120 protein-coding genes (2 of these 120 only partly in view) are annotated in these 109,484 nt (G+C 66.7%); 88 read left to right on the top strand and 32 right to left on the bottom strand.

Annotation, left to right across the window (positions count from 1 at the left end):
* Positions 1-1,033, top strand: the 3' portion of a protein-coding gene (locus QTH90_RS24770; protein WP_286667213.1) for a 3'-5' exonuclease. It extends 794 nt beyond the left edge of the window; 1,033 of the gene's 1,827 nt are visible here — the last part of the coding sequence; the start codon falls outside the window, past its left edge; its stop codon occupies positions 1,031-1,033.
* 47 nt (positions 1,034-1,080) lie between these two features.
* Here QTH90_RS24770 and QTH90_RS24765 read toward each other — a convergent pair whose 3' ends face one another.
* Positions 1,081-1,542, bottom strand: a complete 462-nt coding sequence (locus QTH90_RS24765) for a hypothetical protein (protein ID WP_286667212.1) — start codon at positions 1,540-1,542, stop codon at positions 1,081-1,083.
* A gap of 243 nt (positions 1,543-1,785) precedes the next feature.
* Here QTH90_RS24765 and QTH90_RS24760 point away from each other — a divergent pair, with 243 nt between their 5' ends.
* From QTH90_RS24760 to QTH90_RS24750, 3 genes are read left to right on the top strand one after another with little or no spacing between them, the layout of a single operon-like run.
* On the top strand, positions 1,786-2,463 hold the full coding sequence (locus QTH90_RS24760; RefSeq protein WP_286667211.1) for a DUF1176 domain-containing protein: 678 nt from the start codon (positions 1,786-1,788) through the stop codon (positions 2,461-2,463).
* Between the two features lie 36 nt (positions 2,464-2,499).
* On the top strand, positions 2,500-3,147 hold the full coding sequence (locus QTH90_RS24755) for a dihydrofolate reductase family protein (RefSeq protein ID WP_286667210.1): 648 nt from the start codon (positions 2,500-2,502) through the stop codon (positions 3,145-3,147).
* A gap of 29 nt (positions 3,148-3,176) precedes the next feature.
* On the top strand, positions 3,177-3,653 hold the full coding sequence (locus QTH90_RS24750) for a glycerate kinase (RefSeq protein ID WP_286570260.1): 477 nt from the start codon (positions 3,177-3,179) through the stop codon (positions 3,651-3,653).
* On the opposite strand, the gene QTH90_RS24745 is transcribed toward QTH90_RS24750, so the two are convergent.
* Entirely contained in the window at positions 3,650-4,657 is a 1,008-nt protein-coding gene (locus QTH90_RS24745) for a recombination-associated protein RdgC (protein WP_286667209.1), read from the bottom strand. The two genes, QTH90_RS24750 and QTH90_RS24745, sit on opposite strands and share 4 nt — an antisense overlap.
* Before the next feature lie 116 nt (positions 4,658-4,773).
* Between QTH90_RS24745 and QTH90_RS24740 the strand changes: the two genes are divergently transcribed.
* Together QTH90_RS24740 and QTH90_RS24735 are read left to right on the top strand one after the other, a co-directional pair.
* Entirely contained in the window at positions 4,774-5,712 is a 939-nt protein-coding gene (locus tag QTH90_RS24740; protein WP_286570263.1) for a branched-chain amino acid transaminase, read from the top strand.
* Positions 5,713-5,717: 5 nt separating this feature from the next.
* Complete coding sequence (locus QTH90_RS24735; protein WP_286570264.1) at positions 5,718-5,930, top strand: zinc-finger domain-containing protein; 213 nt, start codon at positions 5,718-5,720, stop codon at positions 5,928-5,930.
* Here QTH90_RS24735 and QTH90_RS24730 read toward each other — a convergent pair.
* From QTH90_RS24730 to QTH90_RS24690, 9 genes are all read right to left on the bottom strand, one after another.
* Positions 5,896-7,152, bottom strand: a complete 1,257-nt coding sequence (locus QTH90_RS24730) for an O-antigen ligase family protein (protein WP_286667208.1) — start codon at positions 7,150-7,152, stop codon at positions 5,896-5,898. The genes QTH90_RS24735 and QTH90_RS24730 overlap by 35 nt on opposite strands.
* Positions 7,153-7,290: 138 nt before the next feature.
* The gene (locus tag QTH90_RS24725) at positions 7,291-8,472 is read right to left on the bottom strand and encodes an ATP-binding protein (protein WP_286667207.1); all 1,182 of its coding nucleotides are present in this window, start codon (positions 8,470-8,472) and stop codon (positions 7,291-7,293) included.
* 4 nt (positions 8,473-8,476) lie between these two features.
* Positions 8,477-9,190 (bottom strand): response regulator, encoded by a 714-nt coding sequence (locus QTH90_RS24720; RefSeq protein WP_286667206.1) that lies wholly within the window; start codon positions 9,188-9,190, stop codon positions 8,477-8,479.
* 141 nt (positions 9,191-9,331) lie between these two features.
* Positions 9,332-10,960, bottom strand: coding sequence for an NAD(P)/FAD-dependent oxidoreductase (locus QTH90_RS24715; protein WP_286667205.1), 1,629 nt, complete (start codon positions 10,958-10,960; stop codon positions 9,332-9,334).
* Positions 10,961-10,965: 5 nt separating this feature from the next.
* Positions 10,966-11,796, bottom strand: coding sequence for a beta-ketoacyl synthase chain length factor (locus QTH90_RS24710; protein ID WP_286667204.1), 831 nt, complete (start codon positions 11,794-11,796; stop codon positions 10,966-10,968).
* Positions 11,793-12,971: a beta-ketoacyl-[acyl-carrier-protein] synthase family protein gene (locus QTH90_RS24705; RefSeq protein ID WP_286667256.1), complete on the bottom strand. Its 1,179-nt coding sequence runs from the start codon at positions 12,969-12,971 to the stop codon at positions 11,793-11,795. Before QTH90_RS24705 ends, QTH90_RS24710 begins: the two co-directional genes overlap by 4 nt.
* A 155-nt stretch (positions 12,972-13,126) precedes the next feature.
* On the bottom strand, positions 13,127-13,570 hold the full coding sequence (locus QTH90_RS24700) for a type II toxin-antitoxin system VapC family toxin (protein WP_286667203.1): 444 nt from the start codon (positions 13,568-13,570) through the stop codon (positions 13,127-13,129).
* Positions 13,567-13,893 (bottom strand): FitA-like ribbon-helix-helix domain-containing protein, encoded by a 327-nt coding sequence (locus QTH90_RS24695; protein ID WP_286667202.1) that lies wholly within the window; start codon positions 13,891-13,893, stop codon positions 13,567-13,569. Before QTH90_RS24695 ends, QTH90_RS24700 begins: the two co-directional genes overlap by 4 nt.
* A gap of 34 nt (positions 13,894-13,927) precedes the next feature.
* On the bottom strand, positions 13,928-15,295 hold the full coding sequence (locus QTH90_RS24690) for an AmpG family muropeptide MFS transporter (protein WP_286667201.1): 1,368 nt from the start codon (positions 15,293-15,295) through the stop codon (positions 13,928-13,930).
* Positions 15,296-15,332: 37 nt separating this feature from the next.
* Here QTH90_RS24690 and QTH90_RS24685 point away from each other — a divergent pair, with 37 nt between their 5' ends.
* The 15 genes from QTH90_RS24685 to QTH90_RS24615 all read left to right on the top strand — a co-directional run bounded on the left by QTH90_RS24685 (position 15,333) and on the right by QTH90_RS24615 (position 29,840).
* A complete protein-coding gene (locus QTH90_RS24685; protein WP_286667200.1) occupies positions 15,333-16,166 on the top strand; it encodes a M48 family metallopeptidase in 834 nt (277 codons plus the stop codon).
* A gap of 115 nt (positions 16,167-16,281) precedes the next feature.
* Positions 16,282-18,003 (top strand): allophanate hydrolase, encoded by a 1,722-nt coding sequence (gene atzF / locus QTH90_RS24680; protein WP_286667199.1) that lies wholly within the window; start codon positions 16,282-16,284, stop codon positions 18,001-18,003.
* A 44-nt stretch (positions 18,004-18,047) separates the two neighbouring features.
* Positions 18,048-19,061 carry an ABC transporter substrate-binding protein gene (locus QTH90_RS24675; RefSeq protein WP_286667198.1) on the top strand — a complete coding sequence of 338 codons (1,014 nt, stop codon included), beginning with the start codon at positions 18,048-18,050 and terminating at the stop codon, positions 19,059-19,061.
* A 4-nt stretch (positions 19,062-19,065) separates the two neighbouring features.
* Positions 19,066-19,896: an ABC transporter permease gene (locus tag QTH90_RS24670; protein WP_286667197.1), complete on the top strand. Its 831-nt coding sequence runs from the start codon at positions 19,066-19,068 to the stop codon at positions 19,894-19,896.
* Complete coding sequence (locus QTH90_RS24665; protein ID WP_286667196.1) at positions 19,893-20,723, top strand: ABC transporter ATP-binding protein; 831 nt, start codon at positions 19,893-19,895, stop codon at positions 20,721-20,723. Before QTH90_RS24670 ends, QTH90_RS24665 begins: the two co-directional genes overlap by 4 nt.
* A 9-nt stretch (positions 20,724-20,732) precedes the next feature.
* Positions 20,733-20,939 carry a DUF4089 domain-containing protein gene (locus tag QTH90_RS24660; RefSeq protein ID WP_286667194.1) on the top strand — a complete coding sequence of 69 codons (207 nt, stop codon included), beginning with the start codon at positions 20,733-20,735 and terminating at the stop codon, positions 20,937-20,939.
* A complete protein-coding gene (locus tag QTH90_RS24655; RefSeq protein WP_286667193.1) occupies positions 20,936-22,375 on the top strand; it encodes an AtzE family amidohydrolase in 1,440 nt (479 codons plus the stop codon). The genes QTH90_RS24660 and QTH90_RS24655 overlap by 4 nt, the downstream gene beginning before the upstream one ends.
* Before the next feature lie 11 nt (positions 22,376-22,386).
* Positions 22,387-22,767, top strand: coding sequence for an oxalurate catabolism protein HpxZ (gene hpxZ, locus QTH90_RS24650; protein ID WP_286667192.1), 381 nt, complete (start codon positions 22,387-22,389; stop codon positions 22,765-22,767).
* 112 nt (positions 22,768-22,879) lie between these two features.
* Complete coding sequence (locus tag QTH90_RS24645) at positions 22,880-23,995, top strand: BMP family ABC transporter substrate-binding protein (protein ID WP_286667191.1); 1,116 nt, start codon at positions 22,880-22,882, stop codon at positions 23,993-23,995.
* Positions 23,996-24,019: 24 nt separating this feature from the next.
* Complete coding sequence (locus QTH90_RS24640; protein ID WP_286667190.1) at positions 24,020-25,105, top strand: ABC transporter permease; 1,086 nt, start codon at positions 24,020-24,022, stop codon at positions 25,103-25,105.
* Positions 25,102-26,022: an ABC transporter permease gene (locus QTH90_RS24635; protein WP_286667189.1), complete on the top strand. Its 921-nt coding sequence runs from the start codon at positions 25,102-25,104 to the stop codon at positions 26,020-26,022. Before QTH90_RS24640 ends, QTH90_RS24635 begins: the two co-directional genes overlap by 4 nt.
* Positions 26,023-26,033: 11 nt before the next feature.
* Positions 26,034-26,750: a biuret amidohydrolase gene (biuH, locus tag QTH90_RS24630; protein WP_286667188.1), complete on the top strand. Its 717-nt coding sequence runs from the start codon at positions 26,034-26,036 to the stop codon at positions 26,748-26,750.
* A 19-nt stretch (positions 26,751-26,769) separates the two neighbouring features.
* Positions 26,770-28,380 (top strand): ABC transporter ATP-binding protein, encoded by a 1,611-nt coding sequence (locus tag QTH90_RS24625; RefSeq protein WP_286667187.1) that lies wholly within the window; start codon positions 26,770-26,772, stop codon positions 28,378-28,380.
* Between the two features lie 49 nt (positions 28,381-28,429).
* A complete protein-coding gene (locus tag QTH90_RS24620) occupies positions 28,430-29,095 on the top strand; it encodes a cysteine hydrolase family protein (RefSeq protein ID WP_286667186.1) in 666 nt (221 codons plus the stop codon).
* A 49-nt stretch (positions 29,096-29,144) separates the two neighbouring features.
* The gene (locus QTH90_RS24615) at positions 29,145-29,840 is read left to right on the top strand and encodes a GntR family transcriptional regulator (protein WP_286667185.1); all 696 of its coding nucleotides are present in this window, start codon (positions 29,145-29,147) and stop codon (positions 29,838-29,840) included.
* A gap of 2 nt (positions 29,841-29,842) precedes the next feature.
* On the opposite strand, the gene QTH90_RS24610 is transcribed toward QTH90_RS24615, so the two are convergent.
* Positions 29,843-30,805 carry a tripartite tricarboxylate transporter substrate binding protein gene (locus QTH90_RS24610; RefSeq protein WP_286667184.1) on the bottom strand — a complete coding sequence of 321 codons (963 nt, stop codon included), beginning with the start codon at positions 30,803-30,805 and terminating at the stop codon, positions 29,843-29,845.
* 38 nt (positions 30,806-30,843) lie between these two features.
* Positions 30,844-32,103, bottom strand: coding sequence for a flavin-dependent oxidoreductase (locus QTH90_RS24605; RefSeq protein WP_286667183.1), 1,260 nt, complete (start codon positions 32,101-32,103; stop codon positions 30,844-30,846).
* Positions 32,104-32,207: 104 nt separating this feature from the next.
* Between QTH90_RS24605 and QTH90_RS24600 the strand changes: the two genes are divergently transcribed.
* Positions 32,208-33,113 (top strand): LysR family transcriptional regulator, encoded by a 906-nt coding sequence (locus tag QTH90_RS24600; protein ID WP_286667182.1) that lies wholly within the window; start codon positions 32,208-32,210, stop codon positions 33,111-33,113.
* A gap of 25 nt (positions 33,114-33,138) precedes the next feature.
* Here QTH90_RS24600 and QTH90_RS24595 read toward each other — a convergent pair whose 3' ends face one another.
* On the bottom strand, positions 33,139-33,942 hold the full coding sequence (locus QTH90_RS24595) for an exodeoxyribonuclease III (protein ID WP_286667181.1): 804 nt from the start codon (positions 33,940-33,942) through the stop codon (positions 33,139-33,141).
* Positions 33,943-33,955: 13 nt separating this feature from the next.
* On the opposite strand from QTH90_RS24595, the gene pyrE reads away from it, so the two are divergent.
* Positions 33,956-34,639 (top strand): orotate phosphoribosyltransferase, encoded by a 684-nt coding sequence (pyrE, locus tag QTH90_RS24590; protein WP_286667180.1) that lies wholly within the window; start codon positions 33,956-33,958, stop codon positions 34,637-34,639.
* Between the two features lie 21 nt (positions 34,640-34,660).
* Positions 34,661-35,335, top strand: a complete 675-nt coding sequence (locus QTH90_RS24585; protein ID WP_286667179.1) for a DUF4124 domain-containing protein — start codon at positions 34,661-34,663, stop codon at positions 35,333-35,335.
* A 126-nt stretch (positions 35,336-35,461) separates the two neighbouring features.
* Here QTH90_RS24585 and gatB read toward each other — a convergent pair whose 3' ends face one another.
* Genes gatB through gatC form a run of 3 tightly spaced genes read right to left on the bottom strand, consistent with a single transcriptional unit; the run spans position 35,462 to position 38,748 of the window.
* A complete protein-coding gene (gatB, locus tag QTH90_RS24580) occupies positions 35,462-36,949 on the bottom strand; it encodes an Asp-tRNA(Asn)/Glu-tRNA(Gln) amidotransferase subunit GatB (RefSeq protein ID WP_286667178.1) in 1,488 nt (495 codons plus the stop codon).
* A gap of 15 nt (positions 36,950-36,964) precedes the next feature.
* A complete protein-coding gene (gene gatA, locus QTH90_RS24575) occupies positions 36,965-38,452 on the bottom strand; it encodes an Asp-tRNA(Asn)/Glu-tRNA(Gln) amidotransferase subunit GatA (RefSeq protein WP_286667177.1) in 1,488 nt (495 codons plus the stop codon).
* Complete coding sequence (gatC, locus tag QTH90_RS24570) at positions 38,449-38,748, bottom strand: Asp-tRNA(Asn)/Glu-tRNA(Gln) amidotransferase subunit GatC (protein WP_286667176.1); 300 nt, start codon at positions 38,746-38,748, stop codon at positions 38,449-38,451. The genes gatA and gatC overlap by 4 nt, the downstream gene beginning before the upstream one ends.
* 224 nt (positions 38,749-38,972) lie before the next feature.
* On the opposite strand from gatC, the gene QTH90_RS24565 reads away from it, so the two are divergent.
* The 4 genes from QTH90_RS24565 to mrdA all read left to right on the top strand — a co-directional run bounded on the left by QTH90_RS24565 (position 38,973) and on the right by mrdA (position 43,725).
* Positions 38,973-40,016, top strand: a complete 1,044-nt coding sequence (locus tag QTH90_RS24565; protein WP_028249609.1) for a rod shape-determining protein — start codon at positions 38,973-38,975, stop codon at positions 40,014-40,016.
* Positions 40,017-40,090: 74 nt separating this feature from the next.
* Entirely contained in the window at positions 40,091-41,074 is a 984-nt protein-coding gene (gene mreC / locus QTH90_RS24560; protein ID WP_286667175.1) for a rod shape-determining protein MreC, read from the top strand.
* Positions 41,071-41,592, top strand: a complete 522-nt coding sequence (mreD, locus tag QTH90_RS24555; protein ID WP_286667174.1) for a rod shape-determining protein MreD — start codon at positions 41,071-41,073, stop codon at positions 41,590-41,592. The genes mreC and mreD overlap by 4 nt, the downstream gene beginning before the upstream one ends.
* A 162-nt stretch (positions 41,593-41,754) precedes the next feature.
* A complete protein-coding gene (gene mrdA, locus QTH90_RS24550; protein WP_286667173.1) occupies positions 41,755-43,725 on the top strand; it encodes a penicillin-binding protein 2 in 1,971 nt (656 codons plus the stop codon).
* A 36-nt stretch (positions 43,726-43,761) separates the two neighbouring features.
* On the opposite strand, the gene QTH90_RS24545 is transcribed toward mrdA, so the two are convergent.
* From QTH90_RS24545 to QTH90_RS24535, 3 genes are all read right to left on the bottom strand, one after another.
* On the bottom strand, positions 43,762-44,520 hold the full coding sequence (locus tag QTH90_RS24545) for a sulfite exporter TauE/SafE family protein (RefSeq protein WP_286667172.1): 759 nt from the start codon (positions 44,518-44,520) through the stop codon (positions 43,762-43,764).
* 299 nt (positions 44,521-44,819) lie between these two features.
* Positions 44,820-46,448, bottom strand: a complete 1,629-nt coding sequence (locus tag QTH90_RS24540) for a GMC family oxidoreductase (RefSeq protein ID WP_286667171.1) — start codon at positions 46,446-46,448, stop codon at positions 44,820-44,822.
* Positions 46,449-46,630: 182 nt separating this feature from the next.
* Positions 46,631-48,142, bottom strand: coding sequence for a CoA-acylating methylmalonate-semialdehyde dehydrogenase (locus tag QTH90_RS24535; protein WP_286667255.1), 1,512 nt, complete (start codon positions 48,140-48,142; stop codon positions 46,631-46,633).
* Positions 48,143-48,336: 194 nt separating this feature from the next.
* Between QTH90_RS24535 and QTH90_RS24530 the strand changes: the two genes are divergently transcribed.
* From QTH90_RS24530 to QTH90_RS24510, 5 genes are read left to right on the top strand one after another with little or no spacing between them, the layout of a single operon-like run.
* A complete protein-coding gene (locus QTH90_RS24530; RefSeq protein ID WP_286667170.1) occupies positions 48,337-49,506 on the top strand; it encodes an MlaE family ABC transporter permease in 1,170 nt (389 codons plus the stop codon).
* A complete protein-coding gene (locus QTH90_RS24525; protein ID WP_286667169.1) occupies positions 49,503-50,360 on the top strand; it encodes an ABC transporter ATP-binding protein in 858 nt (285 codons plus the stop codon). The genes QTH90_RS24530 and QTH90_RS24525 overlap by 4 nt, the downstream gene beginning before the upstream one ends.
* A gap of 5 nt (positions 50,361-50,365) precedes the next feature.
* A complete protein-coding gene (locus tag QTH90_RS24520; protein ID WP_286667168.1) occupies positions 50,366-51,343 on the top strand; it encodes an MlaD family protein in 978 nt (325 codons plus the stop codon).
* An 11-nt stretch (positions 51,344-51,354) separates the two neighbouring features.
* Positions 51,355-52,035 (top strand): ABC-type transport auxiliary lipoprotein family protein, encoded by a 681-nt coding sequence (locus QTH90_RS24515; protein ID WP_444814755.1) that lies wholly within the window; start codon positions 51,355-51,357, stop codon positions 52,033-52,035.
* 26 nt (positions 52,036-52,061) lie between these two features.
* Positions 52,062-52,526, top strand: a complete 465-nt coding sequence (locus QTH90_RS24510; protein ID WP_286667167.1) for a metallophosphoesterase family protein — start codon at positions 52,062-52,064, stop codon at positions 52,524-52,526.
* Between the two features lie 9 nt (positions 52,527-52,535).
* Here QTH90_RS24510 and QTH90_RS24505 read toward each other — a convergent pair whose 3' ends face one another.
* Together QTH90_RS24505 and QTH90_RS24500 are read right to left on the bottom strand one after the other, a co-directional pair.
* Entirely contained in the window at positions 52,536-53,177 is a 642-nt protein-coding gene (locus tag QTH90_RS24505) for a MarC family protein (protein ID WP_286667253.1), read from the bottom strand.
* Between the two features lie 14 nt (positions 53,178-53,191).
* Positions 53,192-53,938, bottom strand: a complete 747-nt coding sequence (locus QTH90_RS24500) for an SDR family oxidoreductase (RefSeq protein WP_286667166.1) — start codon at positions 53,936-53,938, stop codon at positions 53,192-53,194.
* 74 nt (positions 53,939-54,012) lie between these two features.
* Between QTH90_RS24500 and QTH90_RS24495 the strand changes: the two genes are divergently transcribed.
* From QTH90_RS24495 to QTH90_RS24485, 3 genes are read left to right on the top strand one after another with little or no spacing between them, the layout of a single operon-like run.
* Positions 54,013-54,633 (top strand): 2-hydroxychromene-2-carboxylate isomerase, encoded by a 621-nt coding sequence (locus QTH90_RS24495; RefSeq protein ID WP_286667165.1) that lies wholly within the window; start codon positions 54,013-54,015, stop codon positions 54,631-54,633.
* A 2-nt stretch (positions 54,634-54,635) separates the two neighbouring features.
* Positions 54,636-55,319 (top strand): dienelactone hydrolase family protein, encoded by a 684-nt coding sequence (locus QTH90_RS24490; protein ID WP_286667164.1) that lies wholly within the window; start codon positions 54,636-54,638, stop codon positions 55,317-55,319.
* A 25-nt stretch (positions 55,320-55,344) separates the two neighbouring features.
* On the top strand, positions 55,345-56,217 hold the full coding sequence (locus QTH90_RS24485; RefSeq protein ID WP_444814756.1) for an amidohydrolase family protein: 873 nt from the start codon (positions 55,345-55,347) through the stop codon (positions 56,215-56,217).
* Here the strand turns inward: QTH90_RS24485 and QTH90_RS24480 are convergent.
* Entirely contained in the window at positions 56,210-57,163 is a 954-nt protein-coding gene (locus tag QTH90_RS24480; protein WP_286667163.1) for a LysR family transcriptional regulator, read from the bottom strand. The two genes, QTH90_RS24485 and QTH90_RS24480, sit on opposite strands and share 8 nt — an antisense overlap.
* A 172-nt stretch (positions 57,164-57,335) precedes the next feature.
* On the opposite strand from QTH90_RS24480, the gene QTH90_RS24475 reads away from it, so the two are divergent.
* Both QTH90_RS24475 and QTH90_RS24470 read left to right on the top strand, forming a co-directional pair.
* Complete coding sequence (locus QTH90_RS24475; RefSeq protein ID WP_286667162.1) at positions 57,336-57,686, top strand: alpha/beta hydrolase; 351 nt, start codon at positions 57,336-57,338, stop codon at positions 57,684-57,686.
* A gap of 202 nt (positions 57,687-57,888) precedes the next feature.
* Complete coding sequence (locus tag QTH90_RS24470; RefSeq protein ID WP_286667161.1) at positions 57,889-58,263, top strand: DUF4148 domain-containing protein; 375 nt, start codon at positions 57,889-57,891, stop codon at positions 58,261-58,263.
* 67 nt (positions 58,264-58,330) lie between these two features.
* On the opposite strand, the gene QTH90_RS24465 is transcribed toward QTH90_RS24470, so the two are convergent.
* Both QTH90_RS24465 and hemB read right to left on the bottom strand, forming a co-directional pair.
* Positions 58,331-59,473 (bottom strand): magnesium transporter CorA family protein, encoded by a 1,143-nt coding sequence (locus QTH90_RS24465; protein WP_286667160.1) that lies wholly within the window; start codon positions 59,471-59,473, stop codon positions 58,331-58,333.
* Positions 59,473-60,477, bottom strand: coding sequence for a porphobilinogen synthase (gene hemB, locus QTH90_RS24460; RefSeq protein ID WP_286667159.1), 1,005 nt, complete (start codon positions 60,475-60,477; stop codon positions 59,473-59,475). Before hemB ends, QTH90_RS24465 begins: the two co-directional genes overlap by 1 nt.
* A 333-nt stretch (positions 60,478-60,810) precedes the next feature.
* Here hemB and QTH90_RS24455 point away from each other — a divergent pair, with 333 nt between their 5' ends.
* The 23 genes from QTH90_RS24455 (at position 60,811) to QTH90_RS24345 (ending at position 77,632) form a co-directional block, all read left to right on the top strand.
* Complete coding sequence (locus tag QTH90_RS24455; RefSeq protein ID WP_286667158.1) at positions 60,811-61,239, top strand: CopD family protein; 429 nt, start codon at positions 60,811-60,813, stop codon at positions 61,237-61,239.
* A 5-nt stretch (positions 61,240-61,244) separates the two neighbouring features.
* Complete coding sequence (locus QTH90_RS24450) at positions 61,245-62,360, top strand: VanZ family protein (RefSeq protein WP_286667156.1); 1,116 nt, start codon at positions 61,245-61,247, stop codon at positions 62,358-62,360.
* Between the two features lie 55 nt (positions 62,361-62,415).
* A complete protein-coding gene (locus QTH90_RS24445; protein ID WP_286667155.1) occupies positions 62,416-62,769 on the top strand; it encodes a (2Fe-2S) ferredoxin domain-containing protein in 354 nt (117 codons plus the stop codon).
* 10 nt (positions 62,770-62,779) lie between these two features.
* Positions 62,780-63,412: an alpha/beta hydrolase gene (locus QTH90_RS24440; protein ID WP_286667154.1), complete on the top strand. Its 633-nt coding sequence runs from the start codon at positions 62,780-62,782 to the stop codon at positions 63,410-63,412.
* Between the two features lie 20 nt (positions 63,413-63,432).
* Positions 63,433-64,602 (top strand): D-alanyl-D-alanine carboxypeptidase family protein, encoded by a 1,170-nt coding sequence (locus tag QTH90_RS24435; protein WP_286667153.1) that lies wholly within the window; start codon positions 63,433-63,435, stop codon positions 64,600-64,602.
* A gap of 146 nt (positions 64,603-64,748) precedes the next feature.
* Positions 64,749-65,126, top strand: coding sequence for a 30S ribosomal protein S12 (gene rpsL / locus QTH90_RS24430; protein WP_028249584.1), 378 nt, complete (start codon positions 64,749-64,751; stop codon positions 65,124-65,126).
* Between the two features lie 141 nt (positions 65,127-65,267).
* Positions 65,268-65,741 carry a 30S ribosomal protein S7 gene (rpsG, locus tag QTH90_RS24425; protein ID WP_286508375.1) on the top strand — a complete coding sequence of 158 codons (474 nt, stop codon included), beginning with the start codon at positions 65,268-65,270 and terminating at the stop codon, positions 65,739-65,741.
* A gap of 89 nt (positions 65,742-65,830) precedes the next feature.
* Positions 65,831-67,933 (top strand): elongation factor G, encoded by a 2,103-nt coding sequence (fusA, locus tag QTH90_RS24420; RefSeq protein WP_286570319.1) that lies wholly within the window; start codon positions 65,831-65,833, stop codon positions 67,931-67,933.
* Positions 67,934-68,043: 110 nt separating this feature from the next.
* Positions 68,044-69,237, top strand: a complete 1,194-nt coding sequence (gene tuf, locus QTH90_RS24415; RefSeq protein ID WP_286667152.1) for an elongation factor Tu — start codon at positions 68,044-68,046, stop codon at positions 69,235-69,237.
* A gap of 23 nt (positions 69,238-69,260) precedes the next feature.
* Entirely contained in the window at positions 69,261-69,575 is a 315-nt protein-coding gene (gene rpsJ, locus QTH90_RS24410) for a 30S ribosomal protein S10 (protein WP_028250951.1), read from the top strand.
* 156 nt (positions 69,576-69,731) lie between these two features.
* Entirely contained in the window at positions 69,732-71,309 is a 1,578-nt protein-coding gene (locus QTH90_RS24405) for a hypothetical protein (RefSeq protein WP_286667151.1), read from the top strand.
* A gap of 140 nt (positions 71,310-71,449) precedes the next feature.
* Complete coding sequence (locus QTH90_RS24400; RefSeq protein WP_286667150.1) at positions 71,450-71,857, top strand: hypothetical protein; 408 nt, start codon at positions 71,450-71,452, stop codon at positions 71,855-71,857.
* Positions 71,858-72,039: 182 nt separating this feature from the next.
* Entirely contained in the window at positions 72,040-72,720 is a 681-nt protein-coding gene (gene rplC, locus QTH90_RS24395) for a 50S ribosomal protein L3 (protein WP_286667149.1), read from the top strand.
* Positions 72,720-73,340: a 50S ribosomal protein L4 gene (gene rplD, locus QTH90_RS24390; RefSeq protein WP_286569495.1), complete on the top strand. Its 621-nt coding sequence runs from the start codon at positions 72,720-72,722 to the stop codon at positions 73,338-73,340. Before rplC ends, rplD begins: the two co-directional genes overlap by 1 nt.
* Positions 73,337-73,672, top strand: coding sequence for a 50S ribosomal protein L23 (rplW, locus tag QTH90_RS24385; protein ID WP_093162195.1), 336 nt, complete (start codon positions 73,337-73,339; stop codon positions 73,670-73,672). The genes rplD and rplW overlap by 4 nt, the downstream gene beginning before the upstream one ends.
* 2 nt (positions 73,673-73,674) lie before the next feature.
* Complete coding sequence (rplB, locus tag QTH90_RS24380; RefSeq protein ID WP_028250945.1) at positions 73,675-74,499, top strand: 50S ribosomal protein L2; 825 nt, start codon at positions 73,675-73,677, stop codon at positions 74,497-74,499.
* A gap of 10 nt (positions 74,500-74,509) precedes the next feature.
* On the top strand, positions 74,510-74,788 hold the full coding sequence (gene rpsS, locus QTH90_RS24375; RefSeq protein WP_007838132.1) for a 30S ribosomal protein S19: 279 nt from the start codon (positions 74,510-74,512) through the stop codon (positions 74,786-74,788).
* 9 nt (positions 74,789-74,797) lie between these two features.
* The gene (gene rplV, locus QTH90_RS24370; RefSeq protein ID WP_019657678.1) at positions 74,798-75,130 is read left to right on the top strand and encodes a 50S ribosomal protein L22; all 333 of its coding nucleotides are present in this window, start codon (positions 74,798-74,800) and stop codon (positions 75,128-75,130) included.
* A 16-nt stretch (positions 75,131-75,146) separates the two neighbouring features.
* On the top strand, positions 75,147-76,067 hold the full coding sequence (gene rpsC, locus QTH90_RS24365) for a 30S ribosomal protein S3 (protein WP_286569496.1): 921 nt from the start codon (positions 75,147-75,149) through the stop codon (positions 76,065-76,067).
* Between the two features lie 28 nt (positions 76,068-76,095).
* Positions 76,096-76,512: a 50S ribosomal protein L16 gene (gene rplP, locus QTH90_RS24360; RefSeq protein WP_028250943.1), complete on the top strand. Its 417-nt coding sequence runs from the start codon at positions 76,096-76,098 to the stop codon at positions 76,510-76,512.
* Positions 76,513-76,526: 14 nt separating this feature from the next.
* A complete protein-coding gene (rpmC, locus tag QTH90_RS24355; protein ID WP_286601428.1) occupies positions 76,527-76,778 on the top strand; it encodes a 50S ribosomal protein L29 in 252 nt (83 codons plus the stop codon).
* A 9-nt stretch (positions 76,779-76,787) separates the two neighbouring features.
* Positions 76,788-77,057, top strand: a complete 270-nt coding sequence (gene rpsQ / locus QTH90_RS24350; protein ID WP_126837987.1) for a 30S ribosomal protein S17 — start codon at positions 76,788-76,790, stop codon at positions 77,055-77,057.
* Between the two features lie 68 nt (positions 77,058-77,125).
* The gene (locus QTH90_RS24345; RefSeq protein ID WP_286667148.1) at positions 77,126-77,632 is read left to right on the top strand and encodes a peroxiredoxin; all 507 of its coding nucleotides are present in this window, start codon (positions 77,126-77,128) and stop codon (positions 77,630-77,632) included.
* A gap of 115 nt (positions 77,633-77,747) precedes the next feature.
* On the opposite strand, the gene QTH90_RS24340 is transcribed toward QTH90_RS24345, so the two are convergent.
* Together QTH90_RS24340 and QTH90_RS24335 are read right to left on the bottom strand one after the other, a co-directional pair.
* Positions 77,748-78,329: a GNAT family N-acetyltransferase gene (locus QTH90_RS24340; protein WP_286667147.1), complete on the bottom strand. Its 582-nt coding sequence runs from the start codon at positions 78,327-78,329 to the stop codon at positions 77,748-77,750.
* Positions 78,326-79,039 (bottom strand): cytochrome b/b6 domain-containing protein, encoded by a 714-nt coding sequence (locus QTH90_RS24335; RefSeq protein ID WP_286667146.1) that lies wholly within the window; start codon positions 79,037-79,039, stop codon positions 78,326-78,328. Before QTH90_RS24335 ends, QTH90_RS24340 begins: the two co-directional genes overlap by 4 nt.
* A gap of 151 nt (positions 79,040-79,190) precedes the next feature.
* On the opposite strand from QTH90_RS24335, the gene QTH90_RS24330 reads away from it, so the two are divergent.
* The gene (locus QTH90_RS24330) at positions 79,191-79,637 is read left to right on the top strand and encodes a c-type cytochrome (RefSeq protein WP_286667145.1); all 447 of its coding nucleotides are present in this window, start codon (positions 79,191-79,193) and stop codon (positions 79,635-79,637) included.
* 130 nt (positions 79,638-79,767) lie between these two features.
* On the opposite strand, the gene QTH90_RS24325 is transcribed toward QTH90_RS24330, so the two are convergent.
* The gene (locus QTH90_RS24325) at positions 79,768-80,268 is read right to left on the bottom strand and encodes a TlpA disulfide reductase family protein (protein WP_286667144.1); all 501 of its coding nucleotides are present in this window, start codon (positions 80,266-80,268) and stop codon (positions 79,768-79,770) included.
* A 100-nt stretch (positions 80,269-80,368) separates the two neighbouring features.
* On the opposite strand from QTH90_RS24325, the gene QTH90_RS24320 reads away from it, so the two are divergent.
* The 8 genes from QTH90_RS24320 to QTH90_RS24285 all read left to right on the top strand — a co-directional run bounded on the left by QTH90_RS24320 (position 80,369) and on the right by QTH90_RS24285 (position 86,842).
* Positions 80,369-80,914 (top strand): hypothetical protein, encoded by a 546-nt coding sequence (locus tag QTH90_RS24320; RefSeq protein ID WP_286667143.1) that lies wholly within the window; start codon positions 80,369-80,371, stop codon positions 80,912-80,914.
* Between the two features lie 112 nt (positions 80,915-81,026).
* Positions 81,027-81,482 (top strand): PTS sugar transporter subunit IIA, encoded by a 456-nt coding sequence (locus QTH90_RS24315; protein WP_028250934.1) that lies wholly within the window; start codon positions 81,027-81,029, stop codon positions 81,480-81,482.
* Complete coding sequence (locus QTH90_RS24310) at positions 81,451-81,720, top strand: HPr family phosphocarrier protein (protein ID WP_286667142.1); 270 nt, start codon at positions 81,451-81,453, stop codon at positions 81,718-81,720. Before QTH90_RS24315 ends, QTH90_RS24310 begins: the two co-directional genes overlap by 32 nt.
* Before the next feature lie 143 nt (positions 81,721-81,863).
* Complete coding sequence (gene ptsP / locus QTH90_RS24305) at positions 81,864-83,663, top strand: phosphoenolpyruvate--protein phosphotransferase (RefSeq protein WP_286667141.1); 1,800 nt, start codon at positions 81,864-81,866, stop codon at positions 83,661-83,663.
* Positions 83,664-83,773: 110 nt separating this feature from the next.
* Positions 83,774-84,229 (top strand): Spy/CpxP family protein refolding chaperone, encoded by a 456-nt coding sequence (locus tag QTH90_RS24300; RefSeq protein ID WP_286667140.1) that lies wholly within the window; start codon positions 83,774-83,776, stop codon positions 84,227-84,229.
* Positions 84,230-84,733, top strand: a complete 504-nt coding sequence (locus QTH90_RS24295) for a DUF4260 domain-containing protein (RefSeq protein ID WP_286667139.1) — start codon at positions 84,230-84,232, stop codon at positions 84,731-84,733.
* A gap of 139 nt (positions 84,734-84,872) precedes the next feature.
* Positions 84,873-85,562 carry a response regulator transcription factor gene (locus QTH90_RS24290; protein WP_286667138.1) on the top strand — a complete coding sequence of 230 codons (690 nt, stop codon included), beginning with the start codon at positions 84,873-84,875 and terminating at the stop codon, positions 85,560-85,562.
* Positions 85,559-86,842: a HAMP domain-containing sensor histidine kinase gene (locus QTH90_RS24285; RefSeq protein WP_286667137.1), complete on the top strand. Its 1,284-nt coding sequence runs from the start codon at positions 85,559-85,561 to the stop codon at positions 86,840-86,842. Before QTH90_RS24290 ends, QTH90_RS24285 begins: the two co-directional genes overlap by 4 nt.
* On the opposite strand, the gene QTH90_RS24280 is transcribed toward QTH90_RS24285, so the two are convergent.
* Positions 86,817-87,773, bottom strand: coding sequence for an AraC-like ligand-binding domain-containing protein (locus QTH90_RS24280; RefSeq protein WP_286667136.1), 957 nt, complete (start codon positions 87,771-87,773; stop codon positions 86,817-86,819). The two genes, QTH90_RS24285 and QTH90_RS24280, sit on opposite strands and share 26 nt — an antisense overlap.
* A gap of 185 nt (positions 87,774-87,958) precedes the next feature.
* Between QTH90_RS24280 and QTH90_RS24275 the strand changes: the two genes are divergently transcribed.
* The 7 genes from QTH90_RS24275 (at position 87,959) to QTH90_RS24245 (ending at position 95,039) form a co-directional block, all read left to right on the top strand.
* The gene (locus QTH90_RS24275) at positions 87,959-89,152 is read left to right on the top strand and encodes an amino acid ABC transporter substrate-binding protein (protein ID WP_286667135.1); all 1,194 of its coding nucleotides are present in this window, start codon (positions 87,959-87,961) and stop codon (positions 89,150-89,152) included.
* A 1-nt stretch (position 89,153) separates the two neighbouring features.
* Positions 89,154-90,029: a branched-chain amino acid ABC transporter permease gene (locus QTH90_RS24270; protein WP_286667134.1), complete on the top strand. Its 876-nt coding sequence runs from the start codon at positions 89,154-89,156 to the stop codon at positions 90,027-90,029.
* Positions 90,026-90,961: a branched-chain amino acid ABC transporter permease gene (locus QTH90_RS24265; protein ID WP_286667133.1), complete on the top strand. Its 936-nt coding sequence runs from the start codon at positions 90,026-90,028 to the stop codon at positions 90,959-90,961. Before QTH90_RS24270 ends, QTH90_RS24265 begins: the two co-directional genes overlap by 4 nt.
* The gene (locus QTH90_RS24260) at positions 90,954-91,721 is read left to right on the top strand and encodes an ABC transporter ATP-binding protein (protein WP_286667132.1); all 768 of its coding nucleotides are present in this window, start codon (positions 90,954-90,956) and stop codon (positions 91,719-91,721) included. The genes QTH90_RS24265 and QTH90_RS24260 overlap by 8 nt, the downstream gene beginning before the upstream one ends.
* On the top strand, positions 91,718-92,428 hold the full coding sequence (locus QTH90_RS24255) for an ABC transporter ATP-binding protein (RefSeq protein ID WP_286667131.1): 711 nt from the start codon (positions 91,718-91,720) through the stop codon (positions 92,426-92,428). Before QTH90_RS24260 ends, QTH90_RS24255 begins: the two co-directional genes overlap by 4 nt.
* A 32-nt stretch (positions 92,429-92,460) precedes the next feature.
* On the top strand, positions 92,461-93,912 hold the full coding sequence (locus QTH90_RS24250; protein ID WP_286667130.1) for an aldehyde dehydrogenase: 1,452 nt from the start codon (positions 92,461-92,463) through the stop codon (positions 93,910-93,912).
* Positions 93,913-94,004: 92 nt separating this feature from the next.
* A complete protein-coding gene (locus tag QTH90_RS24245; protein ID WP_286667129.1) occupies positions 94,005-95,039 on the top strand; it encodes an NADP-dependent oxidoreductase in 1,035 nt (344 codons plus the stop codon).
* Position 95,040: 1 nt separating this feature from the next.
* On the opposite strand, the gene QTH90_RS24240 is transcribed toward QTH90_RS24245, so the two are convergent.
* From QTH90_RS24240 to QTH90_RS24230, 3 genes are read right to left on the bottom strand one after another with little or no spacing between them, the layout of a single operon-like run.
* Positions 95,041-95,889 (bottom strand): DMT family transporter, encoded by an 849-nt coding sequence (locus QTH90_RS24240; RefSeq protein ID WP_286667128.1) that lies wholly within the window; start codon positions 95,887-95,889, stop codon positions 95,041-95,043.
* 14 nt (positions 95,890-95,903) lie between these two features.
* Positions 95,904-97,031: an SLC13 family permease gene (locus QTH90_RS24235; protein ID WP_286667127.1), complete on the bottom strand. Its 1,128-nt coding sequence runs from the start codon at positions 97,029-97,031 to the stop codon at positions 95,904-95,906.
* The gene (locus QTH90_RS24230) at positions 97,012-98,556 is read right to left on the bottom strand and encodes a class I adenylate-forming enzyme family protein (protein WP_286667126.1); all 1,545 of its coding nucleotides are present in this window, start codon (positions 98,554-98,556) and stop codon (positions 97,012-97,014) included. Before QTH90_RS24230 ends, QTH90_RS24235 begins: the two co-directional genes overlap by 20 nt.
* Positions 98,557-98,851: 295 nt before the next feature.
* On the opposite strand from QTH90_RS24230, the gene QTH90_RS24225 reads away from it, so the two are divergent.
* The 11 genes in view from QTH90_RS24225 to QTH90_RS24175 are tightly spaced (at most 42 nt apart) and all read left to right on the top strand, a layout consistent with a single transcriptional unit that may run on beyond the window.
* Positions 98,852-99,304, top strand: a complete 453-nt coding sequence (locus QTH90_RS24225; RefSeq protein WP_353506630.1) for an acyl carrier protein — start codon at positions 98,852-98,854, stop codon at positions 99,302-99,304.
* The gene (locus tag QTH90_RS24220; RefSeq protein WP_286667125.1) at positions 99,301-100,506 is read left to right on the top strand and encodes a beta-ketoacyl-[acyl-carrier-protein] synthase family protein; all 1,206 of its coding nucleotides are present in this window, start codon (positions 99,301-99,303) and stop codon (positions 100,504-100,506) included. Before QTH90_RS24225 ends, QTH90_RS24220 begins: the two co-directional genes overlap by 4 nt.
* 11 nt (positions 100,507-100,517) lie before the next feature.
* Positions 100,518-101,222, top strand: a complete 705-nt coding sequence (locus tag QTH90_RS24215) for an ABC transporter ATP-binding protein (protein WP_286667124.1) — start codon at positions 100,518-100,520, stop codon at positions 101,220-101,222.
* Complete coding sequence (locus QTH90_RS24210) at positions 101,216-102,613, top strand: ABC transporter permease (protein ID WP_286667123.1); 1,398 nt, start codon at positions 101,216-101,218, stop codon at positions 102,611-102,613. Before QTH90_RS24215 ends, QTH90_RS24210 begins: the two co-directional genes overlap by 7 nt.
* Complete coding sequence (locus tag QTH90_RS24205) at positions 102,606-103,415, top strand: outer membrane lipoprotein-sorting protein (RefSeq protein ID WP_286667122.1); 810 nt, start codon at positions 102,606-102,608, stop codon at positions 103,413-103,415. Before QTH90_RS24210 ends, QTH90_RS24205 begins: the two co-directional genes overlap by 8 nt.
* A 23-nt stretch (positions 103,416-103,438) precedes the next feature.
* The gene (locus QTH90_RS24200) at positions 103,439-104,791 is read left to right on the top strand and encodes a hypothetical protein (RefSeq protein ID WP_286667121.1); all 1,353 of its coding nucleotides are present in this window, start codon (positions 103,439-103,441) and stop codon (positions 104,789-104,791) included.
* A 2-nt stretch (positions 104,792-104,793) separates the two neighbouring features.
* Positions 104,794-106,344 carry an acyl-CoA ligase (AMP-forming), exosortase A system-associated gene (locus QTH90_RS24195; RefSeq protein ID WP_286667119.1) on the top strand — a complete coding sequence of 517 codons (1,551 nt, stop codon included), beginning with the start codon at positions 104,794-104,796 and terminating at the stop codon, positions 106,342-106,344.
* Entirely contained in the window at positions 106,341-107,279 is a 939-nt protein-coding gene (locus QTH90_RS24190; protein WP_286667118.1) for an ATP-binding cassette domain-containing protein, read from the top strand. Before QTH90_RS24195 ends, QTH90_RS24190 begins: the two co-directional genes overlap by 4 nt.
* Complete coding sequence (locus QTH90_RS24185) at positions 107,279-108,388, top strand: ABC transporter permease (RefSeq protein ID WP_286667117.1); 1,110 nt, start codon at positions 107,279-107,281, stop codon at positions 108,386-108,388. Before QTH90_RS24190 ends, QTH90_RS24185 begins: the two co-directional genes overlap by 1 nt.
* 42 nt (positions 108,389-108,430) lie before the next feature.
* Positions 108,431-108,691, top strand: coding sequence for an acyl carrier protein (locus QTH90_RS24180; RefSeq protein WP_286667116.1), 261 nt, complete (start codon positions 108,431-108,433; stop codon positions 108,689-108,691).
* On the top strand, positions 108,688-109,484 hold the 5' portion of the coding sequence (locus QTH90_RS24175) for a type III PLP-dependent enzyme domain-containing protein (RefSeq protein ID WP_286667115.1). 373 nt of this gene lie beyond the right edge of the window; 797 of the gene's 1,170 nt are visible here — the first part of the coding sequence; its start codon is at positions 108,688-108,690; its stop codon lies off the right edge, out of view. The genes QTH90_RS24180 and QTH90_RS24175 overlap by 4 nt, the downstream gene beginning before the upstream one ends.

The following is a 109,484-nucleotide window of genomic DNA, read 5'->3' as shown; positions in this document are numbered from 1 at the left end:
CCTGGGCTACCGCGCGGAGTACCTGGCCAAGGCCGCGACCGACGCCGCCAAGCCGGTGCTCGTGCTTTGCTACAACGAGCCGCTGGCGGTCAAGCTGCAAGCTGTGATGCAGGCCAAGGGACTGACCGAGCGCGTGCATGTGCGGCACTTCCACAAATGGTGCCGCGACCAGTTGGTCGCCTTCGGCCAGACATTGCCGTCCAACAAGCTGCCCACGGGCGCGATGATGGAGCAGATGGTGCAGAACGTCATCGACGGCGTCGACCGCCGCATGATTCCATCGGGCCAGTACCTCGCCGTACTGGTCGACGAGGGCCATGACTTCGCGCCCGAATGGCTCAAGCTGGTCACGCAGATGGTCGACCCGACCACCAACAGCCTGCTGTTGCTGTACGACGATGCGCAGAGCATCTACGACAAGCGGCGCGGCAAGCCCTTCAGCTTCAAGAGCGTCGGCGTGCAGGCGCAGGGCCGCACCACGATCCTCAAGATCAACTACCGCAACACCCGCCAGATCCTGAACGCCGCCAGTGCGATGGCGACGGAGCTGCTGCGTCCGCAGGAGAAGGACGACGACGGCATCCCGCTGCTGCACCCCGTGAGCTGTGGCCGCGACGGCCCGGAGCCGATCGTCATCGACCTGCCGAGCCCGCGCGAGCAGGCCGATCGTATCGCGGAGCTGATGGCCAGCGCGCACAACGAAGGGCATGCATGGGGAGACATGGCGGTGTTGTGCCGCAGTTGGGCGTTGATGGATGAATGCGCGCGGGCATTGAGCCATCGTCGGCTACCGCACAAGGTGCGCAAGGGGGCGCGCGACTTCGATCCGGCGGCCGATCACATCAAGGTGATGACCCTGCATGCGAGCAAGGGGCTGGAGTTTCCGGTGGTCGCGGTGATGGGGGCGCGGCAGGCTATTGCAGCCAGTGCGGCCGGCGCCGAGGACACCGATCCGCTGGAGGAGATGCGCTTGTTCTACGTCGGCGCTACACGCGCGACCTCGCGGCTCATCGTTGCCAATGCGGTGCCGTAGCCACTGAGTTCTGCGCTTGCCGGCCCCGCATTGGCTCTGGATGCCTCTCAGCCTCCGATGTGCATCGTGAACGCCGGCCCGTTGTTGAGCACGCATTGCCCGGAACCCACCGAGGCCGAGTTCATCGCGTACTTGCAATTCAGCATGCCGCCACGGCTTCCGGCTGCATTCGCCACGCCGCCGCCGCTTGAGCCGGGGACGCGCGTGGCCTCTCCCCGGAACTGTTCGTCGCCGATCTGTGCGCTGATGTGTCCACGCCCGTTCAGGTCGCTGGTCACCGTGCCGGCGATGGAGCCATATCGCGTCGCTTCCGCATTGGACGGATAGAGCCGCGCGCTGAAAGTCTGCGTGACCGGCATCGGTGCCACGGCGTAGCTCTGCGTTGGCGGTGCGTGGGGAGCGGGTTGTCCGATCGGAACCACGTAGCACCCAGTGAGCACGGTGCTCGCGAGCGTGGCAGCGAGAGACAGGCGAAGGAGAGAGACAGTACGGTGATGTGACAGCGTCATTGAGTTATCCGTAAGAGTTTTAGTGACCCGGGCGACTGCGTCGGGCGCCGGATTATGTCGGCGCGTTTCTTCGGTCTATCTCGTGGCATTGCGCAACTCACGACTCAAATAACTTCGCATCGTCACTTTCAGATTATTCCGATGATTAGGCGTCGCCAATTGCTTCCGGGCGCCGGTAGGCTGGCCGTTTTCCTTTCGCTCTCGCCCTCGATGAAAACTGCCGCAGCATTTGCCGTCATAGTCTTGGCCTCCAGCGCCCCAGTCCATGCCGCTGGCGAAGTGACGGCACTGCGCCGCACCATCGAGATTCGGGAATTCCAATGCAACGAATTGGCATTGGTGCGCTACGGCGAGCTTGCCTTCGTGCGCGCCTGCGCAAAGGCCTTGAATAGCCTGCCGGTGGCCGACTATGCGGACGTCTGCAATGACATGGCTTCAGGCGCTGCAAACCTGTACCAATGGGTCACGCTGCTCTGGAAGCGAAACTGGTCCCGCCAGGCGGTCTTCCATCCGTGGCAGCGCGGTCGCTTCTTGCTGGAGGTGCCCTGCGGTTCCGGCGCCTACAACCTGTCCTCGATCTTCTTCGACTACGACGAGCGGAAGCTGCCGGCCACCATTGCAGCCATTCGCTTCCCGCATCCCGATGGCTCCTCGCGCTTCGACATCTACAACCGTGGCCGTGGCCCGCAACGCGGTCAACTGGTCGAGTGGGCCCAGGCGCGGGGCATGGGCGACGCGGGCTACTACGCGCGCTACAACCTGGACAAGGAGACGCTGCGTCCGACCCTGGTCGAAGCCATGGAAAAAACTGCCTGGGACGGCAAGGACCCATTTCAATGGGACGGCCGCCTCTCGCACAAGCCGAGGGGCACGAGCTGGCAGCGGGTCTACCCGACGGGCGCGACGCCTTCGCGCCGGTAGTGGGATAGTAGAGGGCTATCGGCAAGGAGCCCTCGCATGCCCAAACTCCGCGTTCAAAGTTTCAGCGTCTCCCTCGACGGCTACGGCGCCGGTCCGAGCCAGGATCTTCAGAACCCGCTCGGCATTCGCGGCCCCGAGCTGATGGAATGGCTCTTCCATACCCGCATGTGGCTCAACATGTCCGGCCAGGGCGCTGGCGAGACGGGCGTCGACAACCGCCTCGCGGAGCAGGGCTTCGACTGCGTCGGCGCATGGATCCTCGGACGCAACATGTTCGGGCCGGTTCGCGGCCCATGGCCGGATGACAGCTGGAAGGGCTGGTGGGGCGATGAGCCGCCGTATCACACCCCCGTGTTCGTGCTCACACACCATCCGCGCGCGCCGCTCGCGATGGCGGGAGGCACGGAGTTCCGCTTCGTCACCGAAGGCATTCACGCGGCTCTGGAGCAGGCGAAGGCCGCAGCGGGTGGCCGCGATGTGCGTCTCGGGGGTGGCGTGTCCACGGTGCGGCAGTACCTGGGCGCGGGGCTGATCGATGAGCTGCATCTGGCCGTTCGGCCCGTGCTCCTCGGTGCAGGGGAGCATCTTTTCCAGGGGCTCGACCTGCCTGCCTTGGGCTACGAGTGCTCGGAAAGCGTCGCCGGCGAGCGGGCCACGCATATGTTCTTGCGCAAGCGTCCGTAAGCGGCTGGGCGCCGAGCGACAATCCGCGCATGAATTTCGGAAGAATCCTCGTCCCCGTCGGCGGACTGATCCTGCTCGGCGTGGCCTATCGCAGCTACGGCTGGGCCGGCGTCGCTCTCGTTGGCGGCGCGATCGTCATGTTCCTGCTGCTGCATTTCAACCGCGCGATGCAGGTGCTCAAGCGCGCCACCGACCGCCCCATGGGCACCGTCGCGAGCGCGGTGATGCTCAATGCCAAATTGAAGCCGAAGGTCAATCTGCTGCACGTGGTCGCGATGACGCGCGCGCTCGGCGAGCTTCGCACGCCCGAGAACACTCAGCCCGAAGTGTTCCGCTGGACCGATGCCGGCGGCTCGTGGGTCGACGCGACTTTCGTGGGCGGCAAGCTCACCGAATGGACGCTGGTGCGGCCCCAGCAGCCCGAGGACGATGCGCCCCGGTCCGATGAGTCGAGCGCCGACGCCATCAAACCGGGCGCGACCGACGCGCTGCGGCCGCCGGTCTAGAACGGCGCCGATTCGTCGGCCAGCGCTTCCTCGGCATCGGACTTCGCCTGCGCGCCTGCAGTAGCAGCAGGCGCCGCATCGGCCGATGCCGTACCCAGCCGCATCTCGCCGCCCAGGGCTTCCAGCAATTCCGGCACGAGCTGCCCGAGTTCACCGGTCGCGATCGCGGCATCCGCGTCGAAGTTGTCTTCCTTGCCTCCCGAAGAAGAAGCCGGCGCATCGTCCAGCGTGCCTTCGAGGAACACGATCTTGCGGATCTGCAGGCCTTCGGTCAGCTCGAAGGACACGCGGTCGTCCCATGTCATCGCGAGCCGGGTCGGGCGCTTGCCGTCGGCGATGTGCTGGCGCACCTCCTCGATGTCGAGCGGGTGCTTGGCGTAGCGCACAACGGCCTTCGATTCGTCGCTGGCCTTGAGTTCGCATTCGCGGTCGATGGTGAAGCCGGCGGGCGGTTCCTGGCTCGACAGCCACTCCGACATGGCGACGGCGGGCTCGATCTGCGTGTTGACGAGCGACACGGCAAAGCCGTCGAGCGCCTTCACCAGGTTCGTCACCACTTCATCGGCGCGTGCCGCGTTGCTGGAGTTGACGACGAGCCGGCGCGCGGCCGGGTCGATCCACACCGCGACGCGGGCGTGGCGGGTGAAGGCCAGGGGCAGCAGCTCGAGGGTGATGTCTTCCTTGAGCTCCTTCTTTTCCTTCTTGCCGGGCTTGCGGCCGGTGGTGGCCTCGATCTGCGCGGCGCGTTCCTCGACCTTGCGGCGCACGACGGAAGCCGGCAGGGCCTTGGTTTCGACCATGAATTCGAGCAGCCACTGGCCGCCGATGGATTCGGCGAGCGGGCCATGTTCCTGGCCGCGGGGTTCGACCCAGCCGGCGGATTTTTCCTGCGAGGGGCTGCAGGGGACGAAGCGCTGCGTGCCGAGACCCTGCTCGACCTGGTCGAGCGACTGCGACCACGTCGCTTCGATGCGGTAGACGATGACGTTCTTGAAGACGGACACTGAAACCCTTTGGTGGCTGGTTGTTGGCAAAGCTGTGCATTGTCGGTGCGGTGGAAACGGGCGCCGCCGTAAAATCGAAAGCTTTTGCGACATACCAACGCCTGAGGACCAAGAACATGAGCGCGCTGCCCCCCGCACTGGACGACCGTGACGGCAAGATCTGGATGGACGGTGATCTCGTGGACTGGCGCGAAGCCAAGATCCACGTGCTGACCCACACGCTGCACTACGGCTGCGGCGTTTTCGAGGGCGTCCGCGCCTACAACACGGTCAATGGCACCGCGATCTTCCGCCTGGCCGAGCACACCGAACGCCTCTTCAACAGCGCCAAGATCCTGCGCATGAAGATCCCGTTCACGCCCGAGCAGGTCAACGAGGCCCAGAAACAGGTGGTGCGCGAGAACAAGCTCGACAGCTGCTACCTGCGCCCATTGGTGTGGATCGGCTCCGAAAAGCTCGGCGTCAGCCCCAAGGGCAACCGCATCCACGCAATGGTCGCGGCCTGGTCGTGGGGTGCGTACCTCGGCGACGAGGGCATGAAGCGCGGCATCCGCGTCAAGACCTCCAGCTTCACGCGCCACCACGTCAACATCACGATGACGCAGGCCAAGGCGGTGAGCAACTACAGCAACTCGATCCTCGCCAACATGGAAGCGCTGGACGACGGCTACGACGAGGCCCTGCTGCTCGATTCGAGCGGCTTCGTCTCCGAAGGCGCGGGCGAGAACGTGTTCGTGGTCAAGGGCGGCGTGGTCTACACGCCCGACCTGTCGGCCGGCGCGCTCAACGGCATCACGCGCAACACGATCCTGCACATCTGCAAGGACCTCGGCATCGAAGTCGTGCAGAAGCGCATCACGCGCGACGAGGTCTACATCGCCGACGAAGCCTTCTTCACCGGCACGGCGGCCGAAGTCACGCCGATCCGCGAACTCGACCGTGTCGAGATCGGCATCGGATCGCGCGGCCCCGTCACCGAGAAGATCCAGAACGCGTTCTTCGACATCGTGAACGGACGCAATCCCAAGTACGCCCACTGGCTCACGAAGGTCTGAAGCCCATGTCCAGCCCCAAATCCGTGATCGAACTGCTCGCCAAGGACCTGAACGACCAGGGCGGCGTTTTCTGCCCGAACCCCAAGGCCGACATGCCGCTGTGGAGCGCGCATCCGAAGGTCTATCTCGACGTGGCCCGCACGGGCGAAGCCAAGTGCCCTTATTGCGGCACGGTGTACCGCCTCAAAGCGGGCGAAGCGGTGGGACACCACCACTGACACGTTCTTCGCGGCGCGGCACCAGTCCGCGCCACGAATCGCCCGGCTCCTGCGCCAGCCGCAGGTAGACCATCCCCACCCACAGGATTGCGAGCCCGATCTGCGCGTCGCGCAGCGCGGAGTTCACCATGGTGGCGATCAGCACGATGAGCGTCGCGACGAAGGCGTAGCGCCCGGCCATGTCGTCCCGCTTCCACGCGACCCAGACGCTCATGAGGATGATCGCCAGCAGGCTGAGCGCGCCGGGCACGCCGCTCTGCGCGCCCATCCACAGGAAGTCGTTGTGGGGCATGTTCTTGTAGTCCAGCAGCTTCGGCCCGCGCAGGTGCCACTGCTCGGTCCAGCCGCCGATGCCCCAGCCCGCGAAGGGCCGGTCGATGATCATGCGGGCGGTGTCGCGGTACATGTAGTAGCGCACCACCCAACTGGCCTCCGAGATCTCGCCCGCCTGCGCCGCCTCGATCTCCTGGATGCCGACCGCGAACTTCTGTTGCACCACGGGTGAGTTCCACAGCCCGGCCGCTGCGACCACGCCGCCCACCATCAGCACCACCGCCAGCACCTTGAGTTGCCGGCGCCATTGATGCACGCAGGCAGCAGGGATCGCCAGCAGAAGCGCCAGCAGCGAGGTGCGCGAAGGCAGGGTGAAGGTGATGATCGCGATCACTGCCGGAATCAGCGCAAAGGCCAGGGTGGCCCGGCCGGGACGATGCTCGGAGAGCGCCTTGAGCCCATACACCGCTGCGGTCGCGGCCATGATGGTGAACAGAAGGGCATTGCTGATCGACTTGTTGCCGATCAGGATCAGCACGCCGCGCCACGGCTCCAGCATCGGAAAGCCGACCGTGTAGTACAGGGCGATCATGACCATGTTGACGAGCCCCATGATCCAGAAGCCGCGCACGGCCCAGATGGCCTCTTCGCGCGTGAGCGCCAGCGCCATCAGCACGGTGGCCGCGATGCGCAGGCCGTGGAACAGGTTCGACGCGGTCTCGGGGTAGTAGGGCCCCAGCGCCAGGATGACCAGCGTCCACGCCACGTAGGCCATGACGGGCCACCACATCGGGTTGTTGCGCAGCCGGATCGCCCGCTCGCGCCAGCCGCCGGCAACCACGAGCGTGATCAGCAGCAGCACGGCCGCAACGTACGTCACGCCAACCGGCATGAACACCGTCAGCCCCCAGAACATGGCCGCGGGCCCGACGAGTCTCGATCTCTGCATCGCCGGAATTCTAGTGGCGCCCCCAGCCGCGTCCCGTTCGTGAAACACCGCGGGTCCGGCTCCGCCGGCCCGCCGGTGTTGCCCCCAGCGAGGGGGTAGGCGAAGCGACACGAAGTGCGCGAAGCCTGGGGGAGGAGCCTAGTGCGGCAATGTGATGACGAAGCTCGCGCCGCCGCCGGGGCGGTCTTCGCAGCGCACGCTGCCGCCGTGGCGCTCGGTGATCGACTTCACCAGCGCGAGACCGAGGCCCACGCCGCCGTTGCGCTCGCTCGCGCCGGGCAGGCGGTAGAAGGGCTCGAAGATGCGGTCGCGCAGCGCGGCGGGCACGCCGGGGCCGCGGTCATTGACGCGAATCTCCGCCTGGCCGGCCCGACTGCCGATCTCCACGCTGGTCTCGCCGGCGCCGTAGCGACGCGCGTTCTCGAGCAGATTGCGGATCGCCCGCCGCAACAGGCGCGGCACGCCGCGCACGGTGAGGGCGTCGCTGTTCGTGCCCTCCCTGACTTCCAGGTCAGCATCGACGCGCGCGCATTCCTCGGCCGCCAGCCCCGTGAGGTCGACCGTCTCGACCGTGCCCATGTCGGCTTCCTTCGCGTCGAGCCGGCTCGCGAGCAGGATCTCGTCGATCAGCTGGTCGAGCTCGCCGATGTTGCGCGAGATCTCCTCGCGTGCGCCGGGGCTGGGCCGGTCGCCCATCAGTTCCAGGCCCATGCGGATGCGCGTGAGCGGGGAGCGCAGTTCATGCGAAGCGTTGGCGAGCAGCGACTTGTGCGAGCGCACCAGTTCCTCGATGCGTGCCGCGGCGGAGTTGAATCCGTTGGAAAGATCGGCTACTTCGTCCTGCCCCTCTTCGGCGACGCGCACCGACAGGTCGCCCTCGCCCCAGCGCTGTACGCCCCGCTGCAGTGTTTCGAGCCGCTTGGTCAGGCGGCGCACGATGGGGTAGACGCCCAGAGCGACGGCGACGCCGACCAGCGCCACCATCCAGCCCAGCCCGAAGGGTGTGCGCCAGGGCGACATGCCGCCGCCCGGTGGGCGTTCGCGCGGCGCCACCTGCAGCGAGAGTGCGCGCCCGTCGTTGAGCGTGACGTCGAATTCGAGTCCCTGGCCCGGCACGCGCATCGCCTTGCCGTGGCCGATGGGCTGGTCCTTGCCGTCGAGCACGACCACTTCGCGCGGCACGGGGGCCAGTCGCTCGCGCTCGTTCTCGGCGGCTTCGCGAACGATCCAGTTGGCCGTCAGCGTGAGGATGAACACGCCGGCGACCACCGCCAGCCAGATGCGGACATAGAGATGCCGCCTGTAGAGCTTGAGCAGCATCGCGTCAGTCGTGCTGCTTGGCGAACACGTAGCCCACGCCGCGCACCGTCAGGATGCGCTTGGGATTCTTGGCGTCGACTTCGATCGCGGCGCGGATGCGGCCCATGTGGACGTCGATCGAGCGGTCGAAAGCTTCGAGCTCGCGGCCGCGCACGGCTTCCATGATCTGGTCGCGTGTGAGCACGCGGCCAGCGCGCTCGGCCATCGCGACCAGCAGGTCGAACTGGTAGGAGGTGAGGTCCGCGGGTTCGCCGCCGACGGTGACCGTGCGGGCGTTGCGGTCGATTTCCAGCGAGCCGAAGCGCAGCACGGAAGGCGCGCTGGCATCGGCCGCGGTCTCGCCGCGCCGGCGCAGCACCGCTCGGATGCGGGCGAGCAGTTCGCGCGGCTCGAAGGGCTTGGGCAGGTAGTCGTCGGCGCCGATCTCGAGGCCGATGATGCGGTCCATAGGGTCGCCCTTGGCGGTGAGCATCAGCACCGAGACCTTGGCGAGGCCGTTGGGCAGCGCGCGGATGCGGCGGCAGATCTCCAGGCCGTCGGTATCCGGCAGCATCAGGTCGAGGATGACGAGGTCGGGCGATCGTTGCTGCAACTGCTCGAGCCCGCTGGCGCCATCGGCCGCGTGGGTGAAGCCGAAACCGGACTGGGTCAGGTACTCGCCCACCATCTGCGCCAGGCGGGTGTCGTCTTCGATCATCAGGAGTTGGGGGGTGCTCATGGGTGATTGTCCTTCGCGCTTGGGGCGCTGCGGTGTGGCCTCGAGGAAGGGCCAGCGTCTCAAGTCCTAGGTTCTCCCCGCGGCGCCAAGCAGGCTTGAACGCTGCGTAAAGTTGCGTAAACGTCGCCGTTGCCGGGCTTTCTATCCCGCCTCGAAAAGCATCGTTTCCAGCGGGGCGTCCGGGCGGTGCCGGCTGGCCGTCTCCGCCAGCAAGGCGCCGAGGTCGCCGGCCGCGAGAGTCGGATTGTCGTGCCTCGCGCGCTCGAGGATCTCCACTGCCAGTGCGCGCAGTTGTTCGGCCGAAGCCCGCATGCGCGCCTTGAAGGCGTCGTCGTCCAGTCGATCGTTCAGGCTGCGATTGAGTTCGGCAAACCAGGGCAGGGCCGCCTGGTCGAGCATCACCGGCCGGTTGCGCCGCCGGCTGACCCCGGACCAGGCGCGCAGGAAATCCTGCATCGCGAAGTTGAGCCGCTGGCAATGCTGCAGCTCCTCGCGCAGGCTGCCCAGCAGCGCCAGGTCGGTGAGTCGCTGCTGGAAGAAGATCTGCGACAGCACGCCCCAGTAGTAGGTGTAGTCCCAGATCACCTTGACCGGCAGCACCTCCGGATCGCCGAAGAGCGGGTACTGGTCGGTGTAGAGCGCGAGCGTGCTCTCGTAGAACGAGTGGTAGATCTGGTCGTAGAGCTGGGCCCGTGCCGCCAGCGCATGCCCGGCGCGGTCGTGCGCGATCAGGTCGGTGATGTAGGTGTTGCCCACGGCGATGAAATCGCTGCCCGGCGAATAGAACGGGTCGAGAAACAGCCCCGCCTCGCCGGTCAGCGCCCAGCGCTGGCCCGAGAACACCTGCTTGCACCCGTACGAAAAATTGCGGAAGAACGCGAAGTCCTGCAGCAGGTGGCGCTTGCCGTCGAGCTCGTCATAGAGGCGAGGCTGCCACGTCTGGAACCACAGCATCGCCTTGTCGAAGGTGTCCATCGTGTCGAGCGGGTGCAGGCGCGGGTCGGCCACGATGCCGACCGAGTGCGAGCCCGACGCCAGTGGAATCAGCCAGACCCAGTAGCCCGCGCCGACCAGGTGGTTGGTCGAAAGCCAGCGCGCCTGCGGTTCGCAGCGCGCGCGCCATGCCGGGTCGTCCGACCACTCGTCGATCGTGATTCGGTCGCCGACGCGGAACCACACCGCATTGCAATCGTGCGCATTGGGCTGCGCGAGGCCGAGCTTGCGCTTGAGCATGCCGGCGCGTCCGCAAGCATCGATCAGCCAGCGGGCCTGGGCGACATGCGTTGAGCCGCCCTGCGACCATTCGATGCGATGCGACTGGTGCGCGTCCTCGGCCAGGTCGATCAGGCGCACCATCGCGCTGTCGATGAAGCGCACGCCGTTGCGCGCAGCCTCCTCGGCCAGGTAGTTCTCGAAGATGCCGCGATCGATCTGGTAGCTCGGCACCGAGAGGTAGCGGCTGGCGCCGACCTCGGTCACCTGGTCGATGTCGCGCCGGCCCTCGCTGAAGAAGAAACGGAAGCCGAACTTGCGCAGCTGCGCGCCGTGCATGTGCGGCCTGAGGCCGAGCACCGTGTCGAAGTAGTGGGCGCCGATCTCGACCGAGGACTCGCCCACCTTGTGCGCCGCGTGCGGCACCGGATGTGCGCGGCGCTCCAGCACCAGCACGTCGATGTCGGCGAAGCGCCGCTTGAGCTGCAGCGCCAGCGTAAGCCCCGCGAGTCCCCCGCCCATGATCACGACATCGTGCTGGCGGAGGATCGCGGCCATGGGCTTCAGCTCTGCGCTTCGAGCTGCAGTTCGGGCTGCAGGTCCAGTTGCAACGACAGCGCGGCCGACAGCGGCAGCGTGAGCGATTCGGCCTTGCCGCGTGCGAGTGCTTCGAACAGAGGCAGTGCGTCCGCCATCGCATTGACTTGCAGTGCACGCGCAGCGTCGGTGCGCAGGGCCGGCGCCGACGCCGCGCCGGGCGCGAGCGTCCATTCGAAGGCGGCGACGGTGCGTTCGGTGCGTTTCGGCGAGATCACGAGCGCCACTGCGAGCAGGTCGCGGCTTGCGGTCACCGAGGCGAGCGCGCCCACGGCAGGCATGTCGTAGCCGGCCAGCAGCACCGCGCGCTGGTCGGCCGCGCATTGCGCAGCCGCTTCGAGCAGGCCGGAGGCGAAGGTGCTTTCGTAGGCGGTCAGCGAGTTGCTGGCTGCCATGCAGCCGGTGCCGATCGTCCAGTAGCCCACGGCCGCGTTGTGCACCGAGTTGTGGAACTTGATCGGCGACAGCAGTTTCGGATCGCTCGCCAGCGTGCTGCACATGTAGTCGTTGATGCCGAGATCGCCGTGCGCCGAAGCGAAGACGCACGGCAGGTCCGCCGCATTGCGGCCCGAGGCAGCGACCGCCGCGGCTGCAACTTCAAGCGCCAGCGCCACCGTGTCGGGCGCGCGGCGCCGTTCGGCAGGCGCGAGCACTTGCGGCGAAGGCCGCTTGGCCGGCGGATCGGCCGGCGCGGCTTCGCCACGGAACACGGCGCTCGCGAGTTCCCATCCGGGCAGGCTGGGCGACCAGAAAGCCGGACCTTCGATGTAGAGAGTGGGGGTCTTGTGCGCGCTCATGCCGCGGCTCCCTTGCCGAAGACCAGCGAGCAGTTGTTGCCGCCGAAGCCGAAGGAATTGCTCAGTGCGTAGCGCACCTCGCCGCGTGCGGGTTGTAGCTTGATCTGCGGCCCGCACTCGGCATCGAGCGTGGTGGTGTTCACGGTGCCCGGCTTCAGGCCGGTTTCGATGGCCAGCAGGCTGATGACGGCCTCGACGATGCCCGCCGCACCCAGCGTGTGGCCCGTGAAGCCCTTGGTCGAGCTGGCATGGGTGGTGTCGGGGAAGCGCCGTGCGACCAGCGCGCCTTCGACTTCGTCGTTCTTCGTGCTGGCGGTGCCGTGCATGTTGATGTAGTCGATGGCGTCGGTCTTCAGGCCGGCACGCGCGAGCGCGTCGTCCATGGCCTTTTCAGCGCCCAGGCCCTCGGGATGGGGCGTCGACATGTGATGCGCGTCGCTCGCTTCGCCATAGCCCAGCAGTTCGAGCTTGCCGGGGCCGCGTTCGACCAGCGCGAAGCCGGCGGCCTCGCCCAGGCTGATGCCGTTGCGGCCGGCGTCGAAGGGCCGGCAGGGCTCGGGCGACACCAGTTCGAGCGAATTGAAGCCGAACAGCACGCTGCCGCACAGCGTGTCCACGCCGCCGACCACGGCTGCGTCGACCAGACCGAGGCGGATCAGCCGCTCGGCCGACGCGAACACCTTGGCGCTCGACGAGCAGGCGGTCGAGATCGTCTCGGCCGGACCTTCGAGGCCCAGCGCGTCCTGGACGAACATCGTGAGCGAATGGGGCGTGTGGACCTTCGGCCGGCGCTGGTCGGCGGGGAATGCTCCGTCGTCGAGCCGGGTGTAGGCCTCCTCCGTCTCACCGATGCTCGACGTCGAGGTGCCGAGGATCAGCGCGATGCGGGCCGGCCCGTAGCGCTTGCGCGCGGCCGCCACTGCGTCCAAGAAGCCGTCAGCCTGCAGGCCGAGCCATGCCAGCCGGTTGTTGCGGCAGTCCCAGCTCGCCAGCTGCTCCGGCAGCCGAAGTTCTTCGAGTCCATCGACGCGCCCGATCCAGGTCGGCAGCGGCGTCGGGCCGAAGTCATTGGCGCGCAGGCCGCTGCGAGACTGTTCGAGTGCTGAAAGAAGGGCGGTCTTGCCCACACCGACCGACGAGGTCGCGGTGAAGGCGCTGATCTGCAAGGGGGGTATGCGTGAAGGTGTCACGGTGGGGTGGATGAATAAATAACGGTAGCGTGCAAAACATCACAGCGTACCAGCCGGCCCGGCAGGGCGACGTCGGCGAATGTCCCGGCTTGTCGCAGGGTGGGCATGTGGCGCAAGGGCCACGCGCCCCGGCCGAAGGCTCAGGGCAACGCGCCCAGATGGGCCTGGGCCGCCGTCGCGAGCTTCTGGTCGAAGGTTGCCAGCGGTGCCTTGAGTTCCGCCGCGAGCCAGAGATAGGCTGCGTCGCAGGCCGACAGCGCGTAGCGGGCCGCGAGCTGGTACTGCGCGCCCGGATCGACCGGATGCAGTTCGAGGTCGTACTCGACATAGTCGGCCAGCGCCAGGGCGACGGAATCCGAAGGCCAATCCTGTTGCCGCTTCTTGAGCGCCACGCTGACGATCTCGTGATCGAGCAGGTTCGGCGCGTGCAGGCTGAAGCCGGCGAGCCGTGCCAAGGCTTCGTCGCGCGCGGGTTCATCGAACAGGATGGCGCTCAGGGCGCTGCAGTCCACTACCAGGGGCGGTCGCATCCGGTACGACGCCGGCGGCTCGGCGACGAAAAGAGGGTTCGGTGCGGCGCTCACCGGGCGTCCCGGTCTGCGCGAATGATGTCGACGGCGCTCGGGCCGGACGCGATGGGTTGCGGGAAGCGGTCGCGATGCTCGGCGGCGATCTGCTCGATGGACTTGCTCCCGCGCCGGACCACGCGGCGGGCGTTCCACCCGGCGTCCGGGCCGCGCGCGGCGGGAGCCGCTGGGGTGGCGACCGACCGCGCTTCTGTTTCGTTGGCTGCCTGTTCGATGATGGCCATCAGCTCGCCCTGTAACGAGCGATGGTTGCGCGCAGCGCGCTGCCGCAGCCGCTCAGCCAGTTCCTCCGGAACGTCCTTCACCGAGAGATTTGCCACAGTGGCTCCAAAATGGATCCATTATGGCGCCACTTCAGGTGGTCGTCGCGCTGGACGACCCTTGGGGCGCCACCCGCCCGTTGCCATGCGTCCGCGACGCCAGCGCCACCAGCAGCAGCACCGGCACGCCCAGCGCCGCCGTGCCGACAAAGAAGGCGTGATACCCGTAGAGGTCGACGAACTTGCCCGAATAGCCCGCGATGAACTTCGGCAGCAGCAGCATCAACGAGCTGAAGAGCGCGTACTGCGTCGCGGAGTAAGTGATGTTGGTCAGGCTCGACAGGTAGGCGATGAAGGCCGCCGAAGCGATGCCGCCGGCCAGGTTGTCGGCCGACACGACCAGCACCAGCGCGGTCAGGTCGTGGCCGCGCGTGGCCAGGCCGGCGAAGAGCAGGTTGCTCGCAGCGCTCAGCACCGCGCCCAGCATGAGCACCCGCATCACGCCGAGCCGCATCGACAGCACGCCGCCGACGAAGGCGCCGACCAGCGTCATGATCACGCCATAGATCTTGCTGACCGTCGCGACCTCGTCCTTGGTGAAGCCCATGTCGACATAGAACGGGTTGGCCATGATGCCCATCACCACGTCGCTGATCCGGTAGACGGCGATCAGCGACAGGATCAGCACCGCCTGCCACTGGTAGCGGCGGATGAAGTCGGCGAAGGGTTCGATCAGCACGCTCTGCAGCCAGGCGCCCACCGTCTTGGGCTGGGGCAGTGCGACCCGCGCGGGTTCGGGCGACAGCAGCACGGTGAGCACGCCCACCGCCATCGATGCGGCCATCACGAGATAGGCCGTCTTCCAGGCGTTGTTCTGGTAGCCGACGAGGCCGGGCAGTTCGGCCCAGGCGGCAACCCACAGCACGCCGGCGCCGGCCCAGATCATCGCGAGCCGGTAGCCCGTCTGGTAGGCGGCGGCCAGGGCGGCCTGCTTGCGCGCGGCGGCGGATTCGATGCGGAAGGCGTCGAGCGCAATGTCCTGCGTGGCCGAGCCGAACGCGACCAGCAAGGCGCACCAGACCAGCGGCGGCAGGCCATCGCGCGGATCGTTGTAGGCCATGCCTGCGAGCCCGGCGATGACAGCCAGTTGAGCCAGCAACAGCCAGCCGCGCCGGCGCCCGAGCAGCGTGGTCAGCGGCGGAATCGGAAGCCGGTCCACCAGCGGTGCCCAGACCCACTTGAAGCCATAGGCGAGCCCCACCCAGCTCAGGAAGCCGATCGTCGTGCGATCGACCCCCGCCTCGCGCAGCCGGAAGCTCAACGTGCCGAGCACCAGCAGCAGCGGCAGCCCCGCGGAAAAGCCCAGCGCCAGCATGCGCAGCGTCGCAGGTTCGAGATAGACCTTGAGCGCGTCGCGCCAGGGCAGGGAAGGTGGGGCTTCGTCAGCCGATGGTGCGGGCATTGAGCAAGTGTCGTTGGGGGCTCCTTATTATTCCCGCATGTGTTTGCTCTGCGAGTTTCATTCCGGTCCCCCGCACGGTCGACGTGCATTCCTGCTGGCGGCGGGCACCTTCGTGGCCGCGCCCGCACTGGCGCAGGTCGACGTCGGCGAGGCGTCGATGGCGCGCAACATCGTCCCTGCGGAGAACATCGAGCAGGCCGGTGTCCAGCAATATCACCAGCTCCTGGCGCAGGCCCGGGCCAAGGGCGCGCTCGCTCCCGACGGCAATGCCTCATTGCAGCGTCTGCGTGCCATTGCCAGGAAGATCATTCCCTTCACCGCCCAGTGGAACCCGCGCGCTGCTTCCTGGAAGTGGGAAGTCAACCTGATCGGCAGCAAGCAGATCAATGCCTTCTGCATGCCGGGCGGCAAGATCGCTTTCTTCACCGGCATCCTCGATCAGTTGAAGCTCACCGACGACGAGATCGCGATGGTCATGGGCCACGAGATGGCGCACGCCCTGCGCGAGCATGCGCGGGCGCGGCTTGCGAAGAACGCGGGGACGGGGGCAGTGCTGTCGATCACCGCCCAGTTGCTCGGCCTGGGCCAGGCCGGCGACCTGGCGGCGCGGGCCGGCACCCAGCTCATCACGCTGAAGTTCAGCCGCAGCGATGAGACCGACGCCGACCTGGTCGGCCTCGAACTGGCGGCGCGTGCGGGCTACGACCCGAGGGCTTCGGTGTCGCTGTGGACCAAGATGGCGAAGGCGTCGAAGAGCGAAGGTGCGCTTGGTTTCCTCTCGACGCATCCGAGCGGGCCGGACCGGATCAAGGTGCTGCAGGCGAACGTGCCGAAGGTGGAAGGCCTGTACCAGGCCAGCCGGCGCGGCTGAAGCGTCCTGGCGGCGCGAACGCCCGGCGCCGTCGATCACGAACTTGCTGGACCCGACGGTTGAGGCCGTTGGCACACCCTTTGCATGTCATCTTGTACACAAGACAGGATGCTTGATGATGGTGCATGAAAGGCGCGTGTCCGAGAACGGGCCAGGGACTTCGTTGAAGGCGCTGGCTGCGGCGGCGTGGATCGCCCGGCTGGACTCGCCGCTGCGTGGCGCTGGCGACGGGCCGCTCGCGGGTCTTCGCTTTGCCGCCAAGGACAACATCGACGTCGCGGGTGTGCCCACCACCGCGGCCTGCCCTGCCTTTGCGCGCACGCCGTCCGTGCATGCGCACGTGGTGCAGCGGCTGCTCGATGCCGGTGCGGATCTGTTGGGCAAGACCAATCTCGACCAGTTCGCCTGCGGCCTCAACGGCACGCGCTCACCTTACGGGGCGGTGCCGAACAGCTTCGATGCGCGCTATGTGTCGGGCGGATCGAGTTCGGGTTCTGCCTATGCGGTGGCGACGGGACAGGTCGATTTCGCGCTGGGCACGGACACGGCGGGCTCCGGCCGTGTGCCCGCGGGGCTCAACAACATCGTCGGCATCAAGCCGTCGCGCGGATTGCTCAGCGCGCGAGGCGTGGTGCCGGCCGCGCAGAGCGTGGATTGCGTGTCGATCTTCGCGCGGACCGTGGGCGTGGCCGCCCGCGTGCTGCACGCCGCAATGGGCTTCGACGCGGAAGACCCGTACTCGCGCAGCCTCTCGCTCACGACGCAGCCCTTCCCCGCGAGCTTCCGTTTCGGCGTGCCGACGGCGCTGCGCTTCTTCGGCGACAGCCAGTCGGCCGCAGCCTTCGACCGCGCCATCGAGCAGATGAAGGCGCTTGGCGGTACACCGGTCGCGATCGACTACGCGCCGCTGGCCGAGGCCGCGGCATTGCTCTACGACAGTGCGCTCGTCGCCGAGCGCTACGCGGCCGTCCGTGAGTTCTTCGACGCGCATGAAGCCGACGTGGTCGAGCCCGTGCGCGGCATCCTCGCGAAGGGCCGCGACTACAGCGCCTCCGACTTCGTCGATGCCCGCGTCAAGCTGCAAGCGCTCGGCCAGCGCGCCGCGGCCATGTGGGGCGACATCGACCTCCTGCTGGTGCCGACCGCGCCCACGCACTACACGATCGAGGCCATGCAGGCGGACCCGGTCGCGCTCAACCGGAATCTCGGCGAGTACACGAACTTCGTGAACCTGCTCGACTACGCCGCCATCTCGGTGCCGGCCAGCCTGCGTGAGGACGGGCTGCCTTTCGGCATCACGCTGATCGGCCGCTGCGGCAGCGATTTCCAGTTGGCCGAACTCGGGCAGCGCTTTCATCACGCGACCGGATTGCCGCTCGGCGCGACGGATGCGCCGATGCCCGCCCCCGAAACATGGCCGGGCATGGCGCCCGCGCAGACGGTCAAGGTCGCCGTGGTTGGCGCGCATCTCTCGGGCATGCCGCTCAACTCGCAATTGACCGAGCGCGGCGCACGGCTCCTGGCCGCGACACACACCGCGCCGTTGTATCGCCTCTACGCCTTGCCCGGCACCGTGCCGCCCAAACCCGGCCTGCTGCGGGTGCAGCCGGGCGAGGGCTCTGCCATCGCGCTGGAAATCTGGGAGATGCCGACGGCGCACTACGGCAGCTTCGTTGCGCTCATTCCCGCGCCGCTGGGCATCGGCAGCCTCACGCTGGCCGACGGCAGCAGCGTGCAGGGCTTCCTGTGCGAAGCGCTCGCGGTGGCGGGCGCCGACGACATCACGCACCTTGGCGGATGGCGGGCCTACATCGCCTCGCGTGCCGCGGTCGCCTGAGCCATTTCAAAACCTGTCCTTTCAAGAACCCTCCGGAGTAATCAATGGCCTTCAAAGTCTCATCGCCTTCCATCGCCACGCCGGCCTCCCGACGTCAGGTGCTCCAGGCAGGCGCGGCCGGCCTGGCCGTGCTCGCGGCACCGGCGCTCGTGCGTGCCCAGGCGGCGACCAAGATCCGCATCGGCTACTGGCCCATCGCAGCGGGGCTGCCTTTCTATGCGGCGGTGGAACAAGGCTTCTTCAAGAGCGCAGGCCTGGATGTCGAAGTGCAGCGCTTCGCCGGTGCGCAGCAGATCATGGAAGCCATGCTCTCCGAACGCTGCGACGGCAGCGCCAACGGCACCGGCTCGGCCAACATCGCCATCGGCGAGATCGCCGCGCCGGGCAGCTTCAAGATCTTCTGCTCGAACCCGAGCAACGTGAAAAACGTGCTCGACGAGATGCTGGTGCCGACGGCCAGCACGGCGAAGACCATGGCCGACCTGAAGGGCAAGCGCGTCGCGTCCGGCCCCGGCATCCAGAACGTGACTCTGGCCAAGACCGTGCTTGAGCGCGGTGGCGCGACCGGCGCCACGGTCGTGGAACTGCCCATCGGCCAGCACGTCGCCGCACTGGCTGCAGGGCAGGTCGACGGCTGCTACACGCTGGAACCCACGGGAACGATCGGACGCCTCAACGGCACCACGCGAGTGCTGGAAGCGGGCGTCATCGCCAAGTACGTGCTCGGCGACCCGATGGCGCCGTGGTTCGGCGGCTCCGCTTCTCTCACCTCGGCCTTCATCAAGAAAAACCCCGACGCCGCGAAGAAGTTCATCACCGCCTACGGCCAGGGCGTGGCCTTCGTGCGCAGCAAGCCGAACGAGGCACGCCAGTACCTCAAGGGCTACACCGCCATCGAAGGCCCGCTCACGGGCGAAGTGCCGCTGGCGGCCTACACCATGTACAACGAGTTCACGCCCGCCGACGTGGCGCACTTCCAGAAGTTCTTCGACCTGTTCTCGGAAAAAGGCATCTTCTCGTCGCGCCTGATGGTCGACTCGATGCTCTACAAGGGGTAAGGCCATGAGCACTCCCGCGTCATCGGGCGCCGCACCCTGGGCTCCGCCGGCCGCTGCCGCGGCTTCCGCGCCGCCGCGCGAATCGCACTGGGTCAAGGCATTGCCCTTCATCGGCCCGGTGGTGCTCTTCATCATCTGGGACCTGGCCGTGCGGCTGGGCTTCATCAAGGCGATCCTGCTGCCGATGCCGGCCGACACCATCGGCACGCTGCTGTCAGGCCTGGCGGGCGGCCCGCTGTTGACCGACTTCGCGGTGACCGTCTGGCGCACGCTGCAGGCCTTCCTCATCGCAGCCATCGTGGGCGTTCCGCTGGGCGTGCTGCTCGGCAGCAACGAGAAGGCCTATCGAAGCGTCGAGTTCCTGATCGACTTCTTCCGCTCCACGCCATCCTCGGCGCTCATCCCGCTGTTCCTGATGATCTTCGGCGTGTCGGACGTCAACAAGGTCGCGATCGCGGCTTTCGGCGCGCTGCTCATCGTGGTGTTCAACAGCGCCTACGGCGTGATGAACGCGCGCAAGCAGCGCGTGATGGCGGCCAAGGTCATGGGTGCATCGCGCTGGCAGATCTTCCGCGACGTGCTGGTATGGGAAAGCCTGCAGCCGAGCTTCGTCGGCCTGCGCTCGGCGGTGTCGATGGCGCTGGTGATCGTGATCGTGGCCGAGATGTTCATCGGCTCCGACAGCGGCCTCGGCCACCGCATCATCAACTCGCAGCAGGTGATGAACGTGAAGGACATGTACGCGTCCATCCTCGCGGCCGGTGCGCTGGGCTATGCGCTCAACATCCTCTTCTTGCTGGCCGAGCGTCGCATCGTGCACTGGAGCGGACGATGAGAACCGTCGACAACGTCATCAACGGGCCCGTCTATGCCGACGTGCCCAAGCCCGTCTTCACGCCCGGCCCGGCCGGCACTCACATCACCATCCGGGGGCTCACCAAGCACTTCGCGGGCTGGCCGCTGTACGAGAACTTCGACCTCGACATCCCCAAGCACAAGATCGTTTCGGTCTTCGGGCCCAACGGCTGCGGCAAGTCGACGCTGATCAACATGATCGCGGGGCTCATCCCGATCGATTCCGGCGAGATCCTGTTCGACGGCAAGTCGCTCAAGGACACCAAGATCGGCTACGTGTTCCAGAACTATCGCGAGGCGATGTTCCCGTGGATGCGCACCATCGACAACATCGCCTACCCGCTGAAGCTCGAAGGCCGTTCCAAGGCGGAGGTGGACCGGCGGATGCAGGAACTGGTGGCTTCGTTCGACGTCAAGTTCGACCTCAAGCGCTATCCCTATGAGTTGTCGGGCGGGCAGCAGCAGACTGCTTCGATCATGCGCGCACTGGCGCCGAACCCGGAGGTGCTGTTCCTCGACGAGCCTTTCTCGGCGCTCGACTTCGAGATGACGCTCTTCATCCGCGAGAAGCTGCAGGAGGTGTTCATGCAGACCGGCACGACGATGCTGCTGGTCTCGCACGACCTGGAGGAGGCCGTGTACCTGGCCGACCAGGTGTTGCTGCTGACCAAGCGCCCGACCAAGGTGGCCGAGATCCTCGACTACGGCGATGCGCGACCGCGCACGCTGGAGACGCTGAGCTCGGCCAGCTTCGTGAGCATGAAGAAGCTGAGCCTCGAGATATTCCAGCGCGAAGTGCGCCGATAGGGAGCCACCATGACGCCCGCACAGATCGAATCCTATGTGGATGCCACATCGGCTGCCCTGGGCCTGAATTTGCGGCCCGACCACCGTCCCGGCGTCGTACGCTTCTTCGGGTTGGCCGCCGAGTTCGCCGCGCTCGTGGAGGCCGTCCCGCTCGGCCCGCACGACGAGTCCGCGGTGAACTTCACGCCGGTCGAACCGCGGGAGAAGGAAGCATGAGCGCCTCTCCTGACGGCATCGCTGCCCTGCTTCAGAAGGACGGCTGCGCCATGGCGGCTGCCGTGCAGTCCAAGGCAGTCAGCGCCGTGGCGCTCGTGCAGGCCAGCCTGGATCGCATCGAGGCGACGAACGGTCGGGTGAACGCCTTCACCGATGTGGTCCGTGAGCGCGCGCTGCGGAGGGCCGCACAGATCGATGCCTCGCTGTTCTCCGACAGGGGCGCGCGCACGCGCGAGCTGCCGCTGCTCGGTGTGCCCTTCGCAGTGAAGAATCTTTTCGACATCGCCGGCCTGCCGACGCTGGCCGGCTCGAAGATCGAGCGCGAGAGCCCTCCCGCGCGCAGCGATGCGGAACTGGTCCGCCGGTTGGAGAACGCCGGAGCGGTGTTGGTCGGTGCGCTCAACATGGACGAGTACGCCTACGGCTTCACCACCGAGAACAGCCACGTCGGCGCGGCGCACAACCCGCATGATCTGTCGCGCATCGCCGGTGGGTCGTCGGGCGGCTCCGGCGCCGCTGTGGCCGCGGGGCAGGTGCCGCTGACCTTGGGTTCCGACACCAACGGATCGATCCGCGTCCCGGCCTCGCTGTGCGGTGTGTTCGGACTCAAGCCAACCTTCGGCCGCCTGCCGCGCACGGGCAGCTATCCCTTCGTGTCGAGCCTCGATCACCTGGGGCCCTTCGCACGTTCGGTGCGCGATCTCGCGCTGGCCTACGATCTGATGCAAGGGCCGGAAACTGTCGGACTCCGCGACCCCGGCTGCGCGCAGCGCGAGGTCGAGTTGGCGACGCCAGCGATTTCGCGTGGCCTGCAAGGACTTCGCATCGGCGTGCTGGGTGGCTACTTTCGCGAGCGGGCCCAACCCGAGGCGTTGACCGCTGTCGATGCCGTCGCGCAGGCCCTGGGTGCGAGCCAGACGGTCGAGCTGCCGATGGTCGAGGCCGGGCGCGCAGCGGCCTTCCTCATCACCAATTCCGAAGGCGCGGCGCTGCACCTGCCCGACCTGCGCACCCGCGCCCACGACTTCGAGCCCTTGTCGCGCGACCGATTCCTCGCCGGTGCGTTGCTCCCGGCCGCATGGATCGCGCGTGCGCAGCGTGTGCGGCGGCTCTACGCGGAGCAGGTCGCGCGGCTGTTCGAGCGCTTCGATGTGCTGCTCGCCGCAGCGACGCCCTGCGCGGCGACGCCCATCGGCGCCGAGTGGTTCGAGATCAACGGCCAGCGCCTGCCCGTGCGCCCCAGCATGGGCGTGCTGACCCAACCCATTTCGTGCATCGGCCTGCCGGTCTGCGCCGTGCCCGTGTGGGGCGCCCACCCGGACCTGCCGATCGGCGTGCAGGTCATTGCCGCGCCCTGGCGCGAAGACCTCGTGCTGCGCGTCGCCGCCGCACTCGAATCGGCCGGCGTCGCGCAAGCGCCCGTGGCCACGCTCTGACAAAGGAAGCGATGAACACCCCCATCAACCTGCCCGAAGTGCTGGCCGAAGTGACGGCCGCATTCGAGCGCTACGAAGATGCACTGGTCCATAACAAGGTCGAGATCCTCGATGAACTGTTCTGGAACAGCCCGCACACCTTGCGCTACGGTGCCACCGAGAACCTCTACGGCTACCAGGAGATCCAGTCCTTCCGCGCATCGCGCCCCTCGCAGGGCCTGGCGCGCGAGATCCTGCGCACCGCCATCACCACCTACGGCCACGACTTCGCGACCGCCAACATCGAATTCCGCCGCGAAGGAAGCACAAAGACGGGGCGCCAGAGCCAGACATGGATGCGCACCGCCCAAGGCTGGCGCGTCGTGGCGGCGCATGTGAGCCTGATGGGCTGATTTCTGCGCCCAAACCGGCGGCTTGCGCTGGTACGGTTTATGCACACCGTCTTGTATCCAAGACAGGATTACCCGGCCCTCCGAACCCTCCCACATCTTCAGGAGCAGCAGCATGAGCCAGTTCAATCGTCGCGATTCCCTCAAGTCCCTCGCAGCACTGGCCTCCGCCACCACGCTGGGTGGATGGAGTGCCCTCGCCAGCGCGCAGAAGCCGCTGACGGTCGGTGTGATCTACGTCGGCCCGCGCGACGACTACGGCTACAACCAGGCGCACGCGCAGGCGGCGGCCGAGTTGAAGAAGCTGCCCGGCATCAAGGTGGTCGAGGAAGAGAACGTGCCCGAGACCGCGGCCGTGCAGAAGACCATGACCGGGATGATCGCGCAGGATGGTGCGGGCCTTCTGTTCCCGACATCCTTCGGCTATTTCGACCCGCACATCCTGGCCGTGGCGCCGAAGAATCCGGACGTGCGTTTCTCGCACTGCGGCGGCCTCTGGACGGAAGGCAAGCATCCCAAGAACGTCGGCAGCTTCTTCGGCTACATCGACGAGTGCCAGTTTCTCAACGGCGTGATCGCCGGCCACATGACGAAGAGCAACAAGATCGCCTTCGTCGCCGCCAAGCCGATTCCGCAGGTGCTGCGCAACATCAACGCGTTCACGATGGGCGCGCGCTCGGTCAAGCCCGGCATCACCTGCAGCGTGATCTTCACGGGCGACTGGTCGATGGCCGTCAAGGAAGCGGAAGCCACCAACAGCCTCGCCGACCAGGGGTGCGACGTGTTCACGATGCACGTCGATGGGCCCAAGGTGATCGTCGAGACGGCTGCCAAGCGCGGCAAGATGGTGTGCGGCTACCACGCGAGCCAGGCCAAGCTGGCGCCCAACGCGTACCTCACCGGTGCCGAGTGGAACTGGCTCACCGCCTACAAGACGGTCGTCGAAGCGGCGCAGACCGGCAAGCCGCATCCGAACTTCCTGCGCGGTGGCCTGAAGGAAGGCTACGTGAAGATGTCGCCCTACGGCCCGATGGTCACCGACGCGGCCAAGAAGAACGCCGACGACATCAAGGCCAAGATGCTTGCGGGCACCTTCGACATCTTCAGCGGTCCGCTCAAGGACAACAAGGGCGCGGTCGTGATCGCCGGCGGCAAGACGTTCAAGCAGACGGACCTGGAGTTGGAGAAGATGAACTACCTGGTCGAGGGTGTGGTCGGCTCCATCGGATAAGCATCCCCGTACTGCGAGCCGACGATGCGCGACGCACTGAAAGAAATCGCTCTGCCGGTGTTCGCCATCGCGGCGGCGCTGCTCCTGTTCGGCGTGTTCGTCTGGTTCGCCGGCGTGAGTCCGCTGGAAGTGTGGGTCATCCTCTTCAAGGGCGCGTTCGGCGACTGGTTCTCCTGGCAGAACACGCTGCAGCGGGCGGCACCGTTGATGCTCACGGCGCTCTGCGTTGCGATCCCCGCACGCGCGGGGCTGGTGATCATCGGCGGGGAGGGCGCGGTCGTGCTGGGCGGGCTGGCCTGCGCGGCATTGCCTTACGTGCTGCCGCTGCCGGCCAACATCGCGGGCACGGTGGCGTTGTGCATTGCGGGCGCGGTCGCCGGTGCCGCGTGGATCGCACTTGCGGGCTGGCTCCGCCAATACCGCGGCATCAACGAGACCATCAGCAGCCTGCTGCTGGCGTATGTTGCGATCGGCCTCTTCAAGCATCTTGTCGAAGGTGTTCTGCGTGACCCGGCCAGCCTCAACAAGCCCGCGACGCGCTCGCTGGCGGACGGGTTGGCGATCGGCGGCATCGGCGGTTCCGATGTGCATTGGGGGCTGGTGATCGGCGTGGTCGCTTGCCTCGTGTCGGGGCTGTGGCTGCGGGCCACTGCCTCGGGCTTCTCGGTGCGCGTGGTGGGCGGGAATCCGCGTACAGCCCAACTGGTCGGCCTGCCGGCCAACCGGCTCATCCTCGCTGCCTGCGGACTGGGCGGGGCCTGCGCCGGGGTTGCTGGTGCGGTGGAGGTGGCGGCGGTCCATACCAACGCCAATGCGTCGCTCATCGCGGGCTATGGGTATGCGGGCATCCTGGTGTCGTTCATCGCGCGCCACAACCCGGTCGCGGTGATTCCCGTCGCGATCCTGTTCGGCGGCTTTGGCGCCGCGGGCAGCCTGCTGCAACGCCGCCTCGGCCTGCCCGACGCATCGGTGCTGGTGTTGCAGGGGATGGCTTTCGTGCTGATCCTGGCGAGCGAAGGCCTGCGCATGATCGACTGGAAAGCGCTGTTCAGGAATCGCGCGCCACTTGTCGCGCAGCCCTCGCCGATGGCGAAAGAGGTCGCGCAATGACCGCCGACCAATGGATTGCGCTGGTCGCCGGCATCGTCGGCGGCGCCTTGCGGGTCGGCGCGCCCTTCCTCTTCGTGAGCCTCGGCGAGTGCCTGACCGAGAAGTCTGGCCGCATCAACCTCGGCCTCGAAGGCGTGCTCGTGCTCTCGGCGATGGCCTCCTTCGGCGGCGCATGGCTCACCGGATCGGCATGGCTCGGCGTGTTGATCGGCGGCATCGTCGGCGCGGCGCTGGCCTTGCTCCACGGCCTCCTGTGTTCGCTCGACCGGGTCAACGATGTCGCGACCGGCATCGCGCTGATGCTGTTCGGCACCGGGCTCGCCTTCTACCTGGGCAAGCCGCTGATCCAGCCGCAGGCGCCGCAACTGCCTGCCATCCCGCTGGGCAACTGGAGCGACAACCCGGTCATCCGCTCGGCGCTGCAGGTGAATTCGCTGGTGCCCGTCGGCATCGTCCTCGCGGTGCTGCTGTGGTGGGGCTTTGCGCGCACGCGCGCCGGGTTGCTCGTGCGCATGGCGGGTGATTCGGCCAATGCCACGCGAGCGTTGGGCTATTCCGTCGCCGGGTTGCGCATCGCGGCCACCACGGCGGGCGGCTTTATCGCGGGGCTGGGCGGTGCGTCGCTCACGCTGTTCTACCCGGGCAGCTGGAACGAAGGCATCTCCAGCGGGCAGGGCCTGATCGCGGTGGCGCTGGTGATCTTCGCGCGCTGGAGCCCGCTGCGGTGCATCGGCGCGGCGCTGCTGTTCGGTGGCGCGGGCGCGATCGGCCCGGCGCTGCAATCGATCGGCGTGGGCTGGGGCTACCACCTCTTCAACACGGTGCCTTACGTGCTGACGCTCGTCATTCTGGTGCTGACCTGCAAGCCGGGCAGCGTGGCCGCAGGAAGTCCCGGCGAGCTTTCCTCCACACGTTGATCAGCCGACCCATGAGCACCTCCACCCCATCGCCCGAGCGCTTCGTCGCCGCCAACCCGTATCCGTGGCCCTACAACGGCGCGCTGCGGCCCGACAACACCGCCCTCATCGTGATCGACATGCAGACGGATTTCTGCGGCAAGGGCGGCTATGTCGATGTGATGGGCTACGACCTGTCGCTGGTGCAGGCGCCGATCGAGCCGATCGCGCGCACGCTCGCCCGGTTGCGGCCGCTGGGTTTCCACATCATCCACACGCGCGAAGGGCATCGCCCCGATCTCGCCGATCTGCCGCCTAACAAGCGCTGGCGGTCGCGCCAGATCGGCGCCGAGGGCGTGGGCATCGGCGACGCGGGGCCTTGCGGTCGCATCCTGGTGCGGGGCGAGCCGGGCTGGGAAATCATCCCGGCGCTGGCGCCTCTCGATGGCGAGGTGGTCATCGACAAGCCGGGCAAGGGATCGTTCTACGCGACGGACCTCGAACTGGTGCTGCGCACGCGCGGCATCGAGAACCTCATCCTCGCCGGCATCACGACCGACGTGTGCGTGCACACGACGATGCGCGATGCCAATGACCGCGGGTTCGAGTGCCTGCTGCTGTCGGACTGCACGGCAGCGACCGACCACGGCAACCATCTGGCGGCGCTCAAGATGATCACCATGCAGGGCGGCGTGTTCGGCGCGCACGCGCCCTCGGGTGCCTTGCTCGACGCGCTGTCGGCGTCGTAGAACCGAGATCCTCCGCACCATGATCGCTCCCGTCGACCCGATGCCCCCTGCCACCGGCGCGCTGGCGCTGGACACCTACGAGCTGACCAAGCGCTTCGGCACCTTCACGGCAATGGACCGGGTGACGATGCACGTCGAGCCCGGCACGGTGCACGCGCTGCTCGGCGAGAACGGGGCGGGCAAGAGCACGCTGGTGAAGTGCGTGGCGGGCTTCCAGCGCGCGGAGGAGGGGAGCATCCTGATCGACGGCCGCGAGCAGGACATCGCGAACCCGATCGTCGCGCGGGCGCTCGGCATCGGCATGGTCTACCAGCACTTCACGCTGGCACCGGGCATGACGGTGGCGGAGAACCTGTTGCTGGCCGGCGGCAAGACGCCGGCGGTGATCGACTGGAAGACGACGCGCGCGGAGCTCACGAAATTCCTGGCGACGACGCCGTTCAGCCTGGACCTCGACATGCGCCCGTCCGAGCTGGCGGCGGGCGAGAAGCAGAAGCTGGAGCTGCTGAAGCAGCTGTACCTGAAGCCGCGTCTGTTGATCCTGGACGAGCCGACCTCGGTCCTGACGCCGCAGGAAGCCGACGAGGTGCTGGGGCATGTGCGCGAGTTCGCGCGAAGCGGGCTGTGCACGGTGCTGATCATCACGCACAAGTTCCGCGAGGTGATGTCGTACGCCGACAGCGTGACGGTGCTGCGACGCGGCAAGGCGGTGCACCACTGCAAGGTCTCGGAGACCAATCCGGCCAGGCTCGCGGCGGCGATGATGGGTGAGGGTGAAGCGCCGCCGCCTGAAGGTGACACGGCGGCGCCGGTCGGGCGTGCGCTGCATTCGATGAACGATACGGCCGCCGATGCGCCCGTTGCACTGCGGGTCGAAGGGCTGCAGGCGCAGGGTGACCGGGGAACGCTGGCGGTGCATGACCTGAGTCTCAGCGTGCGCTCGGGCGAGATCCTCGGCGTGGCGGGTGTCTCGGGCAATGGTCAACGCGAGTTGGTCGAAGCGCTGGTGGGCCAGCGGCCGAGGCTGGCCGGACAGGTGACGGTGATGGGCGAACCCTACGCGGCGCGGCGCGAAGAGAACCGGCGCCTGAAGGTTCGCAGCCTTCCAGAGGAGCCTTTGCGCAATGCCTGTGTCGGCGACCTGAGCGTGGCGGAGAACATGGCGTTGCGAGATTTCGATCAACCGCCGTTGGCGTGGAAAGCATTCGGTGCGGGGGTGCTCAATTTCCCGCTGTGGCGCAGCAGGGCGCGCGAGTGGATTGCCGAGTACGGGGTCAAGACGCAGGGGGAGGGCGCGCCGATCCGCTCCCTCTCTGGTGGCAACGTGCAGCGCGCGGTGCTTGCGCGCGAACTGGCCGGGGATATCAATGTGCTGATCGCGGCGAATCCGGTGTTCGGGCTGGACTTCGCGGCTGTCGCGGAAATCCACAGCCGCATCGTGCAGGTGCGGGCGCGCGGCGGGGCTGTGCTGCTGATCAGTGAGGACCTCGACGAACTGCTGGAGATGGCGGATCGCATCGTGGTCATGAGCGAAGGGCGCGTGGTGTTCGAGACCGCCGCTGCTACGGCCGAGAGGCACGTGCTGGGGGCGCACATGGGGGGTGGGGATCACTCTGCGGTGGCTGCATGAGTCGGTTGCGCCTCCAACGTCTTCGACCGATGCCGAACGAAAGCCATCCATGCACATAGAAGCCAACCCCTTCGCATACGAATTCGATCCGGCAAAGACCGCCCTGGTCCTCATCGACATGCAGCGGGACTTCATCGAACCGGGCGGGTTCGGCGAGACCCTGGGCAACGACGTCTCCTTGCTGGAGGCCATCGTGCCGGCCACGAAGAAGACGCTCGAAGCCTGGCGGGAAGCAGGCGGCCTGGTGGTCCACACGCGCGAGGCGCACAAGCCCGATCTTTCGGACTGTCCGCCCGCCAAGCGCAATCGCGGCAATCCGACCTTGCGCATCGGCGACGAAGGGCCGATGGGGCGCATCCTGGTGATGGGTGAACCGGGCAACCAGATCATCGACGCGCTCGCGCCGATCGAAGGCGAGATCGTCGTGGACAAGCCCGGCAAAGGGGCCTTCTATGCCACCGGCCTGCACGAGATGCTGAAGCGGCGCGGCATCACGCACCTTCTGTTCGGTGGCGTGACCACCGAAGTCTGCGTGCAGACCAGCATGCGCGAAGCCAATGACCGCGGCTACGACTGCCTGCTGCTGGAAGACTGCACCGAGAGCTACTTTCCCGCCTTCAAGGCGGCAGCCGTCGAGATGATCCGCGCCCAGGGCGCCATCGTCGGCTGGACGGCACCGAGCGCCGCACTTCTGGCCGCACTCGGCAAGCACTAACATCCCCCTCGTGTCCTCTGTCCGATCTCCGTCCGCGCCCTCCGAGCCCGTGGCTCCAGATCCCGCGTTTCGCACGCGAGCCGATCAGGTCTACGCGCAACTCAAGCGCGACGTGGCCGAATTCAGCCTGGTCCCCGGCGACCGGTTCACCGAGAACGAAATCAGCGAACGGCTCGGCGTCTCGCGCACGCCCGTGCGGCAGGCGCTGTTCAGGCTGCAGCAGGAAGGCTTCGTCGAAGTCCTGTTTCGCAGCGGCTGGCGCGTGCTGCCTTTCGACTTCGATCAGTTCGAGCAACTCTACGACCTGCGCATGGTGCTGGAGACCACGGCAGTGCATCGGCTCTGCGAAAGCGACCATCGCGTCGACCGCAGCCTGGTCGAGGCGCTGGCCGGCATCTGGCTCGTGCCGACTGCGCAGCGCAGTTCGGACACCGTGCAGGTGGCGCAGTGGGACGAGGAGTTTCATTGCTCGCTCGTCGCCGCCGCCGGCAATGCCGAGATGGCGCGCGTGCATCGCGACGTGACCGACCGCATCCGCATCATCCGGCGGCTGGATTTCACCAAGCAGCCGCGCATCGACGCCACCTACGACGAGCACGCCAAGATCCTGAAGGCGATTCGCGCCAACCGTGGCGATCAGGCGGCGATGCTGCTGCGCGCGCACATCGAGACCAGCCAGTCCGAGGTGCGCAAGATCACGCTGCACCAGGTGCACATGGCGCGGCATGCGGGCCGCGCGCGCTGAGTTCAGTCCGCGGTGATGCCGCCGCGCTGAACCACGTCCGCCCAACGCTTGGCGTCCTTCTGGATCAGTGCGCCGAATTCTTCAGGCGTCGACGAGGCGGGCACCATGCCTTGCGATTCGAAGGCGGTCGCTACTTCGGGCAGCTTCAGGATCGCGCCGATCTCCTTGTTGAGGCGTGCGACCACGGCCGGCGAGGTGCCCTTGGGCGCGAGCACCCCGTACCACATGTCCACGTTGCCGCCCTTGATGCCGGCTTCCGCCAGCGTCGGCACGTTCGGCAACTGCGGCAGGCGCTTGTCGCTACCGGTCGCGATTGCCCTGAGCTTGCCGGCCTGGATATGTTGCAGCCCGACGTGCACCGGCAGGAACATGTAGTCGATGCGGCCGCCCAGCAGGTCCGTCACCGCGCCGGCCGTGCCCTTGTAGGGCACATGCAGCATCTCGGTGCCGGTGTTCTGCATCAGCAAGGCCATCGACAGGTGGTGAGGCGTTCCGACGCCGGGCGTCGCATAGGTCAGCTTGCCGGGCTCGGCCTTCGCGGCCGCGACCATCTGGGCCACGGTAGTCGTCTTCTGCACGTTGGGATTGGTCACCAGCAGCAGCGTGCCCCAGGACGTGAGCGACACCGGCGTGAAGTCGGCGATGGGGTCGTAGGCGAGCGACTTGTAGAGGCTCTTGTTCATCACCAGCGTGTTGACCTGCACCATCAGGGTGTAGCCGTCGGGCTTGGCGCGAGCCACCTTCTCGCTGCCGATGTTGCCGCTGGCGCCGGGCACGTTGTCGACGATCACCGGCTGGCCGAGCACGGCGGGCAGGCGGACGGACAACTGGCGCGCGATCAGGTCGATGCCCGTGCCGGGCGTGTAGGGCACCACCAGCGTGATCGGCTGGTCGGGCCATGCGTGGGCAGCCACGGCGCCGGCTGCCATCGCGAGGGCGGCCAGGATCTTCTTGAACGGTCGCATGGATGTCTCCTTGTAGTTCTGCGTGAAAGGCGTGTTCTTCAGAGATAGGAAGGGCGCGATTTCAGCGCCGCCGGGTCGTAGCCGGCCACCTGCTTGTAGTTGTCGGAGATGGCTTGCAGCTCCTGCTGCGTCACGAACTCTTCCAGGCGGTCGAAACGCCGGCCACCGGAGCGTTCGAACACCTCGCGCAGGATCGCGTCGGGCGGATTGCTGCGATTGGTCAGCACGACGTTGGTGGTTGCCTTGACGCGCACGCGGTCGTAGTCCTCTAGCGCTGCGTTGCCGACGCCCAGCTTGCGCAGCGCACCCGCGAGGTAGCGCGCATCGATGATGGCCTGCCCGGCGCCGTTCGAGCCGCGCGGCACCATCGGGTGGGCCGCGTCGCCCAGCAGCGTCAGCCGGCCGTGCGTCCACTTCGGCAGCGGGTCCTGGTCGACCATGGGGTATTCGAGGATCGAGTCCGAGGAGCGGATCAGCGCCGGCACGTCGAGCCAGTCGAAGTGCCAGTCCTCGAAGGCCGGGAGAAAGTCCTCGAGGCGGCCGGGGCGGCTCCAGTCCTGGAGCGCGGGTTGCGGAGCGTGGATTTCGGCGACCCAGTTGATGAGCTGGTTGCCTTGGCCGTCCACGTTGTCGCGGATCGGGTAGATCACCATCTTGCCCTGGTCGAGCCAGCCCGCGCGCACCATGCTCGCGCCCGAGAGAAAGGGTTTGTGCACGGCGGTGCCGCGCCACATGTTGACGCCCGAGTAGCGCGGCGCGCCTTCGTCCGGATAGAACTGCTTGCGCAGCACCGAGTGGATGCCGTCGCAGCCCACGGCGATCGATCCGCGCACGCTGGGCAGCGGCGAGCCGTCCGGCGCGGTGAAGCGCGCGGTGACGCCGGTATCGTCCTGGTCCACGCCCGCGCAGCGGTGGCCGCACACCACGGCATCGGCGCCGAGTCGCTCGCGCGTCGCCTGGAGCAGCGCGGTGTGCAGGTCGCCGCGGTGGATCGAATACTGGGGCCAGTCGTAGCCCGCCGCCGTTCCGGCCGCTTCGCGAAACACCAGCTGGCCGTGCGAATTGAAGAAGACCGCCTCCTTGGTCCGCACGCCGACCGCATCGAGCGCGGCCATGAGGCCGAGTTCGCTCAGTTCGCGCGCCGCGTGCGGCAGCAGGTTGACGCCCACGCCGAGGGGCTTCAGCTCCGGCACCGCCTCATAGACCCGGCACGCGATGCCGGCCTGGTGCAGGCTCAACGCCAGGGTCAGTCCGCCAATGCCGGCGCCCAGCACGATCACTTCGGTTTGATGGCTCATGTCTCGGTTCGCCCTTCTTTGTCCTGCATCAAGAAAAGCGGATTAGACAGAGCCTTCGATCATTTGGGAAATTTAGATGTCGTATGGATTTATCATGAAGTGGTATGAATCTATCGGTCCGCCAGATGCGCGCTTTTCTGCACGTCGCGCGCATGGGCAACTTCACCCGCGCGGCCGAGCAGGCACACATGACGCAGGCCGGCCTGAGCACGCTGGTGCGAGAGATGGAGCGTCAGTTGGGCTGCCGCCTGTTCGATCGCACGACGCGCATGGTCAGTCTCACGGGGGCAGGGCGGCGGCTGCTGCCGGTGGTCGAAAGGGTCGTGACGGATCTGGACGACGTCACCGCGCAACTCGGCGTCGAAGGTGACGCGGCGCGCCAGACCTTGCGCATCGCCGCCACGCCGCTGGTGTCATCTCACCTGTTGCCGCAGGTCTTCCATCAGTTCCGCGAGAGCCATCCGAAGGTCAGCCTGAAGCTGTTCGATGCCGACTTGCGCGACGTCGAGGCGATGGTCGTGAGCGGCGAGGCGGACATGGGTCTGGGATTCTTCTTCAAGGCTGCGCCGGGGCTGGATCGAGTGCCGGTCGGGCGCTTCCACCTGATGCGCGTGGCCGCGGCGGAGTCGGAAGAGGCATCGCTCGCCACTGGAACCGCGCCCTGGTCGGCGTTGCGGTCGGCCGAGCTGATCGGGCTGCCGCAGAGCAATCCGATCCAGAAGGTCATCGACGTGCAGCTCGGCGCGATCGGCCGGGCCGACGCACAACGGCAGGCCTTCAACTTCTTCGGCACGCTGATCTCGATGGTCGAGTCCGGATTCGGCACGGCCGTGATGCCGACCTTCGCGCTGGCAGCCTGCCGGCGGCATCGCGTGCGCACCGACGTGCTGGTCAAGCCGAAGGTGGAGCTGGACTTCTACCGCATCACCAAGCGCGGCGCCCACGAGAGCGAGGCCATGCGCTCCTTCAGCGACACCCTGGTCAAGGCGCTGCCGGCGCTGTCGCGCTAGCAGGCCGGTCCGGGCGCATCTCGCTTCACAGCGTGAAGTCGTAGTCCACCGTGATCGGCGCGTGGTCGCTGAACTTGATCGTCTTGAAGATCGATTCGTTGAGGGCGAGCTTGGCGAGCTTCGGCGTGGCCAGGTGGTAATCCAGCCGCCATCCCACGTTCTTGGCGTAGGCCTGTCCGCGGTTGCTCCACCAGGTGTAGGCCTCGTCGGTGGTCTCGGGCTTGAGCATCCGGTACACGTCGACCAGGCCGGCGCCCTCCGCCCCGGCGTCCAGCAGGTTCGTCATCCAGGCGCGTTCCTCGGGCAGGAAGCCGCTGTTCTTCTGGTTGCCGCGCCAGTTCTTCAGGTCGATCTCCTTGTGCGCGATGTTGATGTCGCCGCACAGGATGAAGTCGCGCTCGCGCTTCAGCGCGATCAGGTGGGGGAAGAAGCCCTTCAGGAAGCGGAACTTGGCCGCCTGCCGCTCTTCGCCGGACGAGCCGCTCGGGAAGTAGCAGCTGATGATCGACAGCTTGCGTTTCGGGGTGTCGAAGCGCAGTTCGAGGTAGCGGCCTTCGGCGTCGAACTCGGGGTCGCCCCAACCGACGACCACGTCGCTGGGTGCGTGCTTCGAATAGACCGCGGTGCCCGCGTAGCCCTTCTTCTCCGCGAAATGGAAATGGCCCTTGAGCCCCGCCATCTCCTCGAAGCGGCCTTCGATGTCGCTCGCCTGGACTCGGATTTCCTGCATGCAAATACAATCCGGCGCCAGTTCGGCGACCCAGTCGGCAACGCCTTTGGTGGCTGCCGATCGCAGGCCGTTGAGGTTGAGGCTGGTCAGTTTGAACACAAGGACATTCCCTATGGCTGAAGAGATTGGAGAGGGCGGCGCGCTCGCACAGGAATTCGTGCAGTTCGCGCTGGAGTCGGGGGTGCTGCGTTTCGGCCAGTACAAGACCAAGGCCGGTCGGATCAGCCCCTATTTTTTCAACGCGGGCCTGTTCGACGACGGCGCCAAGCTCGCGCGGCTCGCCGGATTCTATGCAGACCGGTTGATGGCCAGCGGCCTGGAGTTCGACATGATCTTCGGCCCGGCCTACAAGGGCATTCCGCTGGGCGCGACGGTGGCCGCCGAGCTTGCGCGGCGCGGCCGCAACGTGCCTTTTGCGTACAACCGCAAGGAAGCCAAGGACCACGGCGAAGGCGGCACGCTGGTCGGTGCGCCGCTCAAGGGGCGGGTGCTGATCGTCGATGACGTGATGTCCGCCGGCACGGCGGTGCGCGAATCGATCGCCGCCATCCGTGGCGCCGGCGCCACGCCGCACGCCGTCGCCATCGCGCTGGATCGGCAGGAAAAAGCAACGGAAAACGGCGTGGATGTGGACCACAGCGCTGTGCAGTACGTCCGCAACCAACTCGGCATGCACGTTATTGCCATCGCAACGCTTGACGACTTGTTACAGTACCTCTCAGGCCGCGCGGATGACGAACTGGGCGCCCATCGCCAGGACGTGCTGGCGTACAGGGCCCGGTACGGCGCCGGCTGATGCAACCTGTCTGAAGGATTGATGTTGGCGAGAACCCACGCACTGTATGCATCTCTGGCGCTCTCGCTGGCTGCGGCCGGTGCGGTGCACGCACAGCAACCCCAGGCCGCCACGCGCCCGGCGACCAGTGCAGCAGGTGCCGGCCCCGGCATCTACAGCTGCACCGATGCAAAGGGCCGCACGATCACCGCGGACCGGCCGATCCCCGATTGCATCGACCGCGAGCAGCGCGAGCTGAATCCGAGCGGCACCACGCGCCGCAAGATCGAACCCACCTACACGGCCCGTGAACAGGCCGAGCGGGAGGAGCGCGAGCGTCAGGCACAACTGCTGGCCGCCCGCCAGCTGGAGGAGCGCCGACGCGAACGCGCGCTGCTGATCCGCTACCCGACGCCCATGGCGCATGACCGGGAGCGCGCAGAGGCGCTGGTGCAGATCGACGTCGTGATCCAGGCCGCCCGGAAGCGCCTGAGCGAACTCGCCGACGAGCGCAAGCGAATCGACGACGAGCTGGAGTTCTACAAGAAGGACCCGAGCAAGGCGCCCGATTCGATCCGCCGCAGGGTCGATGACAACGCGCGCAGCGTGTCGGTGCAGAACCGGTTCATCGGCGAGCAGGAAGATGAAAAGAAGCGGGTGAATGCGCGCTTCGACGAAGAGCAGGCGCGTCTGAAGCCGCTTTGGGCGGCTAAATAGGCTCGCCCCCAGGCTTGCCCACTTCGTGTGGCCGCCTACCCCCTGCCGGGGGCAACACCGGCGGACCGGCTGAGCCGGTTCCGCGGTGTTTCACCAAGGGGCCGCGCTGCGCGGGCCCTGGCTCATTTAGCCTAGCTTGGCTTTTAGGAGGGCGTTGACCTGGGCGGGGTTGGCCTTGCCTTGGCTGGCCTTCATGACCTGGCCGACGAGGGCGTTGAAGGCCTTGTCCTTGCCGGCGCGGTATTCGTCGATGTTCTTCTGGTTGGTGGCCAGGACGGCGTCGATGATCGTTTCCAGGGCGCCGCTGTCGCTCATCTGCTTCAGGCCCTTGGCTTCGATGACGGCGTCCACGTCCTGGCTTTCGCCGGTCCAGAGGGCGTCGAAGACGGTGCGCGCGGCGTTGTTGGAGATGGTGTCGTCGCTGATGCGCTGGATCAGCTTGCCGAGCTGCGCGGCAGTGACCGGGGCATCGGTGATGGCGATGTCCTGCTGGTTGAGGCGGCGCGCGATCTCGCCGGTGATCCAGTTGCTGGCGAGCTTGGGGGCGGCTCCGGCGTCCACGGCGGCGTCGAAATAGCTGGCGAGGGCGGGGCTCTGCGTGAGCTGCGTGGCGTCGTATTCCGAGAGGCCGTGCTGCTGCACGTAGCGTTCGGCCATGGCGCGTGGCAGTTCGGGCATCCCGGCGCGCACGCGCTCGATCCACTCGGCGGCGATCGCCAGCGGCGGCAGGTCGGGGTCGGGGAAGTAGCGGTAGTCGGCCGCGTCTTCCTTGGTGCGCATGGCGCGGGTCTCGCCGGTGTCGGGGTCGAACAGCACCGTGGCCTGCTGGATCTGGCGGCCTTCCTCGATCTCCTCGATCTGCCAGCGGATCTCGTAGTCGATCGCCTGCTGCATGAACTTGAAGCTGTTGAGGTTCTTGATCTCGCGGCGGGTGCCCAGCGGCGCACCGGGCCTGCGCACCGAGACGTTGGCGTCGCAGCGGAAGCTGCCTTCCTGCATATTGCCGTCGCAGATGCCGATCCAGGTGACGATCTTGTGCAGCTCGCGCGCATAGGCCACGGCCTCGGCGGTGGAACGCATGTCGGGCTCGGTCACGATCTCCAGCAGCGGTGTGCCGGCACGGTTCAGGTCGATGCCCGACTGGCCGATGAAGTCCTCGTGCAGCGACTTGCCGGCGTCTTCCTCGAGGTGCGCGCGCACCAGGCGCACGGTCTTCTCCTCGTCGCCGAGGAAGAAGCTCACCGAGCCGCCCTGCACGACGGGGATCTCGAACTGGCTGATCTGGTAGCCCTTGGGCAGGTCGGGATAGAAGTAGTTCTTGCGCGCGAACACGCTGCGCGGCGCGATGTGCGAGCCGAGCGCGAGGCCGAGGCGGATGGCGCGCTCGACGGCGCCCTTGTTCATCACCGGCAGGGTGCCGGGCAGCGCGAGGTCGACCGCGCAGGCCTGCGTGTTGGGCTCGGCGCCGAAGGCGGTGGAGGCGCGGCTGAAGATCTTCGACGCGGTGGAAAGCTGGGCGTGCGTCTCGAAGCCGATGATGACTTCGTAGCCGCGCACCAGCGGGCCGGTCGGACGTCCGCTCTGCGCGGCTTCGAAAGTGTTGATTTCGCTCATGTCAGTTCTTCGCCATCAATAGCCGGCCGGCGCGCGCTGGTGCCAGTCGGTGGCCTGCTGGAAGCGGTGCGCGGCGTTGAGCAACCGGGCTTCGTCCAGGTAGTTGCCGATGAGTTGCACGCCGACGGGCATGCCGCCGTCGAAGCCTGCCGGCACGCTCATGCCGGGCAGGCCCGCGAGGGATGCCGGCAGTGTGAAGATGTCGGCCAGGTAGTCGGCGACCGGATCGCCGCCGTGCTCGCCGAGCTTCCATGCGACGGTCGGCGCGGCGGGGCCGGCGATGACGTCGCACTGCTTGAACGCCTGCTGGAAGTCGTCCGCGATCATGCGGCGTACCTTCTGGGCTTGCAGGTAGTAGGCGTCGTAATAGCCGTGCGACAGCACGTAGGTGCCGATCATGATGCGGCGCTTGACCTCGTCGCCGAAGCCTTCCTCGCGCGTCTGCGCATACATGTCGGCCAGATCGCGGTAGTTGCTGGCGCGATGCCCGAACTTGACGCCGTCGAATCGGCTCAGGTTGCTCGATGCCTCGGCGGCGGCCAGGATGTAGTAGACGGGAATCGACAGTTCGGTACGCGGCAGCGTGATCTCGACGCGGCGTGCGCCGAGCTTTTCATATTCGGCCAATGCCGCATCGACCACCGCGCGCACGCCGGGCGCGACGCCGGCGCCGAGGAATTCCTTGGGCACGCCGATGCGCAGGCCTTCCAGCGAATCGCCGAGGCGGCGCGAAAAGTCTTCGGCGGGCTTGTCCAGCGAGGTCGAATCGCGGTCCGTGTCGGGGCCGCACATCGCCGAGAGCAGCAGTGCGCAATCCTCGGCCGACCGGGCCATGGGGCCGGCCTGGTCGAGGCTCGATGCGAAAGCCACCATGCCGTAGCGCGACGCGCGTCCGTAGGTAGGCTTGATGCCTGTCACGCCGCAGAACGACGCCGGCTGGCGGATCGAGCCGCCGGTGTCGGTGCCGGTCGCGGCGGGCGCCAGGCGCGCCGCGACGACGGCCGCGCTGCCGCCCGACGAACCGCCGGGAATGCGCGACGTGTCCCAGGGGTTGCGCACCGGCACGGCGCTGTCGAAGCCGACGGCGGGCACGGCGACGTTCTCGTTGGCCGAGCCCATCGCGAACTCGTCGCAGCTCAGCTTGCCGAGCGTCACGGCGCCGGCTTCTGCGAGGCGGCGCACGACGGTGGCGTCGAAGGGTGAGCGGTAGCCGGCCAGGATGCGCGAGCCGGCAGTGGTCGGCAGGTCGGCGGTGACGAAGATGTCCTTGTGCGCGATCGGCACGCCGGCCAGTGCCGGGGCATTGCCGGCGGCGATGCGGGCGTCGGCGGCGCGGGCCTGCGCCAGCGTCAGGTCTTCGTCGACCGCGACGAAAGTGCCCAGATCCTGATGTTGGCGGATGCGGGCGAGATGGTGCTGAGCGGCCTCGACGGCCGAAACCTTGCGTTCGGCCAGGGCCTTGGCCAGCTCCGCCACGCCGATCTGATGCAGTTCGGCGCTCATTCGATCACCTTCGGGACGAGGAACAGGCCGTTTTCGACCGCCGGCGCGCTGCGCTGGTTGGCTTCGCGGTTGTTCGGTTCGGTCACGACGTCTTCGGCGAGGCGAAGCGTCACGTCCTCGACGGTGGCGACCGGGTGCGCGAGCGGCTCGACGCCCGCGGTGTCGACCGCACGCATCTGCTCGACCAGGTCGAAGAAGCCGTTGATCTGGCCCAGCATGCGCTCGCTTTCGTCAGGAGCTAGCTGGAGCCGGGCAAGCGACGCGATGCGCGCAATATCGGATGAAGTGAGGGACATCGAAAAAGAGGCTGGCGGCCGTGAAAACATGGGCACTCGCAACCCGCAAAAAGGGCGCCAAAACGCGGGAGTGCCGGGGGATTCGGTTATTATCCCGCCTTTGCCGCAACCCCCGCGAACGCGGCGGCATTTGCCGCAAAAACGATTCAAACCACCCCGTCAAACGACCCAGCAAGAGGGCGACGGCCTGCCGACGCGCATGCCGTGCTCCAGAGGATTCCACAATGTTTGGAGCTTTCCGTCGGTACTTTTCTACCGACCTCGCGATCGACCTCGGCACCGCCAACACCCTGATCTTTGCTCGAAACAAGGGCATCGTCCTGGACGAACCTTCGGTCGTCGCGATCCGCCACGAAGGCGGCCCGCACGGCAAGAAGGTGATCCAGGCCGTGGGCCGCGAAGCCAAGGCGATGCTCGGCAAGGTGCCCGGCAACATCGAGGCCATCCGTCCCATGAAGGACGGCGTGATCGCCGATTTCGTGATCACCGAGCAGATGATCAAGCAGTTCATCAAGATGGTGCACCCGCGCTCGCTGCTCACGCCCAGCCCGCGCATCATCATCTGCGTGCCCTGCGGCTCGACCCAGGTCGAGCGCCGCGCCATCAAGGACGCGGCCGAAGCGGCAGGCGCCACCTCGGTCTACCTGATCGAGGAACCCATGGCCGCCGCCATCGGCGCCGGCCTGCCGGTGTCCGAGGCCAGCGGCTCGATGGTCGTCGACATCGGCGGCGGCACCACCGAAGTGGGCGTGATCTCGCTCGGCGGCATGGTCTACAAGGGCAGCGTCCGCGTCGGCGGCGACCGCTTCGACGAGGCCATCATCAACTACATCCGCCGCAACTACGGCATGCTGATCGGCGAGCCGACGGCCGAAGTCATCAAGAAGAGCATCGGCTCCGCCTTCCCGGGTTCCGAGGTCAAGGAAATGGAAGTCAAGGGCCGCAACCTCAGCGAAGGCGTGCCGCGCAGCTTCACCATCAGCAGCAACGAAGTGCTGGAAGCGCTGACCGATCCCCTCAACAACATCGTCTCGGCCGTCAAGAACGCGCTGGAGCAGACGCCGCCCGAACTGGGCGCCGACATCGCCGAGCGCGGGATGATGCTGACCGGTGGCGGCGCGCTGCTGCGCGACCTCGACCGGCTGCTGGCCGAGGAAACCGGCCTGCCAGTGCTCGTCGCCGAGGATCCGCTGACCTGCGTGGTGCGAGGTTGCGGTATCGCACTCGAGCGCATGGACAGGCTCGGAAGCATCTTCACGAGCGAATAATGCGTCTGATGCGCAGATGGCCGGCCCGCGTTTGCGCAGGGCCGGCTTTTTCAATTTAAAAGCACTCTCCCGCCATGCCGCTCGGTACGCTTGATCGCACCGCGCCACCCTTGTTCAACCAGGGGCCTTCGGCGCTCAGCAAGCTGATCTTCTTCAGCGCGCTCGCGCTGTTCCTGATGGTGGCGGATGCGCGTTTCCACATCGTGCAGCCGGTCCGCACGGCCATCGGCGCGGTGCTCTATCCCATCCAGTGGCTGGCGCTCAAGCCGGTTCAACTCGCAGTGGGGGGCAGCCGCTACCTCGAAGACCTGCAGACGGCGCAAAGCCACGAAGCGGATGCCCGCAAGGCGCTCGCGCTGCAGTCCGAGCGCGCCAGCCAGGCCGATACGCTCGCGCAGGAAAACGCGCGGCTGCGCGCGATGCTCGAGCTGCGCGAAACCACGCAGACCCCCGGCAGGGTGGCCGAGGTGCTCTATGACACCGCCGACCCGTACACCCGCAAGCTGGTGATCGACCAGGGGCTCACGAACGGCATCGCGGCCGGTTCGCCCGTGATCGACGAGCACGGCGTGCTCGGGCAGGTCACGCAGGTGCAGCCGTTCACGAGCGAGATCACGCTGGTGATCGACCGCGATCTTTCCATTCCCGTGCAGAACGTGCGCACCGGCGCGCGCAGCGTGGCCTTCGGCGACGCGAGTGCCCACGGGGGCGGGCTCGAATTGCGCTTCATGGCCGCCAACGCCGATCTGCAGGAGGGCGACCTTCTCACCACGAGCGGCGTCGACGGCGTCTATCCGCCCGGCCTGCCGGTCGCGAAGATCGACCGCATCGAGCGCCGCGCCGACTCCGCCTTCGCCCGCATCCATTGCGTGCCGGTGGGCCACGTGACGGCGGCGCGCTACGTGCTCGTGCTGGCGCCCACTGGTGGGCAAGCCGCGCCCCGCCCGGCCGCCGCTGCGACCGCCGCGGCCGCCAGCCCTGCCGCCAAGAAGAGGGCCGACGCCAAGGCTGACAAGGCCGATGCCAAGGCCGACAAGAAGGCAAAGGCACCGCGATGATCATGCGTCCCGGCCAGCAGCAGCTTCTGCTGCCCGTCAGCCCGCTCTTCATGTGGCTCAGCCTCATCGCTGCGCTGCTGTTCAACATGGTGCCGCTGGGCCGTGCCGCGTGGACGCCCGACCTGCTCGCGCTGGTGATCGTGTTCTGGAGCGTTCACCAGCCCATGCGCATCGGCATCGGCGCGGCCTTCGTGTTCGGCCTGCTGATGGATGTGCACCAGGCCGCCATGCTGGGCCAGCATGCGCTGTCCTACACCACGCTGGGCTTCTTCGCGATCATGATCCACCGCCGGCTGCTGTGGTTTCCGGTGATCTCGCAGGCGCTGCAGGTGCTGCCGCTGTTCGCGTTGTCGCATCTGATCGAACTCGCGATCCGCATGATTGGCGGCGGCGTGTTTCCGGGGTGGTCGCTGCTGATCGCGCCCGTCTTTGAAGCCGCCTTGTGGCCACTGGTCAGCCTCGCCTTGCTGGCGCCGCAACGCCGGACGCCGGAACCGGATGCGAACCGGCCGCTCTAACTGGGCTCGCCCCCAGGCTTCGCGCACTTCGTGTCGCTTCGCCTTCCCCCTGCCGGGGGCGGCGCGGCCGCTTCGGGCGGCCGGGCGCGGCGCGCCCCCCGACCAGGGGCTCGCTTCGCTTCGTGTTGCTTCTCCTGTTGCCCGCGCTTAAGCTGAATTTTCATGACCGAAATCCGCAATGTTGCTGCCGATCTCTCGCGCTTCCGGCGTCGGGTGATCGTGATCGGCCTTGTCGTGCTGACGGCCTTCGGGTTGTTGTGCGCGCGGCTGGTCTATCTGCAGGTGGTGCGTCATGAGGATCTCGCGGAGCAGGCCGAGAGCAATCGCACGGCGATCGTGCCGGTGGTGCCGAATCGCGGGTTGATCCTGGACCGCAGCGGGATCGTGCTGGCGTCGAACTATTCGGCCTACACGCTGGAGATCACGCCTTCGAAGGCGGGCAATCTCGAAGAGACGATCGAGAGCCTGACCGAGGTGCTGGAGATCTCGCCGCGCGACCGCCGTCGGTTCAAGCGGCTGCGGGAGGATTCGCGCAGCTTCGACTCGGTGCCGATCCGTACCCGGCTGAGCGACGAGGAAGTGGCCCGTTTCGCGGCGCAGCGCTATCGCTTCCCGGGCGTCGAGATCAAGGCGCGGCTGTTCCGCAACTATCCCAACGGCGATCTGGCGAGCCACGTGCTGGGCTACATCGGCCGCATCAACCAGGCCGAGAAGGCGGCGATGGAAGACTGGGAAGACGAGGACCTCGCCAACTACAAGGGCACCGAATACATCGGCAAGCTCGGCATCGAGCAAAGCTACGAGAAGACGCTCCATGGCCAGACCGGCGTCGAGCAGATGGAAACCTCCGCCGGCGGCCGGGCCGTGCGGCGGCTCGCGGCGCATCCGGCGACGCCGGGCAACACCGTCATGCTGTCGCTCGACATCAAGCTGCAGAAGCTGGTGGAGGACATGTATGGCGACCGGCGCGGTGCGCTCGTCGCAATGGACCCGAAGACGGGCGAAATCCTGGCCTTCGTGAGCAAGCCGACCTTCGATCCGAATCTCTTCGTCGAGGGCATCGACACGGAAAGCTGGAAGGAGCTCAGCGAATCGATCGACAAGCCGCTGCTCAATCGCGCGCTGCGCGGCACCTATCCGCCGGGCTCGACCTACAAGCCGTTCATGGCGCTCGCGGCGTTGCAGACCGGCAAGCGCGGGCCCAGCGTGGTGGTGAACGACCCGGGCTACTTCAACTTCGGCGGGCACCGCTTCGGCAGCCCCGAGGGCAACATCGGCGGCGTCGACATGCGGCGCTCGATCCAGCTGTCGAGCAACATCTATTACTACTCGCTGGCCAACGAGATGGGCGTGGACCTGATCCACGACGCGATGAAGCCGCTGGGCTTCGGCCAGATCACGGGCATCGACGTCGGCGGCGAGGTGCGCGGCGTGCTGCCCAGCACCGAGTGGAAGCGCAACGCTTACAAGCGCCCGGAGCAGAAGAAGTGGTACGCGGGCGAAACGATCTCGCTGGGCATCGGACAGGGCTACAACGCCTTCACGATGCTGCAGCTGGCGCAGGCGACGGCCATCGTGGCCGACAGCGGCATGAAGCACAAGCCGCATCTGGGGCTGGCCATCCGCGACACCGTGACCGGACAGGTCAAGCCCATCGAGCAGCCTCCGACCCAGAACCTGGGCATCACTCCCGCGAACGTCGCGGTGGTGCGTGAAGGCCTGGTGGCGGTGGTCAATGCGGGCACCGCACGCAGTGTGTTCGCCGGCGCCGGCTATCAGGCGGCGGGCAAGACCGGAACCGCGCAGGCGGTCGGAATGGCGCAGAACACCAAGTACAACGCCAAGGCGCTCGAAGAGCACCAGCGCGATCACGCGCTCTTCATGGCCTTCGCGCCGGCCAACGATCCGAAGATCGCCGTGGCCCTCATCGTCGAGAACGCGGGCTGGGGTGCGGGTGCCGCGGCGCCGATCGCGCGCCGCGTGTTCGACTACTGGCTGATGGATCAGTACCCGAGCGAGGCGGACATGGCCGCCATCCGCGTCGGCAAGGCGGCGGCGCCGATCGGCAAGCCGCGGGTCGCCAGCGAGGTCGCATGGCCGTCGACTGCCGCGACCGTGACGACTGCGCCCTGACGATCGGCGCGCCGGCCGGCCCTCCGGCGCTCACGCTCAGCGAAGAAACGCGTCGTACGCCGTCTTCAGGATCAGCGCGCCCACCACGACGATGAACACCTTGCGCACGAAGCCTGCGCCGTGCTTGATGGCCACCCGCGCGCCGATCACGCTGCCGGCCACATTGGCCACCGCCATCACCAGCCCGTAGTGCCACAGCACGTGGCCCTTGAGTCCGAGCAGCAGCAGGGCGCCCAGGTTGGTCATGGTGTTGAGCAGCTTGGCCGAGGCGGCGGCATTGAGGAAGTCGTAGCCCAGCCAGCGCACGAACAGGAACACGAAGAAGCTGCCCGTGCCGGGGCCGAAGAAGCCGTCGTACACGCCGAGCGCGAAGCCGATGGCGGCGGTGGCGATCAGCTCCGCATGGCCGCTGAAACGCGGCGCGTGATGGCGGCCCATGTCCTTGCGCGCGAGCGTGTAGAGCAGCAGCGCCACGAGGATCACGGGCAGCAGCTTGCGCAGGAAATCGCCCGGCACGACCGTCACGGCCCACGCCCCTGCGATTGACCCGGCGAAGGCGAGGGCGCCCGCCGGAAGCAGCGTGCGCCAGCGAAGCCCGACGCGATGGTGGAACTGCGCCGTGGCCGCCGCCGTGCCCCAGACCGAGGCGCTTTTGTTGGTGCCCAGCAGCGTTGCCGGCGCGGTGCCGGGCAGCACGCTGAACAGCACCGGGACCAGGATCAGGCCGCCTCCCCCCACGATTGAATCAACGAAGCCTGCGAACAGCGAGGCGAGAGTCAGCACCACAATTTCCATGGGGCGCAATTGTCTCACCCGGATTTGCTATCGATTTCGTAGCAATGATGTCAAAGCCCGTCTGTGCGGCGGGCATCCGATCGCCCAAAAGAAAAGGCGCCGACCAGCGGCGCCTTGTTCAAAAAAACGGCATCTCGTGCGGATGCCTTTTGGTCGATTGTTCTGTTTCTACTGAAGATGTCTCCTCGGTCCCCCGCGCAGCGGGCAGGCCCGTTTGCGAGTGGCGTGACTTTAGTTCGGCGCACCGTGCCAGTGCATCGGGGATTACCCGTCAGTGCAACAAATAGAAACGCGAAAAATCAACGTGCCGCTGCGAGGACCCAGCCGGCGGCCTTCTCCGCCATCATCAAGGTGGGGCTGTTGGTGTTGCCGCTGGTGATGGTGGGCATCGCGCCGGCATCGACCACGCGCAGCCCCGCGACCCCACGAACGCGCAGGCGGGAGTCCAGCACAGCCATCGGGTCGTCGTCGCGGCCCATCTTCGTGGTGCCGACCGGATGGAAGATGGTCGTGGCGATGTCGCCGGCCAGGCGCGCGAGTTCGTCGTCGCTCTGGTACTGCACGCCGGGCTTCCATTCCTCGGGGCCGTATTTGGCGAGGGCGGGTTGGGCGGCGATCCTGCGCGTGACACGCAGCGAATCGGCGGCCACCTTGCGATCCTCGTCGGTGCTCAGGTAGTTCGGCGCGATGGCCGGTGCGTCCTCGAAGCGGGGGCTCTTGATGTGCACGGTGCCGCGGCTGGTCGGGTTCAGGTTGCACACGCTGGCTGTGAAGGCCGGGAAGCTGTGCAGGGGTTCGCCGAAGGCGTCGAGCGACAGCGGCTGCACGTGGTATTCGAGGTTGGGCCACTCGTGCGCGGACGAACTGCGCGTGAACGCGCCGAGTTGCGACGGCGCCATGCTCATCGGGCCGCTGCGCTTCAGCAGGTACTCCATGCCGATCTTCGCCTTGCCGTAGAGCGAGGACGCCAGCACGTTGAGCGTGGGCGCGTCCTTGATTTTGTAGACAGCGCGGATCTGCAGGTGGTCCTGCAGGTTGGCGCCGACGCCCGGCGCGTCGAGCGCAACCTCGATGCCGTGCTGGCGCAGAAGCTCGGCTGGTCCGATGCCAGAGAGCTGCAGGATCTGCGGCGAGCCGATGCTGCCTGCGCACAGGATCACCTCGCGCGTGGCATGAGCGGTCACGGATTCGTGGCCATCCCACACCTGCGCGCCGGTGCAGCGCCGGCTGCCGTCGGCCTGCGTTTCGAGGATGAGGCGCGACACCTGGGCGCCGGTCCACAGCTCGAAATTCGGCCGGCCGTAGCAGGTGGGACGCAGGAAGGCCTTGGCGGTGTTCCAGCGCCAGCCGTTCTTCTGGTTGACCTGGAAATAGCCCACGCCTTCGTTGCTGCCGCGATTGAAGTCGGTGCTGTGCGGAACGCCCGCCTGCACCGCCGCCGCGGCAAAGGCGTCGAGGATGTCCCAGCGCAAGCGCTGCTTCTCCACCCGCCACTCGCCGCCGGCGCCATGCAGCTCGTCGGCGCCGAGGTAATAGTCCTCGTGCTTCTTGAAGGCGGGCAGCACGTTGTTCCACCGCCATTCGTCATCGCCGGTGAGCTGGGCCCACTGCTCGTAGTCGCGCGACTGGCCGCGCATGTAGATCATCCCGTTGATGCTCGACGAGCCGCCGAGCGTCTTGCCGCGCGGATAGCGCAAGGTGCGGCCGTTCAGTCCGGCATCGGGCTCGGTGTTGTAGAGCCAGTCGGTGCGCGGATTGCCGATGCAGTAGAGATAGCCGACCGGGATATGGATCCAGTGGTAGTCGTCCTTGCGGCCGGCCTCGATCAGCAGTACGCGGCATTGCTTGTCGGCGCTCAGGCGGTTGGCCATCAGCGCACCGGCTGTGCCGGCGCCGATCACGATGTAGTCGAAGGTGGTGTCGCTCATTGGCGTTGGCTTGTCTCTGCTTGTTGTGGGTGAATGTCGCCGCCAGTATGCGGCCGCCGCCAACCCCTGCGGCCGCCGCCAACCCCTGCGGCCGCCGCCGGGCCGCCCCAAGGCGAGCCGCGCCTCCCCCTCGGGGGGTGGCGAATTACACGCAGCGCAGCGAAGTGAAAAGCCGGGGGGCCCTATTTAGCTGTAGGCATCACGAACTCGGCGCCCTTGCCGATGCTCTCCGGCCAGCGCTGCATGATCGACTTCTGCTTGGTATAGAAGCGCACGCCTTCCTCGCCATAAGCATGCATGTCGCCGAAGAGGCTCTTCTTCCAGCCGCCGAAGCCATGCCATGCCATCGGCACGGGGATCGGCACGTTGATGCCCACCATGCCGACCTGGATGCGCCGCGAGAACTCGCGCGCCACATTGCCGTCGCGCGTGAAGCACGAGACGCCGTTGCCGAACTCGTGCGCGTTGATCAGGTCCACCGCTTCCTTCAGGTCGTGCACCCGCACGCAGGAGAGCACCGGCCCGAAGATCTCTTCCTTGTAGATGCGCATCTCGGGCGTGACGTTGTCGAACAGCGTGCCGCCCATCCAGAAACCGTCCTCGCAGCCTTCGCCCGCGCTCTTGCCTTCGAAGCCGCGTCCGTCCACCACCAGCTTGGCCCCTTCCTTCTCGCCCTGCGCGATGTAGCCCGTGATGCGCTCGTGCGCCGCACGCGTGACGATCGGGCCCATCTCCGCGTCGAGCTCGGTGCCGTTCTTGATCTTGAGCGACTTCGCGCGCTCCGCCAGCAGCGGCAGCACCTTGTCGGCCGCGTCGCCCACCAGCACCGCGACGCTGATCGCCATGCAGCGTTCGCCGGCCGAGCCGTAGCCGGAGCCGATCAGCGCGTCGACGGTCTGGTCGATGTCGGCGTCGGGCATCACGACCATGTGGTTCTTGGCGCCGCCAAGTGCCTGCACGCGCTTGCCGTGGCGCGCGCCGGTCTCGTAGATGTAGTTGGCGATCGGCGTCGAGCCGACGAAGCTGATGGCCTTGACGTCCGGGTGCTCCAGCAGCGCATCAACGGCTTCCTTGTCGCCCTGCACCACGTTGAACACGCCGTCGGGCAGGCCGGCTTCCTTGAGCAACTCCGCCATGCGCAGCGAGGGGCTCGGATCGGTCGGGCTGGGCTTGAGCACGAAGGTGTTGCCCGCCGCGATCGCGACCGGGAACATCCACATCGGCACCATCACCGGGAAGTTGAAGGGCGTGATGCCCGCCACCACGCCGAGCGGCTGGCGCAGCGTCCAGTTGTCGATGCCGGTGGAGACCTGGTCGGTGTAATCGCCCTTCAGCAACTGGGGAATGCCGCAAGCGAACTCGACGATGTCGATGCCGCGCGTGACCTCGCCTTGCGCGTCGGTGAAGACCTTGCCGTGCTCGGCGGTGATCAGGTGCGCGAGTTCGTCGCGATGCTTGTTCAGCAGTTCGAGGAACTTGAACATCACGCGCGCGCGGCGGATCGGCGGCGTATCGGCCCATGCGGGAAAGGCGGCCTGTGCGGCGGCGACTGCCGCATCGATGTCGGCGCGGTTGGCCAGCGCGACGCTGCCGGTCGCGGCGCCGGTGGCCGGGTTGAACACGTCCTGGGCGCGCGTGGATTTCGGGGCTGCGACGCGGCCGCCGATGTAGTGGTGGATCGGGGTCTTGCTCATCTGCATGGCGTTCTCCTGCCGGCGCGGAGGCCGGCTGATTGCGGAAATTGGGTGGGTTCGGCTCAGCCGGACATTGTGGCAAACGGGCGCGCATTGCGCGAACGCCTACGCGGACGGGGGTGGATTGCCCGGTCCGGCGCAGACGCACCCGGTTACGATGTTGCGTTCTTCGCCGCCGCACCTCACTCCGCTTCATGCCCATCGACCCGCCATCGCCCGCCGACGCGCCAGACGCGGACAGCGTGCAACCGCGCGTCGAGGAGCACGACCACGACGGCGCCCACTGGGCCATTGCAAGCGGCCGCTGGACCGCGCTGGCGATGTCGTCGCCCAGCGCGTGGGAGTCCGTCTCGCAGGATCTCGAATGCGTCCCCGCGCAGGACGATCGGCGCTGGGACCTGCGGCCCATCGAACAGCTCGATCACATCGGCGCCCAGCTGCTCTGGAATCACTGGCAGAAGGCGTGGCCGCCGCACCTCGAAATGGATTCGCAGCACAAGGCCGTGCTGGACCAGGTCGCGCTTTACACCTGCGTTGCGCCGATCGACACGAGGCCGACGCTGGCGGAGCGCTTCAAGGCCTTTGCGCACAACGGCCCGCGCATGATGTTCGTGGCGCGCGACTTCCTCCGCCTCATCGGGCAGCTCACCCTCGACGTTGGCAAGCTGATCCGGGCGCCGCACCGCGGACCGTGGCGCGACTTCTCGGGCCAGCTGTACCAGTTCGGTACCACCGCGCTGCCCATCACGGCGCTGGTGGGACTGCTCATCGGCATCGTGCTGGCTTACCTCACCTCGCAGCAGTTGCGCCAGTACGGCGCCGAGACCTTCATCGTCAACATCCTCGGCCTCTCGCTGATCCGCGAGCTGGGCCCGGTGCTGGCGGCGGTGCTCATCGCCGGGCGTTCCGGCTCCGCCATCACGGCGCAGATCGGCGTGATGCGGGTGACCGAGGAACTCGACGCCATGCGCGTGATGGGCATCCCGCACGGCTTCCGGCTGGTGATGCCGCGGGTGCTGGCGCTGGCCATCGCCATGCCGCTGATCAGCATGTGGACCTCGATGGCGGCGCTGTTCGGCGGGATGATCGCGGCCGACCTGTCGCTCGACATCTCGCCGTCGTACTTCCTCTCGGCCCTGCCGCGCGCGGTGCCGTTGTCGAACCTCTGGCTCGCGATGTCGAAGTCGGCGGTGTTCGGCATCCTGATCGCGTTGATCGGCTGCTATTTCGGCATGAAGGTGAAGCCCAACACGGAGAGCCTCGGCCGCGGCACCACCTCCTCGGTCGTGACCTCGATCACCATCGTGATCCTGGTCGACGCGCTCTTCGCCGTGCTGTTCAAGGGTGTGGGGCTGCGCGCATGACCGATACCCCGAACAGCAGCGACGCGACGAGCGTCGTCGAGATCCGCAAGCTCTGGACCGTGTTCAAGTCGCCCGACGGCGACCAGGTGGTGCACCGCGATCTCGACCTGACGATCATGCGCGGCGAGGTGCTGTCGCTCGTGGGCGGGTCGGGCACCGGCAAGACCGTGCTGCTGCGCCAGATCCTCGGGCTGGAGCACCCGAGCAAGGGCCAGGTCAGCGTGCTTGGCCGGCCGCCGGGGCAACTCAGCGCGATGGGGGCGGCCAACGTCGGCATGCTGTTCCAGCATGGCGCGCTGTTCTCCGCCTTCAGCGTGCTCGACAACATCGCGTTCCCGCTGCGGGAACTCAAGCTGCTGCCCGACGACCTGATTCGCGATGCGGCCCTGGTCAAGCTGCAGATGGTCGGATTGAGTCCGCAGCAGGCGACCAAGAGCCCGTCGGACCTGTCCGGCGGGATGATCAAGCGCGTGGCGCTGGCCCGGGCCCTGATCATGGACCCGCCGCTGCTGCTGCTCGACGAGCCCACCGCCGGCCTGGACCCCGAGAGCGCCGACGGCTTCTGCGACCTGCTGCGCGGCCTGCACCGCGAGCTCGGCCTCACGGTGGTGATGGTCACGCACGACCTCGACACCCTGTTCGACCTGAGCACCCGCATCGCGGTGCTGGCCGACCAGAAGGTCATCGTCGCCGGGACGGCGCGCGACGTGATCGCATATCCGCATCCGTTCATCCACGAGTACTTTCTCGGCGGCCGTGGCCAGCGTGCCATGGAAGCCCTGCATGACGGGTCGGCGCCCGTGGCCCTCACGGGACGGCCATCGGGCAGCCAGGCCCCCTCAACTGAAAGGTAGACGCCATGGAAAACAAGGCCCACGCCCTCGCTGCCGGCGCCTTCGTGCTTGGCCTGATTGCCGTGCTCGTTGCGCTGGTCGTCTGGCTCACGCGCGACGACACCGTGCGCAACCTCTACGAGCTCTCCACGCGTGATCCGGTCAGCGGGCTGCAGCCGCAGGCGATGGTGCGCTACCGCGGCATCGCCGTCGGCAAGGTCGCGTCGATCGACTTCGACCCGAAGGTGAAGGGCAATGTGCGCGTGCGCATCACGGTCGACGAGCGCGTGCCGCTCACGACCTCGACCTTCGCGACGCTCAGCTACCAGGGCGTGACGGGCCTGGCCTTCATCGCGCTCGACGACAAGGGCGAATCGCAGGTGGCGCTCGTGCCCAACAACGACGAGCCGCCACGCATCCCGCTCAAGCCCTCGCTGCTCGCCCAATTGCAGGATCGCGGCGAGGCGATCATCGGCAAGGTCGAGGAAGCGACCCGGCGTGTCAACACGCTGCTGGGCGACGACAACCAGAAGCGCATCGCCGACGCGCTGGAGAGCATCTCGCTCGCCGCGGCCAGTGCCAACCAGCTCACGCAGTCGCTGGACAACACGGTGAAGACGGGGCTCAACCCGGCGCTGAAGGCCCTGCCTCCGCTGGTGGACCGGACCAAGGACACGATGATCACCGTCAAGGCCGCCGCTTCCGACGTCTCCCGCGTGGCGAACAACCTCAACACCACCGTCGGCCGGCTCAACGCCGCGGACGGACCGATCGACCGGCTGGGCGACGGCACCAAGGCGCTGTCGCAGGCCGTGGAGTCCTTCAACAACGCGACGCTGCCGCGTGTGAATCGCGTGGCGGACGATACCTCCCGCGCCGTGCGCCGGCTCGGGCGCGCGGCCGACAGCATCAACGACAACCCGCAATCGCTGCTGTTCGGCAACGGCGGTGCCCTCGCGGGCCCGGGCGAGCCCGGCTTCTCCGCACCCGCCGCACGCCCCTGAAGGTAATGACCATGTACGACGCACTGAAAAAGATCGCGACCGCTGCCCCGTGGATGCGGCTTTCTGGCCTGGGCTGCATGGCGGTGGTGGTGCTGGCGACGGGGTGCGGCGCGCTGCCCGACAAGCCGGCCCGCGCCACGCTCTATGACTTCGGCCCCGGCGCCGTGGCCCCTGCGCCGGCTCCGACCACCGCCAAGGCTGCGCTGCCGCCCATCGCGCTGGCCGAGATCGACGCCACTTCCCGGCTGGACGGCACGCAGATGCTCTACCGCCTCGGCTATGCCGACGCGAATGAACTGCGTCCCTACGGTCAGTCGCGCTGGAGTCAGGCGCCCGCCCAATTGGTGCGCCAGCGCGTGCGCGAGGCGCTCGTCGTCGGCCACACGGTGCTGGGTCCGGAGGAGAGCGCCACGATCGCCCGTACCGAAGGCCGCGTGCCTGACACGCTGCGCCTGTCGCTGGAAGAGTTCAGCCATTTCTTCGAGTCGCCGACGAGCAGCGCCGGGCTGGTGCGCATCAGCGCCACGCTGATTCGCAGCAATCCCGGCGGCGACCGCGTGCTGGCGCAACGCACCTTCACGGCGCAGCGGCCCGCACCGAGCCACGACGCCCCCGGCGGCGTGAAGGCTCTGGCGGCTGCGAGCGATGCGGTCGCGGCCGATCTGGTCGCGTGGGTGGACCAGATTCGCTGACGCGCAACGCGCGCGCACCCAGCCGCATGCAACGCATCGGCCTGATCTCCGACACGCACGGGCTGCTTCGGCCCGAAGCCCTGGCTTTCCTGCAGGGCTGCGACCACATCGTCCATGGCGGCGACATCGGGTCGCAGCGCATCCTCGATGACTTGGCCGCGATCGCGCCGGTGACCGCGGTGCGCGGCAACAACGACACCGGGCCGTGGGCGCAGGCGGTGCCGGAGACGGCGTTGATCGACGTCGGCGGGCTGCGCCTCTACGCCATCCACGACCTTGCGGACCTGCGCATCGACCCGGCCGCCGAGGGCATTGGCGTCGTGGTGTCCGGGCATTCGCATCGGCCGTTGGCACAGATGCGCGGCGACGTGCTGTACATCAATCCGGGCAGCGCGGGGCCGCGGCGCTTTCGCTTGCCCATCGCGGTCGCCGAACTCCTGCTGGACGGCGATGCCGTCACGCCGAAAATCGTCGAACTGCCGGTGGGGTAGGGTGCCCGATCAGAGCGCCCGGCGCAGCACCGGGAACAGCGTGCCGAGCCCATCGGCCATCACCTCCACGGCCAGCGCCGCGAGGATCAGGCCCATCAGCCGCGTCATGACGTTGATGCCGGTCTTGCCGAGCACCCGCGCGATCGGCTCCGCCAGCGAGAAGGTGATGCCGGTCGCCAGGCCGATCACCACGCCGTAGCCGACCAGGATCGCCAGCTCCCAGACGTGCTGAGTCCGGTCGGCGAAGATGACCACCGTCGACATGGTGGCCGGACCGGTGAGCAGCGGAATGGTCAGCGGCACCACCGCGATCGACGCGCCGAGCGAGGCCTTGACCTCCGTGGCGCGGATCTCGTCCTTGCTGGTCTTGGACTCGGCCGGTTGCGCGTTGAGCATGTTGAGCGAGCTGATCAGCAGCAGCATCCCGCCGCCGACCTGGAAGCTCGCGATCGAGATGCCGAAGAAGGACAGCAGCTGCAATCCGATGAGGGCGCTCACCGCGATGACCACGAAGGCGCTGAAGGCCGAGACCCAGGCCGTGCGCTTGCGCTGGTGCTCGGTGCATTCCTGCGTGTAGTGGATGAAGAAGGGGACGATCGCGAGCGGGTTCACGATGGCCAGCAGCGTGATCAGCGGCTTGATCAGGTCCATCGTGGGCGTGGCCATCAGCGACCGCCCGTCACGTCCAGGGAGGTTCCGGTGACGTAGCTCGCCTCGTCCGAGAGCAGCCAGACGATGGCGTTGGCGACTTCCTCGGCGCTGCCGGTGCGCTTCATGGGTACGGTCGGCGCCAGCTGGAACGCGCGGTCGGGGAGTCCGCCGGAGGCGTGGATCTCGGTGTCGATCAAACCCGGCCGCACCGCGTTGACGCGGATGCCTTCGTCGGCGACTTCCTTGGCAAGCCCGACGGTGAAGGTTTCGATCGCTCCCTTGCTCGCGGCGTAGTCGACGTACTGGGCCGGCGCGCCGAGCCGGGCTGCCGCGCTCGACAGGTTGACGATGGCACCTCCGCTGCCGCCGTGCTTCGTGCTCATGCGACGCACGGCTTCGCGGGCGCAGACGAAGCTGCCGATCACGTTGATGCGCAGCATGCGTTCGAGGCGCGCCACGCTCATCTCGTCGACGCGCGCCTGGATGTCGACCACGCCGGCGTTGTTGACCAGCGCGGTGAGGCGGCCGAGCTTGGCGTCGACCTTCTCGAACATCGCCAGCACCTGCGCCTCGTCGCCGACATCGGCCTGCACGGTGATTGCGGTGCCGCCGCCCGCGCGGATGGTCCGCACCACCTCGTCGGCCGCCAGCGAATTGCTCGCGTAGTTGACCGCGACGGCATACCCGCGACGGGCAGCCTGCAAAGCCGTTGCGGCGCCGATGCCTCGGCTGCCTCCGGTGATCAAGAGCACCTGGTTCAAAACCCACCTCCTGCACAGAAGCCGTGCGTCAGTTAAAACCTGTCCGCACGGATTAAATCACCGAGGAGACGCTCTTGAGCCGCAGCATCGACTACTACTTCACGCCCCAGAGTCCCTGGACCTACCTGGGCCATGCGCGCTTTGCCGCCCTTGCGAAGTCGTCCGGCGCCACGGTCCGGGTGCGCCCGATCGATTTCGGTGCCGTGTTCCCCGTGTCGGGCGGCCTTCCGCTCGGCAAGCGCGCGCCGCAACGGCAAGCCTACCGGCTGGTCGAACTGGCGCGCTTCTCGCGGCATCTCGACATCCCGCTGAACCCCAAGCCGAAATTCTTTCCGGTGCCGAGCGACGATGCGGCCAAGCTGATCGTCGCCGTCGACCTGCACGACGGCACCGATGCCGCGATGAAGCTTTGCGGCGCGGTGTTCGCCGCCGTGTGGGTGCAGGAGCGTAATATCGCCGACCCCAAAGTGCTGGAGGCGCTGGCCGTCGAATGCGGGCTCTCGGGTCGTCGCACCGAACAGTCGCAAAGCCAGGCCGTACAGGAGCGCTACGAGGACTACACGCAGCAGGCCATCGACGCCAAAGTGTTCGGCGCGCCGAGCTACGTGATCGACGGCGAGATCTTCTGGGGGCAGGATCGCCTGGATTTCGTCGAACGTGCTTTGAAGCAACAACCATCAACTACAGGAGTCTGACCATGGGTCAATTCATCGATCTCACCGCCAAAGACGGCTTCACCTTTCCCGCCTACGTTGCAGAGCCTTCGGGCAAGCCCAAGGGCGCCGTCGTGGTGGTGCAGGAGATCTTCGGCATCAACTCGCACATCCGCTCGGTGGCCGACGGCTATGCGGCCGACGGGTATCTGGCAATCGCGCCAGCGACTTTCCATCGGGTGAAGCAAGGCGTCGAACTCGGTTATTCCGAAGACGACATGAAGGCCGGCTTCGCGCTGAAGATGGCCGTCGAGGCATTGCCCGCGCCGGGCGTGATGCAGGACCTCCAGGCAGCCGTCGACTACGTGTCGAAGGCCGGCAAGGTCGGGATCGTTGGCTATTGCTGGGGCGGCCTGCTCACCTGGCGCTCTGCACAGCAGCTCTCGGGCCTTGCGGCCGCAGCGCCTTACTACGGCGGCGGCATGACGACGCCGGAAGAAACCGCGCGCAAGCCCAAGGTGCCTGTGCTCGCGCATTTCGGCAAGAAAGACCACTGGATTCCTGTCGAGACGGTCGAGGCCTTCAAGAAGGCACATCCGGAAGTCGAGGTTCACGTCTACGAAGCCGACCACGGCTTCAATTGCGACCAGCGGGGTTCGTACAACGCCGAGTCGGCCAAGGTGGCGAAGGAGCGCACGCTGGCGTTCTTCGCGAAGCACATCGGCTGATCCGGGGCGGGGCGTGTCAGCTCTCGTGCGCGGCGCATGGGTCGCCATCACGATCGCCCTCGTGTCGGTCGCCCAGGCGGCCGACTACACGGGGCCGCTCTTCGACACGCACCTGCACTACAACCAGGAGGCCTGGGACGGCAACACCGGGCCCTATCCGCCAGCCGATGCGCTGGCGCGCATGCAGCGCAACGGCGTGAAGGCCATCGTCGCCAATTCGCGCCCCAACGCCGGAACACAGACGCTCGCCGCTGCACGCGAGACGCGCGAGGCCGGCGTCTCGGTGGTGCCCTTCGTGCGGCTCTACCGGAACCGTGCCGACTACGACAACTGGTTTCGCGACGACAGCATCTACGAGATGGTCCAGACCGAACTCGCCCGCGGTACCGCGAGCGGGCCCTACAAGGGGCTGGGTGAATTCCACCTCTATGACAGCGCCAATGCCAACGGGCCGGTCGCGAAGAAGCTGGTCGTGCTGGCGGAGCAGAAGAAGCTCGCCGTGCTTGCGCACGTCGACGACGTCGCCATCGATCTGCTGATGGCCCATGCGCCCTCCGAGGGGCGGACGCTGCGCCTGATCTGGGCGCACACCGGCATCGGCGGGCCGCCCGTCGAACGGGTGCAAGCGCTGCTGGAGCGCTATCCGCTGTTGATGGGAGAGCTGTCCTATCGGCCGGGGCTGACCTGTGACGGCGGCGTGTTGTGCCCTGAATGGCGCGCGCTGATCCTCAAGTACCCGGGACGCTTCATGGTGGGCTCCGACACCTGGGTCAACCAGCGCTGGAGCGCCTACGACGAGATCATGCGCGGCTACCGCACCTGGCTCGGCGACCTGCCGCCCGATGTGGCGCAGCGTGTCGCATGGGGCAACGCGGCGGCGCTGTTCGGGCTCAGATAACAGCCGGCTGCCTGGCGTTGCGCTTGCCGGCCGTGCGTGCGACCGGTTTCTCGGAAGGCTCGGGGTCTCGCACGCGCGCTTCCAGGAAATCCAGCAATGCGCGCAGGGCGGCGCTGTTGTGCCGGCGCTGCGAATACGCCGCATACAGCCACAGGTCGCGCGGCATGTATTCCTTCAGCACAGGCACCAGTGCGCCACGCTCGATGTGCGATTGCGCCATCATCGCCGGCACGCACACCGCGCCGAGCCCGGCAAGCGCCACGCCGATCAGCGGTGCGGCATCGTTGGCGTCCATGCGGCTGTGCACCGGCACGCTGTAAGGTTCGCCGTCCACCTCGAAGGGAAGATGCGGTGCGCCGCCGGCGAGCGAGTAGGTCAGCACGTCGTGCCGGCGCATGTCGTCGGGTTTCTTGGGCAGGCCGCGCTTCGACCAATAGGCGGGGCTGGCGCACAGCGCGAGGTCCATCAGGCGCAGCCGGCGAACGATGAGGTTTTCATCGCGGATGCGGCCCAGGCGCAGCGCGATGTCCACGCCTTCCTCGACCAGGTCGATCACGCGGTTGCTCAGGTGCAGGCTCACGTGGACGTCCGGATAGGTCGCCATGAATTCGCCGACGATGCCTGGGAAGGTGCTCTGTCCGAGTCCGTGGGGCGCCGTGATCCGCAGCCGTCCGCGCGGGTGGCCCGCATGTTCCTGCAGTTCGGTCTGCGTGAGTTCCACCATCTCCATCAACGGCTTGCTGCGTTCGAGCAGGAGAAGCCCGGCATCGGTGAGGCTGACCGAGCGTGTCGAGCGGTTCAGGAGGCGCACGCCGAAGCGCTCTTCGAGCTGCGCCACGTATTTGCTGACGTTCGCCTTCGACATGCCGAGGCTCGTGGCTGCACGGGAAAAGCTGCCGCGCGCGGCGACTTCGCGAAAGGCTTTCAGCAGGTCAAGACCGTCCATTCGGCTTCCATTGTTTCGATTTGATGAACACCGTGGTTCGTTTTGCTAGGGTTTTCACCTACATTTTGGCGGCAAACTCCACCTCCACAGAGCAGCCCAGGCTGGTCTGAGTGAACAGGCGCTGAACCAGGCGGCCCGTTCAACAACCTCCAGAACCAACAAGGACATTGAAATGAAGACCTCGAAGATCATCGCCGCCGCCGCTCTCACGATTCTCGCCGCCGCTGGCGCACAAGCCGAAACCTACGAAGGCGTGCACGCGCCCGTGTCGGCCAACAGCCGCGCCGACGTGAACGCGCAAGCCGTGGTCGCCGCCCGCAGCGAGAACCCGTACGCTGACGCCGTGTCGTCGCGCGTTGCCCCGGCGCTGACCGCATCGGCCGACCGTGCAACCGTCCGCGCCCAAGCCGTCGCGACCGCACACGAAGCGAACCAGAACCTGGACCGCAAGGCTTTCGTGAACAGCGTGGTCCCGTCGCAATACAAGATCGTTCGCCCGGTGTCGCAGCAAGCCGGTCTCTGATCTGCGATCGCCATGAAGACCGGGCCCCTGCGGCCCGGTTTTTTCATGGCGCCGTCTTTTCGCACAGGATTGTTTCGATCGCGGAAACGCGGTGTCTCGTTTCTTGGTGTTTTCCCGTAGGTGTTTCATCAGAGACTCGCGGCACAGGCCAGCGACAGCGAGCCTGGTTTTGAAAACAAACTCCGACGAACAAGGAACTGAAATGAAGACCTCGCACATCCTCGCCGCTGCCGCTCTCTCGATCCTCGCTGCCGCTGCCGCTGGCGCCCAAGCCGAAACCTACGACGGCGTGCACGCTGGCGCTTCGGCCAAGAGCCGCGCCGAAGTCAGCGCCGAAGCCGTGAGCGCCGCTGCCGCCGCTGACCAGAACATCCCGCGCGGTTCGCGTGGTGCCGAGCGTTTCACCCCGACGGCCGACCCGGCTGCAGTGCGCGCACAGGCCATCGCGACGGCCAACGCTGTGGATTCCAATGTGGTCCCCGGCTCGAAGTACAACAGCCGCGTGATCTCGACGATGAACAAGTCGGTCGAGCCCCGCGTTCAAGCGCAGAAGGACGGCGCGGCTACGGCCAAGTAATCCGGGCTTCGGCCTGAAAAAAGCCGGGCGGTGCGCAAGCGCCGCCCGGCTTTTCTTCGTCCGGCGTCTAGTGCGGCCGCGCCAGGTAGCGCTTGCGCCAGAACACGGCGACAAGCACCACCGCTATCACGCCCATCGATCCCATCGCGATCCAGAAGCCGTCGGCCTTGTGCACGAGCGGGATGAACTCGAAGTTCATGCCGAAGATGCCCGCGATCAGGTTGAGCGGCAGGAACACCGCGGTGAGCACCGTCAGCACTCGCATGATGTCGTTCGCGCGGTGGCTTTGCACGCTGAAATGCATCTGGACGGCGGTTTCGGCGTTCTGCTCGAGCCGCCGCACGTGATGCACCACCCGCTCGATGTGCTCCAGCACGTCCCGGCTGCGAACCATGACGAGTTCGCTCTCGCGCTGTTCCATGGCACCGGCCGGTGTCGGCAAGGTTTCGAGGGAATCGATCCAGTCCTGGATGCAGGCGCGCTGGTCCTCGCAGATCTCATCCAGGTGATGCAGCGACTGCCGGGCGCCCATCAGTTCGTTCCAGTTCGTGAAGCGGCTCCGGGGATCGATCAACTCCGCCTGCCAGTGGTCCAGTTGCCGGGTCAACTCGCGTCGCAGGTCGAGATAGGCATCGACGATCTGATTGATGACGCGCAGCATGAGATCCGCCGGACTGGAGGGGATCCTTGCGGAGACGGCGCGCACGTCCAGCGCCGGCAACGCGGCGCGGCCGCGATCGCCGGGCGCGGCTGCGGCGAGCAGCTTGGTGGCGAATGCATCGCGCACCGCGCCGTCTTCGGGATGCACCGACAGCAGGACGCGATCGAACACCGCGAATCCCACGGGCCGCGTGTCCACACGCCGGAGCACGGGCGGGCCGCCATGCGGAACGGCGGTCTCATGCGCTTTCGATGACTGATCCGTGCCGTTGGAGGCGGCCAGCCGTCGAAAGACGAGAAGGTCGTACTGCGACGTGTAGTCATAGCGCGACGGCAGTTGGTCGTTGAGCAGATCGCTCACGTGCAGATCGACCAGGTGCGTGTTGCAAAGCGATTGCAGGACGTCCTGGACTTGCGTAAGCGAGGCGCGGAACTCGTCCCGCGTCATAGACAGCCACAGATAACCTTGTTCGCAGGCCCCCGGCGCGGCCATGGGCGCGAGCGCGTCGTGTTCGCTGACCCGTGTGCCGTCGATCTTGAAAATGCGCATCAAGCCTGCTTCAGCAATCGGGCGGCATCGAGCGCGAAATAGGTGAGCACGCCGTCGGCACCCGCGCGCTTGAAGGCCAGCAGGCTTTCAAGCACCACCGCGTCATGGTCGAGCCAGCCGTTCTGGGCAGCGGCCTTGAGCATCGCGTACTCGCCGCTGACCTGGTAGGCGAAGGTCGGCACGTGGAACTCGTCCTTCACCCGCCGCACGATGTCGAGATAGGGCATGCCGGGCTTCACCATCACCATGTCGGCGCCTTCGGCGATGTCGATCGCGACTTCGCGCAGCGCCTCGTCGCTGTTGCCCGGGTCCATTTGGTAGACCTTCTTGTTGCTCTTGCCGAGATTGGCGGCCGAGCCGACCGCGTCGCGGAAGGGACCATAGAAGGCGCTCGCGTACTTGGCGCTGTAGGCCATGATCCGCGTGTGGATGTCACCGCGCGATTCGAGCGCATTGCGGACCGCGCCGATCCGGCCGTCCATCATGTCGCTTGGGGCGACGATGTCCACGCCGGCCTGCGATTGCGTCAGCGCCTGCTTGACCAGCACCTCGACGGTCGGGTCGTTGAGGATGTAGCCGGTGTCGTCGAGCAGGCCATCCTGGCCGTGGCTCGTGTAGGGGTCCAGGGCGACGTCGGTCATCACGCCGAGTTCGGGAAAGCGCGCCTTCAGGGCGGCGACCACGCGCGGGATCAGGCCGTCGGGGTTGAAGGCCTCATCGCCGGCCGGGGTCTTCAGCGACGCATCGATGACGGGGAACAGGGCCATCACCGGGATGCCGAGCGCGACGCATTGCTCCGCGACCGGCAGCAGCAGATCCAGGCTGAGCCGCTCGACGCCGGGCATCGATGAGACCGCATCGCGACGTTTCTGGCCTTCCTGCACAAAGACGGGATAGATCAGATCGTGCGGCGAGAGCATGTGCTCACGTACAAGATTGCGCGTGAAGGCATCCCTGCGCAACCGGCGCGGCCGGCCGGCGGGAAATGGGGCATGAAGGGTCATGGCGAAAATTGTGCCCCAACGGCGCGGGGCGCCGCCGTCGAATGCTTCCGTACGACATTCCGTTGGAAACATGCTCAAAACAACCAAGCAGTATTGTTTTTATCAACCGAAAGGTCAAAAAAAGTCACTGGTTGCTTGATAGGTTGTTTTGCCTTTGTTAAATTCTGTCCTGGGCGGCTTGCCGCTCCCCGCTTTTCCTCCCTGAGCGGGTGCCTTGATGTGTGACAGCAAAAGGGCTTCCCAGCCCGGCGTTCGACGCCGGGCTTTTTTTTGCGCGGCGATCGCGCCGCACGCCCGAAGTCCGCGCCGGGCATGCCCCACTAAACTGCCGCCATGCTCTGGGTCAAATCGCTGCACATCGTGTTCATTGCCAGCTGGTTCGCGGGCCTTTTCTACTTGCCGCGGATTTTCGTGAACCTGGCGATGGTGGCGCCGGAATCCGTCGCGGAGCGCGCGCGGCTGGTGCTCATGGCGCGCAAGCTGTTCCGCTTCACCACCTTCCTGGCGGTGCCGGCCCTGGGGTTCGGCTTGTGGCTCTGGCTCGGCTATGGCATCGGGCGCGGCCCTGGCAATGGCTGGATGCATGCCAAGCTGGCCCTCGTGCTCGTGGCGATTGGCTACCACCACGGCTGCGGCGTGCTTCTGCGCCGCATCGCCGCGGGCAATGACCAGCGGAGCCACCGCTGGTACCGGTGGTTCAACGAGTTGCCGGTGCTCCTGCTGCTCGGCATCGTGGTGCTGGTCGTCGTGAAGCCCTTCTGAGCGCTGTGGCAACGCAGCAGCACAAGTCCGTTGCACTGCCGCTCGCGCTCGCGTATGCGGCGCTGATCGTCTACGCGAGCCTCTATCCGTTCGCCGACTGGCGCGACCAGGGCATTGCGCCCTGGGCCTATCTGGCCGCGCCCTGGCCGCGGTACTGGACTGCCTTCGATTTCGGGATCAACGTCGTCGGCTATATGCCGCTCGGCTTCCTGGCTGGGATCACCGTACTTCGCACCCGCCCCGCGGCCGGCGTCGTGGGCGCCGTGCTTCGCGCGACGGCGGCGGGCGCGGCGATCTCGTTCGCCATGGAGACCCTGCAAAGCTACCTGCCGGCGCGTATTCCTTCCAATGTCGACCTGGGCCTGAACATCGCCGGTGCGTTTGCAGGGGCCGTGCTGGCAGCGGCACTCGAGCGATTCGGCGCGGTGGCCCACTGGCATCGGACCCGTTCCAACTGGTTCGTCGAGGATTCGCGCGGCGGCCTCGTGCTGCTGGCGTTGTGGCCTCCGGCCCTGCTGTTTCCGGCCGCGGTCACTTTCGGCCTCGGGCAGGTGTTCGAGCGGGTCGAGACGGCGATTTCGGAATGGCTGCTCGACACGCCCTTCATCGACTGGCTGCCCGTGCGCCAGTTCGAACTCGAGCCGCTGGTGCCCGGCGTCGAACTGCTGTGCGTGATGCTCGGCGCGCTGGTGCCGTGCCTGCTCGCCTTCCTGATCACGCGCTCCATCGCACGGCGCGCCATCCTCCTGCCGCTGACGTTGTTGGGTGGCATGGCGGCGACGGCGCTGTCGGCCGCGCTCAGCTACGGCCCGGAACACGCCTGGGCGTGGCTGAGCCTGCCGGTCCAGATTGGTATCGCGGCGGCGCTGTTCGTCGGTGTCCTCCTGCTGGGAGCGCCGCGCCGTTTCTGTGCGGCCCTGCTGCTCGTCGCGCTGGTGGTGCACTTGAGCCTGCTGAACCAGGCGCCCGAAAGCGCCTACTTCGCGCAGACGCTGGCGACCTGGGAGCAGGGGCGCTTCATCCGTTTCCATGGGCTCGCGCAGTGGCTGGGATGGCTGTGGCCGTTCGCAACGCTCGGCTACGTGCTGATGGCGCTGTCGAGCCGCGCGAAGGGCGCCTGAGCGCGAACTGACCCTGTTGGCGCATTGCCGCGGCGACGCTCAATAGAATGTTTCGATGTCCAGTTCAAGCACCCCCGCGCCGGCGGGCTACTACGGTCGTCACATCTTCTTCTGCCTCAACGAACGCAAGAGCGGCGAAGACTCCTGCTCGAAGCACAACGCGCAGGAAGGCTTCGACCGCTGCAAGGCGCGGGTGAAGGAGGTCGGACTGGCCGGACCCGGCAAGGTTCGCGTCAACAAGGCGGGCTGCCTGGACCGTTGCGCGGGTGGCCCGGTCGCGGTGGTCTATCCCGAAGCGGTCTGGTACACCTACGTCGACAAGGACGACATCGACGAGATCGTCGATTCGCATCTGAAGAACGGGCAGGTGGTCGAGCGCCTGCTCCTTCCTCCGGACGTCGGACGCTGAGGCCGCTTCGATGAATTCGCGCACTGAGAAACTTCAACTGAAAGGTGCTGCCGGGGCCATCGAGGTACTGCGCGATCCTGCAGCCGAAGGCGCCCCTGCACTGGGCGTCGCCGTGATCACGCATCCGCATCCGCTCTTTGGCGGAACCATGGACAACAAGGTGGTGCAGACGCTGGCACGCGCTTTTGTCGCCTGCGGCTGGACCGCCTTGCGCTTCAACTTCCGCGGCGTCGGTGCCAGCGAAGGCGTCCACGACGAAGGGCGAGGCGAGCGCGAGGACATGCTCGAACTCGTCAGGCAACTGGCGCCCGAGGGCCCGCTGGCCATCGCGGGCTTTTCGTTCGGCGCCTTCGTCGCGAGCGGCGCCATCGAAACGCTCTGGGCTGCGCGCGACATCCGCCACGTCGTCCTCGTCGGCACGGCCGCGTCGCGCTTTTCAGTCGCGACGCTGCCGCCTGAGTCGCACGAACGCACGCTTGTCGTGCACGGCGAGCAGGACGACACCGTCCCGCTCGCCGCCGTGATGGATTGGGCCCGGCCGCAGTCACTTCCTGTCACAGTCGTTCCCGGGGGCGGTCATTTCTTTCACGGACAATTGCCGCTGCTCAAGAATCTTGTCGTCCGCCATCTTCGCGCGGGCTAGTTTCCGTCTCCCGCATCCCCATGAATCGTTTGTTCAAGACGCTGCGCGCGTTGGCAGCGAGTGCTGCCGCATCCATTTGCTTGATCGCCGCCGCGCAGGTTCCGGCGCCACCCGAAGTCGCGGCGCGCAGCTACCTGCTGCTCGATGTCACCGCCAACCAGATGCTGGCGCAGAAGGACATCGACACGGCGGTCGAGCCGGCATCCCTCACCAAGCTGATGTCGGCCTATCTGGTCTTCGACGCGCTCAAGTCCAAGAAGATCACCCTGCAGCAGACCCTGCCCGTCAGCACGCGCGCGTGGAAGATGCCCGGCTCGCGGATGTTCATCGACCCGAAGATGCAGGTGCCGGTCGAAGACCTGATCAAGGGACTGATCGTCCAGTCGGGCAATGACGCCACGATCGCTCTGGCCGAAGGCGTGGGCGGGACGGTCGAGCACTTCGTCGAACTCATGAACGAGCAGGCCAAGGTGCTCGGCCTGAAGAACACGGTCTACAAGAACCCGGAAGGCCTCACCGCCCCGGGGCACACCACGACCGCGCGCGACCTGAGCATCCTGGCGACGCGGCTGATGCGTGACTTCCCGGAGTACATGCACTATTACTCGATCAAGAAGTTCCGCTTTCCCGGCACGCCATCGACCAACGACACCAATCGCAACCTGCTGCTGTTCCGCGATCCGACCGTCGACGGCCTGAAGACCGGCCACACCGACGCCGCGGGCTATTGCATGGTGGTGACGGCGAAGCGCGATTTCCCGAACCTCGGCGGTGGCCGGCGTCTGTTGTCCATCGTCCTGGGCACTGCCAGCGAAAACGCACGCGCCAACGAATCCCAGAAGCTCCTGAACTGGGGCTACACCGCCTATGACGCAGTCCGCCTGTTCGACGCCAACCAGGCCGTCGCGACGCCGCCGGTGTGGAAGGGCAAGGAAAACACGGTCAAGCTGGGCCGCCCTGAGGCGATCGTGGTGGCGGTCCCGGCCGGTTCCGCCAGCAAGATCAAGACGTATGTCGCGCGCCCGGACCCGCTGGTTGCGCCATTCGCCAAGAACCAGCCCGTCGGCACGCTGAAGGTCTCCCTGGCGGACCAGCCGGTGACCGAGGTGCAATTGGTTGCACTCGACGCCGTGGACCAGGCGGGCCTCCTGGGCCGCGCGTGGGACGCTGTCCGCCTCTGGATAAAGTAGCTGTTGCTCAGCCAAGGTCAGTGCTATACTCGTGGGCTTTTCGGAAAAAACCGAAGGGTTTCACGTTTTCGTCATCTCCCGGCCCCTCGCGTCATGTCACGTCGTGAAGAGGACTCCGGCCGGAGTGTTTTGGGATTTATTCATTCATGCCAACCATCAATCAACTGGTGCGTCAGGGTCGCGAGGTCGAAAAGATCAAGTCGAAGAGCCCTGCCATGCAGAACTCGCCGCAACGTCGCGGTGTCTGCACCCGGGTCTACACCACGACCCCGAAAAAGCCGAACTCGGCGCTGCGTAAGGTCGCCAAGGTGCGCCTGACCAATGGCTTCGAGGTCATTTCCTACATCGGCGGCGAAGGCCACAACCTGCAGGAACACAGCGTCGTGCTGGTTCGCGGCGGTCGTGTCAAGGACTTGCCCGGTGTGCGTTACCACATCGTGCGCGGTTCGCTCGACTTGCAAGGCGTGAAAGACCGCAAGCAATCGCGTTCCAAGTACGGCGCGAAGCGTCCCAAGAAGGCTTAAGCCTTCCTGTCGTTCAACGGTGTTCGGGTGCCTGGCTGGCGCGCCGAGCGTAGTGACCCGCTGTTGGGTCGAGTAAGTGAGAGTCTTGTTGGCTCTCGCGGTACCGGAATCGGTGCCAACTGAAGCAAAGAGGTTAGAAAAATGCCACGTCGTCGCGAAGTCCCCAAACGTGAAATCCTGCCGGATCCCAAGTACGGCAATGTCGAGCTGTCGAAGTTCATGAACGTGATCATGGAAGGCGGCAAGAAGGCGATCGCCGAGCGCATCATCTATGGTGCGCTCGACCAGATCGAGAAGAAGAACCCGGGCAAGGACCCGCTGGAAGCCTTCACCATCGCCATCAACAACGTCAAGCCGATGGTCGAAGTGAAGTCGCGCCGCGTGGGCGGTGCGAACTACCAGGTGCCGGTTGAAGTGCGCCCGGTCCGTCGTCTGGCGCTCTCGATGCGCTGGATCAAGGAAGCCGCCCGCAAGCGCGGCGAGAAGTCGATGGCCCTGCGTCTGGCCAACGAACTCATGGAAGCCACGGAAGGCCGTGGCGGCGCCATGAAGAAGCGCGATGAAGTGCATCGCATGGCCGAGGCCAACAAGGCCTTCAGCCATTTCCGCTTCTAAAGAGTCGTCCCCCCTAAAAACAGACAGGCTGGAAGCCCGACCCACCGAGTGCGGTGGGCGGGCTTTCATCCGTTAACGGAGTAAATTTCATGGCACGCAAGACCCCCATCGAGCGCTACCGCAACATCGGTATCTCGGCCCACATCGACGCCGGCAAGACGACCACCACCGAGCGCATCCTGTTCTACACCGGCGTGACCCACAAGCTGGGCGAAGTGCATGACGGCGCGGCCACGACCGACTGGATGGAGCAGGAACAAGAGCGCGGCATCACGATCACCTCGGCTGCCGTGACCTGCTTCTGGAAGGGCATGGACCACTCGCTGGCCGAGCACCGCATCAACATCATCGACACCCCCGGCCACGTGGACTTCACCATCGAGGTGGAGCGTTCCATGCGCGTGCTCGACGGCGCCGTGATGGTGTATGACTCGGTCGGCGGCGTGCAGCCCCAGTCCGAAACCGTTTGGCGCCAGGCCAACAAGTACAAGGTGCCCCGCCTCGCGTTCGTCAACAAGATGGACCGCATCGGTGCCAACTTCTTCCGCGTGCGCCAGATGATGGTGGACCGCCTGAAGGCCAACCCCGTGCCGATCGTGATCCCGATCGGCGCCGAGGACAAGTTCCAGGGCGTGGTCGACCTGCGCAAGATGAAGGCCATCATCTGGGATGAGGCTTCGCAAGGCATGAAGTTCGAATACCGCGAGATCCCGGCCGAGCTGCTCGAGTCCGCCAAGGAATGGCGCGAGAAGATGGTCGAGAGCGCCGCGGAGGCCTCCGAAGAGCTGATGAACAAGTACCTCGAAGAGGGCGACCTCAGCGAGGAAGAGATCACCTTCGGCCTGCGCACGCGCACCATCGCGGGCGAGATCCAGCCGATGATGTGCGGCAGCGCGTTCAAGAACAAGGGCGTGCAGCGCATGCTCGACGCCGTGATCGAACTGATGCCCTCACCGCTGGACATTCCGCCGGTCGAAGGCACCGACGACGACGAGAAGGAAACGACCCGCAAGCCGGCCGACGAGGAAAAGTTCTCGGCGCTGGCGTTCAAGCTCATGACCGACCCGTACGTCGGCCAGCTGACCTTCGTGCGCGTCTACTCGGGCGTGCTGAGCAAGGGTGACACCGTCTTCAACCCGGTCAAGGGCAAGAAGGAACGTATCGGCCGTATCGTGCAGATGCACGCCAACGAGCGTCTCGAGATCGACGAAATCCGCGCCGGCGACATCGCCGCCTGCGTGGGCCTGAAGGATGTGACCACCGGCGAAACGCTGTGCGACCCGGACGCGATCATCACGCTCGAGCGCATGGAGTTCCCCGAGCCCGTGATCTCGCAGGCCGTCGAGCCGAAGACCAAGGCCGACCAGGAAAAGATGGGCATTGCGCTGCAGCGCCTGGCTTCGGAAGATCCGTCGTTCCGCGTGCGTTCCGACGAAGAATCCGGCCAGACCATCATCTCCGGCATGGGCGAGCTTCACCTCGAAATCATCGTGGACCGCATGAAGCGCGAGTTCGGCGTGGAAGCCAACGTCGGCAAGCCGCAAGTAGCCTACCGCGAAACCATCCGCAAGACGGTCGAAGATGCCGAAGGCAAGTTCGTTCGCCAGTCGGGCGGCAAGGGCCAGTACGGCCACGTCGTGCTCAAGCTCGAGCCGAACGAAGCCGGCAAGGGCTTCGAGTTCGTCGACGCGATCAAGGGCGGTGTGGTGCCGCGCGAGTACATCCCCGCGGTCGAAAAGGGCGTGATCGAAGCGCTGACGCAAGGCGTGCTGGCCGGCTACCCGGTCGTCGACGTCAAGGTCACGCTGCACTTCGGTTCGTACCACGACGTGGACTCGAACGAAATGGCGTTCAAGATGGCCGCGATCTTCGGTTTCAAGGAAGGCGCCCGCAAGGCTTCGCCGGTGATCCTGGAGCCGATGATGGCCGTGGAAGTCGAAACCCCGGAAGACTACGCCGGCAACGTGATGGGCGACCTGTCCTCGCGTCGCGGCATGGTGCAAGGCATGGACGACATGATCGGCGGCGGCAAGCTCATCAAGGCTGAAGTCCCGCTGTCGGAAATGTTCGGCTACTCGACGACGCTGCGCTCGGCCACGCAAGGCCGCGCCACGTACACGATGGAATTCAAGCACTACTCCGAAGCACCGCGCAACGTGGCCGAAGCCATCGTCGCGTCGCGTTCGAAGTAAGCATCCGATCTGTCTGCGACCTTGTGCCTCTCGCTGCCCGTGGCGAGAGAACCAGCAACAGGGTGCAGACGTTAAACCCCACACGGGCACTGCTCTTTCAAGGATAGAAAATGGCAAAAGGAAAATTCACCCGTACGAAGCCGCACGTGAACGTGGGCACGATTGGTCACGTGGACCATGGCAAGACGACGCTGACGGCGGCGATTGCGACGGTGCTGTCGGCCAAGTTCGGCGGCGAAGCGAAGGCCTATGACCAGATCGATGCGGCGCCCGAAGAAAAGGCACGCGGCATCACGATCAACACCGCGCACGTCGAATACGAAACGGCCAACCGCCACTACGCGCACGTGGACTGCCCGGGTCACGCCGACTATGTGAAGAACATGATCACCGGCGCTGCCCAGATGGACGGCGCGATCCTGGTGTGCTCGGCCGCTGACGGCCCGATGCCCCAGACCCGTGAGCACATCCTGCTGGCTCGCCAGGTGGGTGTGGGCTACATCATCGTGTTCCTGAACAAGTGCGACATGGTCGACGACAAGGAGCTGCTCGAACTGGTCGAAATGGAAGTTCGCGAACTCCTCGACAAGTACGAATTCCCTGGCGACGACACCCCGATCATTCACGGTTCGGCCAAGCTGGCGCTGGAAGGCGACAAGGGCGAACTGGGCGAAGGCGCCATCATGAAGCTGGCCGACGCCCTGGACACCTACATCCCCACGCCTGAGCGCGCGGTGGACGGTGCGTTCCTGATGCCCGTGGAAGACGTGTTCTCGATCTCGGGTCGCGGCACCGTGGTGACCGGCGCGGTCGAACGCGGCGTGATCAAGGTCGGCGAAGAAATCGAAATCGTGGGTATCCGCCCGACGGTCAAGACCACCTGCACCGGCGTGGAAATGTTCCGCAAGCTGCTGGACCAAGGCCAGGCAGGCGACAACGTGGGCGTGCTGCTGCGCGGCACGAAGCGCGAAGAAGTCGAGCGCGGCCAAGTGCTGTGCAAGCCCGGCTCGATCAAGCCGCACACGCACTTCACCGCCGAGGTGTATGTGCTGTCGAAGGACGAAGGCGGCCGTCACACGCCGTTCTTCAACAACTACCGTCCGCAGTTCTACTTCCGCACGACCGACGTCACTGGCGCGATCGAGCTGCCCAAGGACAAGGAAATGGTCATGCCCGGCGACAACGTGTCCATCACGGTGAAGCTGATCAACCCGATCGCGATGGAAGAAGGCCTGCGCTTCGCCATCCGTGAAGGCGGCCGTACCGTCGGTTCGGGCGTCGTGGCCAAGATCCTCGACATCTGATTCGTACGCACGAAGGAATCATCATGGCTACCAAGCAAAAAATCCGCATCCGCCTGAAGGCGTTCGACTACAAGCTGATCGACCAGTCGGCAGCCGAAATCGTTGATACCGCCAAGCGCACCGGCGCGATCGTCAAGGGCCCGGTGCCCCTGCCGACCCGCATGAAGCGTTTCGACATCCTGCGTTCGCCGCACGTCAACAAGACGAGCCGTGACCAGTTCGAGATCCGCACGCACCAGCGCCTGATGGACATCGTCGACCCGACCGACAAGACCGTGGACGCGCTGATGAAGCTCGACCTCCCGGCTGGCGTGGACGTCGAAATCAAGCTCCAGTAAGTACCTTTGCTTACTAAAAAGCCCGGTTGCAGAAATGCAATCGGGCTTTTTCCTTTTCCTGCAGGTGTGGCATCCTAGATCCCAGACGCGGCGGCATCTGGGGCCGTGACGCTAACAAGGGCTTTGCGCATGACACGAATCTGGATCTGGCGAGGATTGGCGCTGGCTGCCTTGACGCTGCTCGTGGCATGCGGCGGCGGAGGAGGGGGAGGGGGCAATGCTGCGGCGCTGGCGTTGGCTGGCGGTGGTGTCCCCGGCGCGACGACCGTCACGCTCAATGGCGTCGCGACCTACGATTCGGTCCCCAACACGACGGGCGCGCTCCTGTATGCCGCAACCGCCCCGAAGCCGGTCCGTGGCGCTGTCGTGGATATCGTCAGCGCCGCGTCATCGGCGATCGTGGCCACCACCACAACGGATGCCAATGGCGCCTACTCCGTTGCCGTGCCATCCAGCACCCTCGTGGTCGTGCGAGTGAAAGCCCAGATGCTGCAGGCCGGGTCTGGCGCCAACTGGGACGTCACCGTTCGGGACAATACCCAGTCGAGTGCCATCTACGCCATGGAAACCCCGGCGTTCTCCACCGGCGTGGCGGCGGGCACGCGCAATCTTCACGCGCCATCCGGCTGGGGCGGATCGAGCTACACCTCGGGCCGTATTGCAGCGCCTTTTGCGCTGCTCGACACTGTCTACACGGCGCAGGCCAAGGTCTTGTCCGTGGCGCCGAGCACGGTCTTTCCCGTGCTGCGCGTCTTCTGGAGCGTCAACAACCTGCCTGCGGACGGCAATCCCACATTGGGCCAGATCGGCACGACCTTCTTCAGCGATTCCGACGGGGCCCCTGCCATCTATGTCCTCGGGAAGGAAGATGTCGACACCGATGAGTACGACGCCTCGGTGATCGCTCACGAATGGGGTCACTATTACCAATCGGCGTTCAGCCGCGACGATTCGCCAGGCGGCAGCCACTCCATGACGGACAGCCTGGACCGGCGGGTCGCATTTTCCGAGGGGTGGGGCAATGCCTGGTCTGGCATCGCGCTCGGCCGCGGCAACTACACCGACGCGACCGGCCCGAGGCAGGCGCAGGGCTCCAACGTCGACCTGGCGACGGGTGCCAGCCCCAACCCAGGCTGGTATCGCGAGGCGTCCATCCACTCCATCCTGTGGAAGCTGAACAGCGTGGTCGGGTTCAAGCCGATCCACGATGCGTTGACTGGCGCCCCGTTCAAGAGCGGCCTGGCTGTGACCTCCATCCACCCCTTCACCGCAGCGTTCGACGCCGCCGCACCTGCAGGCGCCTCGACCCTGGCGGGGCTTCTCGTCGCCCAGAACATCAGCGGCGCCGCCAATGATCCGTTCGGGACGCTGGAGTCGAACAGCGGCGGCATTTCAGGCGTCGCCAACCCCATACCGCTCTATCGGAGCGCCGCGGTCGGTGGCAGCACGTCCGCATGCGTCACCAACCAGGCGGGGCCCGGCAACAAGCTCGGCGACTACGTCTATCTCCGGTTCGCTACGCCGTCGTCGCGCAATTACCTGATCACGGTGGCTGGCCCGGCCGCATCGGACCCGGATTTCGTCGTCTACAGCGGCCGAAAGATCGCGGAGGCCACGGCCGTCGGCACGACCGAAACGAGTTCGGTCGGCCTCCCGGCCGGCGAAAGCGTTCTGGTAATCAACGACTTCAACAACTCCTCGGCAGCGACATGTTTCACCGTCACCATTCAATGAGGCGCGGGTTCGCAAACGCCAGCCTGCGCGCTGGCGCCGGTACGGCGGCGTTGCTGCTGGCCCTGTGCGCCCATGAGTCGGCCGTCGCCGACAGTGCCGGCGATCCTCGCGGCACGAAGCCCGCCGCAGCACAAGGGAAGATGAAAGCCGCTCCCATGAAGGGGAATGGCTCCGGCGTCGGCGTGCAGTACCGGGTGGCCGAGGCGACCCCGCAGGTGGGCAAGGCAATCACGGTGGTGCTGACGTTCAGTGGCATCACGGATCCAGGCGGGGCTGCGCTGCGGCTGTCCGTCGACGGAGGGCTGTCGCTCGGCGCGACCGAGGTGACGCGCACGCTTCCGGCCGGTGGGCCGACCACTTTGACCGTGGAAGTCGTGCCCGGCGCGGAAGGCGTCGGCTACCTCCATGTCTTCACGGCGCAATATGGCGCGACCAGCGCGACGTCGATCCCGGTGCAGGTCGGGAAGGCCGCGGCCGCCTTGCCCTCCAGCGGGGAACTGAAGCAAGTGCCCGGGGGCGACGCGATCCTGCCCATGCCGGTGAAGTAGCCTTCACCGGCCCGCCCTTACAGGCCTCTTGCGCCCGCGAGCACTTGCGGGCTATAATCTTCGGCTCTGCCCAAGTTGCGCTCGCCTGAGTGTTTCTTGTGCGGAACTTTATCAACCTTCTTCCGCATACCAAACGCTGTCGCCAATTGAAGTGGCAGCGGCGGGAGTTTTGGAGAAAACCAATGAGTCTGAGCAACTCCCTCGGGTTGCTGGGCCGCAAGGTGGGGATGATGCGTCTCTTCACCGATGACGGGGACGCAGTTCCTGTCACGGTGGTGGATGTGTCGAACAACCGCGTGACCCAGATCAAAACCCAAGAGAACGATGGCTACGTCGCACTGCAAGTGACGTTCGGTTCGCGCAAGGCATCGCGCGTGACCAAGCCCGAAGCCGGTCACCTCGCCAAGGCGGGTGTGGAAGCAGGCGAAATCATCCAGGAATTCCGCGTGACCGCCGATACGGCTGGTCAGCACAAGGCAGGTGGCGTCATTGCCGCGGCCAGCGTGTTCGCGGTGGGCCAGAAGGTCGACGTGCAAGGCACCTCGATCGGTAAGGGCTACGCTGGCACCATCAAGCGTCACAACATGAGCTCGCAGCGCGCGTCGCACGGTAACAGCCGTTCGCACAACGTGCCCGGCTCGATCGGCATGGCGCAGGATCCTGGTCGCGTGTTCCCTGGCAAGCGCATGACGGGCCACCTCGGCGACGTCACCGTGACGACCCAGAACCTCGACGTGATCCGTATCGACGAAGCCCGTCAATTGCTCCTGATCAAGGGTGCGATTCCGGGTTCGAAGGGTGGCTTCGTCACCGTGCGTCCGGCTGTCAAGGCCAAGCCGCAAGCCGCTGAAGGAGCGAAGTAATGGAACTCGAACTCCTGAACGAACAAGGCCAGGCCGCGTCGAAGTACGACGCCCCCGAGACCGTGTTCGGCCGTGACTACAACGAAGACCTGGTTCACCAGATCGTCGTCGCATTCCAGGCCAACGCCCGCCAAGGCACGCGCGCCCAGAAGGACCGCGAGCAGGTCAAGCACTCGACCAAGAAGCCTTTCAAGCAAAAGGGAACGGGCCGCGCCCGTGCCGGTATGACTTCCTCGCCGCTGTGGCGTGGGGGCGGCCGCATTTTCCCGAACATGCCTGACGAAAACTTCTCGCAGAAGATCAACAAGAAGATGTACCGCGCCGGCATGGCGTCCATCTTCTCGCAGCTCGCTCGTGAAGGCCGTCTGGCCGTGGTCGATTCGATCAAGGTCGACTCGCCCAAGACCAAGGCGCTGGCCGCCAAGTTCAAGGCGATGAATCTCGAGTCCGTGCTCGTGATCGCCGAGGAAGTCGACGAGAACCTGTACCTGGCCTCGCGCAACCTGGTGAACGTGCTCGTGGTCGAGCCGCGTTACGCCGATCCGGTGTCGCTGGTCCACTACAAGAAGGTGCTGGTCACCAAGGGTGCCGTCGACAAGCTCAAGGAGATGTTCGCATGAGCCGCATGAACCCTACTCCCGCACAGCGTCAGTTCGACGAAGGTCGCCTGATGAACGTGCTGGTCGCCCCGATCGTGTCCGAAAAGGCCACGATGGTCGGCGAGAAGTCGAATGCCGTCACCTTCAAGGTGCTGCAGGACGCCACCAAGCCCGAGATCAAGGCCGCTGTTGAACTGATGTTCAAGGTCGAAGTCCAGGGCGTGTCGGTGCTCAACACCAAGGGCAAGACCAAGCGCTTCGGCAAGTCCGTCGGCCGCCGCGACAACGTTCGCAAGGCTTACGTGACGCTCAAGGCTGGTCAAGAGCTCAACCTCGTCGGGGAAGGCGCTTAATCATGGCCGTCATCAAGATGAAACCCACTTCGCCGGGCCAACGCGGCGCGGTGAAGATCTCGCGGGACCACCTGTACAAGGGTGCGCCGCACGCAGCCCTGCTGGAACCCCAGTTCCAGAAGGCCGGCCGCAACAACAACGGTCACATCACGACCCGTCACAAGGGTGGTGGCCACAAGCACCACTACCGCGTGGTGGACTTCGTGCGCAACAAGGACGGCATCCCGGCCAAGGTCGAACGCATCGAGTACGACCCGAACCGCACCGCCCACATCGCGCTCGTGTGCTACGCCGACGGCGAGCGCCGCTACATCATCGCCCCGCGCGGTCTTGAAGCCGGTGCAACGCTGCTGAGCGGTTCGGAAGCCCCGATCCGCGCTGGCAACACGCTGCCGATCCGCAACATTCCCGTGGGTTCGACGATCCACTGCATCGAACTGCAACCCGGCAAGGGTGCGCAGATCGCTCGTTCGGCCGGTACCTCGGCCACGCTGCTGGCCCGTGAAGGCGTTTACGCCCAGGTCCGCATGCGTTCGGGCGAAGTCCGCCGCGTTCACGTCGAGTGCCGCGCGACCATCGGTGAAGTCGCCAACGAAGAACACAGCCTGCGCCAGCTCGGCAAGGCCGGTGTGAAGCGCTGGATGGGTATCCGCCCGACCGTTCGCGGCGTGGTGATGAACCCGGTCGACCACCCGCACGGTGGTGGCGAAGGCAAGACCGGCGAAGGCCGCCATCCTGTCGACCCGTGGGGCAACCTGACCAAGGGTTATCGCACCCGTAACAACAAGCGCACGCAGGTCTTCATCGTGTCGCGTCGCAAGAAGTAAGGGTTAGCAAATGACTCGCTCTCTCAAAAAGGGTCCGTTCGTCGACCACCACCTCGTGGCCAAGGCCGACAAGGCCGTGACGACCAAGGACAAGAAGCCGATCAAGACCTGGTCGCGTCGCTCGATGGTCCTGCCCGAGTTCATCGGCCTGACCATTGCCGTGCACAACGGCAAGCAGCACGTGCCCGTGTACATCACCGACCAGATGGTCGGCCACAAGCTCGGCGAATTTGCGCTCACGCGCACGTTCAAGGGGCACCCCGCGGACAAGAAAGTCCAGAAGAAGTAAGGAACGACCATGTCTGAAACACGTGCAGTCCTCCGCGGCGTCCGCCTTTCGGTCGACAAGGGCCGTCTGGTCGCCGACCTGATCCGCGGCAAGAAGGTCGATCAAGCGCTCAACATCCTGCAATTCACGCAGAAGAAGGCCGCTGTGATCGTGAAGAAGGTGCTCGAGTCGGCGATTGCCAACGCCGAGCACAACGACGGTGCCGACATCGACGAACTGAAGGTCAAGACCATCTACGTCGAGCAAGGCGCCACGCTCAAGCGCTTCACCGCGCGCGCCAAGGGTCGCGGCAATCGCATCAGCAAGCCCACGTGCCATGTGTACGTGACGGTTGGCAACTAACAGGCCTGGAAGAAATATGGGACAGAAAATCCACCCAACCGGCTTCCGCCTTGCGGTCAGCCGTAACTGGTCCAGCCGCTGGTACGCAAGCAACCGCGACTTCGCCGGCATGCTGGCCGAAGACATCAAGGTGCGCGAGTACCTGAAGAAGAAGCTCAAGAACGCATCCGTTTCGCGCGTGCTGATCGAGCGTCCCGCCAAGAACGCCCGCATCACGATCTACTCGGCACGTCCGGGCGTCGTGATCGGCAAGAAGGGCGAAGACATCGAGAACCTCAAGCGTGAACTCGGTCGCCAGCTCGGCGTGCCGGTCGCGGTCAACATCGAAGAAGTGCGCAAGCCCGAAATCGATGCCCAACTGATCGCCGACAGCATCACGCAGCAGCTCGAAAAGCGGATCATGTTCCGCCGCGCCATGAAGCGTGCGATGCAGAACGCCATGCGTCTGGGTGCCCAAGGCATCAAGATCATGTCGGCCGGTCGCCTGAACGGCATCGAAATCGCACGTACCGAGTGGTACCGCGAAGGTCGCGTGCCGCTTCACACGCTGCGCGCCGACATCGACTACGGCACCTCGGAAGCCAAGACCACCTACGGCGTCATCGGCGTCAAGGTCTGGGTGTACAAGGGCGACACGCTGGGTCGTAACGACCTGCCGGCCGTCGAAACGCCGCGTCCTGACGAAGAGCGTCGCCCGCGCGGCCCGCGTCGCGATGGCCGCCCTGGTGGCGACCGTCCCGGCTCTGACCGCCGTGGCCCGCGCGCCGGTGCCCGTGGTCCGATCGGCGGCAACGTCGCTCCGGCCGATGGCAGCGACAAGCCCGCAGAAGCTACTGGCGCCGCCCCCGCGGCTCCGGGTGCAGACTCGAAACCCGCCGTTAAGCGCGTCCGCAAAGCCGCGCCAGCTGCAGCAGCTGACGGTGCCAAGACCGAGTGATCGGTCTTAGAACTACGGAGTAAGAAACATGCTGCAACCTGCACGCAGAAAGTTCCGCAAGGAACAAAAGGGCCGCAACACCGGCATCGCGACCCGCGGCAACGCGGTGTCGTTCGGTGACTTCGGCCTGAAGTCGATCGACCGCGGCCGTCTCACGGCCCGTCAGATCGAAGCCGCACGTCGCGCGATCTCGCGTCACGTCAAGCGCGGTGGCCGCATCTGGATTCGTGTGTTCCCCGACAAGCCGATCTCCCACAAGCCCGCAGAAGTGCGGATGGGTAACGGCAAGGGCAACCCCGAGTACTACGTCGCCGAAATCCAGCCTGGCAAGGTGATCTACGAGATCGTCGGCGTGCCCGAAGAACTGGCTCGCGAGGCCTTCCGTCTGGCCGCTGCCAAGCTGCCGCTGCGTACGACCTTCGTCGCTCGCCAGCTCGGCGCCTGATCGAGGAGAACACCATGGCAACACGTAAGAAGAAGGAAGTCGCGGCCCCGGCCAAGACTTCGAAGGCCGCCGAGCTGCGCAACAAGGACGTTGCGGGCTTGCAAGCCGAAATCAAGGATCTGCAGAAGGCCCATTTCGGCCTGCGCATGCAGAAGGCCACGCAACAGCTGTCGAACACCTCGACGCTGCGCGTGACGCGCCGCGACATCGCTCGCGCCAAGACGATTCTTGCTCAGAAGCAGCAAGAAACCCAAGCCGCCAAGTAAGGAGTGAACATGACGGAAGCTAAAAAATCCCTCAAGCGCACCTTGATCGGCAAGGTGGTCAGCGACAAGCGCGAGAAGACCGTGACCGTGCTGGTCGAGCGTCGTGTGAAGCACGAGCTCTACGGCAAGATCGTGGCCAAGACCAGCAAGTACCACGCCCATGACGAAAAGGGCGAGTACAAGCTGGGCGACACCATCGAGATCACCGAAAGCCGGCCGATTTCGAAGTCGAAGAACTGGGTCGTGACCCGGTTGGTCGAAAAGGCCGTCCTGGTCTGATCGCAGGCGCAACAGCCCCATGAAAAACGGCCCACAATGTGGGCCGTTTTTCTTTTTTGGAGCTATAGATGATCAAAGTTGGCGACACCCTTCCTTCGGCGACCCTGCAGGAGTATTCGGAGGTCGAAGGCGAGGGTTGCAGCATCGGCCCGAACCCGGTCGACGTGACCAAGGCGGCGGCCGGAAAGACCATCGCGCTGTTCGCTCTGCCTGGCGCCTTCACTCCCACCTGCTCCGCCAAGCACGTGCCGGGCTATGTCCAGCACTTCGAGGACTTCAAGGCCGCAGGCGTTGACGAAATCTGGTGCGTCAGCGTCAACGACGCGTTCGTCATGGGCGCCTGGGCGCGCGACCAGAAGACCGGCACCAAGGTCCGCATGCTGGCCGACGGCAGCGGCAACTTCGCGAACGCCACCGGCCTCACCCTCGACCTGACCTCGCGCGGCATGGGCGTGCGCAGCAATCGCTATTCGATGCTCGTGAAGGACGGCAAGGTCGCCACCCTCAACGTCGAAGCCCCCGGCAAGTTCGAAGTCAGCGACGCTGATACCCTGCTCGCCCAAGCCAAGGGCTGATCGGCCGCGCTTCGAATTACAGAAACACCGCGGAACCAGCTTCGCTGGGCCGCTGGTGTTGCCCTCGGCAGGGGGTAGGCGAAGCGACACGAAGTGCGCGCAGCCTGGGGGCGAGTCAAAGCTCTGCTTTGAGGTAGTGCGAGCCCGCAATCGGGTTGTGATAGTAAGGCGGCACGTCCACGAACCCCAGGTCCTCGTACAGCGCCCGCGCCGACTCCATGTCGTCGAGCGTGTCCAGCAGCACGCAGGCATAGCCGGCGCCGCGCGCCGCATCCAGAATGGCCTCGGCCAGCTGGCGCCCGAGCCCCACGCCGCGAAACGCAGGTCGCACATAAAGGCGCTTCATCTCCGCCGCATTCGGATAGTCGGCCGTGTCCAGCGGGCGCAAAGCGCAGCAGCCCGCGACGTACGCCAGGCCCCCCTGCGCCCTTTGCAGGGGCTGCGCATCGACCGGAACGGCCGTGTCACTCACGTTGACCAGCGCCAGGAGCAGCGCCCCCCGCGGCTCCGCATAGTCGCCCGGAAGATGGGCGAGCTCGTCATCGAAATTCTGAAACCCGAGATCGACACCGAGCGAGGCGGCATAGTCGCGAAAGATCGCGCGCGCTGCCTCCAACTCGTGCGGCTCGTCCGGCGTCATCAGCACGATCTCCGGCGTATCTGCCAGCGGCAGTGGGCGTGAAACTGAGTGGCTCATATGCGCAAGGATGCAATCCAGGTCGCGATCCCCGCGCAGGCCGCGAACACCGCAAAGGCGAGCAGGCGCGACGCGACATCGTCTCGGCTCGGCGCCGCGCTGCCGTCCGCGACCAGCTTGTCGCCGGTGATCATCGGGCGCACTAGCCGGTGCCGCTTGACGATGACATAGAACATCACAGCCAGCACGTGCAGGCTGACGAGGGTGATCACGCTCCACTTGCCCACCGTCGTGTGCCAACTGCTGGCAGCGCTGACGACCGAATTCGGGACGAAGCGCGTCAGCGGCCCCGAGGCCGAGACCTCGTCGTCAGCCACCAGGCCAGTGGCGACCTGGAGGATCAGCAGGCCGAGCAATGCGAACACCGACAGTGCCCCCAACGGCGAATGCCCGATGAGGTGATCCGGATGGCCCCGACCCCGCAGGTAGGCCACGACCGAAGTGGGCGCATAAAGGAAGGCGGAAAAACGCGACCATCGCCCGCCCACGAAGCCCCAGACCAGCCGGAACAGCAGCAGCGAGAGCACCGTGTAGCCGAGCCGGAAGTGCCATTCCATGACGCCGCCGAGGCCGGTAGCGATCAGGCCGATCACCGCCGCTGCCAAGACCCAGTGAAAGATTCGCGTCGGCAGGTCCCAGACCCGCGTGCGGGGCGCGCCGGCGTCGCCCAAACCCCGATGGCGGGCGGTGGGCTCGAAAGAGGCGGTCATCGATGGCGGCTTGCGCATGGCTGCAGGTCGTGCAGATTAGCAAACTTCCGGGACGGCGCGGTCTGCGGGTTGTCTCTAGTCGTGAGCGGCGGCAAATCCCTAAACTGAGGAAGCGCCGTACCTCGCGACGCGACCACAAGAAGGAGACACGATGAAACGAGTGATCCTGTTCACCCTGGCCGCCGCGTGCGCTGCCATTTCCGTCCCGGCGGCTGCGCAGTTCGCCAAGACTGAAGACGCCATCAAGTACAGGCAAAGCGCGATGTTCATTCAGGGCCAGCACGTGAGTCGCCTGGGCGCGATGGCCGCCGGCCGGGCGCCTTACGACGCGGCCGTGGCGGTTTCCAACGCCGAAGTGGTGGCCCAGATATCCAGGTTGCCATGGGCCGGCTTCGGCCCCGGTACGGAAGGTGGCAAGGCCAAGCCGGAGATCTGGAAGGAGCAGGCCAAGTTCAAGGAACTCAGCGAGCGGTTGATGGCCGACACCGACAAGCTCCTGGTCGCGGCGAAAGCTGGCAATCTCGATGCGCTGAAGACCGCGATGGGCGCGCTCGGCGAAACCTGCAAGACCTGCCACGACACCTTCAGGAACAAGTGAGGCTCGCCCCCAGGCTTGCCCACTTCGTGTGGCCGCCTACCCCCTGCCGGGGGCAACACCGGCGGCCCGGCAAAGCCGGTTCCGCGGTGTTTCTGGGATTTTGGGGCGCTCGCCCTCGGAAGCGTTGGGCTCAGGCCTCGGCCAACAGCTTTTCTATGAGCTTGTGGAGTTCGGCGAAGTCGGGTTCGCCGACGTAGCGCTTGACGATTTCGCCGCGCTTGTTGACGACGTAGGTGGTGGGGGTGAGCTTCACATCGCCCCAGGCCTGGGCGACGGCGCCCGTGTTGTCGATCGCAACCTTGAACGGCAGCTTGCGCGTTTCGACGAAGTTGACGACGTAGCTCGGCGGGTCGTAGCTCATGGCCACGGCGAGGGTGTCATAACCCTGGCCCTTGTACTTGTCATAGGTCGCGATGACCTTGGGCATCTCGGCGACGCAGGTGACGCAGCTCGTCGCCCAGAAATTGACCAGCGTCACCTTGCCCTTGAGGTCCTCGGTGGATTTCTTGCTGCCGTCGAGCAGCACGAAGGTCGAGGCCGGCGCTGCGGAAACCCCCGTGTTCAGGTACACGACGCCAACGCCGACGGCCAGGGCGAGCGCGGTTGCGGCGGCGTAGATGACTTTTTTCATGGGTGATCGAGGGAGCCCGCCGATTTTAGTTCGCATCGCCTGACGGCGCCCGGACCTCGGCGCGGGGCGGCTCGGCAGGGGTTTGATAATCGAGCTTCCAATGCGCTTTTCCTCCAGTTCCCGCCTCGTAGCCGTCGCCTCGGCTGCTGCTGTCCTTGCGGCGTGCAACCCCACCTTCAACTGGCGCGAAGTCCCGGTCGGGGACGCTGGCGTCATCGTCCTGCTGCCCTGCAAACCCGACCGCGCAACACGCCAGATGCCGCTGGGCACCGAGGCCGTGGCCGTGGACATGGCGGGTTGCAAGGCCGGGGGGGCCACCTTCGCGGTGGCGCATGCTTCTGCCCGCGATGCGGCCCAGGCCGAAAGCTGGATGCGGGCCTGGCGGGCGGCCACGCTCCAGCAGCTTGAGGGCACGCCCGTCGCGGAAACCCCGGCAAGCCTGCCTCGGGCGGCGTCGCCTTCGCCTGCGCCGGTGCGTCTCGATACCCAGGAACCGGCGGGAAGCGGTCACGCGCAGGCGGCCCATGTCCTGTGGTTTGCCCAGCAGCGCCCGGACGGCATGGCCGTCTACCAGGCCACGGTGGTGGGATCGCCGTCAGCGTCCGACGCACTCCAGACGTTCTTTGAAGGATTGCGACTACCGTGAGGCAGGAAACGCGAAACCGCACTCGCCGTCCGTTTGTGGGATGCTGTGTGTTGTCTTATTTCTACATCCGGCGGACGCCCCCGCATAATTGGCGGGACATCCACCGACTCGCATGAACAGCATCTTCATCATCGCCCATTCACCGCTCGCCCAAGCGCTGCGGCAGTGTGCGTTGCATGTCTTTCCGGACAGCGAGCCGTCGATCGTCGCGCTCGACGTCCTGCCCAACGTCTCTCCGGAAGAAACCCTCGCTGCGGCGCGCATCACGCTGGCCCAACTCCAGCGAGCGCCGCGCTCGCAGGTGCTCGTGCTGGCCGACGTCTTCGGCGCCACGCCCTGCAACGTGGCGCAGAAGCTGGTCGACGGCATCCGTTCGCGGCTCGTGGCGGGTGTCAACCTGCCGATGTTGTTGCGCGCGGTGAGTTACCGTAACGAACCGCTCGATACTCTGGTGCAGCGCGCTGTGACCGGTGGTACTGCGGGCGTGATGCAGGTGGCGGTGGCGGCACCGCAGAATCAGGCAAGAAGAAAGCACAGTGATCAAGACATCCGTGACCATCAGCAATAAGCTGGGCCTGCACGCGCGGGCCTCGGCCAAACTCACCAAGCTTGCGGGGAGCTACCCCTGCGAGGTCTGGCTTGCGCGTGGCGACCGCCGCGTGAATGCCAAGAGCATCATGGGCGTGATGATGCTGGCAGCGGGCCTCGGCGTGACGGTGGAAGTCGAAACCAATGGCGAGCGCGAGCAGGAAGCCCTGGATTCGATCGTGGCGCTCATGAACGACAAGTTCGGGGAAGGTGAGTGATGGCTGACCCCCAGGCTTTTTCACTTCGTGTCAACGCCCACCCCCTTTCAGGGGGCAATGCCTGCAGACCGGCGGAGCCGGTTCTGCGGCATTTCACCAACGGTGCTTGCGCTTCGCGCTTGCTCACTTCCTAGGGGCGGGGGATGACCTTTGCGATCCACGGACTGCCTGTCGCCCGTGGCATTGCCATCGGGCGGGCGGTCCTCGTGGTGTCGAGCCGCATCGATGTGGCGCACTACTTCATCAAGCCGGAGCAGACCGAGACGGAGATCGATCGCGTCCGCATGGCTCGCGACGCGGTGGCCGAGGAACTGCAGAAGCTGCAGGCCAGCGTCGCACTGATGGGGCCCAACGACGCTCCCCATGAACTCGCCGCCCTGCTCGAAGTGCACCAGATGCTGTTGCAGGACGAAGTGCTCACGGGCGGCGTCAAGCACTGGATCGTCGAGCGGCTCTACAACGCCGAGTGGGCGCTGACCACGCAACTCGAAGTTGTGGCGCGGCAGTTCGACGAGATGGAGGACGAATACCTGCGCGAGCGCAAGGCCGACCTGGAGCAGGTGGTCGAACGCCTGCTGCATCGCATGAAGGGGACGGCGGCGGTGCTCGCGCCCAACCCGCCGCGGCGCAAGCGTGCCGCGGAGAACGACGACGAGCAAGCCGATCCGACCACGAACGACGCGTTCGACGCACCGCTGGTGCTGATCGCACACGACTTGTCGCCGGCCGACATGCTCCAGTTCAAGAAGAGCGTGTTCGCCGGGTTCGTGACGGATGTCGGCGGGCGCACCTCGCACACCGCGATCGTGGCGCGCAGCATGGACATTCCGGCCGTGGTCGGCGCGCGCAGCGCGAGCCAGCTCGTGCGGCAGGACGACTGGGTCATCATCGACGGCGATTCCGGCGTGATGATCGTCGACCCGTCGCCGATCATCCTGGCCGAGTACGGCTTCAAGCAGCGCCAGGGCGACCTCGAACGCGGGCGGCTGTCGAGGCTGCGCCACAAGCCGGCCGTGACGCTCGACGGCCAGCGCGTCGAGCTGCTCGCCAACATCGAGATGCCCGAGGACTCGATCGGCGCTGTCAAGGCCGGCGCGGTCGGCGTCGGCCTGTTCCGCAGCGAGTTCCTGTTCATGGGCCGCGAGGCGCAGCGCATGACGCGCCTGCCCGATGAGGAAGAGCAGTACCAGGCGTACAAGCGCGCGGTGGAAGGCATGCAGGGCATGCCAGTGACGATCCGCACCATCGACGTCGGCGCCGACAAGCCGCTCGACGGCAAATCGGTTCGCGACGATGCGCACCTGAATCCCGCACTCGGCCTGCGCGCGATCCGCTGGAGCCTCGCCGACCCGGCCATGTTCCTCACGCAACTGCGCGCCATCCTGCGTGCGGCTGCGCACGGCGAGATCCACCTGCTGATTCCCATGCTCGCCCACGTGAGCGAGATCCGCCAGACGCTCTCGCTGGTCGACTTTGCGCGCGCCGAACTCGACAACCGTGGCGTGGTGCACGGCAACGTGAAGGTCGGCGCGATGATCGAGATCCCGGCCGCCGCGCTCACGCTGAAGACCTTCCTCAAGTATTTCGACTTCCTGTCGATCGGCACCAACGACCTGATCCAGTACACGCTGGCCATCGATCGCGCCGATGAGTCGGTGGCGCATCTGTACGACCCGGCGCACCCCGCGGTGCTGCGCCTGGTGGCCGACACCATCGCCGAGTGCCGGCGCCAGGGCAAGGGCGTGAGCGTGTGCGGCGAGATGGCGGGCGACGTCGTGTTCACGCGGCTGCTGCTCGGTCTGGGCCTGCGCAGCTTCTCGATGCATCCCTCGCAGATCCTGGCGGTCAAGCAGGAGGTGCTGCGGGCCGACACGACCAAGCTCGAGGCCTGGGCGCAGGGCGTGCTGGAGGCGGAGGACCCCGCCGCTGCGCTGGTTCGCTAGCCGCAATAAAACGAAACACGCCGAAACCGCCGCGAAAGGACTTCACGGCGGGGTGAACGCACCATCGAGTCTCCCTGATCGATCCCGATCGTTGTTGAAGGAAGACTCTCATGAAACGCTGGTTCAAACGTTCCCTTTTCGGTATCGCGGGCGCGGCGCTGGTCGCCGGCAGCCTCGCGGGCTGTGGTCATCGCCATGGATGGAGCAACGCCTCGGAGCAGGACCGGGCCGAGTTCCGCGCCAGGATGGTCGAGCGCGTGAGCGGCAAGCTCGAACTCGACGTCTCGCAGAAGCAGAAGCTCACGGTGCTCACCGAGAAGCTGCAGGCGCAGCGTGCGGCGCTGCGCGGCGGCGGCGATCCGCGCGCCGAGTTCCGTTCGCTGTTCGCCGGTGCCAAGCTCGACCAGGAGCGCGCGAAGAAGCTGGTCGAGGACAAGACGGCGGCGATACAGGCCGGCAGTCCCGAAGTGATTGCCGCCGCGGCCGACTTCTTTGACAGCCTGAACCCTGCGCAGCAACAGAAAGTGCGGGAGTTCATGGACCGCGGCCGTCGCTGGAGGGGGTAGATGCTCGCCCCCAGGCTGCGCGCACTTCGTGTCGCTTCGCCTACCCCCGACCGGGGGCGGGCCGGCCGCTTGGGAGCGGCCCTGCGCGGCGGCCCCCTGGAAAGGGAGGCTGGCGCGACGGACGGCGCTGCCTCAGGCGGCGTTCGCGCGACGCTGCGCATCGAAGGCGCGGTGGTGCTTGTTGCGGCGGTCGTGGCCTACGCACAGCTCGGTGCCGGCTGGGGCGCCTTCACCATGCTGTTCCTCGTGCCCGATCTGTCCTTTCTCGGCTACCTGGCCGGGCCGCGCGTGGGTGCGGCGGCGTACAACGCGGCGCATTCGTACATCGGACCGGTCGCGATGCTGGTGATCGGCTCGCTCGGAGATTCGCCTGTCGCGATGGCAGCCGGATGGATCTGGTGCGCCCACATCGGCTTCGACCGCGCACTGGGCTACGGCCTAAAGTACGCCACGGGCTTCGCCGACACGCACCTGGGCCGCATCGGCCCGGTCGATCCTTGGTGACGTCCGGAGAGGACCCTCATCCCATCCGCGAGCCGGCGCGGGACCGGCTTCGCCCGCCCGCTGGCGGCGCCCCCGGCAGGGGGTGGGCGGCCACACGAAGTGGGCAAGCCTGGGGGCGAGCAAAACACGAGAATGATTCATGCCGAGAATCCTCCTGATCGACGATGACGAGCACCTGGGCGCGCCGCTCGCGAGCTACTTCGCGCGCTTCGATTGCGTGCTCGACAGCGCCACCAGCCCGAGCGATGGCCTCGCCAAGCTCCGCGCCGCAAACTACGACGCCGCCATCCTCGACGTGATGCTCCCGGAGATGGACGGCTTCGCGCTGTGCCGCGAGATCCGCAAGGAAAGCGACATTCCCATCGTCATGCTGACCGCCCGCGGCGATGTGACGGACCGCGTGGTCGGCCTCGAACTCGGCGCCGACGACTACCTGCCCAAGCCCTTCGAGCCACGCGAGCTGGTCGCGCGCGTGCAGACCATCCTGCGGCGCCAGCGCGCCGTGCCCGCGTCCGCACCGGTGCAGCGCCGCGTGTTCGAAGGACTGTCGATCGACCTCGACAAGCGCGAGGTGCTGCGACAGGGCGAGCGCGTCGACCTGACAAGCACCGAGTTCGAGCTGCTGGCCCTGCTCGCGGACCAGCCCGGCAAGGTCTGGAGCCGCGACGACATCCTCAACCGTCTTCGCGGCCACGAGGCCGAGCTCTACACGCGCGCCGTCGACATCGTGGTGAGCCGCCTGCGCAAGAAGCTGGAGCCCCTGGACTGCATCAAGACGCTGCGCAACGCCGGCTACACACTGGCCGTCGGCCGGGGCGGGCCGGCGTGAGGGCGGGACGCAGCCATCGCTGGCGTCACCGCTGGCGCCATTCCTTGCGCGTGCGCCTGATCATCGTGTTCGTGCTGCTCGCGCTGGCGATGACGGCGGTGTTCCTCGGCGGCATGCAGCGCGCCTTCTCCACGGGCTGGCGCGACGCGGCCCGACCGGTGGTCGCCGACTACATGGATCGCATCGTGGCCGAACTCGGCACGCCGCCCGACGTGGCCCGCGCCCAGGCACTGGTGACACGGCTGCCGATCTCCATCCGCATCGAAGGCCCGAGCGTCAACTGGGACTCCCATCCCGACCGCCGTGCCCACGGCTTCGGCCCGCGCGGCGACTGGCTCAGCCGCACCACCGCCGATGGGCACCGCGTGAGCTTCGGCGTCGGCACCTTGCCCTGGCAGCGCGAGCCGCAGGGCATCGGCTGGATCACGCTCGCCTTGCTGCTGGTGCTGATCTTGCTGGCCTATGCCTACGTCCGCCGGCTGCTGCGGCCGCTCGACGACATCCGCGCCGGTGCCGAACGCTTCGGCCGCGGGGCTTTCGACGTGCCGATCCCACTGCGCCGCCGCGACGAGTTGGGCGATCTGGCGCAGCGCATCAACACGATGGCGCGCGACATCCAGGGCATGCTCGACGCCAAGCGCGCGCTGTTGCTGGCGCTGAGCCACGAACTGCGCTCGCCGCTCACCCGCGCACGCCTCAATGCCGAGTTGCTGCCGGCGACACCCGAGAGCGAGACCGAGCGCGCCGCGCTCCTGCGCGATCTGGCGGAAATGCGCGACCTGATCAGCGACCTGCTCGAAAGCGAGCGGCTCGCCAGCCCGCATGCGGCGCTGCACCGCGAGCCTGTCGATCTGGCAGCGCTCATTCGCGAGGCTGTGAACGAGCATCCCGACGGTCAACGCGTCACACCGGATTTCGCGGCGGACTTGCCGACGCTGGCGCTGGACCGCGCGCGCATCCGCCTTCTCGTGCGCAACCTCCTCGACAACGCGCTGCGCCACGGCGCCGAGGCTTCGGAGCCGCCGCGCATCGCATTGCGAAGGGCAGGGCAGGGCGTCGAAGTGGAGGTGCGCGATTTCGGCCCGGGCGTCGATGCCGCACAACTGGAGCGGCTGACCGAACCCTTCTACCGCACCGACAGCGCCCGCCAGCGTGCCACCGGCGGCGTCGGCCTGGGCATGTACCTCTGCCGGCTGGTTGCCGAGGCGCATGGCGGCACGTTCACCGTGCGCAACGCCAACCCGGGCCTCGCCGTCAACGTCGTGCTGCCTGCCGCCTGAAATCGCTCGGGCTGCCGCCCGTGTGCTCGCGGAACACGCGGCTGAAGTGGGAGAGATTGCTGAAGCCCGAGGACATGGCGATGTCGGTGATCGGACGCGTGGCGTTCGCCGGGTCCTGCAGGTCGCGGATGCTGCACGCCAGTCGCTGGTGAAGGATGTAGCCGGTCAGCGTGTCGTCGTCGCCCGCAAAGGCGTTGTGCAGATGGCGCTTGCTGCAACGCAGAGCCTGGGCAATGCCTTCGATCGAGAGCGCGGGGTCGCGCAGGTGCTGCGCCACGTGCTGCCGGATGCGGTCCTTGAGCGCCTCGCGCTGGGTGCGCGGCGTGTCCTGCCCGGCCAGTTCCATCAGCGAGAGCCGCACCAGCTGGATGATGAGATCGCCCGCGCCGCGTGCCGCCGCCTCGCTCATGTAGGGCAGCTCCAGGTAGGTGTTGCGCATGGTTTCCAGCGCCACGCGCGAGATGCCGCTGCCGCCGCCGACACGGCGCGCCACCAGGTCGCCCAGCGGAAGTCCGGGCGCGGCGACCTGCTCTTTCGGCAGCATCACGATCAGGTGATCGCTGCGCTCGGGGTTCGCGACCGTGTAGTCGGCCGTGGTGTCGTAGAGCGTCCAGCCGCCGGCACGCACGGCAGCCTCGCGGCCGCGCTGCGCCACTTCCGCCGAACCCTGCCAGGGCGCGACGATCTTCAGATAGGCCGCCTCGCTGCTGCGCGCCATCTGCGGCGTGCGCAACACGCGGTGCCGATTGGCTTCGAGGCGCGTGAGGATCACGTCTCCCGCATGCGAAGCCGCGAGATGCCCGTCGAAATCGCGGTCGCCGTACAAGTCCGACTCGAGCCCGCCGAAGTGGCGCCACACCCACTCGCGCCAGACCGGCGCTCGCTCGCGCGGAGGGACGCCGTCGGTCGACAGGAGCAGGGACGCGGTCATGGTTTGGTTCGTTGACAAGCTGCGCCTATTTTCCGGTGCACGGCTTGCGGTGAGGCTTGCGGGTTAACCACTAGCGGCGTGCACGCTGCGACAACTGCTTTGTGCGCAGCGGGCACAGCGGCGGCGGGCCAATCTTCCTACGATGCCGGGACCGGACGCACCTCGACGCCCGGAAAGGAGACCGTATGTTTCGCCACGCCAATCGCCGCCGCTGGATCCAGGGAACTGCCACCGCGCTCGGCGCCGCCGCCGTTGCACCGCGCCTCTTCGCACAGGGTGCGCCCGTGCGCGTCGGCTACGCCATTGCCCGCACCGGCCCATGGGCCGCGGGCGCGCAGGTCAGCCAGGAGCCCAACTACCTTCTCTGGGCCGAGCAGGTCAATGCCGCAGGCGGGCTCTCGGTCAAGGGCGCGAAGCGGCCCATCGAGCTCATCGGCTACGACGACCGCAGCGAAACCGAAACCTGCGTCCGCACCTTCGAGAAGCTCATGGGCAGCGACAAGGTCGACCTCATCCTGCCGCCCTGGGGCTCGGGCGCGAACTTCGCGGTGGCGCCGCTCGCCAACCGCTTCGGCTATCCGCTGCTGGCGCCCACTGCGCTCTCGCGCAAGCTGATCGACATGCACCTGCCGTACTTCTTCTCGCTGCTGCAGCAGCCCGACAAGATGATGGGCGCGCTGGTCGACTTGATGGTGGCAAACAACGTGAAGACCATCGCCATCGTCTACATGGACGACCTCTTCGGCCTGGAGAACTTTGCGGCGCTCAACAACGCACTCAAGAAGACCAGCATCCAGGTGGTGGACCGCAAGAGCTACCCGCTGGGCGTGAAGGACCTGGCCCCCGTGCTGCGCACGATGAAGGACCTGAACCCCGACGCCTTCATCGGGATCACCTACCCGCCGGACACCATCCTCGCCAGCCGCCAGGCGCGCGAAGTGGGCTTCAATCCGAAGTACTTCTATGCCTCGGTGGGCACCGCCTTCCAGCTCTACAAGAACGTGATGGCGGGCAACGCCGAGGGCGTCATCGGCATGGGCTCCTGGAACGCCAACACCAGCCCCGAGGCCAAGGCCTACTTCGAAGCCCACAGCAAGAAGTTCGGCAAGGAGCCGGATCGCTGGGCCAGCGGTCATGCGTGGGCGGGGCTCGAAATCCTCCAGCAGTCGGTGGGCAAGGTCGGGCTCGACCGCAAGGCGCTGCGCGACCACATCGCCAAGAGCGAGTTCAAGACCATCCTGGGCCCGATCCGCTTCGACGGCAGCGAGAACGCCTCGATCCCGGGAACCGTGGCCCAGTGGCAGAACGGCGAATTCGAGGTGGTCTGGCCCAAGGACCGCGCCACCGCGCAACTGAAGCCGAAGCCGGCCTGGAAATAGCGTGTCGCTGAGTGGATGGGCCGAGCTGCTGGCCGGCGGATTGATCACGGGCGGCATCTATGCGCTTGTGGCGATCGGATTGAACCTGCAGTACGGCCTGATGCGCATCATGAACATCTCGCACGGCGAGTTCCTGATGCTCGGCGCCTTCCTGACCTGGTGGGCGCACGCGACATGGGGCATCTCGCCGCTGGTGTTCCTGCCGGTGGCCTTCGCGGTGCTGATGCTGATCGGCATCGCCGTGCACTGGCTGTGCTTCCGGCAAGTCGCCGCGAGGGCTCCCAACGTGGAAGTGTTCGAGGCGCGCAGCCTCATGGTCGGCTTCGGCCTGATGTTCTTCGTGCAGAACACGGCGCTGCTGATCTGGGGCGGCGACCTGCGCGGCTACGAGTACCTGGCGGAGCCGGTGCAGGTGGCCGACATGCGCTTCACGGCCAACAAGCTGGTGCTGTTCGGCATCGCGCTGGCGCTCAGCGTCGCGCTCATCGCATTGCTCAAGCTCACGCTGCTCGGCAAGGCCGTGCGGGCGCTGATGCAGTCGCCCATCGGCGCGCAGCTCGTCGGCATCAACACCAAGCGGCTGCATCCGCTGATGTTCGGCATCGGCCTGGGCCTGTCAGGCGTGGCGGGTGCGCTGCTGTCGATGACCTACGAGATCTCGCCCTCGATGGGCGAGCCCTACACCGTGACGGCGCTCATCGTCATCACGCTCGGCGGCTTCGGCAGCATCGCGGGCAGCCTGGTCGGCGGATTGTTGCTGGGCGTGGTCGAAGCGCTGGGCATGTACTTCACGAGCCCCTCGCTCAAGATGCTGCTGTCGTATGCCGTGTTCATCGGCGTGCTGATCTGGCGGCCCAACGGATTGTTCTCGCGATGAAGGCATCTCTGGCCAACAGGCCCTGGCTGGCGCTGGGCATCGGGCTGGCGCTCGCCGCCGCAGTGCCCTGGATCGCCTCCGATTTCGTGGCGTCGGTGGCCTTGAGCTGCCTCATGTACATCGCACTCGCGACGAGCTGGTCGCTGTTCTGCGGCGCGACGCGCTACCTGTCTCTCGCGACCTCGGCCTTCTTCGGCCTCGGCGCGTATTCGAGCGCGACCTTGCTGGAGGTGCTGCCCTGGCCGCTCGTGATCCTGAGCGGCGCTGCCGTGGCAAGCGTGGTGGCCGTGGTCATGGGCGCGGCCGTGCTGCACTTGCGCGGCACCTACTTCGCGGTGCTGACCTTCGGCATGACGGAGCTGATCCGCCATGCCGTGACCTTCGTCGAGAAGCAGGTCTCGGGCACCGTGGGCCGCGTGCTCGCGGTGGTGCCGTCGAACGAGACGGTCTACCTGACGGTGCTTGCCATCGCGGGCGCGGCCATCGCCACCGCCATCGCGGTGAAGCGAAGCCGCTTCGGCCTTGCGCTCGCCGGCATCGGCGCCGACGAGCAGCGCGCGCAGACGCTGGGCGTCGATACGCGGCGCTACAAGATCGCCGGCTTCGCGCTCACGGCCGCCTTTGCCGGTGCCGTCGGCGCGGCGATGGCGGTGCGCTGGACCTACATCGAGCCTGCAGCCGTGTTCAGCCCCTTCATCGGCTTCCAGACGGTGCTGATCGCGCTGATCGGCGGCGCGGCGAGCATCGGCGGCCCGGTCGTCGCGGCGATCGTGTTCAGCCTGCTGGCGGAGACGTTGCGGCTGCAGCTGCCTTACGGCTACATGATGGTGCTCGGGCTGCTGCTGATCCTGTGCGTGATGTACCTGCCCAATGGGCTGGCGTCGTTGTGGCAGCGCAAGGCCGCCGCACTGCGGGGGAACGGCCATGACTGAAGCGCAGATGATGGCCGCGATTCCCCTGCTCGAAGCCCGCGATCTCACGGTGCGCTTCGGAGGACTGACCGCCGTGGATGCCGTCAGCGTGCGCCTGCATGCCGGCGAGCTGGTCGGCATCATCGGCCCCAACGGAGCGGGCAAGACCACCTTCTTCAACGCCATCTCCGGCGTCATCCCGCCGACCTCCGGCAAGCTGATGGTGCAGGGCGCGGTCGACCTCACGGGCCGCGGTCCGCATCACTACGCGGCGCATGGCGTCGCACGCACCTTCCAGACCCCGCGCGTGATGGCCGACATGACGCTCACCGACAACGTGCGCTTCGGCATGCAGTTCGCGGGGCGCCATCGCACGCCGATCGCCGGCCTGCGCAGCGAGGGCGACATCCTCGACATGCTCGGGCTTTCCGCGCTGGCCGACCGCAACGCGGCGGACGTGACGCCCTCGCAGCAGCGCCTGCTGGAGATCGGCATGGCCCTCGGCACACGGCCGCGCGTGCTGCTGCTCGACGAAGTCGCCGCCGGCCTGACCGAAGCGGAGGTCGACGCGATGGCGCGCCGCATCCGCAGCCTGCGCAACGACCATGGACTGACGGTGGTGTGGATCGAGCATGCGGTGACGACGCTGCTCAAGTATGTGGAGCGTGTGCTGGTGCTGCACCAGGGCCGCAAGATTGCCGACGGCACACCCGCCGATGTGGTGCGCAACGCCGAGGTGGTCGAGGCCTACCTGGGCGATGAGATGGAGGGCGCCGAATGAGTCCCAGCGAACTGAAGGTTCGCGGCCTGGCTGCGGGCTATCACGGCTTTCAGGTGCTGCAGGGGCTGGACCTCGATGTCCTGCCAGGCATCACCGTCGTGCTGGGGCCGAACGGCGCCGGCAAGACCACGCTGCTGAAGTCCCTCGCGGGATTGCTGCCGCGCGCAGGCGAAGCCGTGCTCGACGGCGTGGCGCTGCCGTCGGGCGAGGCCACGGCTTGCGTGCGCCAGGGGCTGGCGCTGGTCGCCGAGGGGCGGCAGCTCTTCCCGCAGATGACGGTCACCGAGAACCTGGAGCTGGGCGCGTGGCTCTCGACGCCGCGCCTGCGCAAGGAACGCATGGCCCGCGCCTTCGAGGACTTTCCGCGCCTCAAGGAGCGCGCCACCCAGCTTGCCGGGACGATGAGCGGCGGCGAGCAGCAGATGGTGGCCGTCGCCCGCGCCATGATGAGCGGGCCGCGCCTGCTGATGCTCGACGAGCCCTCGCTCGGCCTCGCCCCCCGCATGGTCGATGAACTGCTTGCCATCGTCCGCCGCATCGCGGCCCAGGGCGTGACCGTGCTGATGGTCGAGCAGAACGTGCGCAAGGCGCTGCAGGCCGCTGATCGCGGCTACGTGCTGGAGCGCGGAAAGATCGTCGCTTCGGGCGACGCGCAAGACCTTCTGCATTCCGACGTGATCCGCCAAGCCTATCTGGGCGCCGCCTAGCTATCCATTCCCTTCCTTCGAGGACCATTCGCATGACCACCATTTCCATGCTCATCAACGGCGAGCGGCGTCAGGCCGCGGACGGCGCCAGCTTCGAGCGGCGCAATCCGCTTGACGGCGAAGTCGCCACACGAGCACCTGCCGCATCGCCGGCAGATGCCATCGCAGCCGTCGAAGCCGCGCACGCCGCTTTCGCGGCATGGTCGCAGACCGGCCCCGGCGAACGCCGCGCGCTGCTCTTGAAGGCCGCGCATGCGCTCGAAGCCCGCACCGGAGCCTTCGTGCAAGCCATGGCGCGCGAGACGGGCGCCTCGGCGATGTGGGCCGGCTTCAATGTCCATCTGGCCGCCGGCATCCTCACCGAAGCCGCAGCGCTGACGACGCAGATCAGCGGCGAGGTCATTCCGTCCGATGTGCCCGGCAGTCTTGCAATGGGCGTGCGGCAGGCGGCCGGCGTGGTGGTCGGCATCGCACCGTGGAACGCGCCGGTGATCCTCGCCACCCGCGCCATCGCGACGCCGCTGGCCTGCGGCAACACGGTGGTGCTCAAGGGATCGGAACTCTGCCCCGAGACGCATGCGCTCATCGTCGACGCCATGAACGAGGCCGGCCTGCCGCCCGGCGTGGTGAACTTCGTCACCAACGCGCCGGCCGATGCGGGTGCCGTGGTCGAGGCCATGGTGGCGCATCCGGCAGTGCGCCGCGTCAACTTCACGGGTTCCACGCGGGTGGGCCGGATCATCGCGCAGACCTGTGCCAGATACCTCAAGCCCGTCGTGCTCGAACTCGGCGGCAAGGCGCCGCTGGTCGTGCTGGATGATGCCGATGTCGATGCCGCGGTGAATGCCGCCGCCTTTGGCGCTTTCGCCAACTCGGGACAGATCTGCATGTCGACCGAGCGCATCGTGGTCGATGCGACCGTCGCCGACGAGTTCGTCGCCAAGTTCGCAGCCAAGGCCAGGAGCCTGCCCGTCGGCGACCCGCGCGAAGGACCGGTGGTGCTCGGCTCGGTGGTCGATGCGAGCACGGTCACGCGCTGCAACGCGCTCATCGACGACGCGCTCGCCAAGGGTGCCAAGCTGGTGTGCGGCGGCCGCGCCGAGAACACGCTGATGCCGGCGACCGTACTCGACCACGTCACGCCCGAGATGCTGATCTACCGCGAGGAATCCTTCGGGCCGGTGAAGGCGGTGGTGCGTGTCGACGGCGTGGAGCAGGCCGTCGCGACGGCCAACGACAACGAGTTCGGCCTTTCCTCCGCGGTGTTCGGGCGCGACGTCGCGCGGGCCTGGAACGTCGCGCGCCGCATCGAGGCCGGTATCTGTCACGTCAATGGCCCCACGGTGCACGACGAGGCGCAGATGCCCTTCGGCGGCGTGAAGGCGTCAGGCTACGGCCGCTTCGGCGGAAAGGCCGGCGTGGAGGCTTTCACCGAACTGCGGTGGATCACCGTGCAGACCACGCCGCGGCATTACCCCTTCTGAGGACGGGCTGCTTGTCGCCTTCGCTACCGGCCCGCGAGGAGGCCGGGGCTACGATGCGGCTGCCCCAGACAGCCCCTCCAGGAGACACGAGCATGAGCAGCACCCTCACCAATCATCAAGTCCGCCTTGCCAAGCGCCCCGAAGGCATGGCCACGCGCGACAACTGGCAGTTCACCACCGAACCGGCGGGCGAGCCGGCCGAGGGCGGGGTTCTCGTCAAGACGCTGTCGCTGTCGCTCGACCCCGCCATGCGTGGCTGGATGAACGAGGGCAAGAGCTACATCCCGCCCGTCGAGATCGGTGCCGTCATGCGCGCCGGCGGCGTGGGTCGCGTCGCGGCCTCGCGCAACCCGGCGTTCGCCGTCGGCGACATCGTCTACGGCACGCTCGGCGTGCAGGAGTACGCGCTGGTCCCGCAAGAAGAAATCAAGCGCAGCGGGCTCACGAAGATCGACCTGAATGTCGGGTCGATCACGCAATGGCTCAACGTGCTGGGCATGCCCGGCATGACCGGCTACTTCGGCCTGATGGACATCGGCCAGCCCCAGCCCGGCGAGACGGTGCTGGTCTCCGGCGCTGCCGGCGCGGTCGGCCAGACGGTCGGCCAACTCGCGAAGATCAAGGGTTGCCGCGCAGTCGGCATTGCCGGCGGGCAGGCCAAGTGCGAGTGGGTGGTGAAGGAACTGGGCTTCGACGCCTGCATCGACTACAAGGCCGGGCCCGCCGCCGTGCGCGAGGGCCTGAAGACACATTGCCCGAAGGGCGTGGACATCTACTTCGACAACGTCGGCGGCGAGATTCTCGATGCGGCGCTGGCCAAGCTCGCGCGCGGCGCGCGCATCATCATCTGCGGCGCCATCAGCCAGTACAACAACACGACGCCGGTGCAGGGCCCGAAGAACTACCTGAGCCTGCTGGTGAACCGGGCGCGCATGCAGGGCATGGTGGTGTTCGACTACGCCGACCGCTACCACCTGGCCGTGGCCGAGATGTCGGGCTATCTCAAGGAGGGCCGGATGAAGAGCCGCGAGGATGTGGTCGAGGGCATCGACAACTTCCCCGAGACGCTGACGAAGCTCTTCACGGGAGAGAACTTCGGCAAGCTGGTGCTCAAGGTCGCGGACTGAGCTATGCCTTGGCCCGCGTGCCCATCACCGCGGCCGAGATGATGAGGACGGCCGCGAGCGCGATGGTCCAGCTCAGCGGCCGCTGCGTCACGATCAGCAGCAGCGCCGTCGATGCCAGCGGCGTGATGTAGCTCAGGATGCCGATCTGCCGTGCGTCGCCGCGTTTGAGCGCCACGTCCCAGAAGAAGAAGGCCGCGCCCAGCGGGCCGAGTCCGCACAGTGTCACGAGCAGCCAGTCGCGCGACGAGAGCGCGGCCGAAGGCTCCAGCAGCACATGGCACAGCAGCGAGAGCACACCCGAGACCAGGCCGAACAGCCCGATCGCCGTGGTGGGGAAGGCCGGCACGCGCTGCGTCCATAGCGAGTAGCTGGCCCAGATGAAGGCCGAGCCCAGCGCGGGCACGAATCCCCAGTAGCTGCCACCGGCACTTGTCGAGGCACCGCTGCGCGCGCCGAGGATCGCGATGGCCGCGCCCGCAAAGCCCAGCAATGCCGCCACGACATGCAGCGGGCGCAGCGACACGCCCGGTAGCAGCACCGGCGCCAGCACCACCATGAACAAGGGCCACAGGTAGTTGACGAGATTGGCCTCGACCGGCGGCGCGTTCCGCAGCGCGATGAACAGCAGGAAGTGAAAGCCGAACAACCCATAGACGCCCAGCGCCAGCGTGCGCGCCGGCACGGCCCAGGCTCGGCGGTTGCGAAGAACCAGCGGCCAGCTCATGGCGCTGCCGATGACCAGCGCGAGCCCGGTCAGCAGGAAGGGCGGCAGATGCGAGAGCGAAGTGCCCAGCGAGGCGAGCGTGGCCCACAGTGCAATGGCGGCGAGGGCGTTCAGCGTGGAAGTCATGGGGCGCGCGCGTGTCAGCCCAGGCGCAGCAACAGCGCCGACGCGCCGCACACCAGCAGGAACGGAATGCTGATGCGATGGAACTCGCGCAGCCCGTTCGGCAGTTTCGCGAGGCGCAGCGCGATCAGGTTGGCGAGCGAGCCCAGCACGCAGCCGAAGCCCCCCACGCTCACACCCGCCGCCAGGGCCGGCAGGTCATGCACGAAGCCATCGAGCAGGATGGTCGCCGGCACGTTGCTGATGAATTGCGACGTGACGATGGCTGCCAGATACGCGCGCCAGCCTTCGCCGATCGGCAGTTGCCTCAGCAGCGTGGCCACGGCGGGAAGCTCCGCCAGTTGCCGAAGGTCCACGAACATCAGCGCGATGATTGCGAGCAGGGCCCAGTCCACGCCGAGCAGAACGCGCGGGCGCAGCAGCAGAAAGGCGCCGAACACGCCCGCCAGCCCGGCGAGCAGCCAGCGCTGGTCGAGCGCAATGACGAAGGCAACGAAGAGCACACCCGACAAGGCCAGCAGGCGCGGCTCCCGCACCGTGGCTTCGGTCGACGGCTTGAGCGTGATCGGCGCGCGCGGCACCAGGAAGCGGATCGCGGCGAAGAGCCAGAACAGCATCACGGCCACGGTCGGCGCCATCATGGCCATGAAGCCGACGAAGCTCTCGCCCGAGCGGTGCCAGAGGAAGAGGTTCTGCGGATTGCCGATCGGCGTCAGCGCCGAACCCGCATTCACGGCCAGGGCCTCGATGACCACCAGGCGCGCCAGCGGCAGATGCGCTTGCGTCGCCAGCACGCGCGTGAGCGGAACCAGCAGGAACAGGCTCACGTCGTTGGTCACCAGCGCCGACAAAACGGCGGCACCGGCTGCGAGCAGGAAGACCAGGTTGCGCAACTCGGTCGTGCGCGACAGCAGCCGCGCCGCGGCGGCCTGCAGCATGCCGCTGCGCTCGACGCCCTGCGTGATCGCCAGCAGGCCGGCCAGTGCGCCGACAGTCTGCCAGTCCACGAGCCGGATGTAGTCCATCGGCGCGCGCGGGCGCACCACCGCGAACACGACGGCCGCGGCCAGCAGCACCCACAGCAGGCCGTTGCCGCCGCCATGCTCGGCGTCGGACGGGGGGGCGTCAGCGCGCGTCGAGTTCACGCAGTTCGCGCTTGAGCACCTTGCCGATCGCGCTGCGCGGCAGTTCGTCGATGAACTGCAGGCGCGCAAGGCGCTGCGTCTTGCCCAGTTGGTTGTTGGTCCATTGCAGGATCGCCTCAGCCGTCGTGTCGTCGCCGTCGCGCCGCACCACGAAGGCCACGGGCGTTTCGCCCCATTGTTCCGAAGGAACGCCGATCACCGCGGCTTCGGCCACCGATGCATGGCCACGCAGCACCGTTTCGAGGTCGCTCGGATAGATATTGAATCCGCCGCTGATGATCATGTCCTTCTTGCGATCGAACAGCGTGAGAAAGCCGTCGTCATCGAAGCGGCCGACGTCGCCGGTGCGGATGAAGCGCTTGCCTGCCGGGTCGAACCACTCGGCCTCGCGCGTCTTGCCCGGCTGGCCGTGGTAGCCGACCATCATGCCGGCCGAGTGGCCCACGACTTCACCGGCCTCGCCGCGTGCGACTTCCTTGCCCGCTTCGTCGATCAGCCGGATGTCGCTGCCTTCGGCCGGGCGGCCGACGGTATGCAGCTTGTCCGGATGGAGGTGCGCTTCGAGGATGCAGGTGCCTCCGCCTTCGGTCATGCCGTAGAACTCGATCAGGCCGCCGGGCCAGCGCGCGAGCACATCGGCCTTCAAGGCCGCGTTGAAGGGCGCACTGGTGCTGAACTTGAAGCGGAAGCTCGACAGGTCGTGCGCGTCGAAATCAGGGCGTGCCATCAGCCGCTGGTACTGCACCGGCACCAGCATCGTGTGGGTCACGCGTTGGCGCGCCGCCAGCTTCAGGTAGCCGGTAGCGTCGAACTTGGGCATCAGCACGACGCAACCACCGAACGCGATGGTCGGGAAGAACACGACCAGCGTGGTGTTGGAGTAGAGCGGCGTCGACAGCAGCGTGACCGTCTCCGGGCCGTACTCGTACTTCGCGCCGCGCTTGACGTGCGCCCACCGCATGCCGTGGCCCTGCACGATGCCCTTGGGCTCGCCGGTCGTGCCCGACGAATAGATGATGTTGAAGGGCCACGCGGGTTGCGGCTCGACCGCGGCGGGCCGGGCGCCGGTCGGCGCGAGCCAGGCTTCGACATTGCGCCCGGCCGCAGAGCCGTCGAGGGCAACGCGCGGGATGGCGCCCTCCGCCGCCGGCCCGATGACTTCGGCAGCCGCGGCATCGACGAAGAGCACGCGCGCCCCGGCGTCCGCAATCATCCGCGCGAGGCTGGCCGGCGTGGAGCCGGGCGCCAGCGGCGCAACCGCGATGCCCGCGCGCAGCGCACCGAGGAACACCGCCGCGTAGTTCACGCTCGACGCGGCGCAGATCGCGATCGCATCGCCGGCTGCGAGCCCGTCGCGCTGCAGGGAGGCGGCGACGCGGTCCATGAGCGCGTCCAACTCGCCGTAGCTCAGTTCGTGCGTGGCGTCGGCCAGGGCGGGCTTCGCCGGGCGCTGCTGTGCATGGATGCGGATCAGGTCGGCAATCACGCCGAAGTCGCGGTCGATGGCCGCCTCGAAGGAAGTCATGGCTGTGGGCTCGGAAAAAGAGGGTGAAGCGTCGGTGGGCGATGCGCCCGCGCTAGGTTAGCCGATGCGATGCCGCCTGCATGTCGCCGCCTTGCTTGCCGCGTTGCGCAGAGCCTGGCGAGTCTTCGTGGCCGGCCAACTGAATATCTTGCTTTGCGACTTCGGCGAAATTTCCATAGGAATTATCCGATTTGATTGCAGGGCAGGGATTTTTATTGTGCTTTGCGGAATATTTCTTGTTAGCTAGAAGACTGTTCTTGTTTGCCTCTCAATTGCATCTGAGCCGCGAGGAACTATGGTTCAATGCTTTTCCTCTCGACAGAGTCAAACCAAATTGCGCTTATTGCATATGTCACTGTGCAATAAGCGCGACGTGAATGGGTGTGCCATTGCGTGCGACTCGGTGTTGCGTTCGGTGGGTGTCGCGAATCATATTGCAGGGATCAAAAAAATGACTGATACAAGTCGTGAGTCAATTGAGCGGAGGGTTGTCGAGCTATTCGTCGAAACGACGAAGCTCGACGTGGCGCAATTTCAGCCCGAATTGCTGCTCGCCGATACGGGTATTGATTCGCTCGGCCTGGTCGAACTCATCTTCGCGATAGAGGACGAGTACGACATTTCCATTCCATTCAATGCCAATGACCAGGGCCGGCCAACTGCCGCCTTCGAGTCGGTGGGGCAGTTGCTGGACCACGTGGTCGGGCTCGTGCAGGCCAAGCAGACTGATTCGGCCGTCGTCGCATGAGCCGGGTCGTCGTGACCGGCCGCGGCGTGCTGTCGGCCATCGGCCGCGGTGTGCCTGCCTTCTCGGAAGCCCTGCGCGCGGGTGTGCAGGGCATCGTTCCGGTCGAGGGCCTGCCGGTCAAGGTGGCGGCCCCGGTGGCCGGCTTCGACTCCTCGATGGAATTCGCTTCGAACGAACTCGCGTTTCTCGACCGATCGGCGCAGTTTGCGCTGCTGAGCGCGCGTGAGGCGGTGGCTGAAAGCGGTCTGGACGTCTCCTCCGGCCTCGGGCCGCGCGTGGCGGTGATCGTGGGCGCGGCCTCCGGCAACATCTGCAGCCTCGAGGAGTCCTACCGGTCCAGTCTGGTGGATGGGCGCCGGCGGCTGCCGCCGTTCACCGTGCCGAAGATCATGGCCAATTCGCCGGCCAGCCATATCAGCATGGCCTTCGGCGTGACCGGTCCCGCTTTCGTCGTCTCGACGGCTTGCGCGTCTTCTGCCTATGCCGTCGGGCTCGGCCTGCAGATGATCCGGTCGGGGGCCGTGGACGTCGCCATCGTCGGTGGCGCCGAAGCGAGCCTGGTCGACGGCAACCTCAAAGGATGGGAATCGCTGCGCGTCCTGGCGCCCGACACCTGCCGTCCGTTCTCGAAGGATCGCCGCGGGCTGGTGCTGGGCGAGGGTGCTGCCATGCTGGTCATCGAGTCGCTGGCGCACGCGCGCCAGCGCAACGCGCCTGTCTTCGGCGAGATCCGCGGCTACGCGTTGACCTCCGATGCGCATCACATCCTGAGCCCCTCGATCGATGGCCAGGCCGATGCCATCCGACACTGCCTGCGCGATGCAGAGATGGACGCCGACGAACTCGTCTACATCAACGCCCACGGCACCGCCACAGCGGCCAACGACGTCGCCGAGACGCGTGCGCTGCGGCAGGCTCTGGGCGCGGCGGTGGACCGGCTGCAGGTGTCTTCCACCAAGTCGATGCACGGCCACACCTTGGGCGCGGCTGGCGCCATCGAGTTGCTGGCCACGCTGGTCGGCCTGCAGGAGCGCTTTGCACCGCCGACCTTGAACTTCGTCGAGGCCGATCCGGAGTGCGACTTGAACTGCGTGCCCAACGAGGCCCAGGCGCTGGGCAGGGGTCTGTGTGCGCTGAGCAATTCCTTCGCCTTCGGCGGACACAACGCCGTCCTGGCGGTCGCATCGGCCGCGGCCGTCTGACCGGTACGCGCATGCTGGAACTGGAAGGCGTCTGCAAGACGTACAGCGAAGGGGACATCGAGGTCCAAGCCCTGCACGACGTGAACCTGAGCCTCGATGCGTCGAGCTTCTGCATGATCGTCGGCCCCTCGGGCAGCGGCAAGTCGACCTTGCTCAACCTGATCGGCACCCTCGACCGCCCGACCCGTGGCCGGGTCCTCATCGAGGGACAGGACGTCAACCTCTTGCCGGACCGCGAACTCACGCGATTCCGTGCCGGGCGGATCGGGTTCATCTTCCAGTCCTTCAACCTGATGCCGGTGCTGACGGCCTTCGAGAACGTCGAGTACGCGCTGCTGCAGACCGGCATGCCCAAGGCGCAGCGGCGCGCGCGCACCGAAGAGCTCATCGAGGCCGTGGGCCTGGGCGCGCATCGCGCGCATCGCCCGAACCAGCTCAGCGGAGGCCAGCGCCAGCGCGTCGCCATCGCGCGCGCGCTGGTCAAGCGGCCGGCCCTGGTGCTGGCCGACGAACCGACGGCGAACCTGGATTCGTCGAACGGCCTCGCCATCGTCGAGCTGATGCGCGACATGCAGCGGTGCTTCGACACCAGCTTCGTCTTTTCCACCCACGACCCGATGCTGCTGGGTCATGCGGACCAGGTGCTGTATGCCAACGACGGCCGGGTGACTGGTGAAGCGCTCAAGGCGCATCCGGGGGAGTCCGCTGCATGCTGAACCTGTCCATCGCCTGGCGCAACGTGTGCCGCAACCGGCGGCGCACCGGCATCACGACGACGACGATCGCGCTGGGCGCCGCCGCGCTGCTGCTGCTCGGCGCGCTCATGAACTACGTCGTGCTGGAGTTCCAGACCTCGACGGTGCGGCGCAGCGGCCATGTCGCGGTGTTCCAGAGCGGCTACCTCCTGTATGGCGCCGGCAGCCCGGCGGCCTATGGCATTCGTGACTACGCGGCGCTCATGACCGTCATCCGCAGCGACCCCGTCATGAAACCGTTGCTGCGGGTCGCGACGCCCGTCCAGGTGGTTGCCGGCGTGGCTGGCAACTACCAGGTCGGAGCTTCCAAGACTTTCTTCGGGCAAGGTGTGATCCCGACCGACCGGCTCGGCATGCTGACCTGGAATCAGCACGAGCTCGAAGGCATCGAGGCGAAGAATTCGCCGCTGGCTCGCATCGACGGAGTGGCAGTGGGTTCGGGCATTGCCCGCATCCTGCACCTGTGCGACAGCGCCGGTCCTGGCGGCTGCCCCCGCCATCCCTTGGTCAAGACGCAGCCCGCCGTGTCGAGCCCACAGGACGAAGAACTGGTTGCGCTGAGCCAGCGCGAGCACGCAAGCAACATCGACGATGCGCCGGCGGATGCTGCGCCGCGCATCGAACTGCTGGCCGCGACGGCGGGTGGGGCGCCCAACGTGATGTCGGCTGCGGTGGAGCGGGTCGATGCCCATGGCGCCAAGGAACTCAATGACAACCTGATCGTCATGCAGCTGAGCACTGCGCAACGACTGGTCTACGGCCGCGGCGAGCCGCGTGCGACCGCGATCAACATCCAGCTCCAGCGCACCGAGGACGTGCCCGCTGCACGCGCTGCGCTGCAGCGGCTCTTCAAGGCGCGTGGACTCGACCTCGAAGTCCGCGACTTCGTCGAACTCAATTCGCTCTATGCGCAGACGCAGGCCTTCTTCGCTTTCCTGTTCGGCTTCGTCGCGCTGGTCATCGGGGCGATCGTGCTCTTCACGATCATGAACACGATGAGCATGAGCGTGATGGAGCGCTTCAGCGAGATCGGCACCGCGCGGGCGCTGGGCGTGCAACGCAGCAGCGTGCGGCGGCTCTTCATTCTTGAAGGCGCGCTGCAGGGGCTGTTCGGTGTCACGGTCGGCGTGGTGCTGGCCGTCCTGATCGTGTTCGTGGTCAACCGCAGCGGCCTCGTCTGGAGCCCGCCGACCTCCGCGGGCGTGCTGCCCTTCAGGCTGTACCTGTTCGGAAATCCGGCTCTGATCGGCGGCACCTGGCTGCTGCTGATCTTCGTTGCTGCCCTTGCCGCGTGGCTTCCCGCCCGTCGCGCATCCCGCATGCCCATCGTCGATGCGCTCCGCCATGTTTAACCGCCGCCTTCTCCTGAAGTCCCTTTGCGCCTCGCCGGTGACGGCAGTGCCGCTGGGCACGCTCGCGCAAAACGCCGATCTCGCACGGCGCGTCGTGGCGCGCGCAGACCAGATCCGCAATCCCCAGCAAGCCTTCCGCGCCCAGATGCGCCTCACCGAGTTCCGCAACGGGCAGGCGCGCGACGCCGCGACCCTGGTGCTGCATTCCAAGCCCGAGGCCGGCACGGGGCGCTTTCGCAACCTGGCGCGCTATGTCGAGCCCGCCGCGGATTTCGGCAAGGCTATCCTGATGGACGACCAGGCGTTCTGGTTCTATGACCCGGCTTCCTCCGCGAGCATCCGAATCTCGCCCCAGCAGCGCCTGGTAGGACAGGCCGCCAACGGCGACGTGATGAGCGTGAACTTCGGGCTCGACTACACGCCGCGCATGATGGGCGAAGAGTCCATCAAGGACGCCGACAACATCGAGCGCAAGACCTGGCGCGTCGAGCTGACGGCGTCGTCGGCGGCGGCGGTCTACCTGCGCATCGAGTACTGGATCGAGCGCGATACCTATTACCCGGTCAAGGCACGCTTCTTCGTGGACAGCGGCCGTGCGCTCAAGCTGGCCTTCTACCGGAAGTTCAGCCGCCAGCTCGGCGAGATGCGCCCGGGCGAGGTGGTCATCCTGGACGAGGTGGACAAAAGCGTAGTCACCAAGCTCGTGCTCAGCGGCTACGCCGCACAGGAGATTCCCGACAACTGGTTCAACCGCGAATACCTGCCCAAGCTGCGTGATGGCGGCGGGGCGGCGCGGACGTGACGCGGCTGGCGGCAGGTGCCTGCGTGTGCGCGCTCGGAATCCACATTGGCGCTGCGGCGCAGCAGGCCGCGAACGACGCCGATCGCATTCCGTCGGCCGTGCTGCAGGACGCCGAGGAGCCGTTGCTGAAGCCCCAGCGCATCGGCCCGGTCTATGTCGAACTGAACATGGAGACGGCCGATCGGCGCAAGCCAGTGGTGCCGATCGCTTCGACGGCACCCAGCCGGCAGGTCGCACGCGGCATCGTGGACGCTCGGGCCGAATGGCCGCTGCGGCCGGACCTCAGCGCACGGTTGAGCGGCCGCGCCGGCCTTTCGCGCACGCGCGACGGGGCCACCTCGCGCGACGAGCAGTTCGACCTGCGTGAAGCCGCCGTGCAATGGCGGGCCAGCGACCGCGACGTGATCGAGGCCGGCCGCATCCATGTGCGCAGCGGCGCCGCGCTCGGCTACAACCCGACCGACTATTTCAAGTCGCGCTCGGCCGTCGACTACAGCACCCGCGACCCCGAGGTGCAGCGCAACAACCGGCTGGGTACCGTCATGGTGGCTGCCCAGCGCATCGACGCACAGAGCGCGGTGATGCTGGCTCTGGCGCCGAAGCTGGCCAACCCCAAGGGGCTCGCCGACGAGCAGCCCACCGAACGACTGCGCCTGGCCGACACCAATGGCGAGGATCGCCTGCTGCTCAAGGCCGCCTTCGACAAGCCCTCGCTGTGGAGCCCCGAGCTGCTCGCGTTCAAGGACTCGCAGGGTTGGCGCTTTGGAACCAACCTCACGCAGGGCATCGGCCAGCAGACCACGCTGTTCGTCGAATACTCCGGCGGGCGCAGCCCTTCGCTGATGCAGCAGGCGCTGCGCAGCGGCGTCGCGCTCGGCGACTTGCCGCCCAGCGCACTGGCCATGGGGCGGGCGCGGCCCGGCGAGTCGTGGCAGCACGACGTGGCAATCGGCACCACGTGGACCGGCAGTTCTCGGCTGAGCCTCAGCGCCCAACTGAACTACCACCAGGCCGGGTTCGACTCGGCCGAGTGGCAGCGGTGGCTGGCCGCGGGCGCATCCGGCCCCCAGGGCGCCGGGCTGGCCTGGTATGTCAGGAGCTATGCCAACGCCATGCAGGAGCCCTTGTCGCAGCGCAGCCTTTTCCTGCGCGCGCAGTGGGACCAGCTCGGATTCCGCGACCTCAATGCCAGCGCCTTCCTGAACCGGAGCCTGGACGATCAGTCCTGGCTCTTCCAGATGGCCCTCGAGTACAGGCTGAGCCCGGCCAGCCGATTGCGCGGCATGTTCCTCGCCACTGGCGGCGACGCGGACAGCCTCTATGGCAGCGACCCCGTTCGCAGGGCGTTCCTTCTCAGCTTCACCCACTTTCTGTAGCCATGAGCGAATTCATTGCGGACCTGTTGTACGAATCGGCCGCGCGCCGTCCCGAAAAGATCGCCCTCGTCGACGAGCGAAGCGAGTTGAGCTATGCCGCACTGGCGCAGCGGGTCGCGTACTTCGCGCAGGCAATGATCGCGCTCGGGCTGCGTGACAAGGGCCGCGTGGCGGTCTTCATGGACAAGTCCATCGATGCTTGCGCGGTCGTGCTGGCGGCGATGCGTGCCGGCGGCATTGCCGTGCCGCTGAATCCCAAGCTCAAGCAGCAGCAGCTGCGCCACATCCTGCTCGACTGCACGGCGCAATTGCTGTTCACCACGACCGCGCGCCAAGCCGAACTGAGCGGAGGCATCGAAGACCTGGAGACCCGCGTGGTGCTGTGCGACCAGCCCGGTTCTCTTCCGGAGATCGTCCGTGGGGAAGCGGCGCTCCACTGCAGCATCGACAAGGATCCCGCGGCGTTGCTCTACACCTCGGGCTCGACCGGCCAGCCCAAGGGCGTGGTGATCTCACATCGCAACCTAGTGGCCGGCTGCCAGGCGGTGAACAGCTATCTGGGCACGACCGAGGACGACGTCGTCCTCGCGCTGTTGCCGATCAGCTTCGATGCGGGCCTGAGCCAGCTCACCACCGGATTGGCTGCTGGCGCCCGCGTGGTGCTGCACACGCCGATGCTCGCCCCGGTCGTTGCGCGGCTCGTAGCCCGCCAGGGCATCACGATGATCACCGCGGTGCCGCCGCTGTGGTCTCTTCTGACGCAGGCCCAGTGGGACAAGGTGGACACCGCCAGCGTACGTCTGTTCGCCAACACCGGCGGCCACATGAACGCGGGCCTGCTGGCGCAGTTGAGAGGAATCTTTCCTTCCGCACGTCCATTCCTGATGTACGGGCTGACGGAGGCTTTCCGTTCCACCTACCTCGATCCTTCAGAGGTCGATCGGCGCGCCGGTTCCATCGGCAAGGCCATCCCCGGTGCCGAGATCCTGGTGCTGAACGCCGAAGGCGAGGTGTGCGCCCCCGGCGAGCCGGGCGAACTGGTCCATCGCGGCGCGCTGGTCACGCTCGGCTACTGGAACGCACCGGCCCAGACCGCCGAGCGCTTCCGTCCGCTGCCGAGCCGGCTGTGCAGCGGGCTCACGCCGGAATATGCCGTCTGGTCCGGTGACATCGTGAAGCAGGATGCCGAAGGCTTCCTTTACTTTGTTGGCCGGCGCGACGAGATGATCAAGTCGAGCGGCTACCGCATCAGCCCGACGGAGATCGAAAGCCTCATCGTCGCCTGGCCCGAAGTCCGCGAAGTGGCCGTGTTCGGTGTGCCGGCCGGGGATCTCGGCGACGCGATCTATGCCGTCGTCGTGGCAGCCGGCGTCGGCGACGAGCAGGAGCGACTGAAGAGCAGCCTCGAGGCGCAGTGCCGCAAGGCCTTGCCGTCCTTCATGATGCCCCGGCTCGTGTGGCTGCCCGAACTGCCGCGCTCGGCCAACGGCAAGATCGACAGGCCGCAATTGCGCCGGGTGTGCATCGCCTTGCACGGCGGAGCCGAGGCGTGAGCACGGCGACCATTCCCGTGTCAGCCGACTCCAAAGGCGTCTGCGCGCTGCACCTGCGCCGCCTCGTGGTCCCGCTGCCGGAGTGCGACCTGCAAGTGAACGACTGGCAGATCAGAGCCGGCGAGAAGGTCGCCATCATCGGCCGCAACGGCGTCGGCAAGACCAGCCTGATGGAAGCCATCCTCGGCCTGCGCGCCACGACGGCGACGGACGGCGACATGCTCGGCATCGCGCTCGACCGGTGGCAGCGTCGCCCGGCGTTGCGCCGGCAACTGGGTGTGCAACTCCAGCGGGCGTTCTTTCCGGGCCGTCCGCGTGTGGGCGAAATGGTGGCGCTGCATCGCAGCCTGTATCGTCGGACCTCGGAGCGCGTGCTGGACGCGCTGGGCATTCCCGCGCTGGCCCCGCGGCTGTACGAATTCCTGTCGCGCGGCGAGACGCAGCGGGTCGAGCTGTTCCTCGCGTTGGCGCACGAGCCGCGCATCCTGTTCCTCGACGAGCCGTTCACCGGCCTGGACCCTCGCTTCGCACACAGCCTTCGTGCGCTGCTGGGCGAGATGTGCGACACCACCGTCGTGATGTGCTGCCATACCGTCGAGGAACTGGCGCTGGCCACGCACACCGCCTGGTTGAGCCGCGAGGGCATCGTGCGCCACGAGGCGACCGAGGTCTTGTGCCGCGATCTGGTCGGTGCGTTCCGGTTGACGGTGCAGTGCAAGGACGAACAGAGCGCGCAGGATCTGGCACTCGATCTGCAAGGCCACTTCACCCTGGAGCGAGCCCCTGTGGTCGAGCAGCAGAACCTGAGCCTGGCGTCGTCGACCTCGCTGGCCGAGATCGCGAACGCGCTCATGGACCATCCCGACGCATTGGCCGTCGATGTCGGGCGGGGCACCCTCGCCGATCTGTTGCGCCATTGCGCCAAGGGGGCGTGATGGGCTGGAAGCTTCCCCGTCTGGTGGTCAACGAACTGAGGATCCTCGCCAGAGATTCGTCCGCCTTGTTCTGGATCTTCCTGTTCCCGTTCTTCTTCATGTTCATGATGCTGTTCGCGTTCGGGCGCGAAGGAAACCTTCCGCAGCAGACCGTCGAAATCGTGGACCTGGACGGCACCGCGCTCTCCGGGCGCTACATCGACGAGATCCGCCGCACCTTTTCGGCAAGCGAGTCGATCCCGGCCGAGCTGCGCGTCGCCAGGGAAGAGGCTCCGGTGGCCGACGGTGCGTCGAGGGTCACCATTCCCGACGGCTTCGGCCACTACATCGAGCAGGGCCGTCCGATCCCGGTCGACGTCACCTTCGCGCAGGACGGGCTGCCCGCCCAGCTCGTCGTCCGCGTCATGCGCGCGCTCACGCTCAAGTTCGAGGCCGACGTGCGCGGGCAGCCTCCGTTGGTGGAGGTGAGGGATGACCCGCGCGGCGCGCTCCCCGCGCTGTCCTTCGTCCACTACATCCTGACCGGCACGATGGTCATGGCGATGCTGTCCGCCGGCATGAACTCCATATGCAACTCGCTGGCCTATCGCCGCGAGCGCAACGGTTTCAAGATGCTCGCGTGCATGCCGGTCCATGCATCCACCTTCCTGCTGGGCATGCTGCTTTCGCGCCTGCTGCTGCTGTTGCTGGCCTCCGTCGCGCTGGTCGCCGGGGCGCACTGGCTGTTCGACGTTCCGTTGTCGCTCGGCGTGGGCCAGGTGCTGCGAGGCAGCGCGGTGATGCTCTTCGGCGGCTGCATGCTTCTGGCGCTCGGCACCGCCATGGGCGCACGCATCGCGACGCTTTCCGCCGCCACCTTCATCACCGGCCTGTTCTACATCGCGCTGCTGTTCCTGTGCGACCTGACCATGCCCATGAATGCGATGCCGCCCGCCGTGAACGCAGTGATGGCGCACCTGCCGCCGGCGCTGCTGGTGGATGTGCTGCGCCACGTGTTCATCCAGGGCGACGGATTCGACCCGCACCTGCGCAGCCTGGCCGAGATGGCCGGCTGGACCGGGCTGTTCGCGCTCATTGCGGCCATCAGCTTCCGCTGGCACGAGCAGTAGCCGGCAGCCGCGACCTGTTTCTACCTCAAGGGACTCACAACAATGATCGACAAAGACACTCTCAGCCAACTCACCGACCACGTCATGAAGACGATGGAGCGCGACACCATCGACCCGGATGTGGCCATCGGCGAACTGGGCTTCGACTCGATGCGCGTGGTCGAGCTCATCATGATCTGTGACCAGATCTACGGCACCGCCATCGACCCGGAGGCGATCGACCTGAATCAATACACGACCCTGCGCGACATCGATTCGCAGTTCCGCGCCCTGGCGCTCCAGGGTGGCGGGCAGAAGCGATGACGCCTGACCTGGCAGCTTCCGCGCTGAACATCTCGGACCCGGCCGCGCTGGCCCGGCTCGAAACCCCGTGCTATCTCTTCGACCCGGCGGTGCTGATGGACGACCTTGCCGCGTTGCAGCGGGAACTGGGCACCGAGGTCGTCGCTTCCGTCAAGGCCTGTCCGCTGCTCGATCTGCTGGTGCGCTGCAGCCACGCGCTCACCGGCGGGATCGAGATCGCGTCCCTCGGCGAGCTGAACCTCACGATGGGCCGGATGAGCGTCCCGCGCTTCGTCAACACACCGGCCATGGACCGCCAGCTCGCTGCCGCTGCTGTCGCCTGTCGCGCCACGCTGGTGGCGGACAGCCCGCATCAGATCCGCCTGATCGAGCAAGTCCTCGAAGAGCCGAAGGCGGCGCATCGCGTGCCGCTGGGCATCGTGCTGCGCGTCAACGCGGCCAGCCTGCTCGAGCAGCAAGGCCCGGCGGCGGATCACTTCGGCATGGAGGTGATGGAGCTTCACCGCGAGTTGGCGCGGCTGTCCGATGGCGGGTCGAAGCTCAAGGTCATCGGGTTGCATGTCTTCGCGGGTTCGCACAGTTTTGCCCGCAGTGGCACGAAGATCGCGCAGCGCCTGAGTGCGCTCGTCGCCGATGTCGGCCGCTATCCCGCGGTGAATCTCGAACTGGCCCTGATCGGCGCCGGTCTCGGCGGCGACTGGCGCCAGACCGGCCCCGACTTCGCCGGCTATCGCGAAAGCCTGAAGCCGTTGCAAGCGCAGGTGCGTGTGCTGCACGAAGCCGGACGCTCGAT

The organism is Variovorax flavidus (assembly GCF_030317145.1).
GTDB classification, from domain to species: domain Bacteria; phylum Pseudomonadota; class Gammaproteobacteria; order Burkholderiales; family Burkholderiaceae_C; genus Variovorax; species Variovorax flavidus.
This window is presented reverse-complemented; position numbering and strand designations above follow the sequence as displayed.

What these genes read in the sequence shown, in the direction of transcription:
- QTH90_RS24470 (WP_286667161.1), top strand. Translation starts at nt 57,889, where the DNA reads ATGAAGACCTCGCACATCCTCGCCGCTGCCGCTCTCTCGATCCTCGCT.
- QTH90_RS24645 (WP_286667191.1), top strand. Translation starts at nt 22,880, where the DNA reads ATGAGCCAGTTCAATCGTCGCGATTCCCTCAAGTCCCTCGCAGCACTG.
- QTH90_RS24685 (WP_286667200.1), top strand. Translation starts at nt 15,333, where the DNA reads ATGTGTTTGCTCTGCGAGTTTCATTCCGGTCCCCCGCACGGTCGACGT.
- fusA (WP_286570319.1), top strand. Translation starts at nt 65,831, where the DNA reads ATGGCACGCAAGACCCCCATCGAGCGCTACCGCAACATCGGTATCTCG.
- hpxZ (WP_286667192.1), top strand. Translation starts at nt 22,387, where the DNA reads ATGAACACCCCCATCAACCTGCCCGAAGTGCTGGCCGAAGTGACGGCC.
- atzF (WP_286667199.1), top strand. Translation starts at nt 16,282, where the DNA reads ATGATGGTGCATGAAAGGCGCGTGTCCGAGAACGGGCCAGGGACTTCG.
- QTH90_RS24565 (WP_028249609.1), top strand. Translation starts at nt 38,973, where the DNA reads ATGTTTGGAGCTTTCCGTCGGTACTTTTCTACCGACCTCGCGATCGAC.
- QTH90_RS24280 (WP_286667136.1), bottom strand. Translation starts at nt 87,773, where the DNA reads ATGACCGCGTCCCTGCTCCTGTCGACCGACGGCGTCCCTCCGCGCGAG.
- QTH90_RS24545 (WP_286667172.1), bottom strand. Translation starts at nt 44,520, where the DNA reads ATGGAAATTGTGGTGCTGACTCTCGCCTCGCTGTTCGCAGGCTTCGTT.
- QTH90_RS24755 (WP_286667210.1), top strand. Translation starts at nt 2,500, where the DNA reads ATGCCCAAACTCCGCGTTCAAAGTTTCAGCGTCTCCCTCGACGGCTAC.
- QTH90_RS24290 (WP_286667138.1), top strand. Translation starts at nt 84,873, where the DNA reads ATGCCGAGAATCCTCCTGATCGACGATGACGAGCACCTGGGCGCGCCG.
- ptsP (WP_286667141.1), top strand. Translation starts at nt 81,864, where the DNA reads ATGACCTTTGCGATCCACGGACTGCCTGTCGCCCGTGGCATTGCCATC.
- QTH90_RS24530 (WP_286667170.1), top strand. Translation starts at nt 48,337, where the DNA reads ATGCCCATCGACCCGCCATCGCCCGCCGACGCGCCAGACGCGGACAGC.
- mrdA (WP_286667173.1), top strand. Translation starts at nt 41,755, where the DNA reads ATGACCGAAATCCGCAATGTTGCTGCCGATCTCTCGCGCTTCCGGCGT.
- QTH90_RS24230 (WP_286667126.1), bottom strand. Translation starts at nt 98,556, where the DNA reads ATGACTTCCTTCGAGGCGGCCATCGACCGCGACTTCGGCGTGATTGCC.
- rpsQ (WP_126837987.1), top strand. Translation starts at nt 76,788, where the DNA reads ATGACGGAAGCTAAAAAATCCCTCAAGCGCACCTTGATCGGCAAGGTG.
- QTH90_RS24715 (WP_286667205.1), bottom strand. Translation starts at nt 10,960, where the DNA reads ATGGCCGCGATCCTCCGCCAGCACGATGTCGTGATCATGGGCGGGGGA.
- QTH90_RS24260 (WP_286667132.1), top strand. Translation starts at nt 90,954, where the DNA reads ATGACTGAAGCGCAGATGATGGCCGCGATTCCCCTGCTCGAAGCCCGC.
- QTH90_RS24210 (WP_286667123.1), top strand. Translation starts at nt 101,216, where the DNA reads ATGCTGAACCTGTCCATCGCCTGGCGCAACGTGTGCCGCAACCGGCGG.
- QTH90_RS24445 (WP_286667155.1), top strand. Translation starts at nt 62,416, where the DNA reads ATGTCCAGTTCAAGCACCCCCGCGCCGGCGGGCTACTACGGTCGTCAC.
- QTH90_RS24465 (WP_286667160.1), bottom strand. Translation starts at nt 59,473, where the DNA reads ATGCGCATTTTCAAGATCGACGGCACACGGGTCAGCGAACACGACGCG.
- rpmC (WP_286601428.1), top strand. Translation starts at nt 76,527, where the DNA reads ATGGCAACACGTAAGAAGAAGGAAGTCGCGGCCCCGGCCAAGACTTCG.
- QTH90_RS24660 (WP_286667194.1), top strand. Translation starts at nt 20,733, where the DNA reads ATGACGCCCGCACAGATCGAATCCTATGTGGATGCCACATCGGCTGCC.
- QTH90_RS24330 (WP_286667145.1), top strand. Translation starts at nt 79,191, where the DNA reads ATGAAACGAGTGATCCTGTTCACCCTGGCCGCCGCGTGCGCTGCCATT.
- QTH90_RS24220 (WP_286667125.1), top strand. Translation starts at nt 99,301, where the DNA reads ATGAGCCGGGTCGTCGTGACCGGCCGCGGCGTGCTGTCGGCCATCGGC.
- rpsS (WP_007838132.1), top strand. Translation starts at nt 74,510, where the DNA reads ATGACTCGCTCTCTCAAAAAGGGTCCGTTCGTCGACCACCACCTCGTG.
- QTH90_RS24195 (WP_286667119.1), top strand. Translation starts at nt 104,794, where the DNA reads ATGAGCGAATTCATTGCGGACCTGTTGTACGAATCGGCCGCGCGCCGT.
- rplB (WP_028250945.1), top strand. Translation starts at nt 73,675, where the DNA reads ATGGCCGTCATCAAGATGAAACCCACTTCGCCGGGCCAACGCGGCGCG.
- gatA (WP_286667177.1), bottom strand. Translation starts at nt 38,452, where the DNA reads ATGAGCGCCGAACTGCATCAGATCGGCGTGGCGGAGCTGGCCAAGGCC.
- QTH90_RS24435 (WP_286667153.1), top strand. Translation starts at nt 63,433, where the DNA reads ATGAATCGTTTGTTCAAGACGCTGCGCGCGTTGGCAGCGAGTGCTGCC.
- QTH90_RS24505 (WP_286667253.1), bottom strand. Translation starts at nt 53,177, where the DNA reads ATGGACCTGATCAAGCCGCTGATCACGCTGCTGGCCATCGTGAACCCG.
- QTH90_RS24620 (WP_286667186.1), top strand. Translation starts at nt 28,430, where the DNA reads ATGCACATAGAAGCCAACCCCTTCGCATACGAATTCGATCCGGCAAAG.
- QTH90_RS24690 (WP_286667201.1), bottom strand. Translation starts at nt 15,295, where the DNA reads ATGCCCGCACCATCGGCTGACGAAGCCCCACCTTCCCTGCCCTGGCGC.
- tuf (WP_286667152.1), top strand. Translation starts at nt 68,044, where the DNA reads ATGGCAAAAGGAAAATTCACCCGTACGAAGCCGCACGTGAACGTGGGC.
- QTH90_RS24750 (WP_286570260.1), top strand. Translation starts at nt 3,177, where the DNA reads ATGAATTTCGGAAGAATCCTCGTCCCCGTCGGCGGACTGATCCTGCTC.
- QTH90_RS24245 (WP_286667129.1), top strand. Translation starts at nt 94,005, where the DNA reads ATGAGCAGCACCCTCACCAATCATCAAGTCCGCCTTGCCAAGCGCCCC.
- QTH90_RS24440 (WP_286667154.1), top strand. Translation starts at nt 62,780, where the DNA reads ATGAATTCGCGCACTGAGAAACTTCAACTGAAAGGTGCTGCCGGGGCC.
- QTH90_RS24185 (WP_286667117.1), top strand. Translation starts at nt 107,279, where the DNA reads ATGGGCTGGAAGCTTCCCCGTCTGGTGGTCAACGAACTGAGGATCCTC.
- gatB (WP_286667178.1), bottom strand. Translation starts at nt 36,949, where the DNA reads ATGAGCGAAATCAACACTTTCGAAGCCGCGCAGAGCGGACGTCCGACC.
- biuH (WP_286667188.1), top strand. Translation starts at nt 26,034, where the DNA reads ATGAGCACCTCCACCCCATCGCCCGAGCGCTTCGTCGCCGCCAACCCG.
- QTH90_RS24585 (WP_286667179.1), top strand. Translation starts at nt 34,661, where the DNA reads ATGTTGGCGAGAACCCACGCACTGTATGCATCTCTGGCGCTCTCGCTG.
- rplP (WP_028250943.1), top strand. Translation starts at nt 76,096, where the DNA reads ATGCTGCAACCTGCACGCAGAAAGTTCCGCAAGGAACAAAAGGGCCGC.
- gatC (WP_286667176.1), bottom strand. Translation starts at nt 38,748, where the DNA reads ATGTCCCTCACTTCATCCGATATTGCGCGCATCGCGTCGCTTGCCCGG.
- rplD (WP_286569495.1), top strand. Translation starts at nt 72,720, where the DNA reads ATGGAACTCGAACTCCTGAACGAACAAGGCCAGGCCGCGTCGAAGTAC.
- QTH90_RS24740 (WP_286570263.1), top strand. Translation starts at nt 4,774, where the DNA reads ATGAGCGCGCTGCCCCCCGCACTGGACGACCGTGACGGCAAGATCTGG.
- QTH90_RS24275 (WP_286667135.1), top strand. Translation starts at nt 87,959, where the DNA reads ATGTTTCGCCACGCCAATCGCCGCCGCTGGATCCAGGGAACTGCCACC.
- QTH90_RS24215 (WP_286667124.1), top strand. Translation starts at nt 100,518, where the DNA reads ATGCTGGAACTGGAAGGCGTCTGCAAGACGTACAGCGAAGGGGACATC.
- QTH90_RS24605 (WP_286667183.1), bottom strand. Translation starts at nt 32,103, where the DNA reads ATGAGCCATCAAACCGAAGTGATCGTGCTGGGCGCCGGCATTGGCGGA.
- QTH90_RS24295 (WP_286667139.1), top strand. Translation starts at nt 84,230, where the DNA reads ATGCTCGCCCCCAGGCTGCGCGCACTTCGTGTCGCTTCGCCTACCCCC.
- rpsC (WP_286569496.1), top strand. Translation starts at nt 75,147, where the DNA reads ATGGGACAGAAAATCCACCCAACCGGCTTCCGCCTTGCGGTCAGCCGT.
- QTH90_RS24325 (WP_286667144.1), bottom strand. Translation starts at nt 80,268, where the DNA reads ATGAAAAAAGTCATCTACGCCGCCGCAACCGCGCTCGCCCTGGCCGTC.
- hemB (WP_286667159.1), bottom strand. Translation starts at nt 60,477, where the DNA reads ATGACCCTTCATGCCCCATTTCCCGCCGGCCGGCCGCGCCGGTTGCGC.
- QTH90_RS24710 (WP_286667204.1), bottom strand. Translation starts at nt 11,796, where the DNA reads ATGAGCGCGCACAAGACCCCCACTCTCTACATCGAAGGTCCGGCTTTC.
- QTH90_RS24240 (WP_286667128.1), bottom strand. Translation starts at nt 95,889, where the DNA reads ATGACTTCCACGCTGAACGCCCTCGCCGCCATTGCACTGTGGGCCACG.
- QTH90_RS24255 (WP_286667131.1), top strand. Translation starts at nt 91,718, where the DNA reads ATGAGTCCCAGCGAACTGAAGGTTCGCGGCCTGGCTGCGGGCTATCAC.
- rpsG (WP_286508375.1), top strand. Translation starts at nt 65,268, where the DNA reads ATGCCACGTCGTCGCGAAGTCCCCAAACGTGAAATCCTGCCGGATCCC.
- QTH90_RS24345 (WP_286667148.1), top strand. Translation starts at nt 77,126, where the DNA reads ATGATCAAAGTTGGCGACACCCTTCCTTCGGCGACCCTGCAGGAGTAT.
- QTH90_RS24725 (WP_286667207.1), bottom strand. Translation starts at nt 8,472, where the DNA reads ATGCTGCTCAAGCTCTACAGGCGGCATCTCTATGTCCGCATCTGGCTG.
- QTH90_RS24340 (WP_286667147.1), bottom strand. Translation starts at nt 78,329, where the DNA reads ATGAGCCACTCAGTTTCACGCCCACTGCCGCTGGCAGATACGCCGGAG.
- QTH90_RS24315 (WP_028250934.1), top strand. Translation starts at nt 81,027, where the DNA reads ATGAACAGCATCTTCATCATCGCCCATTCACCGCTCGCCCAAGCGCTG.
- QTH90_RS24625 (WP_286667187.1), top strand. Translation starts at nt 26,770, where the DNA reads ATGATCGCTCCCGTCGACCCGATGCCCCCTGCCACCGGCGCGCTGGCG.
- rpsJ (WP_028250951.1), top strand. Translation starts at nt 69,261, where the DNA reads ATGGCTACCAAGCAAAAAATCCGCATCCGCCTGAAGGCGTTCGACTAC.
- QTH90_RS24655 (WP_286667193.1), top strand. Translation starts at nt 20,936, where the DNA reads ATGAGCGCCTCTCCTGACGGCATCGCTGCCCTGCTTCAGAAGGACGGC.
- QTH90_RS24540 (WP_286667171.1), bottom strand. Translation starts at nt 46,448, where the DNA reads ATGAGCGACACCACCTTCGACTACATCGTGATCGGCGCCGGCACAGCC.
- rplC (WP_286667149.1), top strand. Translation starts at nt 72,040, where the DNA reads ATGAGTCTGAGCAACTCCCTCGGGTTGCTGGGCCGCAAGGTGGGGATG.
- QTH90_RS24475 (WP_286667162.1), top strand. Translation starts at nt 57,336, where the DNA reads ATGAAGACCTCGAAGATCATCGCCGCCGCCGCTCTCACGATTCTCGCC.
- QTH90_RS24510 (WP_286667167.1), top strand. Translation starts at nt 52,062, where the DNA reads ATGCAACGCATCGGCCTGATCTCCGACACGCACGGGCTGCTTCGGCCC.
- QTH90_RS24225 (WP_353506630.1), top strand. Translation starts at nt 98,852, where the DNA reads ATGGTTCAATGCTTTTCCTCTCGACAGAGTCAAACCAAATTGCGCTTA.
- QTH90_RS24765 (WP_286667212.1), bottom strand. Translation starts at nt 1,542, where the DNA reads ATGACGCTGTCACATCACCGTACTGTCTCTCTCCTTCGCCTGTCTCTC.
- QTH90_RS24265 (WP_286667133.1), top strand. Translation starts at nt 90,026, where the DNA reads ATGAAGGCATCTCTGGCCAACAGGCCCTGGCTGGCGCTGGGCATCGGG.
- QTH90_RS24400 (WP_286667150.1), top strand. Translation starts at nt 71,450, where the DNA reads ATGAAAGCCGCTCCCATGAAGGGGAATGGCTCCGGCGTCGGCGTGCAG.
- rplW (WP_093162195.1), top strand. Translation starts at nt 73,337, where the DNA reads ATGAGCCGCATGAACCCTACTCCCGCACAGCGTCAGTTCGACGAAGGT.
- QTH90_RS24600 (WP_286667182.1), top strand. Translation starts at nt 32,208, where the DNA reads ATGAATCTATCGGTCCGCCAGATGCGCGCTTTTCTGCACGTCGCGCGC.
- rpsL (WP_028249584.1), top strand. Translation starts at nt 64,749, where the DNA reads ATGCCAACCATCAATCAACTGGTGCGTCAGGGTCGCGAGGTCGAAAAG.
- QTH90_RS24205 (WP_286667122.1), top strand. Translation starts at nt 102,606, where the DNA reads ATGTTTAACCGCCGCCTTCTCCTGAAGTCCCTTTGCGCCTCGCCGGTG.
- QTH90_RS24300 (WP_286667140.1), top strand. Translation starts at nt 83,774, where the DNA reads ATGAAACGCTGGTTCAAACGTTCCCTTTTCGGTATCGCGGGCGCGGCG.
- QTH90_RS24520 (WP_286667168.1), top strand. Translation starts at nt 50,366, where the DNA reads ATGGAAAACAAGGCCCACGCCCTCGCTGCCGGCGCCTTCGTGCTTGGC.
- mreD (WP_286667174.1), top strand. Translation starts at nt 41,071, where the DNA reads ATGATCATGCGTCCCGGCCAGCAGCAGCTTCTGCTGCCCGTCAGCCCG.
- mreC (WP_286667175.1), top strand. Translation starts at nt 40,091, where the DNA reads ATGCCGCTCGGTACGCTTGATCGCACCGCGCCACCCTTGTTCAACCAG.
- QTH90_RS24535 (WP_286667255.1), bottom strand. Translation starts at nt 48,142, where the DNA reads ATGAGCAAGACCCCGATCCACCACTACATCGGCGGCCGCGTCGCAGCC.
- QTH90_RS24515 (WP_444814755.1), top strand. Translation starts at nt 51,355, where the DNA reads ATGTACGACGCACTGAAAAAGATCGCGACCGCTGCCCCGTGGATGCGG.
- QTH90_RS24335 (WP_286667146.1), bottom strand. Translation starts at nt 79,039, where the DNA reads ATGACCGCCTCTTTCGAGCCCACCGCCCGCCATCGGGGTTTGGGCGAC.
- QTH90_RS24730 (WP_286667208.1), bottom strand. Translation starts at nt 7,152, where the DNA reads ATGCAGAGATCGAGACTCGTCGGGCCCGCGGCCATGTTCTGGGGGCTG.
- QTH90_RS24525 (WP_286667169.1), top strand. Translation starts at nt 49,503, where the DNA reads ATGACCGATACCCCGAACAGCAGCGACGCGACGAGCGTCGTCGAGATC.
- pyrE (WP_286667180.1), top strand. Translation starts at nt 33,956, where the DNA reads ATGGCTGAAGAGATTGGAGAGGGCGGCGCGCTCGCACAGGAATTCGTG.
- QTH90_RS24455 (WP_286667158.1), top strand. Translation starts at nt 60,811, where the DNA reads ATGCTCTGGGTCAAATCGCTGCACATCGTGTTCATTGCCAGCTGGTTC.
- QTH90_RS24250 (WP_286667130.1), top strand. Translation starts at nt 92,461, where the DNA reads ATGACCACCATTTCCATGCTCATCAACGGCGAGCGGCGTCAGGCCGCG.
- QTH90_RS24720 (WP_286667206.1), bottom strand. Translation starts at nt 9,190, where the DNA reads ATGAGCACCCCCCAACTCCTGATGATCGAAGACGACACCCGCCTGGCG.
- QTH90_RS24180 (WP_286667116.1), top strand. Translation starts at nt 108,431, where the DNA reads ATGATCGACAAAGACACTCTCAGCCAACTCACCGACCACGTCATGAAG.
- QTH90_RS24490 (WP_286667164.1), top strand. Translation starts at nt 54,636, where the DNA reads ATGGGTCAATTCATCGATCTCACCGCCAAAGACGGCTTCACCTTTCCC.
- QTH90_RS24670 (WP_286667197.1), top strand. Translation starts at nt 19,066, where the DNA reads ATGAGCACTCCCGCGTCATCGGGCGCCGCACCCTGGGCTCCGCCGGCC.
- QTH90_RS24635 (WP_286667189.1), top strand. Translation starts at nt 25,102, where the DNA reads ATGACCGCCGACCAATGGATTGCGCTGGTCGCCGGCATCGTCGGCGGC.
- QTH90_RS24610 (WP_286667184.1), bottom strand. Translation starts at nt 30,805, where the DNA reads ATGCGACCGTTCAAGAAGATCCTGGCCGCCCTCGCGATGGCAGCCGGC.
- QTH90_RS24640 (WP_286667190.1), top strand. Translation starts at nt 24,020, where the DNA reads ATGCGCGACGCACTGAAAGAAATCGCTCTGCCGGTGTTCGCCATCGCG.
- QTH90_RS24675 (WP_286667198.1), top strand. Translation starts at nt 18,048, where the DNA reads ATGGCCTTCAAAGTCTCATCGCCTTCCATCGCCACGCCGGCCTCCCGA.
- rplV (WP_019657678.1), top strand. Translation starts at nt 74,798, where the DNA reads ATGTCTGAAACACGTGCAGTCCTCCGCGGCGTCCGCCTTTCGGTCGAC.
- QTH90_RS24480 (WP_286667163.1), bottom strand. Translation starts at nt 57,163, where the DNA reads ATGGACGGTCTTGACCTGCTGAAAGCCTTTCGCGAAGTCGCCGCGCGC.
- QTH90_RS24320 (WP_286667143.1), top strand. Translation starts at nt 80,369, where the DNA reads ATGCGCTTTTCCTCCAGTTCCCGCCTCGTAGCCGTCGCCTCGGCTGCT.
- QTH90_RS24665 (WP_286667196.1), top strand. Translation starts at nt 19,893, where the DNA reads ATGAGAACCGTCGACAACGTCATCAACGGGCCCGTCTATGCCGACGTG.
- QTH90_RS24735 (WP_286570264.1), top strand. Translation starts at nt 5,718, where the DNA reads ATGTCCAGCCCCAAATCCGTGATCGAACTGCTCGCCAAGGACCTGAAC.